The following is a 100,795-nucleotide window of genomic DNA, read 5'->3' on the forward strand; positions in this document are numbered from 1 at the left end:
TGACCACCTACGCCCTGGTGCCGCGCGACCTTGACCATCTGCGCGCGCAAACGTGGAGCGTGCTGGTGCTGGACGAGGCGCAGAACATCAAGAGCAGCACCAGCAAGGCCGCCCTTGCCGTCTGCGATCTGCAGGCCAACCAGCGCCTGTGCCTGACCGGCACGCCGATGGAAAACAACCTGGGCGAGCTGTGGTCGATCTTCCATTTCCTCATGCCCGGCTGGTTGGGCGAGCTCAAACGCTTCAACCAGGATTACCGCACCCCGATCGAGCGCCATGGCGACACCGAGCGCCTGGCTCACCTGGTTACCCGTATTCGTCCATTTTTGCTGCGCCGCACCAAGGAGCAGGTGGCCACGGAGTTGCCGCCCAAGACCGAGATGGTGCACTGGGTGGAACTCAGCGATGCCCAGCGCGATACCTACGAAGCCGTGCGGGTCGCCATGGACAAAAAGGTGCGCGACGAGATCGCCCGCAATGGCGCAGCACGCAGCCAGATCGTGATCCTCGATGCGCTGCTAAAGCTACGCCAGGTGTGCTGCGATTTGCGCCTGGTGAAAGGGGCCGAGACCAAAGGCAACCAGGCCGACAAAGGCAAGTTGGGTGCGCTGCTGGACATGCTCGAAGAGCTGCTCAGCGAAGGCCGACGGGTGCTGCTGTTCTCGCAGTTCACCTCGATGCTGGCACTGATCGAACAAGAGCTGGACAAGCGCAAGATCCGCTACAGCCTGCTCACCGGCGACACCCGCGACAGGCGCACACCCGTGCAGCAGTTCCAGCAGGGCGACAGCGAGGTGTTCCTGATCAGCCTCAAGGCCGGCGGCGTGGGGCTTAACCTGACCGCTGCCGACACGGTGATTCACTTCGACCCCTGGTGGAACCCGGCCAGTGAGAATCAGGCGACCGACCGTGCGTACCGTATCGGTCAGGACAAGCCGGTTTTCGTGTTCAAGCTGATCACGCGCGGCACGGTGGAGGAGAAGATCCAACAGCTGCAGCAGGAGAAGGCTGCCTTGGCGGCGAGCCTGCTCGATGGTGGGCAGGCTGGGCAGTGGCGGCTGGGGGACGAGGAGATCGAGGCGTTGTTCGCGCCGCTGCCAGGCAAGCGCGGCCGCTGACAGCCAGGCCGGCCTCTTCGCGGGGCAAGCCCGCTCCCACAGACTGGACTGCCCAAAGAGGTTGGATATCAGCCCAGCCCTAGGGGCAGTCCAGATTTGTAAGTTGGCTATCAACCCAACCCTTGGGGCAGTCCAGATTGTAGTGAGTCTGTGGGAGCGGGCTTGCCCCGCGAAGAGGCCGGCCCGGTCAATCCACCAACTGCGCCTCGCGCAATGCCCCCAGCGCCTCCAGCCAACGCGGCTGCTGGCGGTAATCGGTCCGCGCAAAACCCTGCCCACGCATGCGCGCAATACGCGGCGAAGGCGTGACCTTCAAGCGCTGCGCTGCAGTCAACGCCAACTCCGCCGCCGCCCGGTCGTTGCACACCAGGCCCATGTCGCAGCCCGCACTCAGAGCCGCCTCAATGCGGTTGGCCGCATCGCCGACCACATGGGCACCGGCCATGGACAAGTCGTCACTGAAGATCACCCCGTCAAAGCCCAGCTCGCCGCGCAGGATGTCCTGCAGCCAGCGGCGTGAAAAGCCGGCCGGCTGGTTGTCGACCTGCGGATAGATGACGTGCGCCGGCATCACCGCCGCCAACTGGCCGCTGAGGCGTGTGAACGGTACCAAGTCCGCCTGGCGCAGCTCGTCGAGGCTGCGCTCGTCGGTCGGGATGGCTACATGCGAATCCGCCTCGGCCCAGCCGTGCCCGGGGAAATGCTTGCCACAGGCGGCCATGCCCGCTGCGTTCATGCCGCGAATGAAAGCGCCGGCCAGTTGGGTGGCACGCTGCGGATCGCCTTCGAAAGCGCGGCTGCCGACCACCGCGCTGCGCTGGTGGTCAAGGTCGAGCACCGGGGCGAAGCTCAGGTCCAGGCCAACCGCCAGCACCTCGGTGGCCATCAACCAGCCGCACTGTTCGGCCAGGTATTCGGCGTTGGGGTTATCAGCGATTGCACGCATCGCCGGCAAACGCACGAAGCCCTGACGCAGGCGCTGTACCCGCCCGCCTTCCTGGTCCACGGCCAGAATCAGGTCGGGGCGAATGGCACGGATCGACGTGCACAGCTCACGCACCTGGCGCGGGCTGTCGATGTTGCGGGCAAAGATGATCAGGCCGGCCACTTCTGGCTGGCGCAGGAGTTGGCGGTCTTCGGCGGTCAGCCATTTACCGGCGATATCCACCATCAGGGAGCCTTGCAGGCTGACGGTCATAGGCAATCCTTCATTGCAGACTTAAAGAAGCCCACTGGGGGCATGCGGCCTGCTCGATGCGCACCGGGCAATGCGCCGGAACACGCTCGAACAGGCCAAGCAGATCGGTGTTGCGCAGGCGTATGCAGCCATGGGACAGCGGAACGCCCAAGGGTTCCGTGTCGGGCGTGCCGTGCAGGTAGATATAACGGCGGAACGTGTCCACCACACCCAGCCGGTTGACCCCTGGCTCGCAGCCGCTGAGCCAGAGAATGCGGGTGAGGACCCAGTCGCGTCCGGGGTGTTGGGCGTGCAGTTCGGGCGACCAGACCTCTCCGGTCCAGCGCCGCCCACATAGCACGGCATTGAGCGGCAAGCCTGCACCAATCTTTGCACGCACCTGGTGCAGCCCTCGTGGTGTACGTCCGGACCCGTTGCGCTCCCCGGCGCCATTGCGCGCCGTGGAAACAGCAAGCCGCAGGCACAGCCGCCCTTGGGCAAAGCCATAGAGGCGCTGGTCAGCGAGGGAAATATGCAGGAAATCGAGGTCGGGCATGGGCGCTAGCTTAGCCGAAGCGCCCTGCCCCGCCCAGCCTTCAGGCTTTGGCGGTGGTGCTGCTGGTCTTGCTGCGCGGGCGCAATTGGGCCGCCGCCATGGCGTCATCGGTGACCCCGCTGTCGGCGCGCATGCCGGCGGCGAGGAATGGCACCATCAGACGCATGACCTGCTCGATCGAGGTGTTGATGCCGAAATCGGTTTCGGCGATGGCACGCAGCGCCTTGATACCGGACATGCTGAACGCCGCGGCACCCAGCATGAAGTGCACGCGCCAGAACAGCTCAAGCGGCGGAATGCGCGGCGCGGCTTCGTTGACCAACAGCATGTAGCGGCGGAACACCTTGCCGTACATGTCCTCCAGGTAGCGCCGCAGATGCCCCTGGCTCTGGCTGAAGGCCAGGCCCAACAGGCGCATGAAGATCGACAGGTCATTATTGCTGCGCGGCTGCACCACCAGCGCCTGCTCCACGAGCATTTCCAGCAGTTCTTCGAGGCTGGGCTTTTGCTCAGGCTTGGCCTGACGCCGCTCCAATTCGCGCTCGAGGCTGGCGCAGAATGGCCCCAGGAAGCGCGAGAAGACCGCCTGGATCAGGGCTTTCTTGGAACCAAAGTGGTAATTGACCGCCGCCAGGTTGACCCCGGCCTTGCTGGTAATCAACCGCAACGAGGTTTCCGCAAACCCCCTTTCCGCAAACAGCTGCTCGGCAGCATCGAGAATGCGTTCAACGGTTTCCGATTGGGCCATGACCACTCCGCCAGACAGACAAACAAACAGGTGTTTGAAACATACGTTTCAGCCCTGATGATGTCAAGGCTCGGTGACCGTGCGGTCGCCATTAGAAAGCCACAGGTTCCAAGCTGCAAGCATCACGATGGGTAGCGCAGCGCTTTTTCTTGCAGCTTGGAGCTTGCAGCTCATCCAGTACTGTATATAATCCCAGTCACTGTATAAAAAGACAGAGCGCCTGCCATGTTGAAACTGACGCCACGCCAAGCCGAAATTCTGGCCTTTATCAAACGCTGCCTCGAAGACAACGGCTTCCCACCGACGCGTGCGGAGATCGCTCAGGAGCTGGGCTTCAAGTCGCCCAACGCCGCCGAGGAGCACTTAAAGGCCCTCGCCCGCAAAGGCGCCATCGAAATGACCCCGGGCGCTTCCCGGGGCATCCGCATTCCGGGCCTTGAAGCGAAAGCCGAAGAAAGCGGCCTGCCGATCATCGGTCGGGTCGCGGCCGGTGCACCGATCCTCGCCGAGCAGCACATAGAGCAATCGTGCAACATCAACCCGACCTTCTTCCACCCGCCTGCCGACTATTTGTTGCGCGTGCACGGCATGAGCATGAAGGATGTCGGCATTTTCGACGGTGATCTGCTGGCAGTGCACACCTGCCGCGAGGCTCGTAACGGCCAGATCGTCGTCGCCCGAATCGGCGATGAAGTGACCGTCAAGCGCTTCAAGCGCGAAGGCAGCAAGGTCTGGCTGATCGCCGAAAACCCGGAGTTCGCCCCCATCGAAGTCGACCTGAAAGATCAGGAACTGGTGATCGAGGGTTTGAGTGTCGGCGTCATTCGCCGCTGAACCAGGAGGCGTCATGCAGCAGCTCGTCCAACCACAACAGCAGGTTCAGCTTCCGCTTTTCGAGGCGTTCCTTGCTCAACCGGTACTGCCTGGCCTGAAGGCCAGTGAGCAGGCACGCAAGAATAGCCAGCCGGACCTGTTCAGTGAACTGTCCCTGCGTGGCGCCCCCGAGCATTGCCAGAGCCTGCTGGCACCCGTGCTGCGCGAACTGAGCGAAGAGCAAGAGGCCCGCTGGCTGACGCTGATAGCCCCACCCGCCAGCCTGACCCAGGCCTGGTTGCGGGATGCAGGCCTCAACCGTGAACGCATCCTGCTGCTGCACCCACGCGGCAACCAGAGCCCGTTGCAACTCGCTTGCGAAGCCTTGCGCCTGGGCCGCAGCCACACCGTGGTCAGCTGGCTGGGCAGCGTCAATGCCACGGCGCGGCAGCAACTGCTCCGTGCCGCCAGTGCCGGAAATGCACAAAGCCTGAACATCCGCCTCGGCTGATGTTCAGGCTTTGCCTGGACACGGTTAAAAACCAGTGTCAGTGAAGTACGCGCGGCCCTTCGTCACGCTCAAGTTCGCCATCCATCAGGCGACCTGCCATCTGCACGCCGACACTCAGCATCGCCTTGGCGACTTCGACATGTTGGCCCTGCAGGAACACCTTGGCGTCTTCCGAGAAATCCAGGGTTACCAGGGAGCCTTCGTCCTCGGCACGACGCAGTTCGATCCGGCCATCAGGCAACTCGACAATTTCCAGAAAAGACGTAGACATAAAGGGCTGTTCTCCGCGAAAGGCCGGTATTGTACCAGCCAGCGCAGCTATCAGCACTCACTCAACGCGTCACGGAATCGTCTCACCAGGCCTTTGAGGTTGGTGCGCCAGCTGTCCAGCTCTTCCCGCGATAGTGCAGGCTGCTCAGGTTGGTCGAGGTTGACGGCCTGGATCAGCGGCTGCGTGACATCGGTTTTTGGTGTTTTTTTCGCGACGGGTGGTCGGAACAAATCGGCATAAGCGCTGAGGAACTGGGCCAGCCACGTTTCGCGCTGCCTGGCCAATTCCAGCAATTCGGCGACCTCGGGTATCGCGATGCCATTGAGCGCATCGTCGGCAAGCGCCTGCTCGACACTGGTCGCAACCGGCAAGCGGTAAAAGCCACCAATCTCGTGACATAGCCCCAGCAGGGCCCCATACAGGTGGAACAGCGCCGATTCGCGCTCAGCCTGGACCAGGCCTTGGGCGTTCATCGCCTGGCTGTCTGCCGCCTTGGCCATAGACTCGAGCGCAAGCCCGGCGAAGAAAAGTTTCTGGTTGGTGCGGGTGTAGAGTTCCTGGGCCATCTCGAGTGACCTCCCTGAAGCTGCAAGGCGAATACCTGCAGTTTCAGGGATCAGCGACTGCTTGTCACCAATGAAATGGGGCCGCTGTGCGACCCATCGCCGGCAAGCCGGCTCCCACAGGGTACTGCGTGGTCCTGGTGGGAGCTGGTTTGCCGGCGATGGGCCGCCTAGCGGCCCCATTTGCAGTGCTGAATGATCAGCGCTTGTCTTCCACCTTCCACGCGTTGCCGTCGTAGAAGGCCTTCCAGCCGGTCGGCTTGCCATCGACCTCGGACTGCACGTACTGCTCCTTGGTCTTGCGGCTGTAACGGATCACCGCTGGACGACCCTCTGGGTCTTTTTGCGGCGCTTCGCAAAGGAAGTGGTACTTCGGATCGATCTCGTGCTTATGCGGCACGATTTCCATCACCAGCGGCGCGCGAGTCTCGCGGTTCTTGGGGAACTGGCTGGCAGCCAGGAACAGCCCCGAAGCACCGTCACGCAGCACGTAGGTGTCGTCGACCTTCTCGCACTTGAGCTCCGGCATGTCCACCTTGTCCATCTTCGGTGGCGCCGCTTCGCCACTCTTGAGCAGCTTGCGGGTGTTCTTGCAAGCAGGGTTGGTACAGCCGAAGAACTTGCCAAAGCGGCCAGTCTTGAGCTGCATTTCGCTGCCGCACTTGTCACACTCCAGGCTCGGCCCTTCGTAGCCCTTGATGCGGTAACTGCCCTCTTCGATCTCGTAGCCGACGCAATCCGGGTTGTTACCGCAGATGTGCAGCTTGTGCTTCTCATCGAGCAGGTAGGCGTCCATCGCCGTGGCGCAGATTGGGCAGCGGTGCTTGCCCAACAGTACGCGCGACTCCGACTCACCCTCGTCATCCGCTGCGATTTCATCGCCCGGCACCAGGTTGACGGTAGCCTTGCAGCGCTCTTTCGGCGGCAGGGTGTAACCCGAGCAACCCAGGAACACGCCGGTGGAAGCAGTCCGGATCATCATCGGCCGACCGCATTCCTTGCACGGAATGTTGGTCATGGTCGGCTGGTTGGCGCGCATCCCGTTCTCAGCGGATTCGGCAGTCTGCAGCTTCTTGCTGAAGTCGCCGTAGAACTCGTCCAGCACGTTTTTCCAGTCACGCTCGCCTTGGGCCACGTCGTCTAGATTCTCCTCCATGCCGGCGGTGAACCCGTAGTCCATCAGGTTGGCGAAGCTTTCCGACAGGCGCTCGGTGACGATGTCGCCCATCTTCTCGGAGTAGAAACGGCGGTTGTGCAGCGTCACATAGCCGCGGTCCTGGATGGTGGAAATGATCGCCGCGTAGGTCGACGGGCGGCCAATGCCGCGCTTTTCCATTTCCTTGACCAGGCTGGCTTCGGTGAAGCGTGCCGGTGGCTTGGTGAAGTGTTGGCTCGGGTCGATCTGGATCAGCTTGAGCGCTTCACCCTGGACCATTTCCGGCAGCACGTCGTCTTCGCCCGGCTTGCTGACCTGAGGCAGCACACGGGTGTAACCGTCGAACTTGAGAATGCGGCCTTTTGCACGCAGCTCGAAATCCCCCGCTGCCACGGTGACGCTGGTAGACAGGTACTGGGCCGGCGGCATCTGGCAGGCGAGGAACTGGCGCCAGATCAGCTCGTACAAGCGCTCGGCGTCACGCTCCATGCCGTTGAGCTTCGTCGGGTGGGTGTTGACGTCGGACGGACGAATCGCTTCGTGCGCCTCCTGAGCACCCTCTTTGCTGCCGTACACCAGCGGCGCTTCCGGCAGGTACTGCTTGCCGAACTCGCTTTCGATGTAGCTGCGGGCCATTTCCACGGCATCGGTCGACAGGTTGGTCGAGTCGGTACGCATGTAGGTGATGTAGCCAGCTTCGTACAGACGCTGGGCCATCATCATGGTCTTCTTCACCCCGAAGCCCAGCCGGTTGCTCGCCGCCTGCTGCAGGGTGGAGGTGATGAACGGTGCCGACGGCTTGCTGCTGGTCGGGCGGTCTTCACGCTTGAGCACGGTGTAGCTGGAAGCCTTGAGCTTTTCCAGCGCGGCCATGGCCTGGGCTTCGTTGAGCGGCTTGAAGGCTTCACCCTTTTCGCGTGCCACTTCGAACCGCACCTTGGCGTTCTTGGCGGTGCCCAGGTCGGCGTGCACTTCCCAGTATTCTTCAGGGATGAAGGCGCGGATTTCGCGCTCACGCTCGACCACCAGCTTCACCGCCACCGATTGCACACGCCCGGCCGACAAGCCACGGGCAATCTTGGCCCACAGCAGCGGCGAGACCATGTAGCCCACCACGCGGTCAAGGAAGCGCCGCGCCTGCTGGGCGTTGACGCGGTCGATGTCCAGCTCTCCGGGTTGCGAAAACGCTTCCTGGATGGCCTTTTTGGTGATTTCGTTGAACACCACGCGCTTGTAGCGGGTGTCATCGCCACCGATGGCTTCGCGCAGGTGCCAGGCAATGGCTTCCCCCTCACGATCCAAGTCGGTTGCGAGATAGATGGTGTCAGCATCTTTGGCCAGGCGGCGCAGCTCTTCGATCACCTTTTCCTTGCCAGGCAGGATCTCGTATTTGGCCTTCCAGCCGTGATCGGGGTCGACGCCCATGCGCGCCACCAGCTGGCGACGGGCCTTTTCTTTTGGCGACAGGGCCGGAGCCTCACCCGCAGCCTTGCCCCGCTTGGCAGCCGGCTCTTTGCTGGCGCTGGCCGAACCGCTGGTGGGGAGGTCACGGATGTGGCCGATACTCGACTTCACCACGTACTGGTTGCCCAGGTACTTGTTGATGGTCTTGGCCTTGGCCGGGGATTCCACAATGACCAGCGATTTGCCCATGGATCGGAGTATTCCTGAATCTGAAAATGAAAAACGCGTCAGGTGCCAGACGCGGCACCGCTATATATAGTGGCGAAACTGTGAGGTCAAGCGCGGTCGTTCATGCCGGCGACTTGCCAGACAACTCTGCAAGCCCCTCTTCGGCCTTGACCAAAGCAAAGCGTGGCACCTGCTCGCCGTCAACCTCGACGGACTCCTGGAACATCGAAAGGGGTCGCACCCAGAAGCTGTAATCACCATACAGGCATTGGTAGAAGACCATCCACTCTTCGCTCTCAGAGTGCCGCGCAACACTGAAGACACGGTACTCAGGCCCTTTGTAATGCCGGTATACGCCTGGCTGTATCTGCATGTCGCCTTCCCTCTTGAAACAAATTCTGTAAAAAACAAAAACCGGGGCACAGGGCCCCGGCTGCTGCCTTGCAACGCGATCAGACGCGTTCGAAGACCGTAGTGATGCCCTGGCCGAGGCCGACACACATGGTGGCGACACCCAAGGTACCGCCATTCTGCTTCATGACGTTGAGCAGGGTGCCGGAAATCCGTGCACCGGAGCAACCGAACGGGTGGCCCAGAGCAATGGCGCCGCCGTGCAGGTTAACCTTCTCATCCATCTTGTCGAGCACTTTCAAATCTTTGAGCACTGGCAGGGCCTGTGCGGCAAAGGCTTCGTTGAGCTCGATGAAGTCGATGTCGGCCATGGTCAAACCGGCGCGTTTGAGCGCTTTCTGGGTTGCCGGCACCGGCCCGTAGCCCATGATTGCCGGGTCAACACCAGCCACTGCCATGGAACGGATTACAGCCAGCGGCTGGATGCCGAGGTCCATCGCACGCTGGCCGGACATGACGATCATGCACGAGGCGCCGTCGGTAATCTGCGACGAAGTACCGGCAGTCACGGTACCACCCTTGGGGTTGAATGCCGGCTTGAGCGATGCCAGGCCTTCAAGGGTGGTTTCCGGGCGAATGGTTTCGTCGAAGTCGAAGACTTTCAGGAAACCGTTCTCGTCGTAACCCTGCATCGGGATGATCTCATCCTTGAACTTGCCTTCGACCGTGGCCTTGTGGGCCAGCTGGTGCGAACGCACGCCGAACAGGTCTTGCTGTTCGCGGGTGATGCCATGCATTTTGCCGAGCATCTCGGCAGTCAGGCCCATCATCCCGGAAGCCTTGGCGGCGTGCAACGACATGTGCGGGTTGGGGTCGACGCCATGCATCATGCTGACGTGGCCCATGTGCTCGACACCACCGACCACGAAAACATCGCCGTTGCCGGTCATGATCGCCTGGGCGGCAGTGTGCAGCGCGCTCATCGAAGAACCGCACAGGCGGCTGACGGTTTGCGCGGCGGAGGTGTGCGGGATCTGGGTCATCAGCGAGGCCATACGGGCGATGTTCCAGCCCTGCTCCAGGGTCTGGTTGACGCAGCCCCAGATCACGTCCTCGACTTCTTTCGGGTCGACCTTGCCGTTGCGCTCGAGCAGCTTGCTGATCAGGTGCGCCGACATGTCTTCGGCACGGGTGTTGCGGTGCATGCCACCCTTGGAGCGGCCCATCGGCGTGCGACCGAAGTCGACAATCACCACGTCTCTTGGATTCAGGCTCATATCAATATTCTCGCTCTAACTCGTTGGCCGCTCAGTTGAAGAAGCGCTGGCCATTCTTGGCCATTTCGCGCAGCTTCGCGGTCGGGTGGTACAGCGGCCCCAGGTCAGCGTACTGGTCGGCCAGGGCGACAAATTCAGCCACACCGATCGAATCGATGTAACGCAGCGCACCACCGCGGAACGGAGGGAAACCAATGCCGTAGACCAGGCCCATATCCGCTTCGGCAGCGGTTTCAACGATGCCATCTTCCAGGCAGCGCACGGTCTCCAGGCACAGCGGCACCATCATCCAGTTGATGATGTCTTCGTCGGTGACTTCACGCTGCTCGAAAACGATCGGCTTGAGCACATCGAGCACGGTGGCGTCGAAGACTTTCTTGGGCTTGCCACGCTTGTCGGTCTCGTACGCGTAGAAGCCCTTGCCGTTCTTCTGGCCCAGGCGATTGGCCTCGTACAGCGCGTCGACAGCCGAGCGGCGCTCGTCCTTCATGCGGTCCGGGAAGCCTTCAGCCATCACGTCACGGCCATGGTGGCCGGTGTCGATGCCGACCACGTCCATCAGGTAGGCCGGGCCCATAGGCCAGCCGAATTTTTCCATGACCTTGTCGATGCGCACGAAGTCGACACCGGCACTGACCAGCTTGGCGAAACCACCGAAGTACGGGAACAGCACGCGGTTGACCAAAAAGCCCGGGCAGTCGTTGACGACGATCGGGTTCTTGCCCATTTTCTTGGCGTAAGCCACGGTGGTGGCGACCGCCACTTCACTGGACTTCTCGCCACGGATGACTTCCACCAGCGGCATCATGTGCACCGGGTTGAAGAAGTGCATGCCAACGAAGTTTTCCGGGCGTTTGAGCGCTTTTGCCAGCAGGTTGATGGAGATGGTCGACGTGTTGGAGGCAAGGATCGCATCCCCTTTCACCTGGCCTTCCACTTCCGCCAGCACGGCTTGCTTGACCTTCGGGTTCTCGACCACAGCTTCGACGACGATGTCGACGTTGCCGAAATCACCGTAGGACAGGGTCGGGCGAATGGCGTTGAGCGCTTCGGCCATCTTTGCCGGCGTCAGGCGGCCTTTTTCGACACGATTGCCCAGCAGCTTGGAGGCCTCGTTAAGGCCAAGCTGAATGGCATCTTCACGAATGTCCTTCATCAGGATCGGCGTGCCCTTGACCGCCGACTGGTAGGCGATACCGCCGCCCATGATGCCGGCGCCGAGCACGGCAGCCTGCTTCACGTCGCGAGCGATTTCGTCGTGGGCCTTGGCCTTGCGCTTGAGCTCCTGATCATTCAGGAACAGGCCGATCAGGCTTTCGGCAACCGAAGTCTTGGCCAGCTTGGCAAAGCCTGCGGCCTCGACTTCCAGTGCCTTGTCACGGCCGAAATTGGCGGCCTTCTGGATGCTCTTGATGGCTTCGACCGGGGCCGGGTAGTTCGGGCCGGCCTGGCCTGCAACAAAGCCCTTGGCGGTCTCGAAGGCCATCATCTGCTCGATGGCGTTGAGCTTGAGCTTTTCCAGCTTGGGCTGGCGCTTGGCCTTGTAGTCGAGCTCGCCGCTGATGGCGCGCTTGATCAGGTCCAGGGCGCCGGCCTGCAACAGCTCAGGGGCGACAACGGCGTCGACGGCGCCGACCTTGAGGGCGTCTTCGGCACGGTTTTCCTTGCCAGCGGCAATCCACTCGATGGCGTTGTCCGAGCCAATCAGGCGCGGCAGGCGAACGGTACCGCCGAAGCCTGGGTAGATACCCAGCTTGACTTCTGGCAGGCCGATTTTCGCGGTGCTGGACATAACGCGGTAGTCAGCGGCCAGGCACATTTCCAGGCCACCGCCCAGGGCGATGCCGTTGATCGCGGCAACGGTCGGTACTTCGAGGTCTTCGAACGCGTTGAAGATGCGGTTGGCTTCCAGGTTGCCGGCAACCAGCTCGGCCTCGGGCAGCTTGAAATTGTCGACGAATTCGGTGATGTCGGCGCCGACGATGAATACGTCCTTGCCACTGCTGACGATCACACCCTTCACCGAGGCGTCGGCCTTGATGGCGTCGACGGCCTGGCGCAGCTCGTCCAGGGTCAGGCGATTGAACTTGTTGACGGACTCACCCTTGAGGTCGAACTTCAGTTCGACGATGCCGCTTTCAAGAGCCTTAACCGTGATGGCTTTACCTTCGTAAATCATCAACTGATCTCCACGATATGGAAGCTGAACTGTACACGCCGATCGCTGGTGGAAAGCAGCCATTCGCTGCTCTTGCCCAGGCACACCCGTCAGCGCGCTAGTCGGGAGAATGAATGAGCGATGTGACATACAAACGCTCAATTCATACGCCCGTTTGATTTGGGTATGCACACATTCTCCGAAAAGGTCGGCGTTGTCAAATGCTCGCAAGCGGGGTTAAAACGCGACTTTCCGGTCATTTTGTATCGTCCGGGTGCAAAGCATGATGAGCGTGATCGCCGATCATTCATGTCAGCGATTGACCACAGATATCGCAGGGCGCTGCATTTTTTTCATGCACGTCGCCGCAGGCTGGCTACACTGCGACTGGCTTGAAGAAATTCCCGGCCTGCCTGGCCTTTTCTGCGCAGCAGAAACGACAAAGCGGCAATCTGACACCGCCCTTCATGGGGTGCTGCCAGGTTGCCGCTTTGTCGTAGTAGGGGGTTAAGCGAGGGTTTCGAAGGCGTGGGCAATATCCTGCAACACAGATTTATCGCCACGCTCACTCCAGTACAGGGCAATCATGCGCGTGTCGGCTTCAACCTTGTAAACGGTTGCCGGCAGCCGCGCGAACACCTCGTTCAGGCGCGGCTCCTCGCACGCTTCCCGCCACTGGTTCCACCACACGCCCGGGCTGACCTGCCAGTAGCACCAGCTGTCCTCACGCCCCCGCCGGCGCCCGCGGTGATACTGCGGGCAAGGGCTCGGCGGCTCATGCTCCAGCCAGTGCGGCCACTGTTGCGGCGCCAGCTGCATGGCCAACCCCATGCGCCGTGCCTCCAGGCGCAGGCTCATCTGCTCACCCTGTTTGCGCGACTGGCGCAGCCAGGCGAACGGGCTGAGAATCACCGCCAGGATTGACACCACCAGCAATACCGTCATATCTGTAGATCCCATAAAGCGTTGCAAATGAGCGGGTTACTCGGTTTCACGGAAGACCCGCCCGAAAGCGACCATACTTCTACTATCGCGATTGTCAGGAGTACAGCTCATGCCCTACGAACATCTTCTGGTCGCCGTCGACCTTACCGAAGAGTGCGACCCGGTGATCAAACGTGCCATGAAGCTCGCCGAGCCTACAGGCGCCAAGGTCTCGCTGGTGCATATCGTCGAACCCATGGCCATGGCCTTCGGCGGTGACGTGCCAATGGACCTGTCGCAGCTGCAACAGCAACAGTTCGACCAGGCCAAGGAGCGCATGGACCGCCTGTTCAACAAGTACCCTGAGATCAACCGTGGCGACTCGCACCTGACCTACGGCCAGCCGCGTCAGGAAATCCACCAACTGGCCAAGGACCAGAAGTGCGACCTGATCGTGGTCGGCAGCCATGGCCGGCACGGGCTGGCATTGCTGCTGGGCTCAACGGCCAATGACGTGCTGCATGGCGCGCCGTGCGATGTGCTGGCGGTGCGGCTGCAGAAGAAAGAATGATGTAGCCAGGCCCGGCCTCATCGCCGGCAAGCCGGCTCCCACAGGGGTTGGCACTGCTCTAGAGAACAGTGGCAAGCCTGTGGGAGCCGGCTTGCCGGCGATGGGGGCAGGACTGATCAGCCTTCCAGCTCCGCCCAGCGCTCTACCAGGGCATCCAGCTCACCCTGCATCTGCTCGAGCTTGGCCAGCACCGCCGAGGTTTCCTCGATAGGCCGCTGATAGAAGCCCGGTGCGTTGACCTCTTCCTGAGCCACCGCCATGCGCTGTTCGACCGCGTCGATCTGCCCTGGCAACATCTCCAGCTCACGTTGCAGCTTGTAGCTGAGCTTCTTCTTCGAGGCATCGGCCACGGCTGCAACTGGTGCAGGTTCGGCTTGCACCTCCTGCTTCTGAACCACTGCGGTGTTGAGCTCGGACTTGCCGCCCTTGCTCTCGGTCACGCCCAACAGGCGCGGCGAACCGCCCTGACGGATCCAGTCCTCATAGCCACCGACATACTCGCGTACCTTGCCCTCGCCTTCGAACACCAGGGTGCTGGTGACGACGTTGTCGAGGAAGGCCCGGTCGTGGCTGACCATGAGCACGGTGCCCTTGTAGTTGGACAGCACTTCTTCCAGCAGCTCGAGGGTCTCGACGTCGAGGTCGTTGGTCGGTTCGTCCAGTACCAGCAGGTTGGCCGGTTTGCTGAACAGCTTGGCCAGCAACAGGCGCGCACGCTCGCCACCCGACAGCGCCTTGACCGGCGTGCGGGCACGCTGCGGGCTGAACAGGAAATCGCCGAGGTAGCTGAGCACGTGGCGGTTCTGGCCGTCGATCTCGATGAAATCGCGGCCTTCGGCCAGGTTGTCGATCACGGTCTTTTCCAGATCGAGCTGGTGGCGCATCTGGTCGAAGTAGGCCACTTCCAGCTTGGTGCCACGCTCGACCTTGCCCGAGGTAGGCTCGAGGTCCCCGAGCATCAGCTTGAGCAACGTGGTCTTGCCGGTGCCGTTGGCACCCAGCAGGCCAATACGGTCCTGGCGCTGCAGGACCATGGAGAAGTCCTTGACCAGCATCGGCCCTTCAGGGTGACGGAAGCTGACGTTCTCCAGCACCATGACCTGCTTGCCGGACTTGTCTGCCGCTTCGATCTGGATGTTGGCCTTGCCCTGGCGCTCACGGCGCTCACCGCGCTCCACGCGCAGCGCCTTGAGCGCACGCACACGCCCTTCGTTACGGGTGCGACGGGCCTTGATGCCTTGGCGGATCCACACTTCTTCCTGCGCCAGGCGCTTGTCGAACAGCGCGTTGGCGGTTTCTTCGGCAGCCAGCGCGGCCTCTTTGTGCACCAGGAAGCTGGCGTAGTCCCCGTTCCAGTCGATCAGCCCACCGCGGTCCAGTTCGAGGATACGGGTGGCCAGGTTCTGCAGGAAAGAACGGTCGTGGGTGATGAACAGCACGGCGCCGTTGAAGCCGCGCAGGGCCTCTTCGAGCCAGGCGATGGCACCGATGTCCAGGTGGTTGGTGGGCTCGTCGAGCAGCAGCAGATCGGGCTCCGACACCAGTGCCTGGGCCAGCAGCACACGGCGGCGCCAGCCACCGGACAGCTCGGCCAGGGTCTTGTCGGCCGGCAGTTGCAGACGGCTCAGGGTGCTTTCGACCACCTGCTGCAGGCGCCAGCCGTCACGGGCTTCGAGCTCGTGCTGAACGTGCATGAGCTTGTCCAGGTCGTCATCGCCCTGGATGTTCTGGCTGAGGTGGTGGAATTGCGCCAGCAACTCGCCAACGCCATCCAGGCCGGCGGCAACCACGTCGAACACCGTGCGCTCGTCGGCGACCGGCAGCTCCTGCGGCAATTCGCCGATCTTCAGGCCAGGGGCGCGCCAGATATCACCGTCGTCGCCCTTCTGCTCGCCCTTGACCAGGCGCAGCATGCTCGATTTGCCGGTGCCGTTACGGCCGATGATGCACACCCGCTCGCCACGAGCGATCTGCCAGGACACTTTGTCCAGCAGCGGCATCGCGCCGAATGCGAGGGACACATCGCTGAATTTGAGCAGGGTCATGTTTGTCTCCAGAAAGCGGGCGCGCATTCTACCTGAGTTGGCCCGTTCCGGCATTAAGTTGACCGCAACGCCCGGGCATTACGACATCCGGTCGAACTTAACGCCTTGATACAAGCACAGTGCTTTCACCCGCTGCCGGCAAACGGCTAAGCTAAGGCAATTGCTTCCAACAGTGCTGGCTTCGCCGTCACTTTCCCATGGTTCAACTGCCCGGACGTATCATGCGCAGCCGCCTGTTACAGATTGCCTCCTGCCTGCTGCTTACCGCCGCCACCGCCAGCGCGGCGCAGGCCATCGACCTTTCTCAGCAACGCCAATACTACGACGAGGCCAAGCGTGCGCTGGCCAAAGGCGACAAAGGCCCCTACCTGCGCTACTCCCAGGCCTTGCGCGACTACCCGCTCACGCCTTACCTGGCCTACGACGAACTCACCGCGCGCCTGAAAAGCGCCAGCAACGAGGAAATCGAAGCCTTCCTGGCCAAGCACGGCGACCTGCCCCAGGCCAACTGGATGAAACTGCGCTGGTTGCGCTGGCTGGCCGAGCGCGGCGAGTGGAACACCTTCGTCAAGTACTATGACCCCAAACTCAACTTCACCGAGCTGGACTGCCTCAATGGCCAGTACCAGTTGAGCCACGGCCAGCGTGCCGAAGGCTATGCCAGCGCCGAGAAGCTGTGGAACGTGGGCAAGTCGCAACCGGCTGCCTGCGACACCCTGTTTGCCATGTGGGCCGCCGAAGGCCAGCTCACCGAGGCCAAACGCTGGAACCGCGCCAAGCTGGCAGCCCAGGCACGCAACTATGCCCTGGCCAACAACCTGGTCAATTCCCTGACCACCCTTGCCCCGCAAGGCCGCCTGCTGGTGGATGTGGCGCAAAAGCCTGAGCTGCTCAACCAGCCATCGCGTTTCACCCCGGTCAACGAAGCCATGTCCGACGTGGTCAGCCTCGGCCTGCGCCGCCTGGCCCGCCAGGACCCGGAGCGCGCCATGGCGCTGCTCGACGACTACGCTCAGCGCATGCACTTCTCCCGCGACGAGAAAGTCGCAATCGCCCGCGAGATCGGCCTGACCCTGGCGCGTCGCTACGACCCGCGCGCCCTCGACCTGATGACCCGCTACGACCCGGAGCTGCGCGACAACACCGTCAGTGAATGGCGCATGCGCCTGCTGCTACGCTTGGGCCGCTGGGAAGATGCCTACGAGCTGACCAAACGCTTGCCGCAAGACCTGGCCAGCAGCAACCGCTGGAAGTACTGGCAGGCGCGCAGCCTGGAGCTGGCACAGCCGAACAACCCGCAAATCCCGCTGCTGTACAAGACCGTGGCGCGGGAGCGTGATTTCTATGGCTTCCTCGCCGCCGACCGTGCGCAAACGCCTTACCAGCTGAACAACCGGCCGCTGGCGCTGAGCCCGCAACTGGTCAACAAGGTGCGCAACACCCCGGGCGTCAAGCGTGCGCTGGAATTCCACGCCCGCGGCCAGATCGTCGAAGGGCGCCGCGAGTGGTACCACGTCAGCCGCCACTTCAACCGCGATGAAATGGTTGCCCAGGCGCGCCTGGCCTACGACCTGCGCTGGTACTTCCCGGCCATTCGCACCATCAGCCAGGCTCAGTACTGGGATGACCTGGACATCCGCTTCCCGATGGCCCACCGCGACACCCTGGTACGCGAGGCCAAGGTACGTGGGCTGCATTCGAGCTGGGTGTTCGCCATCACGCGTCAGGAAAGCGCGTTCATGGAAGATGCACGCTCAAGTGTCGGCGCCAGCGGCCTGATGCAGTTGATGCCGGCCACGGCCAAGGAAACCGCGCGCAAGTTCAGCATTCCTTTGGCATCGCCACAGCAGGTGTTCAACCCAGACAAGAACATCCAGCTCGGTGCCGCCTACCTGAGCCAGGTGCACAGCCAGTTCAACGGCAACCGCGTGCTGGCCTCGGCGGCGTACAACGCCGGCCCCGGGCGCGTACGCCAGTGGCTCAAGGGCGCCAAGCACCTGAGCTTCGATGTGTGGGTGGAATCGATCCCGTTCGACGAGACCCGCCAGTACGTACAGAACGTGCTGTCGTATTCGGTGATCTACGGGCAGAAGCTCAACTCGCCTCAGCCGTTGGTGGATTGGCACGAGCGGTATTTCGACGACATGTGAAACCGCCAATGCTCTTCGCGGGGCAAACCCGCGAAGAGCCGTGACTGGCAACCGCTACTCCAGCACTTCGACTTCCATGCCCACTTCAACCCGGCCAGCGCCCTCCACCGCCAGGTTTTGCCCGAACAGGATATCCCCCTCCTTTTCGCGGAAGGTCCTCAACGTGGTCAGCGGTTCACGGTCCGGGCTGCGCTGCCCGGTCGCCGGGTCGAGCGTGGTGAAGATGCACCGTACGCTGGGCTTGAGCACACGAAACTGCAATGTGCCGATACGAATCCGCTTCCAGCCGTCCTCGGCAAATGGCGCTGCACCCTGCACCACCAGGTTGGGGCGGAAACGCAGCATCTCCATGGGGCGGCCTATGCGCCTGTTCAGCTCATCCAGCGAGCCCTGGCCAATCAGCAGCAACGGGAACCCATCGGGGAACGCCGCCCGGTCACTGTTCGAACCATAACCACTGGGCAGGTAACGCGCACGCTGCTCCGGGCAGTAGACCAGGCGCACCGGCTTGCCGAGCATCTGTGACAACCAGGCTGCCGCCTCGTCGCCGGCATCCGGCACACGCAATGTGTCACGCCAGAGGGTCACACCGCGCAAGCCCTCATCAGCGCCAGGCAGCGCCACCCTCAACGCGGCTTGCCCCGGAGCCTCCAGCAGGAGCGCCCCGGCCTCATCATCGCGCGCTTTCAGCTGGCTGAGCTGCGGCCAGGCGCGCTGGGTCAGGAAGCGGCCGTTGTCTTCCTCGACCACCATCCAGCGTCGATCCCCCCGCAGCCCCAGATGATCCACCGCCGAAGCCTGCAGGCATTGCGCCTGCCCCGACTTCACCGGGTACCGATACAACTCACTCAGAAACATCCCTGCCTGCCTCGTGCCATGCAAAAGCCCAGCTTATACCCGGCAGGCGCTGGGATCACGCAGCGGTTGTATTCAACAGCAGACGCTGCTTGACCACATCGACCAGGCGATCAGGTTGGAACTTGGAGAGGAAATTGTCACAGCCGACTTTCTTGACCATCGACTCATTGAAGCTGCCTGACAACGATGTGTGCAGTACCACGTAGAGCTTGCGCAAGCGCGCATCGCTGCGGATTTCGGTGGTCAGCCGGTAACCATCCATTTCAGGCATTTCTGCATCGGTAAATACCATCAGCAGCTTCTCGCACACATCTTCGCCAGCATCGGCCCAACCTTTGAGCATGCGCAGCGCCTTGAGGCCGTCGCTGGCCACATGCAGTTTCACCCCCAATTGCGATAGGGTGTCACGCAACTGCGCCAGGGCCACGCTGGAGTCGTCCACCAGTAGCACCTCCCGGCCACGGGCACGCGCCAGTACCGGGTCGGCGAGCTTGTCGTTGGATACCTTGGCGTTGTACGGCACGATCTCGGCCAACACCTTTTCAACGTCGATCACTTCCACCAGTTGCTCGTCCACCTTGGTGATGGCGGTCAGGTAATGCTGGCGGCCAGCACTGGAAGGCGGTGGCAGGATGGCTTCCCAGTTCATGTTGACGATGCGATCAACCCCACCCACCAGGAATGCCTGCACCGAACGGTTGTATTCGGTGACGATGATCGTGCTGTCTGGCCCAGGCGTCAGCGGGCGCATGCCGATCGCCTGGGACAGGTCGATCACCGGCAGGGTTTGCCCGCGCAAGTTGACTACGCCACAGACGAACGGGTGGCGCTGCGGCATCAAGGTCAGCTTGGGCAGCTGCAGCACTTCCTGCACCTTGAACACGTTGATCGCGAACAGCTGACGGCCAGCCAGGCGAAACATCAGGATTTCCAGGCGGTTCTCACCTACCAGTTGCGTACGTTGGTCTACCGTGTCGAGAATGCCGGCCATTGGAAAGCCCCCAGGCTTGAGTCGAAAAATGTGAAATCATCCACCCTGTATCGGCGGTTTGCAGCGCAGCTTGACCCATGTATGAAAATGCCGCGCAGGCAATTGATATCACATTACCATCATGCTTTACTGCGGACATCTCATCTTGGATCCAGTGCTTGGGCAACCTGTCGCACCCTAGGCCGCCATCAGGGAAACCCCTAGCAGCAATCGGGTGTAACCTGATTTGCGCGATATCCTTTAGCCATTAATGTGACGCCATTCTCACTGCATGAATGGAGTCAGGCTTTTGCTAGCGACCGACATGGCTTTGCCATCCCCCGCTCCCGCCGTGCACGCCGGAGCCTCATGATGGACAGCACAGCCGCCAACAGCAGCGCGCTGCAGGAGTTTCTGCTGGATGCGCAAGTCTTGCTGACCCAGTCTCAGGAATGCCTGCAGCACCTGCAACTGATCGCCAATGACGCCGACGCCTGCCACTGCCTGAGCAATACCCTCGATACCCTTGCCCGGCGTGCCAGCGGCCTGGGGCTGGTCGAAGTCGCTCACTACACCACTGCCCTGCAGCAACTGCTGGCCCCAGCCTGCCAGCACCAGCACCTGCCCAATGAAGCCTTGCCCGCCCTGGGGGCCTGCCTCACCCTGTTGGCCTGGCAAGTCGAGCTGCTGGACCTGCAAACCGGGCGCCTGGCCCTCGATGCGACGGAGCAAGTTGCCTTGCTGACCGAGTTGGCAAGCGCGCTGGGCCAGCCATTGCCGCAAACGTGTGCGTCTTGTCAGCACAGCGGCGACGAATGCGTTCACCCCCCTGCAAGCGCAGCCCAGGGTACAGCCCACAGAGCAAGCCGGGCGCACTAGCGGGATAGCAACCTGCAACTAACCGCGTCATGTAATCCGAAATGGATGAACTTGTTGAGTGTGAGGTGCGAACACTTACCTGCCAGCGCGCAAGTTGAACGGGGTATGTCTCAAGAGCGAAACCGATGATAGCAATTAGCTATTTAGCGCAGGCATCGAACCGCCGTGATCGGCCCGGAAATCCCTAGGTTTCAAAGCATTACCCAGCCGCGACCGACGCATCTTGAAGTGTTAACATGCGCACTAACAATCATCGGCCACCGGTATATGGATCGCCTCTACGCACGCTCGGTGATTGTTGAAAACACCACGCCAAAGCCTTTGGCAAGACATGTTCAAGGCACCCATCAGCAAGACTTCAGTGGCTTCCCATTTATGCTCCCACGCTTGAAGATCCCTCTGCGTTGCCGTTCACGCGCCAGCTTGCTGCGCTGGGCGACTGCATTGCTGTGCGTGGCATCCCTGGCTGGCAATCTTTACTTGTTCATCGGCGGGCATGCGATGCCGGCCAGCCTGTTGCTGCTGCAACTGGCGGCGATGCTCGGGGTTGGCTGGCAGTTGAGCCATGACGCCAGGTCAATCAGCCTTCGCCCGGCGGAGTTGGCCGATCGCATGCTCAAGGTTCAGGAAAGCGAGCGTCAACACCTTAGCCGTGAGCTGCATGACGACATTGGCCAACTGCTCACTGCCGCCACGATGCAGGTGGGCTGGTTGCAACGGCGGCTACCGAGCGACCTGCAGGCACACTGCGGCACTTTGCGCGGCACGCTTGAAGACACGTTGGGCAAGGTGCGCGATGTGTCAGCCATTCTCAACCCACGGCAACTGGCGAGCCTTGGCCTGGAGGCCAGCCTGCGTGCGCACCTGGTGCGTACGTTGGAGAACACTGACGTGCATTGGAGCCTGGAGTGCCATCAACGGCTGGGCGGTATTTCCGAAGACGTGGCCATGGCGGCCTTTCGCATCACGCAAGAAGCCGTCACCAACGCCCTGCGCCATGCGCAAGCGCGTAACCTGACCATCCGCCTGCAGCGCAGCCCCGTCGGCCTGGCCCTGTCGATTCAGGACGACGGGCAGGGCTTCATGCCTGCCGCTAATCCGGCCGAAGCCGGCCAACGCGGCATGGCCGGTATGCAGGAACGCGCCACTGCTCTGCAAGGCAGCCTGGAAATTACCAGCCAGCTCGGCCTGGGCACGCGGATCGAGGTCTTGTTCCCGTGGCCGCCGCGCACCCATGAACGCGCCAGGACCCCTGTTTCCCCATGACTTGCAGACTGTTGCTGGTAGATGACCATTCGCTGATCCGAGCCGGCGTTCGCGCCCTGGTATCCGACATTCCCGGCTACACCGTGGTGGGCGAAGCCGAAGATGGCGACCAGTTGCTCGAACAGGCTCAGCAGCTGGCGCCCGATATGGTCCTGCTGGATATTTCCATGCGCTCGACCAGCGGCCTGGACGCCCTCACCCAACTGCGCGCCACCGGCAACACCTGCAAGGTGCTGATCCTGTCGATGCACACCGACCCTGACCTGATCATGCGGGCCCTGGAAAGTGGTGCCCATGGTTACCTGCTCAAGGACGCCACCGCCACCGAACTGGAGCAGGCCCTGGCCGCCTTGCGCAGTGGTGAGCGCTACCTGAGCCCGGCCATCGCCCACACCGTGATCAACCAGGCGCTGATGCGGGCGCAGCACGGCAAGCAGCCCAATGTAGACCGGCACAACCTGACTGCTCGGCAGCTGGAAATCCTGCGCCTGATCGTGCGCGGCAAATCCACCCGTGAGATTGCCACTGGCCTGGGCCTGTCGATCAAAACCGTTGAAACCCATCGCTCACAAATCATGAAGCGCCTGCAGATCCATGACGTTGCAGGCCTGGTACTGTTTGCCGTGCGCGAGAAAATCATTCGCCTGGACGACTGAGCAGCGCTGAATCGGGCGGCAAATGCAGGCGTAGCGCGGCGGGTAGGGATTCGAAACGCAGGCTGTCACCCTGCAAAGGCTCGCCATCGAGGTTGATATCCAGGCCTTGCGAGCTTTTGATTTCAACCCAGGGCACGCGCGCGCGGACGAACAACCCCTCCCCCGCCAGCAGATCACGCAGCGCGCCTACCACTTCCTGCGGCGCCGGCAATATGGCGACGTCAAGCAAGCCGTCATCCACCACCGCCTCCCCACACAACACCTGCCCGCCACCGGCCTGACGACCGTTGCCGATACCCAGCGCCAGCAAGTCGCCTTGCCAGTGAAAGCCTGGCCCCGTCAGCTCCACCGATGCGGCCTGCAGCTCGCTGAAGCGTGACAGCCCGGTAAACAGGTAAGCCGCGGCACCCAATACCTTCTTCAAGTCCTCGGAGGTGTTGGCGGTGACCTGGCTACCAAAGCCACCGGTGGCCATGTTCAGGAACAGCTGGTCGCCAACCCGCCCCAGGTCGATCGGCCGAGCCGGCTGATCCAGCAAGGCCAACGCCTCGGCCGGCTCCAATGAAACGCCCGCAGCCTTGGCAAAATCGTTGGCGGTGCCCAGCGGCAGCAATGCCAGGCTGGCCTCGGTGCGAGCATGCCCCATGGCTTCGGCCACGTCACGCAAGGTGCCATCGCCGCCCCCGGCGACCACATGCGTATAACCGGCGGCCAGCGCATCGGCGACCAGCCGCTGAGCATCACCCGCCTCCCAGGTAACCCGCACATCCACGGTCCAGCCCCGCTCGCGCTGGGCGAGGACGGCTTTACGTACCTCTTCGTTCATCGCCTGCTTGCCATGCAGGATCACTATCGCCTTGCGCATCGCGCTTCTCCCTGGGGATCGATCATTGCAAATCTCGACCACAGTCAGTGAAGGAATGCTGCATGGCTCAGGTAATAAAACGTCTGGGCGAGCGATCTGCCTGACTAAAACGCCAGAAAGATCCGAATGGCATTGAAAGCTTTGCTGCTCAAGCGCATCATCGACAAGTAATTGGCTTTTCATCTTTAAACTTTTGAGTGTCGCCAGTTTTTTGACTTATCGTCAGCGTTTTTTTGTCGTTGAGCCCTGGCACTACCGCTGCAGCGCCCCACGGACCACGGCGAATGCGACAAGGTGGGCTTTACTCAAAAGAAAGGGCGTGTCCCGGCAGCAGCATATGGCTAGCTACCAGCGGGCGCGTTTGTTGTCCTGCGGTTTTTGGCGAGGATTCCGGCTCATGCGCATACTCTGGACACTGCCCTACCTGCCCTGGCCCACCACCAGCGGCAGCAAGACCCGGCAATACCACCTGTTGCGCGCCCTTGCGCAACACGGCCACCGGATCACCTTGCTGGTGCAGTCAAAGATCCCACTGAACGATGCCACCCGTGAAGCGCTGGAGCCACTGGTCGAGCGCCTGATCGTGCTGCCCCGCCGCGCATTGCACAGCCCGCTGAACCTGCTGGCCTCGCCGATAATCGATTACCCCATGCGTACAATCATCAACGGCCTGGCGCCGTGCCTGCGGCATCGTTTTGAACAACTGCTGGACGAACCCTGGGACGTCATCCAGATCGAACACAGCTATGGTTTCCAGCCCTTCGAGAAAGCCCTGCAAGCCCGTGGCCTGCCCTACATGCTCAGCGAGCATACGCTGGAATCGGTGATGGGTGCCGCCTGCCACGACCGCCTGCCGCTATGGTTACGGCCGCTGAACGCATTCGACCGCTGGCGGTATCGTCGGTGGGAGCAACGTGTGTTGAGCCAGCCCAACGAGGTGGTGGCGGTGAGCGCGCATGACGCCGACCTGATCAGCCAGATCAGCGGCCGCCCGGTGAACGTAGTGGTCAACGGTGTGGATTGCGATTACTTCCAGGACGTGAAACCGGCCATGCACAGCCAACGCCTGCTGTTCGTAGGCAACTTCGAGTACGGCGCCAACCTGGAAGCCATCGAGTGGGCGCTGGAAGAAATCCTGCCGCAAGTGTGGATGAGCAACCCGGCAGTGCGCCTGGCCATCGCCGGGCATGCCATGCCGGCGAGCTGGAAGCTTCATTGGAACGACCCACGCATCGAATGGCTCGGCTATCGCCCAGACCTGCGCGAACTGCAGCGGCGCTCGGCGCTGTTCTTTGCCCCCTTGCGTTACGCCGGTGGCTCCAAGGTAAAGATCCTCGAAGCCATGGCCGCCGGCTTGCCGGTCATCACCACCGGCAAGGGCGTGTCCGGGCTAGCCGTGAACAATGGCGAGCATTACCTGGGCAGCGATGACGGCGGCCAATTGGCGCTGCTGATCACCCAACTGCTCAACCAGCCCTGGCGCATGTGCCAGCTGAGCGAAGCCGGCCGCCAGTTCGCCCGTCAGCGCCACGACTGGAGCGTGGCGGCCCAGCAACTGGAGAACGTGCACATGCGCCTGACCCAGTCGGTGCCGGCCGACGCCACACAGCCCGGCGGCGCCTGGCTGGGGCGTTCAACCAAGTAGTTCGCTCAGCGGTATGAATGGCACGCTGTCACCCTGCTGCGGCGTGCTGCCTTCGCGCACCTCCACCAGGCCCTCGGCCCACGCAGCGCTGCGCAGCACGCCGGAGCTCTGGTTCTTGTAGATGCGCACGCGGCCGTTGTCGATGCGCGCGCGCAGGTACTCGCGGCGGGTACCGGCCTTGGGCCAATCGAACCCGGCAGGCACATCGAAACGCAACGGCGTGACGTCTGCCACACCCTGGCGTCGCAACAAGTAAGGGCGGGTCAACAAGCCGAAAGTGACCAAGGTCGAGGCCGGGTTGCCTGGCAGGCCAATCACCGGCACCCCTTGATAGTGCCCAAAGGTCAGCGGCTTGCCTGGCTTGATCGCCAGCTTCCACAAGGCCAGCTCACCGGCTTCGCGCAGTGCCGCGCCAAGGTAGTCAGCCTCACCTACGGAAACACCGCCTGTAGACAGGATCAGGTCGACATCACCCAGGCTGGCCAGGCACTCGCGGGTACGCACCAGGTCATCGGGGAGGATGCCCATGTCGCGCACCTCACAGCCCAGGCGCTGCAACCAGCTGGCGAGCAGGCGCCGGTTGCTGTTGTAGATCTGCCCGGGGCCCAGCGGCAGCCCCGGTTCGACCAGTTCGTCGCCGGTGGACAACACCGCCACCCGCACCCGCCGCACCACTTGCAGCTGCGCATGCCCCAGGGTCGCAGCCAGGCCCAGCTCGATCGGCCCCAGGCGTGTGCCGGCAACCATCACCTGCTCACCCTTGCGGGTTTCCTGGCCTTGGGGGCGAACATTCTGGTCGAGCCTCAGCTGCTCGAGAAAGCGTACCCGGCCATCCGCCAACACTTCTGTGTTTTCCTGCATCTCGACGCAGTCAGCACCTGCCGGCAACGGCGCACCGGTGAAGATCCGCGCGCAGGTACCGGGCTGCAGGGGCTCGGGTGCGTGCCCTGCGAAGATGCGCTGGCTGACCGGCAGCGGTTCGCCCTGGTGATCAGCCAGACGCAACGCATAGCCGTCCATGGCGCTGTTCGGCCAGGGCGGCAGGTCGAGCGACGCCACCAGGTCGGTCGCCAGCACACGGCCCTCGGCCTCGGCCAACGGCACGGTTTCAATGTCTTTGATCGGCGCCGCTTCAGCCAGCGCCAACAGCTGTGCCAGGGCTTCTTCCACCGGCATCAATGGCCGGGCCTGCGGCGCCTCAGCCACGGCTTTCGCAGGCCACTGCCTGCTTCAGGTGCGCAACGAAATTGCACGGGCGATGGCGGGCATCGAGCTGTTCGGCAAGGATACCGTCCCAGCCGGTGCGCACGGCATTGGTGGACCCAGGCAGGCAGCACACCAGCGTACCGTTGGCGAGGCCGGCAAGGGCGCGCGACTGGACCGTGGAGGTGCCGATATCCGGGACGGAGATCTGCCGGAACAGCTCGCCGAAGCCGTCTACCTGCTTGTCCAGCAGGCAGGCAACCGCTTCCGGGGTACTGTCACGGCCGGTGAAGCCGGTGCCTCCAGTAATCAGCACGACTTGCACGCTGTCGTCGGCGATCCAGGTGGCGACCTGCGCGCGAATCTTGTACAAATCGTCCTTGAGCAGCACACGGGCAGCCAGCTGGTGGCCCGCTGCAGTCAGGCGGTCAACGAACATCTGGCCGGAAGTATCGGTGTCGAATGTGCGGGTGTCGCTGACCGTCAGCACGGCAATGTTCAGCGCCACGAAGGGGGTATCTGCCTTGGCTTTCATGAGTGTCCATCGCAGGAGAAGGGGTGGCCGCATTTATATCACAGCCGCCCCTGCGGCACCCTCGACAGACCCAGGTCAATACCTCGTCATTGGCGCTATGCTGCACTTGTAAGGAACTTGCGCAGACACCCTGCGTCATAAAGTCATCTAGCACCATTGCACTGGAGAAACACGATGATTCAACGGACCCTTCCTGCCTTCCTGCTCGCCCTCGGCCTGGGCGCTCTCGCCGGCTGTGCTTCGCCGACCGTGATCACCCTGAACGACGGCCGTGAGATCCAGGCAGTGGACACGCCATCCTTCGACGAGGACTCCGGTTTCTACGAATTCGAGCAACTCGATGGTAAGCGTACCCGCCTGAACAAAGACCAGATCCGCACCGTCAAAGAGCTCTGATCTGGCACCGGCTTTTGAGCATAAGCCCGTTTAACAACAAGGGCTTGCGCTCGAAAATGCGATGCAGTAGGATTTCGTTCATCGGAGTGTAGCGCAGCCAGGTAGCGCGTCTCGTTCGGGACGAGAAGGCCGCAGGTTCGAATCCTGTCTCTCCGACCAAATCCCACTCGAAAAGCCCGCCATGTGCGGGCTTTTTGTTGCCTGCGATTGGCCTATGCAGTCAGCCGCGACGTCACTTCGCCCAGCTGCCCAGACAAACCATGCAAGCGCTGCCCTGCCTGCTCGGTGTGCTGCACCGCCTGCTGGTTGGCTGTGGCGATGCGGGTGATCTCGATCAGGTTGCGCGAAATATCTTCGGCCACGCTGGTCTGCTCTTCGGCCGCCGTGGCGATCTGCCGGTTCATGTCGCGGATCGCTTCAACCGCCGTGGTGATGCGCTGCAGCATCTGCCCGGCCTGCTGCACCTGCTCGGCGCCCTCCTCGCTGCGCTGCTGCCCGCTTTCAATAGCCTTGACCGCCTCTACCGCCCCCGACTGCACCGCCTCGATAATTTGGTGGATTTCGGCAATCGACGCGGCCGTGCGCTGGGCCAAACTGCGCACCTCGTCGGCGACCACTGCAAAGCCACGCCCGGCCTCGCCCGCACGGGCCGCTTCGATAGCCGCGTTGAGCGCCAGCAGATTGGTCTGTTCAGCAATCCCACGGATCACTTCCAGCACCTTGCCGATGCGCGAGCTGTCATTTTCAAGGTGGCGGATCACTGCGGCGGTACCGGCAATCTCGCGGTTGACCACACCAATGATGTCGATGGTCTGCTGCATGACCTGCTCGCCAGCCTGGGCACTGTGGTCGGCATCATCTGCAGCACGCGCTGCCTCGGCAGCGTGGCGCGCAACCTCCTGGGCAGTGGCGGACATCTCGTGCATGGCCGTGGCCACCTGGTCGGTACGCTGGAACTGGTCCTGGGTGCCCCGCGCCATGTCGCCGGCAATCGTGCGCAACTGGCCACTGGCGCCTTCAAGCTCCTGGGCGTTTTCCTTGAGGCGGCCAACGGTTTCGGCCAGGAAATCACGCAGAGTATTGGCCGCGCGGGCCAGGCGGCCCAGTTCATCTTCACGACGGCCGTCGACGCGCGCACCGAAGCGGCCCTGGCTAAGTTGCGCAACGTATTCGGTCAACTGGCTGATGGGTTCGATCAGGTTACGATTGACCCGCCACAGGCTCAGCAAGCCTACCAGCAGCGCCGAGGCCAGCATCACCAGCACACCCAGCCATACCGTGCGCTCGGCACTGGCATTGATGCTGGCGGCGCGTTCTCGGGCATCGGCGCGCAGTTGCTCAACCAGCGCGCTCATCTGCTCACTGGCGGCACGGTCGACACCTTTGACCGCCAGGTCGCCGGCAACCGGGTCAGCACCGGCAGCCAGAAACGCCTGGCGCCCTTGCGCGTAGGCCACGCCCAATTGCCGGTGACTGTCGCGCAACTGTTGCAACGGTGCCTTGAGCTTGTCATCGCTGCTGTCGATCAGTTGCGCAAGCAACTGCTGTACCTGTTGTTCGCGGGCCTGAAACTGCTGCCAATACTTGTCCAACTCGGCCGGTTGGCGGCCGCGCAGCAGCACGTTCTTCCATTCCTGCACCTGGATCTTGAACTGCAGGTTGGCTTCGTCGATCGATTGCGAAGCCTGCAGCGGCCCTTCGACCAGCTCGGCGTAACCGCGCACGCTGGACGTCAGGAACTGGAAGCACACCAGGGCGATCAGCAGCATCGCTGCAACGCTGCCGCCAAGCAGGGTGAGAATTTGCACTCGGAGGGATTTACGCAACATCGCGGATCTCGGGAACAAGGAAGTAGGAAACAGCGCGCCGTTGGCAGCGCCGCGACAGACATCCTTGTCCTCGTTCGCAGGCCAAAAAAAAGCTGCCATCGGGCGATAGCAGCCAATTCGAGCACTTACACAACAGATGCGGGGATAGTCTCAAGCCATTGCTACAGAAATGTTACAAACGCAGGTTGCATCAGGATGTGGTGAACTGCAGCGATGCCAGCCTGGCATACAACGGGCTTGTTTCGATCAGCTGGCGATGGGTACCGACCGCCACCAGCTGCCCCTTGTCGATCACCGCGATGCGGTCGGCATGCTGCACGGTCGCCAGGCGGTGGGCGATGACCAGCGTGGTGCGGCCGGCCATCAGGGTTGGCAGCGCCTGCTGAATCAGGTGTTCGCTCTGGGCATCGAGAGCACTGGTAGCCTCGTCGAGCAACAGGATGGGGGCATCCACCAACAACGCCCGGGCAATCGCCAGGCGTTGGCGCTGCCCGCCCGACAGGCCGGTACCGCCCTCGCCCAGCGGCGTCTGATAACCCTGCGGTAATTGCCGGATAAAGGCGTCGGCGTGTGCGCCCCGTGCTGCCGCCTCGACCTCGGCAAAACTGGCCTCAGGGCGGCCGTAGCGAATATTGGCCTCCACCGTACCCCTGAACAGCGAGGGGTTCTGCGCAACCAGGGCGAACTGGCTGCGCAACTGGGCCAATCCCAGGCTGGTGATTGGCTGGCCATCAAGAAGGATGCGCCCACGTTGGGGGTCGTAGAAGCGCAGCAGCAAGTCGAACAAGGTCGACTTGCCCGCCCCCGATGGCCCCACCAGCGCTACGGTCTGGCCTGGCTCGATGACCAGGCTGAGGTTGTCGATCGCGGCCATCGATGGCCGCGAAGGGTAGGCAAACTCCACCTGTTGCAGTTCGATGCGCCCGTCGGCGTGCTGTCGATCAAGGGCCGCTGCCTGCTCGGGCTCAAGAATACTGCTGCGCGCCGCCAGCAGCTCGGCGATGCGCTCAGCCGCGCCCGCCGCGCGCTGCAGCTCCCCGATCACTTCGCTGAGGGTACCGAAAGCACTGCCGACGATAAGGCTGTAGAACACGAAGGCGGCCAATTCACCGGCGGAAATACGCCCGGCAATCACGTCCATGCCACCCACCCACAGCATGACCCCCACCGCGCCCAGCACCAGCACGATCACCAAGGTGATCAGCCACGCCCGCTGGGCGATGCGCTGGCGTGCCACGCTGAACGCCGCCTCGACCGTGCCGGCAAACAGCTGGCGGTCCAGCGCCTGGTGGTTATACGCCTGCACTGTCTTGATCTGCCCCAGCGTCTCTGCCACGTAGCTGCCCACATCCGCCACCCGATCCTGGCTTTGCCGCGACAGGCTGCGCACGCGCCGGCCAAACAGCAGGATTGGCGCGAGTACCAGCGGCAACGCCACCACGACGATGCTGGTGAGCTTGGGGTTGGTGATGAACAGCAGTACCACGCCACCGATGACCATCAGGGCATTGCGCAAGAACATCGACAGCGACGAGCCGATCACCGCTTGCAGCAATGTGGTGTCGGCAGTCAGCCGGGATTGTATTTCCGAGCTGCGGTTGTCTTCGAAGAACCCCGGATGCAGCCCGATCAGGTGATCGAACACAGCGCGGCGAATGTCGGCCACACACCGTTCGCCGATCCATGAAACCAGGTAGAAACGGCTGAACGTTCCGATGGCCAACGCCAGCACCAACATCAGGAACAGCCCGATGGTCTGGTTCAGCTGGTGCGCCGAGCGCGTCATGAACCCCTGATCCACCAACAGGCGAATGCCCTGCCCCATGGACAAGGTGATAGCCGCTGTCGCCACCAGCGCCAGCAACGCCAAAAGTGCCTGGCGACGGTAAGGGCGCAGGAACTGCCAGCAGAGGGACAAGGCGCGACGCTGTCGAGATGAAACCGGTTCGGGCATGACGAAGACCACAGCAAAGATGAGCCTGCAGCCTAGCACTCATCAGCCTTGGTGGTGGCTATAGCTCAACGTTCTAAAACGCCTCTGGAGGTTTGCCTGCGATTCTGTTGGACTGTAGAGGTCGTGGCACCCAAGAGCCCTTGTCACGGGCCGGTCACGGCGCAGGTTTACCTTGAAACTGGACCTGATGAGGAGACTGTATATGCCCCTGCAACACGGCAGTGACACCCACAAGCCCCAGAACAATTCGCAATCCAAGCCCTGCGGTTCGATCATCGATGCCCAGGGCCATGAAGTCCCGATTACCGAGCAGATGATTCAGCAGGCCTGCAAAGACCTTGAGGAAAGCCGGGTCAGGAAAGTGCGCAAGGGCTGAAAGAAGAATTGTTGCAACCCGGCGCTGGCGCCGGGTTTTTATTGGCCTGTCAGACCACCACACCCCCAAGTGCACTGACCATCTGCGCCAACTGCGGCGCCTCGCCGCGCAAGCGTACATGCAACCCCTCGACCTCTCGCCGCGCCGGGTAGTGCTTGCGCAGCTGGTCGAATGCCGCGCGCTGCTCGGCGGCATCGTCACTGAGGCTACGACGGAAATCGGCATCGTCGCGACGTGGGTCGTACACCGCGCGGCACAAGGTGGCCAAGGCCCAGTTCAGGTCGGCATTGGCATCCAGCTCGATCTGGGCCAACGGCGGCTTGGGCAGCAGGTCCTGCAACTGCACACGCTCGGCCTCGCCGAGGAAGCGACACAGCGCCTGGTAGATCTGCGCCGTACCGCGCTGGCGGCCGTCCAGGCTGTAACCGGCAATGTGCGGGGTAGCCAGGGTGCACAAGTCAGCCAGCTGCAAGTCGACCTGCGGTTCGCCCTCCCACACATCAAGCACCGCGTGCACGTCTTCGCGGTCCAGCAGCAGTTCGCACAGCGCCCGGTTATCCACCACCGGCCCGCGGCTGGCGTTGATCAGCCACGCGCCGGGGCGCAGTTGCGCCAGTTGCGCGTCGCCAAGCAGGTGCCAGGTGGGGTGCTCGCCGGCACGCTGCAATGGGGTGTGCAGGCTGATCACATCGCACTGTTCGAGGATGCGTTCGAGGCTGACGAAGTCACCGCCTTCGGCAGCCTGGCGCAGCGGGTCGCAGACCAGCACCTTCCAGCCGAGGCCATGCAGCACACGCACCAGCCGCCCACCGACTTCACCGGCGCCTACCACGCCATAGGTGCGTTGGGCCAACGCCACGCCGTCCAGGTCGGCCAGGGTGAGCAAGCTGCCCAGCACGTAATCGACCACGCCGCGGGCGTTGCAGCCTGGTGCGCTGCTCCAGTGGATGCCCGCTTGGGCGAAATAGTCGAGGTCCAGGTGATCGGTGCCGATGGTGCAGGTGCCGACGAAGCGCACCTTGCTGCCTTCGAGCAGGTGCCGGTCGACTTTGGTCACCGAGCGCACCAGCAGCACATCGGCCTCTTTTACGCTGGCGGCGTCCAGGCTCCTGCCGGGGTAGCGGCGGATCTCGCCGAAGCCTTCGAAGAAGGCATCGAGCAGCGGGATATTCTCGTCGGCAACTATCAGCATGGCGCTCTCCTGTCTGGGGAACGCAGTGTAGGTGCTACGCGGGGTGCGATCCAGCGCGGATCAGTCGGCTTTCTTGCGAATCCAGTACAGGTAGGTGCCCGACTCTTCCTGCTGCTGGAGGAGTTCGTGGCCGAGGAAGTTGCAGAACTTGGGGATGTCGCGGCGGGTGGAGGGGTCGGTGGCGATAACTTTGAGCAGGCCGCCGGCGGCGAGGTTGCGCACGTGGGTGTGCAGCATCATCACTGGTTCCGGGCAGTTCAGGCCGGTGGCATCGAGGATGGCGTCGGGGGTGAAATCAGTCATGGGGGGCTCCGCAAATGATCGCCTATTGTGGCGCATAGCGCAGCGCGGACCAATACCCACCTGCCCTCCCGCGTGAGTGCGAAGCGCACTGCTCTGCTTTTGCTCTGCTTTTGCTCTGCTTTGCTTCTAAGCGCGCGCTAGCTCAGTCACCACCGATTGCGACTTCAGGAGGCCGAGTGGAGGTCTTGCGGAGGGAGGTGACGGGCATGGATGCCCGGCAAGCGCTTCGGCCCATGGATGGGCCGTGGGCGCGGTCCTCCCGGGAGCAAGGCCGGAGCGAGGGAACCCCGGAGCGCAGCGTAGGGGCCGGATGATAGGAGCCAGCCTTTTTTGGTTACTTTTTGGGGCGTTTGCCAAAAAGTGACCCGCCGTAAGGGCGGAAAGGTGAGTAAGCGTCGCCTCAGCCAATGGATCTGCTCAAACACATCAGAACCGTCTCGTTTTGCTATCGCGGCTTCAAGTCCAGCCTACGCAGATGACAAGTGACTTCCTCACGATCGTGATAAAGCTGCTTGCACGCAATCGACACCTTGACCTTACGCGCCTTGAACGTCGCCTCCATGCGGTCCAGCAACCGCCGCACCTCCGCATAACGCTGCTTCATCGGCAACTTCAGGTTCACCACCGCCTCACGGCACAACCCCTCACCCAGCCAAGTCTCGATCAACGAAGTGGACCGCGCCGGCTTCTCGACGATATCGCACACCATCCAATCCACCGGCTGCTTCGGCTGCCAGGTAAAACCGTCCGCCATCAGGTGCTGAACCAAACCAGTGTCCATCAGGCTCTCGGCCATCGGCCCATTGTCGATTGCAGTCACCAGCATGCCACGACGTACCAGCTGGTAAGTCCAGCCACCCGGCGATGCACCCAGGTCGACACCCGTCATGTCATCGCCCAGGCGATCATCCCACTGCTCGCGCGGGATGAACTGATGCCAGGCTTCCTCGAGCTTGAGCGTCGACCGGCTTGGCGCCTCGCGCGGGAACTTCAGGCGCGGAATACCCATAGGCCACAGCGCGCTGTTATTGGCCTCGGCAACGCCAACGAACACCCGACGGCCGCTGATGAAGGTCAGCAGCAAGCGCGGCAAGCTGGCGTTGTCGACCAGCCGCCCCGCCTTTTCCATCGCTTTGCGCAGCGGCACTTCGAACTTGCGGCAGAAGGTCGACAGCTCTTTGCCATCGTTGCTGTCGAGCACTTCCAGCCACAGGCTGCCAAATACCGGCTGGTCAGCCAGGTGCTCGAGCAGCACGCTGATACGATCGCTTTCCGGCAATTCGATATAGCAGCCACGCGCCCACTGACGCGGGAAGATCAGCTGCGCGAAGCGCAGTTGTGTCATCAACCGTTCGGCACCTTCGGCCTCGGCACAGACAAACTCGGCGCAGGCGCTCTGCGGCTTGCCTTTGGCATAGCCAGCAACACCCAGCTGGGCCGCGTGTTCGCTGATCTCGGCGCAGACCTCGCCCTCGAAACCGGGCCGGCAATGCATGAACAGGGTATTCATCTCTCACTCCACTACGGCTGGCGCACCACAGGCGCCGGCAGGGCGGCGATGATAAAGGAAGTTCGGAACCTGCGACATGCCCCGCCGGTCCAGAAAAGGGTCAGGGGTGGCAAACAGGTCTAACCTGACCACTCAGCCAGGTCCGTACCGTGCGGGCCGAAACAGAGCGGTGACACCGGCATGCGCCAGCAAATGCCGGGCACCGGTGCATAAGGAGTTGGCAATGCCCTCGCTCGATAGCCTGAATACCCTCAAGACCTTGAAGGTGGACGATAGCACCTATCACTATTACAGCCTCCCCGAGGCTGCCCGGCAGCTCGGCGACCTGCAGCGCCTGCCCATGTCGCTCAAGGTACTGCTGGAAAACCTGCTGCGCTGGGAAGACGGCAAGACCGTCAGCAGCGACGACCTGCGCGCCCTCGCCGGCTGGCTCCAGGAGCGGCGCTCCGATCGCGAGATCCAGTATCGCCCGGCGCGGGTATTGATGCAGGACTTCACCGGTGTACCCGCCGTGGTCGACCTGGCGGCCATGCGTGCCGCCATGGCCAAGGCCGGCGGCGACCCACAGCGGATCAACCCGCTGTCACCCGTGGACCTGGTCATCGACCACTCGGTGATGGTCGACCGCTACGCCACCCCCGAGGCGTTTGGCCAGAACGTCGACATCGAGATGCAGCGCAATGGCGAACGCTACGCCTTCCTGCGCTGGGGCCAGAGCGCGTTCGACAACTTCCGCGTGGTACCGCCCGGCACCGGCATCTGCCACCAGGTCAACCTCGAATACCTTGGCCGCACCGTCTGGACCCGCGAAGCCGACGGGCGCACCTACGCATTCCCCGACACATTGGTCGGCACCGACTCGCACACCACCATGATCAATGGCCTGGGCGTACTCGGCTGGGGTGTGGGCGGCATCGAAGCGGAAGCCGCCATGCTCGGCCAGCCAGTGTCGATGCTGATCCCCGAAGTAATCGGCTTCAAGCTTACCGGCAAGCTGCGCGAAGGCATCACCGCTACCGACCTGGTGCTGACCGTGACGCAGATGCTGCGCAAGAAAGGCGTAGTCGGCAAGTTCGTCGAGTTCTACGGTGACGGCCTGGCCGACCTGCCCCTGGCTGACCGTGCCACCATTGCCAACATGGCGCCGGAATATGGCGCAACCTGCGGCTTCTTCCCGGTCGATGAGGTTACCCTCGACTACTTGCGCCTGTCAGGCCGCCCGCAGCAGACGGTGCAACTGGTCGAACAGTACTGCAAAGCCCAAGGCCTGTGGCGCCTGCCAGGGCAGGAGCCGCTGTTCAGCGACACCCTGGCGCTGGACATGGGCGAGGTCGAGGCCAGCCTCGCCGGGCCAAAGCGCCCTCAGGACAGGGTCGCCCTCGGCGAGGTCAGCCAGGCGTTCAACCACTTTGTCGAACAGCAGCCCAAGGTGCTGGCAAAAGAAGTCGGCCGCCTGGAAAGCGAGGGCGGCGGTGGCGTGGCGGTTGGCAATGCCGACCAGGCCGGTGAAATCGACTACAGCCATGAAGGCCAAACCCACACACTGCGCCATGGCGCCGTGGTGATTGCCGCTATCACCTCCTGCACCAACACTTCCAACCCCAGCGTGATGATGGCCGCCGGGCTGGTGGCGAAAAAAGCGCTGGAAAAGGGCCTGCAGCGCAAGCCTTGGGTCAAGAGCTCGCTGGCGCCCGGCTCCAAGGTTGTGACCGACTACTACAACGCCGCCGGGCTTACCCCTTACCTGGACGCACTTGGCTTCGACCTGGTCGGCTATGGCTGCACCACCTGCATCGGCAACTCCGGCCCGCTGGACGAAGCCATCGAAAAAGCCATCGGCAGTGCCGACCTGACAGTGGCCTCGGTGCTGTCGGGCAACCGCAACTTCGAAGGCCGTGTGCACCCGCTGGTCAAGACCAACTGGCTGGCCTCGCCACCGCTGGTGGTGGCCTACGCCCTGGCCGGCAGCGTGCGGGTAGACCTGACCCGCGATTCACTGGGTACGGGCAAGGATGGGCAGCCGGTGTACCTGCGTGATATCTGGCCCACCCAACAGGAAATCGCCGACGCAGTGGCCAAGGTCGATACCGCGATGTTCCACAAGGAATACGCCGAAGTCTTCGCCGGTGACGCCCAGTGGCAAGCGATCGAGGTGCCGCAGGCAGCCACTTATGTGTGGCAGGAAGACTCCACCTATATCCAGCACCCACCGTTCTTCGACGACATCGGCGGGCCCCTGCCCGTCATCGAGAATATTCAGGGCGCACGTATTCTCGCCCTGCTCGGCGACTCGGTCACTACCGACCACATCTCCCCTGCCGGCAATATCAAGGCCGATAGCCCGGCTGGCCGCTACCTGCGTGAAAAGGGCGTAGAACCACGGGACTTCAACTCTTACGGTTCTCGGCGGGGCAACCATGAAGTGATGATGCGCGGCACCTTCGCCAACATCCGCATCCGCAACGAGATGCTGGGCGGCGAAGAAGGCGGCAATACGCTCTACGCACCCACGGGCGAAAAACTGCCGATCTATGACGCGGCCATGCGTTACCAGGCCAATGGCACGCCGCTGGTGGTGATAGCCGGCCAGGAATACGGCACCGGTTCCAGCCGCGACTGGGCAGCCAAAGGCACCAACCTGCTGGGGGTCAAGGCGGTGCTGGCGGAGAGCTTCGAACGTATCCACCGCTCCAACCTGGTGGGCATGGGTGTGCTGCCCTTGCAGTTCAAGGCGGGCCAGGATCGCAAGCAGCTGGGCTTGACCGGCAAGGAGCGCATTGACATCAAGGGGCTGGCTGGCGTTGAACTGAAGCCGGGCATGACACTGCCGCTGCGGGTCACCCGAGAGGACGGTCAAGTGCAAGACATCGAAGTGCTGTGCCGCATCGACACGGTCAATGAAGTGGAATACTTCAAGTCGGGCGGGATTCTGCATTATGTGTTGCGGCAGATGATCGCACCTTCGACTTAACACACACCGGGGCGCTACGCGCCCCTTCCTGCCCTGGTGGCTGGCTCTTGGCCAGCCAATCAGTCATCATCCGACTTATACGTCACTATTCCGCAGAATAACTGTAATAGTGACGCCATCTTTCGCGAACGGGCCAGTTGCGCTAGCGCAACTGCAACGGCGTGCAGTTGCGTCAGATCAACAAACTTAAATATCCATTCAATTAAAGCAAGGGCTTGCCGATACCTGTCGAAAGCCTTGCGGATTACTCAGCCCATGCGTAACAACCAGCCGATCACTCAACGGGAACGGACTTTCCCAGCCCAACAACGGTTGATCTCGACCACCAACGCCAAAGGCGTGATCACCTACTGCAACGATGCATTCGTCGAGATCAGCGGTTTCTCGCGCGAGGAGCTGATCGGCGCGCCGCACAACCTGGTACGCCACCCCGATGTGCCGTCGGCGGTGTTCGCCCATATGTGGCAAACCCTCAAGCAAGGCCAGCCTTGGATGGGTATCGTCAAGAACCGCTGCAAGTCGGGCGACCATTACTGGGTCAACGCCTACGTGACGCCGATCTTCGACAACAACCAGGTCACCGGCTTCGAATCGGTGCGGGTCAAGCCCACCGCCGAGCAAATCCGCCGCGCCGAAGCCCTGTACCAGCGCCTGAACCAGGGCAAGAGCGCTGTCCCGCGCCGGGACACATGGCTACCGGTGCTGCAGGACTGGCTGCCGTTCATCCTGATCAGCCAGGTGGGCTTCCTGATCGGCAACTGGCTCGGCCACTCCTGGGGCTTTGCGCTGGCCGCCGGCCTGTCGGTGCCGCTCGGCCTGCTCGGCCTGAGCTGGCAGCAACGTGGCCTCAAGCGTTTGTTGCGCCTGGCCGAACAGACCACCTCCGACCCGCTGATCGCGCAGATGTTCACCGACAGCCGCGGTGTGCAGGCGCGGCTGGAGATGGCCATGCTCAGCCAGGACGCGCGCATGAAGACCTGCCTGACCCGCCTGCAGGACAGCGCCGAGCACCTCAGCGAACAGGCTCGCCAGTCCGACGCACTGGCCCACAAGAGCTCTACGGGGCTGGAGCGCCAGCGGGTGGAGACCGAACAGGTCGCCGCTGCCGTCAACCAGATGGCCGCTACCACTCAGGAAGTGGCCAACCACGTTCAGCGCACCGCCGATGCCACCCAGGAAGCCAATCGCCTGACCAGCCAGGGCCGACAGATCGCCGGGGAAACCCGCGATGCCATTGCACGCCTGTCGGCTGCGGTGGGCGAAACCGGCGAGACCGTGACGCAACTGGCCAAGGACAGTGACGAGATCGGTGGCGTGGTCGATGTGATCAAAGGCATCGCCGACCAGACCAACCTGCTGGCACTCAACGCCGCCATCGAAGCGGCTCGTGCCGGCGAGATGGGCCGCGGCTTCGCGGTGGTCGCCGACGAAGTGCGCCAGCTGGCCCAGCGCACCGCCGAGTCCACCGGGCAAATCCATGGCCTGATTGCCAAGCTGCAGCAGACTGCCAACAACGCCGTGCTGACCATGGAAACCGGCCACCGCCAGGCTCAGGAAGGTGTCGAGCGTGTGATGCAGGCGGACCAGGCGCTGGTCGGTATCAGCGAAGCCGTTGGCAATATTACTGACATGGCGACCCAGATTGCCGCGGCCACCGAAGAGCAGACAGCGGTGGCCGACGAGATCAGCCGCAACATCAGCACCATCGCCCAGCTGGCCGACCAGACCGCCGAACAGGCGCAGCACTCGGCGTTGCTCAGCGAAGCGCTGACCACTACCGCCGGTGGCCAGTATTCTCTGGTGGAGCGGTTCAACCGCTAAGGGCAAGCCCGCTCCCGCAACCAGTCTGCGAATTCCGAGGATTTTGCAGAACCTGGGGGGGGGGGCGGGCTTGACCCGCGAATGGGCCGCAAAGCGGCCCTTACCAATCCAGCGTCAACCGGCTTTCAAAGTAGCGCTCGTCCCCCGTCAACGGGTCGGCAAACCGCAAGCTGTGCGCCAGCAGCTTCAATGGCCGCTGATAATCATCTTCTACCTTGAGCAACTCAGGGTAGAACGGGTCATTACTAATCCCAGCCCCCAATGCTGCCATGTGTACCCGCAGCTGATGGGTCTTTCCGGTGACTGGCGACAGCCCATAGCGCCACAGCTCACCGTTCTTCTCCAGCACCTCGGCCAGGGTTTCGCTGTTATGCGCCCCTTCCACCTCATGCATGCGGAAAAACGGCTCGCCGTGCACCAGGCGGCTTTTATGTACCAACGGGAATTCACGCTGCGTCAAGGCAGTGGCAATGGCCTGGTAGCGTTTGTCGATGCGCCGCTCGGGAAACAGCCGCTGATAGGCGCTGCGGGTCTGCGGGTTGGCGGAAAACAGCACCAACCCCGCAGTATGCCGGTCGATGCGGTGCAGCGGCACCAGGTGAGGGTTGTCCAGACGACGGATCAAGCGGCGCAGCAACGTTTGCTCGACATACTCGCCGGTCGGCGTCACCGGCAGGAAATGAGGCTTGTCGGCCACCACCAGGTGCTCATCCGCATGCAGGATGGTTTCCTGTACCGGTATCGGTCGCTCGTTGGGCACTTCACGAAAATAGTGCAGGCGCATGCCACGGCGATAAGGCAGGTCGGCGGCAATCGCCCGGCCCTGCGCGTCGAGCACGCGACCACGGGCAAAGCGGTCAAGCCACTGCGCACGCTCGATGGCCTTGAAATGGTCGCACAGGCAATCGAGTACCGTTAGCCAGTTGCCGGGTGGCAGGCAGACCGTACTGGCTTGCTGGCGGGCGGGGTCGAAAGGCGTGGTCATGGCAAGGCTCGGAACAGGCAGGGCCGGGTATTATCCCCCATGGCCGACAGCTCAACCAGCCTGCACCGCAGCCTCGCTCCGTTCTTTCAACCAGCGCAGCACCTGTACAGGCTCCCAGCGGCCGGGGTCATAGAGTGCATAGAGCAACCCCTGGTAACCCACCACATCCAGCCCACGGTGGTAGCCGGCCCGCTGGAAAAGTGCTTCGATCTCGGCGAAACAGGTATTGAAATGGACTTTGCCGAACGGCGTACGGTCATCGGTGACCAAGCCTTCGAGGCGCAGTTCCAGCACGGCGTCGTACACCCGTTCGACCGGCATTCGGTTAACGGTGTATTTCAATTGCTCGACGTTGAGCATGGGCTTACCTCGATACTGTATTTATATACAGCATACGAACATGCCTGCCTTTGCGTCAATCCTGTTCATCCTCGCAAGCCGGGCAAATAGCCGGTGCCCTTGCGAATGGTCAGCAGCTGGCGCCTCGGTGTGCCCGTTGTCACCGACAGGTGAACCCAGCTGTCGAACTCGAGGATCAACTGGTCGAAAATCACATCACTTTCACTGATACGGCGGGCGACTTCTCGGGGGCTGTAGTCCCCTAACGTGAAGTCCGCAGCCAGCCCGCTCACATGCTGGCTGCGCTGTGCCCCACCGACACGTGCGTTCAAGGCAGCGCAACGGTAGCCACTGCTGATGAGTACAGGTTGGCCAAAAAGGGCTCGCACCTGTTCGAGTGCCTGACATAACAGCAGCAGGTTGCTGACGGCCTCTGCCGATGGCGTATTGTCCAACCCTTCCCTGGCGGCGACTTGTGAAGCGGTCATTTCTTCAAGCGTGAAATGTGGCGTGATGCGCATAGCATGGTTCTCGACGGGGTTGATGATTGGCGGCAACAATGTCGCCGGCGCAGCATCATCAACTCGCCATGCCGTACATGCAGGCAGGTATCGTTTCCACAGGCCGCCCTCACTGGGCCAAAAACGCCACCACCTGCTCGCCATCGAACGGCCAGTGCAATTCCGCGGAGGTATCACAGCGGCGCAGTACCGGGATGATCAGGCCGTAGCGTTCGAACAGCGCTTCGCTGTCGGCGATATCGACCAGTTCGACCAACAAACCGTGGTCGACAAAAGGCATCAGGACGGCTTCGGCCACTTCGCACAGGTGGCACCCGACGGTGCCGAAGAGTTGGCATTCAGGCAACATGGAGCGGGACCCGGTTTGGCATGGATGAGACACCTATTCTAGGTCGCTACCGCCCCCTGTGCACCTGGCCTCGCTCAATCCTGGCTGGTGGCACCGATACGGTGCAGCGACAAGTCCGCCCCCTGGAACTCCTGCTCGTGGCTCAAGCGCAGGCCATGCACCTTGCGGATCACGCCATACACCACAAACCCACCGAGCAGCGCGACCAGCACACCGGCCAGGCTGCCGATCAACTGGCTGGCCAAGCTGACGCCGCCCATGCCGCCGAGGGCGGCCTGGCCAAAGATGCCGCACGCAATGCCGCCCCATACGCCGCACAGGCCGTGCAGCGGCCAGACCCCGAGCACGTCATCGATCTTCCAGCGGTTCTGTGCAGCGGTGAAACTCCACACGAACAACACCCCCGCCACCAGGCCGGTAGCCAGCGCGCCAATCGGGTGCATCAGGTCGGAGCCGGCGCAGATCGCCACCAGGCCCGCCAAGGGGCCGTTGTGCAGGAAGCCCGGGTCATTGCGCCCGGCCAGCAAGGCTGCCAGGGTGCCGCCGACCATGGCCATCAGCGAATTGATCGCCACCAGCCCGCTGACACCCTGCAAGGTTTGGGCGCTCATCACGTTGAAGCCGAACCAGCCGATGATCAGAATCCACGACCCCAGCGCCAGGAATGGAATGCTCGACGGTGCGAAGGCCACCAACCGGCCGTCCCGATAGCGCCCACGCCGGGCCCCCAGCAGCAACACTGCCGCCAGCGCCAGCCAGCCGCCCATGGCATGCACCACCACAGAGCCAGCAAAATCATGGAACGGAGCACCGAAGTGGACATTCAGCCAATCCTGGACACCGAAGTTGCCGTTCCACACCATGCCTTCGAAGAACGGGTAGATGAATGCCACGATCAACGCTGTTGCACACAGCTGAGGCACGAACCGTGCACGTTCGGCAATGCCACCCGAAATGATCGCCGGGATCGCCGCAGCGAAGGTCAGCAGGAAAAAGCACTTGACCAGTGCATAGCCGTGGTCGGCAGCCAGCTGAGAGGCCGGCTGCAGAAAGCTCACACCGTAGGCTATCCAGTAGCCGATGAAAAAATACACCAGGGCCGAGATGGCGAAATCACTGAGGATCTTCGACAAGGCGTTGACCTGGTTTTTGTGCCGCACGGTGCCCACTTCGAGAAATGCGAAGCCGGCGTGCATCGCCAGCACCAGAATGGCGCCCATGAGAATGAACAGGGTATTGGAACCGTGGACCAGAGAGTCCATCGCGCTGTGCATGTTTTGCATTGAATTGGCAGACCTTCAGAAAAGGCACCATGACAGTTCAAGAACCTGCATCCCTGCACCGAATCGGTGCCAACCTACCGCCCGTTGCGAGCAACCGGGCGAAGCCTGCGTGGTTTTTTCTTGGGTTTGTCGTGGATTGGGTTAAGGTTTATCGGTATCCCACGGCGTCGGCGCCCTCCATCGGCGCATCGCTGCGGCCAACGCCCCGCGTTGTGGCATGCTTGTTAGCAAGCCCCATACCAGCAACCGCACTGAACCTTCCGCACGTCGGGTAACTCGAACTACCTACACACCTACACAGGGAGAGCACCATGGCCAGCAAATCGGCAAAGACTGCACAAGAGATATTGATGGCTGACTTCCAGGCCTTGGTCCGTGACACCGAGAAGCTTCTGGCCGATACCGCCAACTTGGCGGGGGACCAGGCCGATGAGCTGCGTGAGCAGATTCACGATCGGCTGACCCAGGCCCGCGAAAGCTTGCAACTGACCCAGGAATCGGTCCGCGAACGGGGCCAAGCTGCCCTGGGCAGCGCCGAACAATACGTACAGGAAAACCCTTGGCACGCCATCGGGATCGCGGCAGGTGTCGGCCTGTTGATCGGCCTGCTGGCCAATCGGCGCTGAGAGGCTTCCATGGAGAATGACGCCATCGGCACCGGCGCCTCGGGCAGGCGCCTGGGTGCTGCGATATTGGGGCTGTTGCACAGCCATATCGAACTGTTCGGCATCGAGTTGCAGGAGCAGAAAGGGCGCACCTTGAGCCTGCTGCTGTTCGCAGGCCTTGCATTGGTGTTTGCGCTGCTGCTGCTGACGGCCTTGTCGGGGCTGCTGCTGGTACTGCTGTGGGACAGCTATCGCCTGGCCGGCATCATTGGCCTGTGCATATTCTATGGCCTGGCCGCACTGTACTGCGGGCTGCGGCTCAAGGCCGCAGTGTTCGACGAGTCGTCGCCGTTCGGTTCCACCCTCGAAGAACTTGCCAAGGACCGGGAGCGCCTGTTGCCATGAGCCTGCCTGAACTGCCGAATACACGTAACCCGCGTGAGCTGCGCAAGGCGCTGCTGCGCCTGCGAATGGAGATGCACCGCCAGCAGATCCGCGTCGAATCGGGGCAGATGCTCGAACCACTGCTACGCCTGCGTGGCGTTGGCGGTTCGTTGCACGACGGGCTGGGCATCAAGCACGCGCCGCTCTGGGGGATTGGCGCCGTGGTGGCGATGGGTTTCCTGACCGGCAAGGGTGTGCGCAGCGGCAACCTGTCGCGTCTGGTACGCCTGGGTACCAGCCTGCTGCCGCTGGTCAAGCTTTACCTGCAAGGTGGCCGTCGCCCCTGAAGGCCCGCACCGCGCTTACAGGGGCGGTGCGGATTTGCCACTTGCACAGCGCTCGACGACACGTGAAGCTACGTCCTTCGACCGACAGGAGACCGAGCCTTGGACTGGCACACCCTGCTCACCCGCGAACGCCTGGGCAAAGCCCTGTATAGCCCCGAGGAACTCGGGCGCAGCCCTTTCCACAAAGACCACGACCGGATCATATTCTCAGGTGCATTTCGCCGCCTGGGGCGCAAGACCCAGGTTCACCCCGTCTCCAGCAACGATCATATTCACACCCGCCTGACCCACTCCCTCGAGGTCAGCTGCGTGGGCCGCTCGCTGGGTATGCGGGTTGGCGAAACGTTGCGCGACAGCCTGCCCGACTGGTGCGAACCCAGTGACCTGGGCATGATCGTGCAGTCGGCCTGCCTGGCCCACGACATCGGCAACCCGCCGTTCGGCCACTCCGGCGAAGATGCCATCAGGCACTGGTTTCAGCAGGCTGCAGGGCGCGGCTGGCTGGATGACATGAGTGATGAAGAGCGCGGCGACTTCCTCAACTTCGAAGGCAATGCTCAAGGCTTTCGCGTGCTCACACAGCTTGAGTACCACCAGTTCGATGGCGGCACCCGGCTGACCTACGCCACCCTCGGCACCTACCTCAAATATCCGTGGACAGCACGGCATGCCGACGCGCTGGGCTACAAAAAACACAAGTTCGGTTGCTACCAGAGCGAACTGCCGTTACTGGAGCAGATCGCCCACAGGCTTGAGCTGCCGCTGCTGGAAGAACAGCGCTGGGCACGCCACCCGTTGGTGTATCTGATGGAGGCCGCAGATGACATCTGCTACGGCCTGATCGACCTGGAAGACGGCCTGGAAATGGAGTTGCTGCATTACGCCGAGGTCGAGGCGTTACTGCTGGACCTGGTTGGCGATGACCTGCCCGAAACCTATCGCCAGCTCGGCCCCGCAGACTCCCGACGGCGCAAGCTGGCGATCTTGCGAGGCAAAGCCATCGAACACCTGACCAACGCAGCCGCCCGCGCCTTCGTCGAGCAGCAGCAAGCGTTGCTGGCCGGGCAGTTGACGGGCGACCTGGTCGAGCACATGCACGGCCCGGCCAAACGCTGCGTGCTCCAGGCCAAGGACATGGCCCGCCAGAAGATCTTCCAGGACAAACGCAAGACCCTGCATGAGATCGGTGCCTACACCACGCTGGAGATTCTGCTCAATACGTTCTGTGGCGCCGCGCTCGAACAGCATGGTGGGCGCACCCCCTCCTTCAAAAGCCGCCGGGTACTCGACCTTATCGGCAACAACGCCCCTCACCCGCACGACTCCCTGCATACAGCCTTCCTGCGCATGATCGACTTCATCGCCGGCATGACCGACAGCTACGCCAGCGAGATGGCACGGGAAATGACCGGGCGCTCAAGCCCGACATGAAATAGCACCCTGCCGCGCCTCCCTCCACCGCGCGGCAGTGTTTATTGAAGGAAGTTTCCTACACAGGGCGCCCACACTTGAACACTTAAGTTAAACGCACTTACAAAAGCACACAAACGGCCGCGATTTCATTTCAGACGCTTACACTTCGTAGCTCTAATAGATTTCTTCTGTAGGGCATTTCCCATATACGTTTAATCGCCACTCCTCGCAACCCGCGCGAGTTCCAACTGGGTTAAGGTGCGCTTGACTGCACTTGCCCAGGAAAGTTGAACATGCACACCGTATTCATTGTCGATGACCATCCGGTCATTCGCCTGGCTGTCCGAATGTTGCTCGAGAACCAGAATTACAAAGTCGTCGGTGAGTCGGACAATGGCGTGGACGCCATGCAGATGGTCCGTGAAACCGCCCCGGACCTGGTCATTCTCGACATCAGCATCCCCAAGCTAGACGGCCTTGAGGTGCTTTCTCGCCTCCAGGCCATGGCCCTGCCACTGAAAGTGCTGATCCTCACCGCGCAGTCGCCGGCGCTGTTTGCAGTACGCTGCATGCAATCAGGCGCGGCGGGCTATGTGTGCAAACAGGAAGACCTGGGGGAATTGCTCAGTGCCATCAAGGCGGTGCTCTCCGGATACAACTACTTCCCCAGTCAGGTTATTCACAACAGCCACGAAACAGCAGACGCCGACCTCAGGCTTTTCCGACAGGTGAATGATCGTGAATTGATGGTCCTGCAACTTTTCGCCCAGGGTCGCAATAACAAGGAAATTGCTCAAGGTATGTTCCTGAGCAACAAGACCGTAAGCACATACAAGCAACAATTTCACATGTACACAGAGAGCGCCGCAAGCTGGGGCGGGCTGTGAAGCGGCACGGCGAAGCCATGCGGGGATATGCCAAGCAGGCGTAGGGAGGCAGCTAGGCTGGGCTGGGCTGCTGGTGGGAGTTACTCGAATTTCTTACCTGTGACGACCAAGGCGCTCGGTCCATTCTTCTTCAAGAACTTATCGCCTTCGCTGCTATCCATGCACCGGGTCTTCACTTGAACATCATCTAGCGTGAAGTTCTGACTAGCAGCCTCCTTTTTGAAGGATGCTACGGTCATTGTTTCTACCTCCTTTGCCGCTGAGTAGCAGCTAACCAAGCCATGAAACATCGTATCCACCATTCTTTCCGCCTCACAATGTTGTGGGTGTCCTTGAATAGTAACGCACATACTGAAAACAACGTGGTAGAACGCCATATTGCACCTCTCTGCTTAGTGGTGGCCACAAGATATCACTTGCCTTTCTACTATGCCAGATGGTGCATGCACATCTTTTAAGGCATCGACAAGAGCACTTCACCACATTCAGAAATTTGCAAATTAATCAACTAGCCGCAGAGAAAATAGTTGCAAAATGTCCATTAAAATGGTATAATTACATACATAGGAAGAAAACAAGAGAATGTAAGGTTTTCAACTCTCCTGCATTAGTTTTCCTCCTCCAAATCCTTCTTGTAGTTATCTTCTAACGGCTCCCTGCCTTTAGTAGCCAATGCTAATTCCTGCTCTACCTCGATGACAGTAGTTATCGCGGGTATAGTCCTCAAGCTCTGACAGGCAGCTTGGCAGACAAGCCTGTTACATATCTCTACCATCAGTGTTCCAACTGATGGTTCCTCCGTCGCAAGGCTCTCATGGCCTATTTGCAGAGCCGCCAGCATCTGTGCGAACTACTGGCATCCTTTCTATCATCTTTCAATTCGCAAGCTGTCCATGACAGTGGTGACAGTGTTTCCCGTTCACTGGCGGATAACGGGCACCTCTTTAGCAAATAGCACTAAGCATTAAAGCCCCTCGCTGGGCTTTCTTTTTATCTTTTCTAGAATCTTTGCACAAACATTTAAGGAGACCTTATGTCTGAGAGAGACGCCTCTGTAATCGTCAAGTGTGCCTGCTGTGGCAAGTCCGTTGTAGCCGTGCACAAATCCAAGAACCGAACATGTTCTAAATCTTGCTACTTCAAGTTATACCGAAAAAAGAAACGACTTGAACAGATCGAACGTGAGAAAGCTTTGAAGGCAGCAGCAGTGGCCGCTCACATTGCTTCACAAGAACAACCGGAAACACCACAGCCGTAAGGCTCACCATTCATCACTATCATGGAGACACCATGCTCACACTCATCTGCATGTGCAGCACCGCCTTACCCCTCGCTTGCTTCGGTCAAGCAACAACCACAGCCGTAAACGCTGTTAAAACCATCATCACCAATAACATCATGGAGAACAAATAATGACGCAATACGCAAAAGACCAAACACGCCGCATCCTTAAAACTGAACAAGCTGCATACGTGCAGAATGCAATCGACTTTGCCCGGCGTAGTTCCGCTGCTCCCCACGAAGGTAGTTTGCAACCAACGGCATACACCACATTCTATGTCACGACTACAAACGAAGGCCTGGAGAAGTATGCCGAGCTGAAAGCAGAAGGTTGGACACTCTTGGATAACACACTTCACTTGATGGCAGTGCCGGGCAAGGCTCTTAGTTTGGTTTGCAAGTGTCCAGAATCGGTATTCGAGACTTACATTCCAATCATCGCTGCTAACGCTGAGAAGGCATACGTTGCAGAAGTAGAAGCCCATAATAGACAAGCGCAAAAGCTTCAAGAGCGCGCTAAGGAAATCCAACTTGAATTTGATCGTCGTGAAGAAGAGCGTAAGGCACTTCTAATGGCTGAGATTACAAAGGAATTCGATCAGAAAGCCCGTGCTCAGTTTGTTCCAGCGGCCAGCAATGGCCTTCACCACTAATCATCATGGAGGATTGCCATGTCTGGACTTAAAGAAGAAGTCGCCCAGCTAACAGGTTCGTTGAAATTCAATGTTGACCTTGCTGGACTTAAGCGATTTGAGAACATGATGAGAAATGCCAGCAGAACGCTGGCAGCTTTCACAAGACAATTTGAAGCCCTCTCTAAGCAGATGGCAAAAACCCTGAAACTCAGAATTGACACAACAGCCGCTGATAAGGCCAAGCAGAAGCTTGATGCAGCCACTAAACGTCAGGCAAGAGCAGAAGCGGCACTTAGCAACCAACAGCGTAAGACATTCACAGCTGAGCTACAGCAACAGAAACTCAAATACGCAGGCACCAAGGCTCAAGCTCAGTTGAACAGTGCCGCGCTCCAGAGCCAGAAGGATGCCGCTATTGTGGCTGCGAAAGCCTCTGCAAGCCACGCAAAGAACCAAGGCATTAGCAAGGCTCAGCTAGCCAGCCAAAATGCCCTAACGGCCTCCTTGACACGCCAAGCGAAGTTGGAAGCGATCCTAGCCAAGACCCGTGCTGCCACTCAAAGAGCCAGCCAACAACATCTTGCAACCCAAACCAACCTCCAGCGTATTCAGCAACAGATGAACCACGCCCAGCAGGTAGCACATCACAGAGCACAGCAGCAGCAAGCCAAGATGGCAGCCGCCCAACAAACAGCTCAGAACAAGGCACAGAATGCCTCTCAGAGCGCGGCTAGGTTCCAGATGGCCCAAAAACGTCATGCTGCGTGGCAAGCACGCCAGAACGCTCCAGCTCCTAGCTCTGGAATGTTCGGCAGTGGTATTGGTGGTGTTATGGCTGTTGGTGGTGCGATTGGTGGTATCGGCCTAGCCGTCGCTGGCCTGGAGCGTCTGGTCAATTCTCTTAACGAACGCATCACCCAACGTAAACAGAACGTCATTGATGCTGAACGGTTTGAAGGTGCGTTCACAGGCCTGGGTAAATCGCCAGAGATTCGTAAGTTCTGGAAAGATACATTCATCCAACTCTCTAATGACTCTGGTGCAGAAATCAGCAATGAAACGTCTGAGGACTTCCGTACATTTGTTGGAATGCAGCAGGCTTTCGGCAAAAACACTGACCAAATCATTAAAGAATACAAACTACGTCAACAAGCATTCGCCGTTGCAGGACTGACCAAGGATAGCAGCCGCGAAGTTAACAGGCAGCTTAATCAGGTTTCTACTGATGGCCTTGGCGACAAGAGTGACTGGAACGTAATCTCTGAACGTGTTCCTATGTTGGTTCCATATGTAACCCGTGCATTCGGTGAAGAAGAAAAGATCACAGACCCCGTTAAAGCAGTGGCCGCTTTCAACAAACGCATGAAGAAAGGTGGCGGCGTTAAAATGGACTGGATCACTAAAGGTATGGAAACGATGATTGCTGAGAACCAATCCATCTTTGATCAGAAGAAACAGAGCGTTGGATTCTCGAAAACCCTTCAAGAAAACCAAGAGTTTCTGAACGCCACAGGTATTAACAATACCAAAGAACTCAATTCGGTAATGCGTGACAACATCAACGCTCACAGAGAATTGAATGCAGCTATGCAACCACTTCGTGAAACAATTAAAAGTTTCGATCAGGGGCTTACAGAGGCTCAAACAAGCCTGATCCGTTTTGCTATCGGGCGTAACCAAGATGGCAGCGAGAAGAGTTCGGACCAGAAGATGCAAGATGCTATGACCTCTGGTTTGTCTCGTTTAGCTCCACTGGAGATGGTCGGCACTCATGATTACTCCAAGATTGACACAAAGACTCAGCACCAAGGCGGATGGATTGGCAATCTCTGGAACTGGGTGTTTGGGGTCAACAATAATTCTAAGCTCGACCCAGACAATCAAGCCCCTGGGCTTTTGGGCAGTTTGCCAGCCATGAAGCTCGACACATCCAAGCTGCTAACCAACATGCCAAATTACACAGCCTTGGCTTCCAATCTTCCTGACTTTCAATCTGCTGCAACTGGCTTCAAAGCGATGCAAGATCAAATATTGTCTAATAGCGGCATGCCGACAACTAACCAGACGGTAAACGCTCCAATCAATCTAAATCTGAGTATTGGTGATACGACAATCAACGGTGCTACAGACACTGACGACATTATGAGTCGTATTGACGCAAGGCATGATGAACTTGTTTATAAGATGCCGGGGCTAGCTCAGAAAGCTGTTCTAGATGTTTTTGGACAGGCCAGAGCACAACAGGCAGAACGACAATAACCGAGGGGGCACCGAGCCCCCTCATCCTTCCACTACAACTATAGAGAACCAAATGAATCCCAAAGCATCTTTCATCTTGATGCTGATGTTTTGCTTTACCTTTTTTCTCTCCGTGCATTCATACAAGATGCAGGACGACTATCAGCGACAAGCCCTCATCATCATCAAACAAAGCCACGATTACACAGACAGACAGGTTGCGCAGTTGAAAGTGAGTTCTCTCAACGTGATTGCAGACCTGTCCCTATCTACAAGACGCCTCGCCACAATCGAATGCTACAAGCAAGGCGAGTGCAAGAAGCCTAAAGACATGGAGAAGCCACGATGACTGATATCCAAACACTGAAAGACGAAGCTACAGCCAAGTATGAGAGCCGTGGCAAGTGGCATATCATTTTTACAAATTATATTTCTGACTGCTTCCAGCAATACGACGAACTTGTAACTCTAGGCTACAAGCGTGCACCAGACAGTTATCTCATTGCTGAGAATATGAACCTATCTGTAAATCAAGTGATTCGTATGGAGAAGCCAGCAGAACTACAAGCCCAAGAACTGAAAGCAATTTTGGACAAGATCGACAAGGGAAGCGCTCAATGAAAATGCAATACCGCGACATTCGTAATCATTACGACCCGTACGAAGCAGCATATATCTACCTTGAGCAGCTTGGGCATCACATCCCTTACATGTTTCCGGATTTGATTCCTCACCTGCTTCGCTGCATCGATAACGGAGTCTCTGAATGTCAGTTCAAACGAGACGCCAAGATGATGTTTAACGTTTGAGGGGAGAAAATGACAGTTCCTTTCGATCCTCGGATGTTAGACGACCTGAGACAAGCCCTTGGACTCACACACCTACGTGCAACTGAGCATCTATGGCATGCCCTTGAGGCGTTGTCTCTTGCTGGAACGGAATTGGTGTTAGTTGATAATTCAGCCAGTCCTCCAATCCTAACAAGCCACGACATTACAACCAGAATTCTCATGGAAAAATATCAGAAATAATCAAATGTTTGCACAAACATTTGTTGACTTATAGAGATTCTATTATACAATAATATAAGAGCGAATGATTTACCAAGTTGGTGCAAAGCCAGCTGTTTTTGCCTCAGAAATACCCCCATCCAGAAGCTCCTATAACGCGATTACAGGCATTTACACTTACGTCTGGGCCATCCTATTGCCTGCTGTTTAAGCAACGCTGTAAGCCGCCTCGACGGGCTTCTAACGCCATTCTCAATATTCATCACCAAACAACAGTGGAGACATTCTTATGCCTGCTTATAACAACCGTGGCGGAGCTTCCCGTACCTGCATTTGCAGTCACTGTGGAAAGCCTTTCCTAACACGTAAGTATCAACCGTTCTGTTCTGCAATCTGCAAGCACCAATCTGGCTACAAATCTAAAGCCGCCAAGACAACTTCCCAGCCAATCCTTGAAGGAGCTACTAGCAATGACAACACAAACCACATCGACCGTTAAGAAATCCCACCGCCGCACCTGTAAGAACAAAGACTGTAAAATCAAGTTCACTACCACAGACAGCCGCAAGATTTACTGTAGTCGAGAGTGCAAGGACGTAGGCACATACGCACCAAAGCGTAAAGTTTACGATATTCCAAGAACAAATCACTTCTTTGTCTACCTGACAAAAGAGGTTCAGCGTGCTGGAACGCTTCACATCCTAGACAAACTTGTTGCTAACGTTGAGGCTCTGCAAGCGCTGTACGCCGTTGTTAAGGTACGACTGGTGGCCAACGTTCTGTCTGGCAAAGAGTTGTTCCACGTTGCTCACATCGCCCCATGCAAGCATGAATACACTCTTGGCCTGCTGTGTGCAGAAAACCTGCTGATCGCTCCAGCTGTTTTGAACAAACGACACACCAACACCCACGCTAACAAAGCTGGAGTGTTTATGTACCGTGCAGACATGGAAATCAAAAACACTATCCTGTCTGACGACCAAGACAATCTTGATCGAGTCATTGACTACATCGGTCACGATACGGTTGTCACCTTCTGCAAGAAATCCAAACTCACCACTTCCCAACGTCAAGCGGCCATCAAGAAGCTATCCGGCCTAGTCGATACGGCAAACCCAGATCACGCCCAGTTCATTTCCCTCCTGTCTGACTCCACCGCCAAGACTCCGCAGATCGTGGCAGCAATCGAAGCCATTAATGGCTTTAAAGAGTTCAAACCGATGATGAAGGGACAGCGGCTATCTGAGAGCGCTATGCTCATCAAGGAGCTGATCCGCCATGCTGAATTCCGTGGTGAACTGGAAGGCTGCGCAGCAATTGCCCGCCAGTACACCCGTGCTGACTTCGCCCACATTGGCCTGAGCCTTGACGCCCAACGCACCCTGTTTAAGCTGATGCACGGCTACCTTGAGCCAGAAATGGAGAATGAAACTGACTGCCTGATGTACGAGCTGAGGGCGCCAGTCCGTGCAGCTGGGGAGCGCCAGAAAGCGGTGATGGTAGATCGCCAAGCGATGCTTGAGAGAAGAACAGTCAAGCTTGAGGCTGAGGCTTCGGAGAAAGCCCGTCACATCGCTTACATGAGAACTCCGGGTGCCCAGTATTTCCATGCCGAGTTTGAAGCTGACCACTTCGACCTAACAGACTACTGTCTAATCCCGTACATGATGACTCTCAACCTGACGAAGACACGCCATGTACCAGAATCCGGCACCATCCTCTCTAACGGTGACGTCGCGTTTTGATCGCTGCCACATACACACGCCAAGGGCTGTCCTTTCGAGGGCGGCCCTTTTCTTTTTCTGGTCGCCCTGGAGCAGCGCTGTTGATTGGAAACATTTCCAAATTCACCCCCTCAGGAGGGTATACAGTTTACACCGAGATTAAGGGAATAATCCTCTCCAGCCTTAGTGCTGCAAGGGTTCCAGCCCATACCCGATTGCACAAACTCACTTCCCTAAGCCCGTGTCGGTACGACACACTGTTGCACATCCCAAGAACATCAGTGTCGGTACGACACGTTCACTTTGTTGTTGTCTGTTCTGCTACCTTCGATAGTCGTACCCTGTGAACGTCCGTTCACAATTTTTCTCCATCCGTGCGAGAGCACAAGTGCTACAGAGACAGACACTCATGGAAGACCGCTCCGCCCTCACCGCTGACACCCTCGAACTCCTACTACTCAACCAGCAAGCCCTGAGAGCTGGCCTTGAAGAATTGTCGCTATGGATCAGTCAGCGTGGGTCAGTTAACGTGCATGACAACGTTCTTAAAGCACTGGCAACAATGGACATCAACGCCGAAGGGATTGCATCAGGGATCGAGGCTCTACGCTCTTCTGTATAGTGCGACACAATTGATTTCACCCCCAGCACGATGGGCACCACCGGGCATAAACAGCCCGTTTAAACTCTTGGAAACGTGACCAAAACCGGGCATTTAGTCACGACACCCACCGTCAGCTCCCAAACTCCCTGCTACATCAGCGAAGTCGTGAGAAGCCCACTCAGGTCGCGGCAAGCACCCTTCAGCCCACAGGATTCAAGCCCTCCAGCCACGTGCAAACATTCTCTTGTTACAGATGATGCCAACATTGCGGCCTACCTCTGTGTGGCGGATTACTAAGCAAAACGGTTTCTCTCTCGCGAAAACGCTGAAAATCGTGTAACTGCAAGAAGCCACAACCATCCACAATCATAAAAATAGCTTTCTGTCAACGACTTTACATTGCCATTTCCATTTCCATCTGCCATGGTTTCTCCACCAACAACAGGAGCAGCCCGCAATGACCCACTACACCAACGACAACCTGAAGAGCGCTCTGAGTTCGATTGCTAAAGGTTCAATAACGGAGTGCACAGAGAACAGCTACAGCGTGTATCAGTATCTGGAGGAATACGGGTACATCCGTGGCGAGGTATCAGGTTTGAACCGTTACCAACGCAAACACCTCACCCTGACTCCAGCAGGTCAGCAGAAGCTGAATCAGCTACAAGCCAATGTGTGCAAATAACCCCGGTCCAAGCCACACACCCTTTGCACACAAAATGATTTTAGATTCACGTGTGCAATAGGGTTGCTTTTGATTAAGCACACATGCACAATGGCCACATCTAGAAGCAAAAGCACACAGGCAGATAGAAATGGCACACGTTGGGTACATCCGGGTCAGCACTGAGATTCAGAACACTGAGCGCCAGCTTGATGGCGTATCCCTCGATAAACGATTTGAAGACAAGCTGTCTGGTGCTACTACAGAACGTCCCCAGCTCATCGCCATGATTGATTACGTGCGAGAAGGTGATGTGGTACATGTACACTCCATCGACCGCCTAGCGCGCTCCATGGCCGACCTGCTGCAACTCGTTGCCACCCTCAATGCCAAAGGCGTACACGTGAATTTCCATAAGGAATCCATGGTGTTCACTGGCGAGGATTCACCCATGCAGAAACTCATGCTGAACATGATGGGAAGCTTCGCTCAATTCGAGCGTGAGGTGATGAAGGAACGTCAGCGTGAAGGGATCGCCAAGGCTAAGGAACGTGGCGTCTATAAAGGCCGTGTCAAAACCATTGATGACTCCGCGATCCTGGCTCTGTTGAACCAAGGCAAGAGCATTCGTGCAGTCGCTACTGAATTGAACATCAACCCTTCTACAGTCCAACGTGCTAAGAAGGCTGCCATTTGTGAACAGGCATTCTCAAACACCCCCGTCTAAGAGGGTGTACAGTTTACTCCGACTTGAGAGCGTATCTCCGATGTAAGCCACGGATTACAAGGGCTGCAGCCTACACCCTCTTGCACGCTCTCAGTGCGAGCAGCCCGCAAGCACCAGCTCTCAGCACCTTCCAGCTATCTCCCAAGCATCTCCCTGTTAGCGCCTGCCAGCACACGCCCCATTTATTTTCAGATCTAAACAGCTTCTGTTTAGGCATGTCGTGATGCATTGAGCACCTCTCACATAAAACCGCCTTTTCCAAACGCCTCCCAGCTTATATTTCCAGCCAGAAATCCAAGAATCACTCAAGGTGCCTCACTCTCGCGGCGCGGGGCTGGGATTCTCCATTCACACGCCCTCCTCACCTATCTCTCACCTAGCCTGTTAAACTCATGCTTTTTCCAGCTTGGGGAAGCGCGTGGAAGTCAAAGGCAAATGGGGCAAAATTCGTACATTGGCGGGGCTTGCAGCTCTAGGTTTTGTAGGCAGTGTCGGCCAATACACTATACAGAATAGTAAATTTCCAGATTGGTTGACAGCCGTATTCAGTGGGATCGGTACTAGCAGCGCCTCTATTATTAGTGCATTTCTTGACACCTCAATCCCCTTGCCGATAGTCGTTGCTTTCGGCTTAGCTATCGCATTCGTTACTTGGCTAGTATTGAGTCGGCATGCTAATAAGTACGAGGTGATAAGCAATCAGCACAACAAAGTGCTGAAAGAATTCCAAACACTGGAAAAAGAAAGCCACGACCTAAGAGCTGAAAAGCTTCATCTTTACAAGACCAATTCCAATACTCAAGACTTATTGGCGGTCGCAAGAGCAGATAGGAACAATGCTATAGAAGAACTCGAAGCCATTACAGAGAAAAAGAATAAACTCGAATTTGAATGCCGAGCCTTGCATGGTGAAGTAAAAGTTCTTGACTTTGAGCTCTCCGCAGCCCGCACCGCATTGAAGAACGCCACGAAAGACAACGACACTGCTGATATATCACCAACAACGATCCAATCCGTGCACAGCTTTATCATAAGCACTAACAATTTGGGCCACTACACCACCCCAGATAAAATAATTAAATCCCTGAAACTATCCCCTGCCACCGTACAAAATGCATTGAATGATTTAATTAAGAGAAAGACCATCATTCAAAAGACCGCTCCTAACGGATTACCAGTTTACCTCCCTAGGCTTTAGGGAGGCACAACCGGCCCAGCTTCTTATTTCATATCTTCCAATAACTTCTTGGTGAGTACTTCCTGCTGAATCCAGTTTACCGTAAGCTGAATAAGCATTTTTAGATCCTTGATATCCTTGTCCACCCATTTTCTAACATAATGGGTTTCGTCATTTCCCAACCAAATCGCACGCTTAGCACACTGCTTGATGTTCTCATTGGTGACAAAGCTTTCAATCACCTGTGCGATTGGACGCTTCTTAATGTCATCCTCTTGGTCAGGGCGCTGTGCAACACAATAGTCCTTGATAAGATATTCCAACGACTTCCTATACCCCACCCCCGCGACCTCATTCAAGCCATACTCTTCTGCTTGAGTGGCCTGAGTAAAAATCTCAGCAAACTGGGGCGATATCTCTACTACTTCTGCAGCCACCGTAACCGGCTTCGGGGTGCGCGGCAGCAATGACTTTAAAAAATAAAAACCCTTCATCGACTCGAATCTATAGGAGGCGATAAACATTTTCTTGCACTTACTCATCGGGCATAAGAACAAGGCATCCACTTCTTGCTGAGTACTGCAATATAATCCATTTACGAATTCCGGGTTTATACCGACATTACAAATAGGACAGAAATCAGGAAGCACAGATACGCTAATTCTTGTCCTTCCACCATTGATTATTAGTTCTTCCATAACCACCCCATCTATTTATAGTCCAGTTTATTCCCACCGCGAGCGCATAGCTTCTGGATCGTCAGCATCCCACTCAGACTCACTGCCTTCCCCAGCAGGCTCCCAGTGCATCCAATCTTCACCATCATCTACATAGCTCACCTTGGACACAAGCAGCTCTGTGTCACCCCACATGAGTTTGTATTTATCTTCCTTACGATTAACACCAGCGTAACGATACATTGTGCCAGATTCAGAAGTGCTTAACCTGCCATCGGAGTAAATGGTGATGCTGTAACCAACACTACGAAGCATGGCCGCAAGCCGCTGAGGATCACTTCTTTCAAGAATCTCCACCCTGCCCTGTACTCTAAACACATTTGGCGGGCGCTCTACAGTAGCTTTGAGCAAGGCCAGTTCTCGCTCCGCTGTCTCTCTTTCTTCGTGCAGTGCCTCAATCTGAGCAGCCACCTCTGGAATCTTCATCGAGGCGCCAAAGGCATCCACCCTAGCCTGAATCCCTTTCGACAGTTCTAGGATTTTGGCCTCAGCGGCAATTATCGCTTTCTCATTTACTCCGCTGCGCTCTTTGGCAACCACTCGATGCGTTGCAGGTTTAGCTGTTCGCTCGTAAACAGCATCAATCACCGTCTTAGGGATCACCTTCTTGTTGTCGCAGCCTTTCAATTCCTGCCGCTTCCTGCACCTCATACTCACCTGTACGCCTTTGATGGTGCGCATGATGAAATTGCCTCCACAGCTACCGCACTTCACAAGCCCAACGTAGAAGTGCGTGGCTGTCTTGGCCGGTGGTGCGGTCTTACGTCGCTCGCCTTCAATCTGTGCGAGGTGGTAAAGGGATTGGTCAATGATCGGCTCATACACCTCAGAGCCGTTCCAGCGCCCTATTGCGGCCTCATTGCGAAGCCAGCCTTCAACACCTGGGCCAGAGGTTTTAGCCAGTGCAGCAACACCAGATTCACGCATACGCTTGGCAATCACAGCCTTACCAAGCCCTGATGTGTACAACTCGAAAGCCACCTTGATTTGCTCAGCAACCTCAGCAATCACCACACCCTCAGAAGTCAGCCATACCGGCGTATGACGCTTCGGCGTTTTGCCTTCTTCCTTAGCCAGCCTGCGGCGAGAATCATACGAACCCTTGAGCCTACGACTCAGGTTGTCGCTGTACTGCCGTGCGGCTTGAATCTTGCCAACCAGAATGTAGATGTGTCCGCCTTCATTTAGGCTCGCCTCAGTGAACATAATCCCGTCCTCTAGGGTAATGATAGATACCCCGGCTCTGAGGATAGGGCTAACGATGGTGCTAAGCATTTCCAACACAGGAAGACGCCCAGTGCGGTCGATAGCCTCCACCAATACAGCATCGCCGTTCTTAATCACCCCTTCCTCTACTGCCGCCAGCAGCTTGGCAAAATCACCGCCTTCCTTGATGTGATCGCCCTTCCAGGCACTCTTACCCAAGTCTTGGTAGGTGTCGACGCTCAGGGAGTATTCAGGGTGCTGGGATAGCCAGTTGGCCAACATTGCCTTTTGCCGCTCAAGGCTACTGCCCCTTTTCTGACGGGCGCTGGAGAAGCGTGCATAGCTGAATGCGGTAGGCATAGGCGCCCTCTCGAAGAAGCTTGGACGCTCATTGTAAACATGTGAAAAACCTACAAAAAACGATTGATGCAAAAACTTCAGGTCGACACGTTGGTCGACCTGATCGATATGGCCAAGCGCAACGCACTGGTCTGAGGTGCGCCCATGGCTCAATTGATTGCCTGCCTGGCCTTCCTGCTGGTATTGGCCGGGGGTAGCGTGCAGGCTTCCGAGCAGGAGGCAGTGCCCTATTCCCTGCTCGCCCGCTCGATGCCCGCGCCGATAAAGCTGAAGCTGACCGCAGAACAGCGGGAATGGCTGATGGGCCGCAAATACCTGATGCTGGGCACATCAGCGCCCGACTATGCGCCTTTCGACATCAGCAGCGGCGGGCGCGACTATCAAGGCCTCACCGCCGAATACGCGAGCTTGATCGGCAAGGCACTGCAACTGCCGGTTCGCGTGCTGCGCTACCCCAACCGGCAAGCTGCCGTGGAGGCGCTGAAAAACGGTGAGATCGACTTGCTCGGCAGCGCCAACGGTTACGAGGCTGCGACCCAAGGCCTGGCGCTGTCGCACCCCTACGCCGTCGACCAGCCCGTGCTGGTGACCCGTGAGGATGAAAACCGTGCACTCGACCACGGCCTGGACGGCATGCGCCTTGGGATGCTTTACCACTACCTGCCCAGTCAAGATGTCAGCAACGTCTACCCCAACGCGCAACTCCTGGCATTTGGCTCCTCCACCCAGGCCCTCAATGCCGTGGCGTTCGGCCAGGCGGACGTGTTTATCGGCGACACTCTCTCGACGCACTACCAGCTCAATCGCGGCCACCTGCCCCGCCTGCGCATGGCAAGCTTCGGCAAGCACGCAAGCATCGGCTTCAGTTTCGCCATGCGGGCACAGGACACCTACCTCATGGAGTTGGTCAACACCACGCTCGACCACCAGCCCAGTGGCGTGCGTGCCAGCATTTCCAAACGCTGGAGCGCGGGTGGCGACATACTGCTGAGCAACCGACAACTTCCGCTGACAGCAGAGGAAAAGCAGTGGTTGCGCCACCATCCAGTCATGCAGGTGGCCATCGACGAGACCGCAGCGCCACTGTCGTATTTCGACGCCAATGGCCAATTTCGCGGAATAACCGCAGACCTGCTGGACCTGATTCGCTTGCGCACCGGCCTGCGCTTCGATGTACAGCGGGCCAACGGCATCGCCGAGATGATCGCCCGCCTTGAAGACGGGCGCGTGAACATGATCGCCGCCCTTGCCGTCGACAAGATGAACGGCGAACGGCTGCAACTTAGCCGCCCTTACCTCGAAAGCACCTACGTGTTGGTAACCCGCGCCGAAAATACCGAGTACAGCTCACTGGATAAACTGCGCGGGCGTCGCATCGCCATCACCCGCTACAGTGCCATGGCAGAACTACTAGGTAGCCGCTACCCGGAAACAGGCTGGATAGAAACGGAGAGCCCCTTCTATTCCATGGCTCTGCTGAGCAGTGGCGCCGTCGATGCAGTGATCACCACGCTGATCGATGCCCATCACGCCTTGGCCGGCGACGCCAATCTGGTCCTGCGCAGCACGGTGGGCAGCGAGCCCGCCAGCTTCGCCATGGCCACTACCGACAAAGACGCCGTGTTGGCCTCCATCCTCGACAAGGCACTGGTAAGCATTTCGCCGGAAGAACTGGGGGTCATCAATAATCGCTGGCGAGGCTATAGCCAGCATGACGACAGCAGTTGGCAAGAGTTTCAACGCATCGTACTGCAAGTGCTGCTCGGGACCGGGCTGCTGCTATTACTGGCACTGGTCTGGAACGCCCGCCTGCGGCGCCAGATAAAACAGCGCCAGCGTGCCGAACGGGCCTTGAACGACCAGCTGGAGTTCATGGGTGCGCTGCTCAATGGCACCCCTCACCCCATGTACGTCCGAGACCGGGGCGGGCGCCTGCAAAGTTGCAATGCCAGTTACCTCGAGGCGGTGCAGGCAACCCTTGATGAGGTAATCGGCAAGCGCTTGGAAGACAGCCTGTTCGCGGGTGCCGAAAACACCCGTCAGATTCAAGCCGACTACCTGCAGGTGATGGCAGCCGGCGTACCCCTGATCATCGATCGCCCCCTGCAGGTCAAGGATCGCGAGCTCACCATCTACCACTGGATCCTTCCTTACCGCGACTCGCTGGGTGAAGTGCAAGGTATCATCGGTGGCTGGATCGACATCAGCGAGCGCCGCAAGCTCGTGCAGGAACTGCGCGAGGCCAAGCAGCTGGCTGATGATGCCAACCGCGCCAAGAGCACCTTTCTGGCGACCATCAGCCACGAGATCCGCACGCCGATGAACGCAGTCATCGGCATGCTCGAACTGGCAGTCAAACGCGCCCACGAAGGGCAGATAGACAGCACCTCCCTGGAAGTCGCCCACCACTCGGCCAAAGACCTGCTGGGCCTGATCGGGGACATCCTGGACATCGTGCGCATCGAATCCGGGCACCTCTCGCTCGCGCCGGAGCCGGTCGACCTGGCGGCGCTAGTGGAATCGGTGGGCCGCGTTTTCGATGGCCAGGCACGTCAGAAAGGCCTGGCCTTTGAGGTGACCATCCACCCCAGTGCCCGATGCCATGCTCTGCTCGATCCACTGCGCTTCAAACAGATCTTGTCCAACTTGGTCAGCAATGCCATCAAGTTCACCGATCACGGCCAGGTGCGCATCAGCCTTGGCCTGACTGACGATAGCCTCGATACAGCGCCGTGCCTGGAGGTGGAAGTACGGGACAGTGGCATCGGCATTCACGACGATGACCTGCAGCGCCTGTTCAACCCTTTCGTCCAGGCCAACCCCCATAGCCAGGGCGCCCGCGCGGGCACCGGGCTGGGCCTGGCCATCTGCCGCAGCCTGTGTGAAATGATGGGTGGAACCCTGAGCATCAAGAGCCTGCCCGACTTCGGCACCCAGGTGCGCTTGATGATGCCGCTGCAGCGTGTAGGCGCAACGCCTGCACAAGGGCTGGACACCGCCGAAATCGAGCCCCCCGACCCACGGCTGAGGGTGCTGGTAATCGACGACCACCCGGCCAACTTGCTACTGATGTCGCAACAACTGGGCTACCTGGGCCTCAGCCACTCCAGTGCCTGCAGCGGCCTCGAGGGTTTGGAAAAGTGGCGCGAGAGCGCTTTCGACGTGGTGGTACTCGATTGCAACATGCCGCACATGAATGGTTATCAGCTCGCCGCCGCAGTGCGCGCTGAAGAGCGCCAAGCCGGGCAACGGCGCTGCGTCATCCTGGGTTATACCGCCAACGCCCAACCCGAGGTCAGGCAGAAATGCCTCAGTGTCGGCATGGACGACTGCCTGCTCAAGCCGATCAGCCTGCGCGCCCTCAGCCAGCGCCTCGCCGGTATCGTTCCCGGGCTGCAACAGGTCAACACGGGCCAATCGTTCAACCTGAGCGGGCTAGACAGCATCGTTAGCGACAACCGCAAAGATCGCGAACGGTTTCTGGCCGCCGTGCACCTGAGCCTGCAAGAGGATTTCGCCGAACTGATGGCCCTGGCCCCCGACACCGAGGCAACGGCAATCAGCGAGCAGGCACACAAGATCCTCAGCGCAGCGCGAATGCTGGAAGCACGTGACATGATGGCGGCCTGCGAGGCCCTGGAAGAAAGCGCTTTGCCGGCGTCACAGCTGAAGCTGCGGCGGCAGGTACTAGCGCGGCACATGCGCCGCGTCGAGAAAGCCCTGGCCAGGCTGCTGGCCACAGCTTGATGAAGCGGCGCCCGATCAGGCGGCCGCTTCAAGCCTGCATCAGGAAGCCGGGTTGACCGGTTTTTCCGGATACCAGGCGTCCAGCAGCGGGCTGACTTCGATGTTGGTCAGTTCGCTACGGCCCTTGAGCCAGGCTTCGACAGCGGCGCGCTGCTCTTCGGTGACCGAACCACGCTCGGCTTTGCAGACCAGGCCGAAGTCATCACCACCGACGTAGTCCAGGCCGTTGGCATCCATGGCTTCTGCCAGGAAAGCGTCGAGGAAGGCATCGATGGCTTCGTCAGACAGGTCTTCCTTGAAACCCAGGTTCAGTTCGAAACCCAGCTCCTGGAATTCATCAACGCACAGCTTCTTGCGCAGACGACGGGAACGGTTGGTAGCCATGAAACAATCCTCTTGAGTAATTACGCGCGGCACTTTAACAGTTTCCGCGGTGCAACGGCGCTTTTCCGTCGAACGTGGCGCATGCGCGCTGCGCTTGGGGCATAATGCGCACTATATTTCGTCGTGGGGCCACCATCTCTTACAGCCCCAATGTCCTTTTCCCTCGTGCGCAGGGTATCAATTTCATATGATCAAAACGCTCCGACCCCTCGTTCTCGCCGGCCTGCTTCTGCCATTCGCACTGTCCAGCCAGGCCGCTGCCGTAAACACCACACTGCCACCCAAGGTGCAGCAGGCGCTCAAAGCCAACAAACTGCAGGACACGGCGCTGTCGTTGGTGATGCTGCCGCTCAACGGCCCTGGCACCGCTACCGTGTTCAACGCCGATGTGTCGGTCAACCCGGCCTCGACCATGAAGCTGGTCACCACCTATGCGGCCCTCGAGCTGCTCGGCCCGACCTTCCAATGGAAAACCGAGTTCTACACCGATGGCACCCTGAGCAATGGCGTGCTCAACGGTAACCTGTACCTCAAGGGCGGTGGCGACCCAAAGTTGAACATGGAGAAACTGTGGCTGCTGATGCGTGACCTGCGCGCCAACGGCGTACGCACCATCACCGGCGACCTGGTGCTGGACCGCAGCCACTTCGTGCAGCCCAACCTGCCGCAGTTCAACGATGATGGCGGCGACGTCAACAAGCCGTTCCTGGTCAAGCCCGATTCCTTGCTGGTCAACCTCAAGGCCCTGCGCTTCGTCGCCCGCAACGATGGCGGCAAGGTGACCATCGCGGTCGAGCCGCCGATTGCCAACATCCGCATCGACAACCAGGTCAAAGCCGTCGCCTCCAAGCAATGCAGCGGCGACGTACGCTACAACCCGGTGCCCCAGCCAGACGGTATCAACGTGGTAGTGAGCGGGCAGCTTGGCGATGGCTGCAACTCGCAGACCTACCTGTCGCTGCTCGACCACCCAACCTACGCCGCCGGCGCCGTACGCGCGATCTGGGGCGAACTGGGTGGCAGCATCCAGGGCCGTGACCGCATCGAGAACGTGCCCAAGGGCGCCCGCCTGCTGGCTCGCGCGTTCTCGCCAGACCTGGTGGAAGTGATCCGCGACATCAACAAATACAGCAACAACACCATGGCTCAGCAACTTTTCCTGAGCCTTGGCGCGCAGTTCCGCACCGATGCCGATGGCGACGATGCCCGTGCTGCCCAGCGCGTTGTGCGCCAGTGGCTGGCGAAAAAAGGCATCACCGCGCCGCACCTGGTGATGGAGAATGGTTCGGGCCTGTCGCGTGCCGAACGGGTAAGCACCCGCGAGATGGCAGCACTGCTGCAGGCGGCGTGGAACAGCCCCTACGCGGCCGAATTCATCAGCTCGATGCCGCTGGTGGGCATGGACGGCACCATGCGCAAGCGCCTCAAGCGTACGGCGATGACCGGTGAAGGGCACATCAAGACCGGTACCCTGAACACCGTACGTGCCATTGCCGGCTTCAGCCGTGACAGCAATGGCAATACCTGGGCGGTGTCGGCGATCCTCAACGATCCGAAGCCATGGGGCGCCTCGCAGGTGCTGGACCAGGTGCTGCTGGACCTGTATCGCCAGCCCAAGGCAGGTAATAGCACAGCCGCTATCAACCCTTGAGGCTTGTACAGGAGCGGCCATGCCGCTCCTGTAACGGGTGAGGCAGGCCTGGCCTTTCAAGCATCAGTTCAGCTCGCCTTCGACCCGGTCCCTGCCCGCCTGCTTCGCCGCATACACCCCGGCATCCGCCCGCAGCAACAATGCATCAGCCCCCTCCCCTGGCCGCCAGCCTGCCACGCCAAAGCTCGCGGTCACCATGCCTACCCCCTCGACCGGCACATTGCGCACGCCCTGCCACAGCTCCATGGCCAGCAGCCGTGCCTGTTCGGCATCGCTGCCCGGGCACAGCACCATGAACTCCTCCCCGCCCAATCGGCAGAACACATCGGTGCGCCGCAAGCGCTGGCCAATGCGCTGGCACAAGCTGCGCAACACATGGTCCCCGACCGCATGGCCAAACTGGTCGTTGATCCGTTTGAAGTGGTCGATATCGAGCATGATCACCGCAAGATCCAGCTCATCACGCTGTGCGCGGTCCAGTTCGACCTTGAGGCGCTCCTGGAAGTAACGCCGGTTATGGATACCGGTCAGGGCATCGGTCACCGACAGCGCCCGCAGGTCCTCCTCCACGCCCTTGAGGTCGGAGATATCAGTGAGGTAGCCATGCCACAGGGTGCAGCCCTCTTCCCCCACCTCCGGCGTTGCCTCGCCGCGCACCCAGCGCAAGCCGGCCCGGGGCAAACAGACCCGGTATTCTTCGCGCCAGGGTGACAGGTGTTGGGCGGAGTCCCGCACCGAGCGCCGGACCCGCTCCAGGTCATCGGGGTGAATACGCTCGAATACCGCTGAAGCGTCCTCGCGCAGCAGTTGCAGGTCGACCTCGTAAATATCGAACAGCCCCTGGCTGGCGTAGGGGAAACACGAGTGCCCATCCGGGTCGAGGCGATACTGATAGATGCCGCCGGGCACCTCTGCACTGAGCTTTTCCAGCAGCCGGTCCCGCAGCGCCAGCGCCTCGTGTACCCGACGCCGCTCGGTGACATCGATGCAGATCGCCAGATAACCGACCCACAGCCCCTGCTCGTCCAGCACTGCGGTCACCAGCATGTTGGCCAGCAATTGGCTGCCGTCCTTGCGCAGGAGGGTCCACTCCCCGGGCTGCGCGCCACCCTCCTGGATGGTCTCGGCGAACATCGCCTGCCCCCCGGCAATGTGCCGACCATAGCGCTGGCTCAAGGCGTGGGCGCGCTGGCTGAGCTCCTCTGGCAAGACCAGGTCCTCGAGTTGCAGATGCCCGATCGCTTCACTGGCTGAATAGCCCAGCATGCGCTCGGCACCGGCATTGAAGGTACTGACCACGCCCTTCAGGCTGGTCGCGATGATAGCGACCTGGGTGGCCGCATCGAGCACGCTGCGCAGCTGATTATGGGTCACGCGCAGCGACTGCTCGCTGACCCGCAGTTCTGCCGTACGCTGTTCGACCAGCGTGAGTGCCCGCTGCCGCTGGCTGAACAGGTTATAGAGCAAGGCGCTGAGCAGCAGGCTCAACAGGCCACCGAGCAAGCCCACCGCCAGCGCTGCCGAAGAACGATTGCCCTGCATGAACACCTGGCTTGGGCGGATATCGAGCTCAAAGAAGTGATCGGCCAAGTGCAGTGACTGCGTGCTGGCCAGAGCCAATGGCGCAGGCGGGTTCTGGGAGTCGAACAACACCTCACGCCCGTCGCGCCCGCTGGGGTCGAAAATACGCACCACCAGGTTGTCCTCGGCGGCGGCCGGCAAGCCTTCGGTTATCAGCTGGCGCAGGTTCAGCAACGCCATCACATAGCCTGCGGGAGGCACCCCGGGCTGGGTCCCGGCAAAGACAGGCGCCACCATCAACAGCCCGCGGCTGTAGCCCGGTACCACATTGATCATGTCCAGCGGCGCAGACACCGCCATGCTGCCGGGCTGCAAGGCACGAAGCAGGGTCTGCTGACGGGTCACCTGCCCGCGCAGGTCCAGGCCGTAGGGTTGGCCATGCTGGAGGGTGGCCTGGGTGTACAGCACCGGGTAGTAGTGATCGCGGGCCGGTGCCGGCTGCCAGTTGCCTTGGCTATCGAGGTCTCGGATGCCAAACGCCTGCCCCAGTGCGCCACTGGCTCTACGCTCGAACTCGGCCCGCTGCGCGGCCTCGACCCGGGGTGCCCAGGAGTAGGCCAAGGTCCGGCGCAGCAAGGGCCGCGCGTAGCCGTCGAATTCGTGGGGGGTGACTTCGTGGGAGAAATCGAAGAAGCGCCGCAACGCATCAAGGCGCTGCTCCTGATCCTCGAAACGCTCGGCAATGCGGCTATAACGCTCGCTGGCCAGCAGCTCGAAGCGCTGGCGCAACTGCTGCTTGTAGAACGCCTGCGTGGCCAGCGCCAAGGCAACCGACAGCAAGCCGCCGGCGACCAGCGCTACCAACGCCAAGGCCCAGGCAGCCATCGCCTCGCTGCACAAGCCCAGTACCTTCGCACGCACGCCATACTTCGACATAGACAACTCTCATCACGTCAGCGTCCTGCGAAAATTCTGGCCCTGAGCAGAGTTATAGCTATTGGCCATTAGCCACGCAATGTAGCTCGTCTCAATTAACGCAATTGCAGGCGCCAGGCGCGGTGGATGCGGTTGTTACGGGCGAAGTCCGGGTCCAGGGTCTGGGCAGTGATTTCTTCCACCACGTACCGCGCATCCAGGTGCTCGTCGAGCTGGAACTTGCGGAAGTTGTTGGAGAAATACAGCACGCCGCCGGGCGCCAGGCGTGCCATGGCCAGGTCGAGCAGTTGCACATGGTCACGCTGAACGTCGAACACGCCTTCCATCCGCTTGGAGTTGGAGAAGGTTGGCGGGTCGATGAAGATCAGGTCATAGCTGTCGCGGTTGGCTTCCAGCCAGGCCATCACATCACCTTGCTCCAGGCGGTTGCGCTCGGAGAAACCGTTCAGCGACAGGTTGCGCCGCGCCCAGTCCAGGTAAGTCTTCGACAGGTCGACGCTGGTGGTGCTGCGTGCACCGCCCTTGGCGGCATGCACGCTAGCCGTGGCGGTATAGCAGAACAGGTTGAGGAAGCGCTTGCCCGCAGCCTCGCGCTGGATGCGCATGCGCATCGGGCGGTGGTCGAGGAACAGCCCGGTATCGAGGTAGTCGGTCAGGTTCACCAGCAGCTTGACGCCGCCTTCGTTGACCTCCTGAAAGCGCCCTTCGGTAGCCTGGCGCTCATACTGGCGGGTGCCGCTCTGACGCTCACGGCGCTTGAGCACCACGCGCTGCGGGTCGATGCCCAGTGCCTGGGGGATCGCTGCCAAGGCATCGAGCAGGCGCGACTGGGCCTTTTCCGGGTCGATGGAACGCGGCGCGGCGTATTCCTGCACGTGCACCCAATCCTGATAAAGGTCGACCGCCACGGCGTACTCAGGCATGTCGGCATCGTACACGCGGTAGCAGTCGACCTGCTCCTTGCGCGCCCACTTGCCCAGTTGCTTGAGGTTTTTCTGCAGGCGGTTGGCGAACATCTGCGCGCCTTCCGACAGGCGTGCCGGCTCATTGGCAACCGGCGCCTGGCGAGCGGTTTCAGCGTTTTCGGCCTGGGCCTCGCGGCGCTCGCCGGTGACGAACTGGTCAGGCTGCACCTTGAACAGCAGCAGCTTGCACGGCAGCGCACCGTTCCAGAACGCGTACTGTTTGTGGCTGCGGATGCCCATGCGCTTGCCCAGTTCGGGGGCACCGGTAAACACCGCCGCTTCCCAGCCCATGCACGCCTGGCGCAGGCGCTCGCCGAGGTTCTGGTAGAGGTACAGCAAGCTGGCTTCATCACCCAGGCGCTCGCCATACGGCGGGTTGCTGATGACCAGGCCTTTCTGGTTCTGGTCCGGGCGCGGCTCGAAGCTGGCCACCTCACCCTGATAGATCTTGATCCATTCGCTCAGGCCTGCACGCTCGACGTTGTTGCGGCCCGGCTGAATCAGCCGCGGGTCGGCCTCGTAGCCACGAATCCACAGGGGTGGCTTGGCCAGGCCCGCTTGCGCGCGGGCCTGGGCCTCTTCGTGAACCTTGCGCCAGGTAGCCGGCACATGGCCCAGCCAGGCACTGAAGCCCCAGCGCTCACGCTTGAGGTTGGGCGCCATGTCGGCTGCGATCATGGCCGCTTCGACCAGGAAAGTACCCACACCGCACATCGGGTCGGCCAGGGCGCCGCCCTCGGCGGCGATGCGTGGCCAGCCGGCGCGGATCAGCACGGCCGCTGCCAGGTTTTCCTTGAGCGGCGCAGCACCTTGCTGCAGGCGGTAGCCGCGCTGGTGCAGGCTGTGGCCAGAGAGGTCGAGCGAAAGGATGGCCTCGCCACGGTCCAGGCGCAGGTGCACGCGCACGTCCGGGTCGATTTTCTCCACCGATGGGCGCAGGCCTTCACGGTTGCGCAGCTTGTCGACGATCGCATCCTTGACCTTGAGTGCACCAAAGTGGGTGTTGTCGATACCCGAACCATGGCCGCTGAATTCAACGGCCAGCGTGCCGTCGGCGGCCAGGTGGTCAGCCCAGTCGACTGCGTTGACGCCATCGTACAGGTCATCAGCGTTCTTCATGTTGAAGCGCTTGAGCACCAGCAACACGCGGTTGGCCAGGCGCGACCAGAGGCACAGGCGGTAGGCGGTTTCCATGTCGGCGGCGCCGCGGATGGCCGAGGTGTGCTCACGCACTTCGTCAAGGCCCAGGCCCTTGGCCTCTTCGGCAAGCAGGCCTTCCAGGCCTTTGGGGCAGGTGAGATAGAGTTCGAAACGGTCCGACATGTAAATTCCAGAGCCTTTGGCTATTTGAGTGACGAGGCGACGCATCGCCCCGCCGATGTTTGCCCGAACGCCCTTCCAGCAAGCATCCGAGTGGCCTCCCCTGCGCATCATGCTGCAGCGGGCTGGCCGGGCCGCCTGATCGATCTGCTCTCGCCGGTGGCAGAAACAGCTTAGATCATCAGGCAGTACGAATAATTTCTGACGATACCGGGGTAGATGTGACCCTTCGTCGCATTGCTGAATATTTCTGCCACCTCACCGCAACGCTGGCGAAATGACGTCAATGTTCCGCAAACCCCGATCATAGCGGGCCCAACTCCAAATAAGGTTGAGTCGCATTTATTTACTTATCCCCTCACCCTTGGAAAGGTTACGTGCTTATGACAAATCGATCATTCACACCGTGACCCGCATTCGTTAGAACTGGTCTCAGGCCGCTTCGCAACGAGGCGGCACCTTCAGCCCGCCACGCCGGCAGCGGGCGCAAACCGGCAGAAAGACTCTGCCCGGCCTCGGAGAGGCCGACGGGACATTACAGTCAACAAGTGAGGGCAACACCCTATGAGAAGACTTAAGCGTGATCCGTTGGAAAGAGCATATTCACGTGGCTACCAATATGGAGTCACCGGCAAATCCCGCGAACTTTGCCCTTTTAATCTTCCTTCAGTTCGCCAAGCCTGGATCAACGGCTGGCGCGAAGGTCGCGGTGATAACTGGGACGGTATGACTGGCACCGCTGGCATCCATAGACTCAACGAAAATCACGCCGTTGGCTGATTGAGGACACTGAATTCGAATTACCATGCACGCCCCATCCGGGCGGCGGGCTAAGGCCCAGGGGCCCCTAGATGGGGCCCTTTTTTATGCCTGCGTGTTATGCCCGCGGCATTGCAGCAATGGCATCCACCGCTTCCCGGATCAGTGCCGGCCCTTTGTAGATGAAGCCGGAGTAGATTTGCACCAGGCTCGCCCCGGCAGCGATCTTCTCGGCGGCATGGCGGCCCTCGGTAATACCACCGGCAGCAATGATAGGCATCTTGCCAGCCAGCTCGGCGGCCAGCACCTTGACGATATGGGTGCTTTTCTCCAGCACCGGCGCACCCGACAAGCCACCGGCTTCGCCGCCATGCGGCAAGCGCTCGACGCCTTCACGGCCCATGGTGGTGTTGGTGGCGATCACCGCATCCATACCCGATTCCATCAGCGTTGCCGCCACCAGCGCGGTCTCTTCATCGCTCATGTCCGGCGCGATCTTGATCGCCAACGGTACCCGCTTGCCGTGCTCACCGGCCAACTGCTCGCGGCGCTCGGCCAACGCATCGAGCAGTTGCTTGAGCGAATCGCCGAACTGCAGGCTGCGCAGGCCCGGCGTATTCGGCGAGCTGATGTTGACGGTGATGTAGCTGGCTTCGGTGTAGACCTTGTTCAGGCAGATCAGGTAGTCGTCGACCGCACGCTCGACCGGGGTATCGAAGTTCTTGCCGATGTTGATGCCCAGCACACCGTCATAGCGCGACGCCCGTACCCGCTCCAGCAGGTGATCGACACCCAGGTTGTTGAAGCCCATGCGGTTGATGATCGCCGTGGCCTCTGGCAGGCGGAACAGCCGCGGCTTCGGGTTGCCCGGCTGCGGACGTGGGGTGACGGTGCCGATTTCGACGAAGCCAAAGCCCAGCTGGGCAAAACCGTCGATGGCCGCGCCGTTCTTGTCCAGCCCAGCGGCCAGGCCAACCGGGTTGGCGAAGTTCAAGCCCATCACGCTCACTGGCAAGGCCGCCGGCTGCTTGCACAGCACGCCATTGAGCCCGAGGCGGCCACCGGCACCGATCAGGTCCAGGGAAAGGTCATGGGAGGTTTCCGGGGAAAGCTTGAACAGCAGCTGGCGGGCCAGGGTATACATGGGCGGGCAAGGCTCGGGGTTGAGTGAGGGTGCGATTATAGCCAGCGCGCGCGCAGCATGACAGCGCCTTGGCACATGCGTTGCTACATCGCCTGCATAACGGCCTAATCCGTACCGGCGAGGATCTACGTGAATACATCAGCCCTGGCCTGGGTTAACGGCAGCGATGCACCAGAAAAGCCCAGCCTCGATATCGGCTTCATGGCCCTGACCGATTGCGCCTCGGTGGTGGTTGCCGCCACCCAAGGCTTTGCACAGCAGCACGGCCTGACGCTTAACCTGAAGCGCCAGGGCTCATGGGCCAGCCTGCGCGACAAACTGGCCAGCGGCGAACTGGATGCCGCGCATTGCCTGTACGGGCTGGTCTACGCCGTGCACCTGGGCATCGGCGGGGTACCGGCCAGCGACATGGCCGTGCTCATGGGGCTGAACCAGAACGCCCAGGCCATCAACCTGTCGCCTGCCCTGCAGCGTAAGGGCGTGACCAGCCCTGAGGCACTGGCGCGCCTGGTGCACCCGCACGGTGCAAAGCTGACCTTCGCCCAGACCTTCCCCACCGGCACCCATGCCATGTGGCTGTATTACTGGCTGGCAAGCCAGGGCATCCACCCGCTGCATGACGTCAACAGCGTGGTGGTGCCGCCGGCCCAGATGGCCGCGCACATCCAGGCTGGCCGCATCGACGGCTTCTGCGTGGGCGAACCCTGGGCTGCCGCTGCCATAGCCCAGGGCCAAGGTTTTACCCTGGCTACCAGCCAGTCGATATGGCCCGACCACCCCGAAAAGGTCCTGGCCTGTGCCCGCACCTTTGCCGAACACTATCCCAACAGCGCGCGCGCGCTGATCAAGTCGATCCTCGCCGCCAGCCGCTTCATCGAACAAAGCCAGGAAAACCGCCGCAGCACCGCGCAATTGCTCAGCGGCAGCGCCTACCTGGACACGCCGATCGAAACCGTCGAACCGCGCCTGCTCGGCGCGTATCAGGACGGCCTGGGCAACCACTGGCAGGACCCGCATGCCTTGCACCTGTTCGACCAGGGCCGCGCCAACCTGCCGTACCTCTCCGACGGCATGTGGTTCATGACCCAGTTCCGCCGTTGGGGCCTGCTGCGCGACGACCCCGATTACCTCGGCGTGGCCCGCCAGGTCCAGCAACTGTCGCTTTACCACGAGGCCGCCGAAGCACTGGGCGTGCCTTGCCCGGCGCTGGCCATGCGCAGCAGCCTGCTGATAGACGGCAAGCGCTGGGACGGCAGCGACCCACACGGCTATGCCCGAAGCTTCCCCCTGCATGCCTTGGGCAACGCGCCCGATGCCCGTATCGGTCTGTGAGGGTCACCACCATGCTGCGCATCCTGCTGATCGACGATACCCAGAACAAGCTTGGCCGGCTCAAGGCGGCGCTGCGCGAAGCCGGTTTCGAGGTGATCGAAGCGCCAGGCCTGACCATCGACCTGCCCGCCTGCGTCGAAACGGTGCGCCCGGACGTGGTGTTGATCGATACCGACTCACCCGACCGGGACGTGATGGAGCAGGTAGTGATGGTCAGCCGCGACCAGCCGCGGCCCATCGTACTGTTCACCGACGAGCATGACCCCGCCGTGATGCGCCAGGCGATCCAGGCCGGCGTCAGCGCCTACATCGTCGAAGGCATCCACGCCGCCCGGCTGCAACCGATCCTTGATGTGGCAATGGCCCGCTTCGAAAGCGACCAGGCGCTCAGGGCGCAACTGCTGGCGCGCGACCAGCAATTGGCCGAGCGCAAGCGCATCGAGCAGGCAAAAGGCTTGCTCATGAAGATGAAGGACTGCAATGAAGAACAGGCCTACACCCTGATGCGCCGCCAGGCCATGAGCCGGCAACAGAAGCTGATACAGGTGGCCGAGCAGATCATTGCCATGCACGAGATGCTTGGCTAGCGATGTTGGCCCAGCTCTTGCTGAAGATATCGCACCGGTAGCCAACGGCGGTTGCCCACAAACCCCGACAAAGACGTCGCTCTCCCCTCCACGCCAGTGGGCCGGGTAGCGGCGTCTTTTCGTTTCCGTTGCATTGCCGAGTGAGGTGTTCGATGAGTACCAGCTTCTGGAAATCCGGGCATGTGCCCACGCTGTTCGCCGCGTTCCTGTATTTCGACCTGAGTTTCATGGTCTGGTACCTGCTGGGCCCGCTGGCGGTGCAGATCGCCGCCGACCTGCAATTGAGCACCCAGCAGCGCGGCCTGATGGTCGCCACGCCCATCCTCGCCGGCGCGGTGCTGCGCTTCGTCATGGGGCTGCTGGTGGACCGGCTTTCGCCGAAGACCGCTGGGTTGATCGGCCAGGTCATCGTCATCGTCGCCCTGGCAAGCGCTTGGTACATGGGCGTGCACACCTATGAGCAAGCACTGCTGCTGGGCGTGTTTCTAGGGGTTGCCGGTGCGTCGTTCGCCGTGTCGCTGCCGCTCGCCTCGCAATGGTACCCGCCCCAGCATCAGGGCAAGGCCATGGGTATCGCCGGCGCGGGCAATTCCGGCACCGTGTTCGCCGCCCTGCTGGCGCCGCTGCTGGCCGCAGCCTTTGGCTGGAACAACGTGTTCGGTTTCGCGGTGATTCCGCTGGTGCTCACCCTGGTGCTGTTCGCCCTGCTGGCGCGCAATGCACCCCAACGGCCCAAACCCAAGGCCATGGCTGACTACCTCAAGGCACTGGGCGACCGTGACAGCTGGTGGTTCATGTTCTTCTACAGCGTCACCTTCGGCGGTTTCATCGGCCTGGCCAGCGCCCTGCCCGGGTATTTCAGCGATCAGTACGGCCTGAGCCCGATCACCGCCGGCTACTACACTGCCGCCTGCGTCTTCGCCGGTAGCCTGATGCGCCCGCTGGGCGGCGCCCTGGCCGACCGCTTCGGCGGTATCCGCACCCTGCTCGGGATGTACAGCGTGGCGGCCATCTGCATCGCCGCAGTCGGTTTCAACCTGCCTAGCGCCGCTGCGGCCCTGGCCCTGTTCGTCAGCGCCATGCTCGGCCTGGGCGCCGGCAACGGCGCGGTGTTCCAGCTGGTACCGCAACGCTTCCGCCAGGAGATCGGCGTGATGACCGGCCTGATCGGCATGGCCGGCGGCATCGGCGGCTTCCTGCTGGCAGCCGGGCTCGGCACCATCAAGCAGCACACAGGCGACTACCAGATGGGCCTTTGGCTGTTTGCCAGCCTGGGCTTACTGGCCTGGTTCGGCCTGCATGGGGTCAAGCAGCGCTGGCGCACCACCTGGGGCTCGGCGGCGGTTACCGCGGCGCGGGTCTGAGGCACATCGATGAGCCTGCAACTGAGCTTCGCCCAGGCCAGCGCCACCGGGCCGCGCGCAGAGAACCAGGATGCCCTGCGCCTGGTCACCCCGGCGCCTGAACTTGCCGCCAGCAAGGGCTACCTGTTCGCCCTTGCCGACGGCGTCAGCCAATGTGCCGACGGTGGCCTGGCAGCACGCGCCAGCCTGCAGGCGCTGGCCATGGACTACTACGCCACGCCCGCCACCTGGGGCGTGGCCCAGGCCCTGGACCGCCTGCTGCTGGCGCAGAACCGCTGGCTGCGCGCCCAGGGCAGCCAGCCGCTGCTGACCACCCTCAGCGCCCTGGTGCTGCGCGGGCGCCGTTTCACCTTGGCACATGTCGGTGACTGCCGCGCCTACCGCTGGCACGCCGGCCGCTTGCAGTGCCTGAGCGAAGACCATGTCTGGGACCAGCCCGGCATGCAACATGTGCTCAAACGCGCACTGGGCCTGGACCAGCACCTACTGGTCGATTACCTGGACGGCGACCTGCAGCCCGGCGAATGCTACCTGCTGGTCAGCGACGGGGTGTGGGCCAGCCTGGGCGACCAGCACATCCAGGCCGTGCTGCGCGAGCAACCCGACCTGCAAATGGCCGCCGACACCCTGGTTGCCAGCGCTCATCACAATGGCAGCCAGGACAACGCCAGCGCCTTGCTGGTGCGGGTAGAGCAATTGGGCGCCAGCAACCTTGGCGACACCCTGGTGCAACTGCAGCAATGGCCGCTACCAGGGGCGCTGCGCGACGGCCAGGCGATTGATGGCTGGCAGGTCGAGACGCGCCTGGCGCACAGCCGCCAGTCCCTGCTCTACCGTGTACGTGACGGGCAAGGCCAGCCGTGGCTGCTGAAAACCCTGCCCGCCGAACGCGAACAGGAGCCTGGTGCTGCGCAGGCGCTGTTGCTCGAAGAATGGTTCCTGCGCCGGGTTGCCGGCCGCCACTTCCCCGAGCTGCACGCCGCCAGCCAGCGCCAGCACCTTTACTACGTGATGCGCGAGCACAGCGGCCGCACCCTGGCCGCGCAACTTGCCGAGCAAGGCCCGCTACCGCTGCCGCAGTGGCTGGAGGTGGCGCGCCAGTTGCTGCAGGCCGTCGGCGTGTTGCACCGGCGCAACCTGCTGCACCGCGACATCAAGCCCGACAACCTGCACCTGGGCGAAGACGGCCAACTGCGCCTGCTGGACTTCGGCCTGGCGTACTGCCCCGGGTTGTCGCAAGCCTCCCTGCACGAACTACCAGGTACGCCTTCGTTCATCGCCCCGGAAGCCTTTGAAGGCCAGCCACCCAGCCCGCGCCAGGACCTCTATGCCGCAGGTGTCACGCTTTATTACCTGCTGACCGGGCACTACCCCTACGGCGAAGTCGAGGCCTTCCAACGCCCGCGCTTCGGCCAACCGGTCAATGCATCGCGCTTTCGCCCAGACCTGCCGGAGTGGCTGCAACACAACCTGCAACAGGCCGTGGCCGTAGACCCGGCGCAACGCTTCGAAACCGCCGAACACTGGCTATTGCTGCTCGAACGGGGCGACCGTCAAGCCCTCAACAGCCAGCCTCGCCCGCTGCTCGAACGCGAGCCGCTGAAGGTCTGGCGCACCCTGGCCCTGCTGTCCCTGCTACTCAACTTGATACTGCTGCTCAGCCTGCTCAAGGGCTGAACACACCTGCCTATGAGGAACCGTTGATGAATGCAAAAGTCTGGCTGGTCGGTGCCGGCCCTGGCGACCCCGAACTGCTCACCCTGAAGGCCGTACGCGCCTTGCAGCAGGCGCAGGTCGTGATGATCGACGACCTGGTCAACCCGGCCGTGCTGGAACACTGCCCGCAGGCCCGGGTGATTGCCGTGGGCAAGCGTGGCGGTTGCCGCTCCACGCCGCAGGCCTTTATTCAGCGCCTGATGCTGCGCCATGCGCGGCAAGGGCGCTGCGTGGTGCGGCTCAAAGGCGGCGACCCGTGCATCTTCGGGCGTGGCGGCGAAGAGGCGCTGTGGCTGCAAGTCCATGGCATCGATGTGGAATTGGTCAACGGCATCACCGCAGGCCTGGCTGGCGCGACGCAGTGCGGCATTTCGCTCACCTCGCGCGGCGTCAGCCGTGGGGTGACACTGGTGACAGCACATACCCAGGATGACAGCGAGCTTAATTGGGCAGCCTTGGCGCAGGGCGGCACCACCCTGGTGGTGTATATGGGTGTGGCGCGGCTGGGGCAGATTCGTCAGGGCCTGCTGGACGGTGGCATGGCGCCGACGATACCGGTGGCGATGATCGAGAATGCATCACTGCCTGAGCAGCGCGAATGCCGCAGCGATGTGCAGGGGATGCTCGAGGATGCGCGGGCGTTCGGGTTGCGCAGCCCGGCGATTCTGGTGATTGGCGAGGTGGTTGGGGCGCGGGTGATGCAGGTATTGGTGGCTGCTGCCGGTTGATGCTGCGCCGGTGCTGCCCTTAGCGCGGGCAAAGAAAAACCCGGCCAAGGCCGGGTTTTTCATTGAAGCCTAAGACCAATTACTTGGACTGAGCTTCTACCTGAGCTTCAACGCGACGGTTGACAGCACGGCCTTCTTCGGTGGCGTTGTCAGCAACCGGACGGGTTTCGCCGTAGCCAACCGAATCAACACGGGTGGATTCCACGCCGTACTGCTGGGTCAGGACCTGCTTGACAGCATTGGCGCGACGCTCGGACAGCTTCTGGTTGTAAGCGTCTGGGCCCACGGAGTCAGTGTGACCTTCAACCACGGTGGTGGTTTGTGGGTACTGCTTCATGAAGTCAGCCAGGTTCTTGATGTCGCCGTAGCTGTTAGGCTTGACGACCGACTTGTCGAAGTCGAACTTGACGTCCAGCTCAACGCGAACGACTTCGGCAACAGCCGGGCAGCCATCAGCGTCAACGGTAACGTTGGCTGGGGTGTCCGGGCACTTGTCGACGTTGTCGCAAACGCCATCGTTGTCGCTGTCGGAGCAGACTTCAGCAACTGGAGCCGGAGCAGGAGCAACCTTGCCACCGCTACCGCCGAAGTTCAGACCCACACCAACGGTTGGGCCCCACTCGGTGTTGCCGTTGTCGATGTTGTACATGGCTTCAACGCCAGCACGGGCGAAGAACATGTCGGTGATGTACCACTTGGCGCCAGCGCCAACGTTGGCGAAGGTGGAGTGGTCACGGCCGCTACGGGTAGCCTGGCCCAGGCTCTCGTGAGCGAAACCAGCGGAAACGTACGGACGCAGAGCATCGCCTACGGTACCGAAGTGGTAGGTAGCGTCGAGCTTGGCCTTGGAACCTTTGATGTCTTTGTTGAAGACTTCGCCACGAGCGTTGTGAGTCTCGTTGTAGCCCAGGTCCAGGGAGACGTCGTCGGTCAGGAAGTAACCGAGGCGCACACCAGGATTGGTGCCGTCGTTTTTGAAGTTACGTTCGCTGTCGTAGTACTGCTTGGTTACGTTACCTTCGATTTCGACTGCGCCTTGGCCTTGAGCCAGAACGCCGAACGAAGTAGCGGCAACGAGCGAGCCAATGGCCAAGCCCAAGGTGTTTTTCAATTTCATCCGTTAAATCCCCATCTGGTGATAGTTAAGCAGTCCCACCAACAACACGGGGGACAACTCGACGGCAAGTCTAGCAGAACTCGCCGGTTGGTTAGAGATATTTGCAGGTGATTAAGTTTCGTCAAGGCCTGCAAATTTCTCCCGAAGCTTGTCTAGCGCACGCTTGTAACGCATTTTCGTTGCGCTCAAACCCATGTGCATGATGTCAGCAATCTCCTGGAATTCCAGTTCCGCGACAAAACGCAGCACCAAAATTTCACGGTCGATCGGGTTGACATGCACAAGCCATTTGTCCAGCCCGCCTTTCTCTTCGGGTTTGGGTGCCTTGTCTTCAGACGCCTCTTCAACAGGGTCAAGACTCAGGGCATCCATCAACCGACGTTTACGTCGCTCCTTGCGGTACTGGGTAATGCACTCGTTGTACGTGATGCTGTAGAGCCAGGTCTTGAACTTGGATTTGCCCTCGAAGTTCTTCAGACCGTACAGCACCTTCAGCATCACTTCCTGACAGACATCGTCCGCGTCCCGGTCGTTCCCTAGATAACGCGCACAGACGTTGAACAGGGTCCGCTGGTAGCGCCGCATGAGTTCCTCATAGGCGCGGGTAACGTGATACAGCTCCTCATGCGAACGCGCCACCAACTCCTCGTCGGTGAGCTCGCGGGGGTCGTAACGCATGGGCGGCGAATGAACTTTATTCAAAACGGATCTGGCCGACAGTCAGGTCAATGTCGCCGCACAGCCACGCAGGCTGATTTTTGCGGCGGCATACATTAACAGCTTTTGTGCGGTTAGCGGCTATTGACACGTTGCTCAAGCAGCACGCGGTTAGACAGCGACACTAATTCGCCATCATCGGTCAACAGCGTTGTCTTGACCGTGCCAATTTCCTCGATCTGCCCTTCGACCTCTCCAATCCGCACCTGCTGGCCCACCTGAAAGAGTTCGCGAACGTAAATGCCAGCCAGAATCTGCCCGGCAAGTTCGCGGCTGCCCAGGCCCATCGCAAGCGCAACGGCCAGACCAACGGTTATCAATCCAATGACGATGACATGGTTCAGCAGGTCGGTTTTCACCTCCAGCTGGCTGATGGCAACCGAGATGCTGATGATGATCACCAGCCCCTGGGTAATGCGCCCGAGCCCTGCGGAATACTCCAGGCCGATGCCCTCGGCGGCGCCCCGCACCAGGCCGTTTGCCACCTGGGCCAACAATACGCCCGCCAGCAGTATCAAGGCTGCGCCAAACACCTTGGGCAGGTACAGGGCGAGCATGTCGAGGGTAGCCGAAACCCGCTCAAGGCCGAGCGATTCAGCGGCAGAGACGAGGAAAATCAGCAGCACGAACCAATAGACGATCTTGCCGATCAGGGTCGAGATCGGCACCTGAATACCGCCCCTGCTGAGCATCTTGGTCAGCCCTGTACCGGCCATCAGGCGGTCCAGGCCGAACTTGGCCAACAGTTTGGACAGCAATGTATCGAGCAGCTTGGCCACCACGAAACCGAGCAGCACCACGACCAGCGCGCCGAACAGGTTGGGGATGAAGTTCGCTACCTTGGTCCATAGGGCGGTCATGGCAGTGACCAGGCTCTGGGTCCAGAGATCGAGTTCCATATTCAATCGGCCTTATCAGCTTTGCTGCCAGGGGCAGCGTTACGGGCAGAATGGCGGCGCACCGGCGCAACATGCGCCGAGCCGTTGTTCACAGCGATCAGCAGCGCCTGGCTCCAGCGGCCAAGCAGGCTGAACAGATCACCTGCGCCAACCTGGCGGTTAGCGGTTTTCAGCACGCGACCCAGGCACGCAGCGTCGTCTCGGTCCTCACCGGACGGCGACGCCTTGAGCAGGTCACGCAGGGATTCTTCAAACGGATCGTGCATGTGCACCTCGCGCAGTGTCAGTCAGAGACGAGGGCACCGTTCGATGGGTCACACATCCCACTGGCACGAATGTTTCAATATGACTCGACATTTTCACACCCAGCGCAGCTTTCGGAACATCCACCACTGCCCTACCGCCAGCCCCAGCACGACGATGCAGGCAAACAGGAAGCCATAGGGGTTATCCGCCCCCGGAATGCCGCCGACGTTGATGCCTAGCAGGCCGGTGATAAAGCTCATGGGCAGGAAGATGCAGGTGATGATGCCGAAGCGGTACATGGTCCGGTTCATGCGCTCGCTGCGCCGCCGATCCTCGCTTTCCAGCACCAGCGCCGCGCGCTCGCGAGCCAGTTCCAGCTCTTCCAGATAACGGATCAGGCTGTTGTTGAGCTCGTTCCAGTAATCGGCGTCGGCGTCGGCGAACCAGCTCCATTTGCTGCGCGATAGCTGAGCGTAGATTTCCCGTTGCGGGGCGAGAAAACGCCGCAAACCAGCGGCGCGCCGGCGAATTTGCTGCAGGCTGCCCTGCTCCGGCGTGTACCGTTCGTCGGCTTCGACCTTTTCTTCCTCCAGATCGACCAACTCCGACAGGTCGCTGACCAACCCTTGAACCTTTTCCGTCAGCAATTCGCCCATCAGCAGCAACAGTTCGGACGCCGATTTCGGCCCCCTGCCCTCGTCCAGCAGCTGGAGCATTTCGTCACTGGCGCGCAGTGGCCGCAAGCGCAAGGAAATCACCCGCCGCGCCTGGGCGAAGATTCGTACCGATACCATGTCTTCAGGTTCGGCACCCGGGTTGAGGTTGACCCCGCGCAAAAACAGCAACAGCTGCTCATCGGCCAGCGGCAGCAGGCGCGGACGCGTGTTCTCCTCCAGCAGCAGGTCGCAAGCGAACGCGCTCAGGCCGCTTGCCTGCAGCAACCAGGTACGGGTTTGTGGATGGCTGCGATCCCAGTGCAGCCACAGGCTTTCCTGTGGCTGCAGCTGCAGGTCGTCCAGCTCGGTCCGGGCGATCGAGCGCGCGCCGCCTTTACCATCGAGCACCAGGGCATGCACCAGCCCCCACTGCGCGTTGTCTTCCTCGAACATCAAAGCTCCATCAGCGCGTGCGGCGCATCACTCCGGCATTTTCAGCGGGCTTGGCGAGACGATCACGCCATTGTTGTCGGCATACACATACTCGCCCGGGCGGAAGGTGACGCCGGCGAAGGTCACCGGTACGTCGAGTTCGCCAACGCCACGCTTGTTGCTCTTTTTCGGGTGACTGGCCAGGGCCTGCACGCCGACGCCGGTCTGGATCAGGATATCCACGTCACGTACGCAGCCGTAGATTACCAGGCCTTCCCAGCCGTTCCTGGCGGCTTTCTCGGCCAGCATGTCGCCCAGCAACGCACAGCGCAGCGAGCCGCCGCCATCGACCACCAGCACCTTGCCCTTGCCGTCGAGTTCTACCTGCTCCTTGACCAGCGAGTTGTCTTCAAAGCACTTGAGGGTGACGATCTGGCCACCGAACGAATCGCGGCCACCGAAGTTGCTGAACATCGGTTCCAGCACCTGGACCAGTTCCGGGTAGGCGTCGCACAGGTCGGGCGTTACGTAATGCTGCATGGGAAGCTCCTGTCAGTCACAACGAAAGCGGGTATCCGCCAAGGCTACACCGGGGAGGCTGTCGCAGTCATCCGGGACTGGGTGGTCATCTGAGTTTCGTCTACCCCGGCCTCTTCGCGGGCAAGCCCGTAAAGCCAACCCAGGATCAGCTGGCCGGCACAGGCTCCGCGCCCAGCGTTGACGCATGCACCGCCACCATCGGGTCACGCAGCCAGCGCTCTACCAACGGCCATACCTGCTGCTGCGCCGCCTTGCTCACCAGCATGTCGACATGCCCGAACGCGTCGAAGCCTTCTTCGCGGCCCAGCCTTAGAAACTGCTTGCGCTCGCCGCCCAGTTGATCGAACAGCTTGCGACAGGCCCAGACTGGGTCCTGGAAGTCGCCCGCACCCGCCACCGCCAGCACCGGCACATCCACCTCGGCCAGCCCCGCCCACCAGTCGTTGTCCTTGTCACCGAAGCGCCCGAACAGGCCATGCCAGCGCATGCTCTCCAGTGCCAGGCCCATCGGCTCATCCTCGGGCCCGCGTTTGAAGCGCGGCCCGGATATCTGCCCCCAACGCTTGAGCAGTAGCTTTGCACCCCAGGTCACAGGTGGCACCTTGAGCGGCCAGTACACTCGGCTGATCTGCGTGCCAAAGAACGCGGCGCTGGCGACCTGCGCGGCAGGCAGAAAACCGCCACCCAGCGCGGCTGCCAGGGTGGTCCCGCCCAGGGAATGGCCAATCCAGTGCGGCGCCTTGCCAGACTGCTCATGCACAAACGCTGCGATCAGCGGCAGGTCATCACGGGCATAGTCGGCCACCCGGTTGTGCCGCCACTGAAGGTTGCGCGGCGACAGGCCGTGGCCGCGCATCTCCGGGATCCACACATCGAAGCCCACCCGTGCCAGGTAGGCGCCCAGGCCGATGCCTTTGGGCGAATACCAGAAACGCCGGTTGGAGAAACTGCCGTGCAAAAGAATGACCGGCACGCCCTGGGCACTGCCATGGTCGGCCAGCCCCAGGCGAGTCACGGCCAATTCAACGCTCGGGTCAGGGCTGTTGCCAGCCTTGATCCGATACACGTCTTCGCTAAGGTCGCCACGGCGCTCGGCACTGAGCAAAGCCACGGGAAATAAACTGCTGCTGCTATGCATAGGGTTGCTTGTTGCACAAAAAAGGGCGGGATCCATTGCTGGAGCTCGCCCTGGAAAAAACCAGGCGGGGGCGCGCCAGACGCACCCCCGCGTTTTACCGCATCAGGCTGCGCCCTGGCCCTCGGCCAGGAAGAACCAGGTTTCGAGTACCGAGTCCGGGTTCAGCGACACGCTTTCGATGCCCTGCTCCATCAGCCACTTGGCCAGGTCCGGGTGGTCCGACGGGCCCTGGCCGCAGATACCGATGTACTTGCCAGCCTTGTTGCACGCAGCAATGGCGTTGGCCAGCAGCTTCTTCACGGCCGGGTTACGTTCGTCGAACAGGTGGGCGATGATCCCCGAATCGCGGTCCAGGCCCAGGGTCAGCTGGGTCAAGTCATTGGAGCCGATGGAGAAGCCGTCGAAATACTCGAGGAACTCTTCGGCCAGAATGGCGTTGGACGGCAGTTCGCACATCATGATCACGCGCAGGCCGTTGTCTCCGCGGGCCAGGCCGTTTTCGGCCAACAGGTCGATGACCTGGCTGGCTTCGCCCAGGGTACGCACGAACGGCACCATGATCTCGACGTTGGTCAGGCCCATCTCGTTGCGAACACGCTTGAGCGCACGGCATTCGAGTTCGAAGCAGTCACGGAACGACTCGCTGATGTAGCGCGATGCACCGCGGAAGCCCAGCATCGGGTTTTCTTCTTCCGGCTCGTACAGCTTGCCGCCGATCAGGTTGGCGTATTCGTTGGACTTGAAGTCCGACAGGCGCACGATGACCTTTTTCGGGTAGAAGGCCGCCGCCAGGGTGCTGATGCCCTCGACCAGCTTCTCGACGTAGAAGCCGACCGGGTCGTTGTAGCCGGCGATGCGCTTGTCGACGCTCTCTTTCAGCTCCGGCGGCAGGCCGGCGTAGTTCAGCAGTGCCTTGGGGTGCACGCCGATCATGCGGTTGATGATGAACTCCAGGCGCGCCAGGCCGACACCGGCGTTGGGCAGCTGGGCGAAGTCGAAGGCGCGGTCCGGGTTGCCGACGTTCATCATGATCTTGAACGGCAGGTCCGGCATGGCATCGACCGAGTTCTGCTTGACGTCGAAGCCCAGCTCACCTTCGAAGATGAAGCCGGTGTCACCCTCGGCGCAGGAAACGGTCACGCCCTGGCCATCCTTGAGCAGCTGGGTGGCGTTGCCGCAACCGACCACGGCCGGGATACCCAGCTCACGGGCGATGATGGCCGCGTGGCAGGTACGGCCGCCGCGGTTGGTGACGATGGCGCTGGCGCGCTTCATGACCGGTTCCCAGTCCGGGTCGGTCATGTCCGAAACCAGCACGTCGCCTGGCTGCACCTTGTCCATCTCGGACACGTCCTTGATCACACGGACCTTGCCGGCACCGATGCGCTGGCCAATGGCACGGCCTTCAACCAGAACGGTGCCCTTCTCCTTGAGCAGATAGCGCTCCATGACATTGGCGCTGGCGCGGCTCTTCACGGTCTCGGGGCGCGCCTGGACGATGTACAGTTTGCCGTCGTCACCGTCCTTGGCCCACTCGATGTCCATCGGGCGCTGGTAATGCTGCTCGATGATCATGGCCTGCTTGGCCAGCTCGCTGACCTCGGCGTCGGTCAGGCAGAAGCGCGCACGCTCGGCACGGTCGACTTCGACGGTCTTGACCGAACGACCGGCCTTGGCCTCGTCGCCGTAGATCATCTTGATCGCCTTGCTACCCAGGTTGCGGCGCAGGATGGCCGGGCGGCCGGCCTGCAGGGTGTTCTTGTGTACGTAGAATTCGTCAGGGTTGACCGCACCCTGCACCACGGTTTCGCCCAGGCCGTAGGCGCCGGTGATGAACACCACGTCGCGGAAGCCCGACTCGGTGTCGAGGGTGAACATCACGCCGGCAGTGCCGGTTTCCGAGCGGACCATGCGCTGCACGCCGGCAGACAGGGCCACCAGCTTGTGGTCGAAGCCCTGGTGCACGCGGTAGGCGATGGCACGGTCGTTGAACAGCGAGGCGAACACTTCTTTGGCCGCGCGGATCACGTTGTCGACGCCACGGATGTTGAGGAAGGTTTCCTGCTGACCGGCGAACGAAGCGTCGGGCAAGTCTTCGGCGGTGGCCGAGGAACGCACGGCGACGGCCATGTTGTCGTTGCCGGCGGCCATCTCGGCAAAGGCCGTACGGATTTCCGAATCAAGGCGCGCCGGGAATTCGGCTTCCATCACCCACTGGCGGATTTGCGCGCCGGTTTTGGTCAGGGCATTGATGTCGTCGACGTCCAGCGCGTCGAGCGCGGCGTGAATGCGGTCGTTCAGCCCGCTCTGCTCGAGAAAATCACGGTACGCCTGAGCCGTAGTGGCAAAGCCGCCCGGCACCGACACGCCGGCACCGGCGAGGTTACTGATCATCTCGCCCAGGGATGCGTTCTTGCCCCCCACATGCTCCACATCATGGACGCCGAGCTTATCGAGGGAAACTACGTACTCTACCAAGGTGATCTCTCCACTAACTGTATTGGAAAAGCTCAAGGGCGCCCGCCTGTCTTTGTGACTTGGCCGGGCGCTTGTGGCCTGTACCTGGAAAATAAGTGAGAATGCCGACAGCCGCATTCGGCAAACCGAACTTATCATATCCAAGAAACGTCATCAGCTTAAGGCCCAGATCGCAAATGAAACGAACCGCGTTCTTCATCTCCGATGGCACCGGCATCACTGCCGAAACCCTGGGCCAAAGCCTGCTCGCGCAATTCGATAGCATTCCGTTCAACAAATTCACCCGCCCGTACATCGATACGCCGGACAAGGCGCGGACCATGGTGCAGCAGATAAACGCTGCGGCCGAGCGTGACGGGATGCGCCCGATCATCTTCGACACCATCGTCAACCAGGACATCCGAGAGATCCTGGCCACGTCGAACGGCTTCATGATCGACATCTTTTCGACGTTTTTATCCCCGCTCGAGCAGGAATTGACTGCCCATTCGTCGTATTCCGTGGGCAAATCCCACTCGATCGGCGGCAACTCCAACTACATGGAGCGCATCGAGGCGGTCAATTTCGCCCTCGACAACGACGATGGTGCGCGCACCCACTACTACGACAAGGCCGACCTGATCCTGGTAGGCGTGTCGCGTTGCGGCAAGACCCCAACCTGCCTGTACATGGCTATGCAGTTCGGCATCCGCGCCGCCAACTACCCGCTGACCGAAGACGACATGGAGCGCCTGCAGTTGCCTGCAGTGCTTAAAAAGCACCACAACAAGCTTTTCGGCCTGACCATCGACCCCGACCGCCTTACCGCCATCCGCCATGAGCGCAAGCCCAACAGCCGCTATTCGAGCTTTGCCCAATGCGAGTTCGAGGTGCGCGAGGTGGAGAGCCTGTTCCGCCGGGAGAACATTCCCAACATCAATTCGACGCATTTTTCGGTGGAGGAGATTTCGGCGAAGATCCTGGTGGAGAAAGGGGTGGAGCGGCGGTTCAAGTAAGCCTGTTCCGGCCCTTTCGCGGGGCAAGCCCGCTCCCACAGATGCCCCAGCGAGCTTGAGGGCGGTGTGCAACCAGTGAGCTTAAGGACGGTGTGGAACCTGTGGGAGCGGGCTTGCCCCGCGAAGAGGCCGTCACTGACACACAAAAAAGCCCCGGCATCACTGCCGGGGCTTTTCATTTCACCTGAAGGATCAGGAAGGCACCACCGCCGCCTGCCCACTCATCGCCAGGTCGACCAGCTCGCGGTTGGCCACCGCGTACATCGCATAGTCAGTCCCCGTGGCATTGCGCAGGTCGTCCAGCATCGCGCGCCAGCGCTCGACCATCACCCGGTGCTGCTCTGCCCACAGCGCCACCCGGGCGTCCATGTCTTCCGGCGCATCGGCCATCTGCAACACGGAAATGGTGATCGCCCGCTGCTGCAGGTCGATGTCGTCGCGGAACGCCTCGCGGGCCAGGGCCTGCCAGTTGTTTTCCACCGGCAGGTTGCTGATTTCCTGCAGGTACCAGGTGAGGTCCAGCGAGCTGCCGACGGCGAAGAACGCCTTGGCCACCTGGGCAGGATCATGCCCGGTAACGTCGGCCGCCTCGATGATCGGCAGCAGCGTGTACAAGTGGCTGGTACCCGCCACCATACGCGCCAGCAACTCCGGCACACCGGCGTCGACGAAACTCTGGTAGCGGACCATCCAGCGCTCGCGGGTCGGGCCTTCCAGCAGCTCGTCGAGCTTCAGGCCCAGTTGCGCAATCTTCGGCCCGAAGTGCGCAGTGTCACGCCCGGCATCCTGCTCGTTGCGCCGGCTGCGCAGGAACCAGCGCGTAGCGCGGCGGCCCAGGCGCATCAACTCGTCCATCAGCGTCAGCTGGATTTCCGCCGGCACCTGGTAGTCGAGCGCCTCGATCTGGCGGAACCAGTGCGGCAGGTGGAAGATATCGCGCACGATCACATAGGCCCCGGCGACATTGGCCGGGCTCATGCCAGTGGACTCTTTGAGCCGCTGCACGAAGGTGATGCCCATGTTGTTGACCAGGTCGTTGGCGATCTGGGTGCTGACGATTTCGCGCTTCAGGCGGTGGCGACGCATGGCTTCGGCGAACTTGCTGACCAACGACGGCGGGAAGGCGGTTTCCATGTCGCGGGTCAGGTAGTCGTCGTCCGGCACCAGCGACTTGAGCAACTGCTCCTTGAGGTCAATCTTGCTGTACGAGATCAGCACTGATAGCTCGGCACGGGTCAGGCCCTGGCCAGCAGCCAGGCGCTCGGCCAGTTGCTCCTCGGACGGCAGGAACTCGATAGCCCGGTCCAGCTTGCCGCGGCCTTCCAGGTCGGCCATCAGGCGCTTGTATTCGGCGATGCGTTCGCGGGCGCGACGGGCCGCCAGCGACAGCGCCTGGGTTTGCTTGTAGTTGTTGCCGAGCACCAGGCCAGCAACTTCATCGGTCATGCTGCCGAGCAGCTGGTTGCGCTGCTTCTCGGTCATGTCGCCACCCTGCACCACTTCGTTGAGCAGGATCTTGATGTTGACCTCGTGGTCGGAGCAGTCCACGCCGCCAGCGTTATCGATGAAGTCGGTGTTGGTGGCGCCGCCATGAAGGCCGAATTCGACGCGGCCGAGCTGGGTCATGCCGAGGTTGCCGCCCTCACCCACCACCTTGCAGCGCAGCTCGTTGCCGTTGACCCGCAGCGCGTCGTTGGCCTTGTCGCCGACATCGGCGTGGCTTTCAGTGCTGGCCTTGACGTAGGTGCCGATACCGCCGTTCCACAGCAGGTCCACCGGTGCCTTCAGCAGCGCATGCAGCAGCTCGGTCGGGGTCAGGCGGTCGGCTTCGATGGCGAAGCGTTCTTTCATCTGCGGGCTGATGGCGATGCTTTTGGCACTGCGCGGGAAGATCCCGCCGCCTTCGGACATGATGCTGGTGTTGTAGTCGCTCCAGGCCGAACGCGGCAAGTCGAACAGGCGTTGGCGCTCAACGAAGCTGGTGGCTGGGTCCGGGTTCGGGTCGATGAAGATGTGCAGGTGGTTGAACGCTGCCACCAGCTGCAGCTTGTCGGACATCAGCAGGCCGTTGCCGAACACGTCGCCGGCCATGTCGCCGACGCCGATCACGGTGATCGGGTCCTGCTGCACGTTGATGCCGCGCTCGCGGAAGTGGCGCTGCACGCCCACCCAGGCGCCGCGGGCCGTAATGCCCATCTTCTTGTGGTCGTAACCGGCCGAGCCGCCCGAGGCGAAGGCGTCGCCCAGCCAGAAGCCGTAGTCGATGGCGATGCCGTTGGCGATATCGGAGAAGGTTGCGGTGCCTTTGTCGGCTGCCACGACCAGGTACGGGTCATCGTCATCGTGGCGCACCACATTGGCCGGTGGCAGCACGCCGCCGTCCTTGAGGTTGTCGGTGATGTCGAGCAGGCCCGAGATGAAGATGCGGTAGCAGGCCACGCCTTCAGCCGCGATTTCATCGCGCGTGCCGCCCAACGGCAGGCGCCGGGGCAGGAAGCCGCCCTTGGCGCCGACCGGCACGATCACCGAGTTCTTCACCTGCTGAGCCTTGACCAGCCCCAGCACCTCGGTGCGGTAGTCTTCCTCGCGGTCCGACCAGCGCAGCCCGCCGCGGGCGACGTTGCCAAAGCGCAGGTGCACGCCCTCGACCCGAGGCGAATAGACGAAAATCTCGAACTTCGGCACCGGCTTGGGCAGTTCGGGGATCAGCTTGGGGTTGAACTTGAAACTGAAGTACGGCTTGTTCTGGCCGTTGGCATCCGGCTGGTAGAAGTTGGTGCGCAGGGTGGCCTTGATCAGGTCCAGGTAGCGGCGCAGGATGCGGTCTTCGTTGAGCACCTGCACGTCGTCCAGGGCGGTGAGGATGGCCTGCTCAAGGCGCTGCTGCTTGTCGTCAAGGTCATCAAGGGTGAGCTTGCGCGCCAGGTAGAAGCGGGTCTTGAACAGCCGCGTCAGCTCGCGGGCGATATCGGTGTGGTTGTTCAGGGTGCTGGCGATGTAACCGAGGTCGAAGCCCAGGCGGATCTGCTTGAGGTAGCGGGCATAGGCGCGCAGCAGCGCCACGTCGCGCCATGGCAGGCCGGCGGTGAGTACCAGGCGGTTGAAGGCATCGTTTTCGGCATCGCCCTGAACAATATGGATGAACGCGTCCTGGAGCACGTCGTTGAGCTGCTGGATGTCCAGGCTCAAGCCTTCGCTGTAGGTGAAGGCAAAGTCGTGGATCCAGTACTCACGCCCACTGGCATGGCGCAGGCGATAGGGGAATTCACCGAGCACGCGCAGGCCGAGGTTCTCGAGGATCGGCAGCACGTCCGACAGCGCCAGCGGGGTGTCGGCATGGTACAGCTTGCAGTGAAGCAGGCGGTCGCCCAGGCGCGTCAGCGGCTGGTAGAAGCTCATCGCCAGCGGCTTGCTCTCGGACAGCGCCAGCACATGCTGCAGGTCGACCACCGCCGAGTGCGCGGCAAAGCGCTCGCGGTAGCCGGCCGGGAAGCCTTTGGGGAAGTCGGCGAGGATGTTGGTGCCCTGGGCTTCGCCGAAGTTCTCGACCACCAGTGCCGAGTAGTCGTCATGCCACGAGCGGCAGGCCTGGATCACTTCGTTTTCCAGCTGCTGCGGGTCGATGTCGATGCGGTTCTTTGGGTCCACCCGCAGAATCAGTTGCACACGGGCCAGCACCGACTCGGAGAAGAAGGTCCAGAACTCGCAGTCGCTGGCCTTGAGGCGCTCCATCAGCACCTGCTGGATCTTCTGCCGTACTTCGGTGGAATAGATTTCACGCGGCACATAGGCCAGGCAGTAGCAGAAGCGCCCGTACGGGTCCTTGCGCAGGAACACGCGGATCTTGTTGCGTTCCTGGATCTGCACGATCGACATCACGGTGCTGAACAGCTCGTCGATCGGGGTCTGGAACAGGTCGTCGCGCGGCAGCACTTCGAGCACCTGCGCCAGCTCCTTGCCCAGGTGCGCCTTGGGGTCGAAGCCGGAGCGGCGCTCCACTTCGGCAACCTTGACCCGGATATAGGGGATGGCATGCACGCTCTCGCCGTACACCGAGGAGGTGTACAGGCCCATGAAGCGGTGCTCTTTGACCACCTTGCCGTCGGCGTCCAGCTGGCGGATCGACACGTAGTCCGGGTAGGCCGGGCGGTGCACGCGGCTAGGCAGCGCGGCCTTGGCGAACGAGAGTAGCAGCGGCTCGGCCAGGTAAGCCACGGCGTAGTCTTCGATGCGCAGCTCTTCGGCCGTCAGGCCCACGCGCAGGCGCCGCGGCAGGCCGAGGAACGACTGCTCGTCGTAGACCATCTGGCCGCCGGCACTGTCGGCCTGCACGGTGAACTCTTCGTAGCCGAGGAAGGTGAAATGGTTGTCCAGCAGCCATTCGAGGAACGCTTTGACCTCCCCCTTTTCATGCTGCGCCGGGGCATACGCAGTTTGCTCCACCTCTGCCACGACTTCACGCAGCTTGGCCTTCATCGGCTCGAAGTCGGCCACCGCCACGCGCACTTCGGCCAGTACCTGCTCGATTTCGCGGGTCAGCACGTTCAGCTCTGCGGCATTGGCGCAGCGGTCGATCTCCAGGTACATCAGCGATTCATGGCGTACGCCCTCGCCCTGGCTGCCCTTGGGCAGCAGTTCGAGCAGCTCGCCCTTGGCGTCACGGCGCACGCTGAGCACCGTGGTCTGCAGGGTATGGATGCTGTAGCCACGACGGTTGAGTTCGGTACGTACCGAATCGACCAGGAATGGCAGGTCGTGGTGCAGCACTTCGACCACAGTGTGGGTCGATTGCCAGCCGTTGCGTTCGTAATCGGGGTTGTACACCCGCACTTGCGGTTGCTCGGAGTCGAAACGCTCGATGATGCGCCAGGCAGAAAGGGTGCAGCCGGCCAGGTCCGACAGCCTGCGCTGGGTGAGTTCGTCCATGGAAATGATGCCGAAGAACTGCTCGGCGAACAGCGCCACTTGTGGCAGTGACTGCTCGCTGATGTGCTGCGCCAGGGCCGCTTGCAGTTGATGCTGAAAGTCGGCTTTGCTGGCTGCGGTGAAGAACGCCATCTGTGGTACTCCGCTTGGGCTTTGTAATAATTGAAGCGTCGCGTGCGTCCGACGGTTACGGATCAACGATAGCCAACCCGTGGCAAGCCGGACGCATATGTTCAGGGCTCGCGGAAGCTTAACGACTGATCGGTCATCGCCGCTTGCAGCGCTGCGACAATTTCGGTCAAGGGGGGGTAACTTTACGTTTATGGATGCACGCAAGGCTGTCAGAATTCACTTTCGTTTCCATTGACCCGAGTCGCCCCCATGCAAATCACCACTGCCCTGCTGTTCGCCACCCCTTGCGATGACGAGGAAGACAACATGGCGACCCTGTGCTGCCACAGCGACAAGGGGCAGATGTTCTTGCTGACCCGCTACCCGGATGAAGACACCGTCGACCTGACCCTGGACGATGAGCCGTCGACACTGGATGGATTGAAGGTAACCCTCAGTGCCCAGCGTTTGCTGATCGAAGTGGCGGCGGGCGACCGCGATGCGTTGAAGGGGGATGAGGCGCTGGAGATCGTGCTGACTTCGGCGGGGACTGACCTGGAAGAGGTTGCGCTGACCTTGGAGAACATCCTCAAAGGCACGGGTACCTTCGTCAACGAACTTTGAGGTTTGCAGTTCCGGCCTCATCGCCGGCAAGCCGGCTCCCACATTGACAGCGGCGCTGCTCAGCCCTGCGGGAGATTACCCAGCCGTTCGGGCTGCGCTGTCGCGCAGAGAACAAAGCCCGCGAGCGCGCCGCAGACCCTGTGGGAGCGGCTTCAGCCGCGAAGCAGGCGCCGCGGTGGATGGCACCGGGTGACAAGCCGCAGGTGTCGCCACTGAAGCTGTTGCTGCGCAATGACCTGAAGGGCCTGGCCGTGGTGTTCTTCGTGGCCATCGGCTACAACGCCCTGAGCTACATCTTCAAGACGTTTTCGCTGGCCTACCTGACCCAGTTCAAGGGCGCTTTGGTACCGGGCGCGAGATTGGTACGGCAGTCGCCGGTGGCCTTGCGCCATTGGGCGGGCTGGCCCTGGTCGCGGGTTCGGCGACGCACTCCACCGATGGCGTGGCGTTGATCCTGGCGATAGCCGGGGTGCTGGTAGTGGTGTTTGCCCTGTGTGACCAGGGTTCCAAGCATTCCAGTTCGAAAAACTGACCTGCCAAGCCTCTACCACCCTGTGGCCGCCTTGCCGGCGATAGGGTGGGTGCTGCCCATACACGCTGTTCAGCACACAGCGTTTTCATGCATCACCCTGCCCCCTTCAGCCGGCCGGTCGATGTACATCACGTCCAGCGCACTGTTCTGCAACCCCTTAACGGCATTCCAGTGCGCTGAAGTGTGGACATAACGAGCCTGTAACAGCGCCTGCTCATCAGCCGTCAGCCCCACTTGCAAACTGCGTCCCAGGGCAAAGTCATGCAATTTTCGGCTGATCATCTGCAACTCTTCGGGCAACCAATGGGCTTCGTCGTCACCCAGAGGCGCAAACGGCACCCCACTGCGCACAGCCAGTTCTCGCATTACGCTAAGGTACACGCGCGACAAATGCCCGCTCACCTCCCGCTCGCGGTACACCGCGGCAAATACCTGCTTCTGCGGATCATCGCGCCTGGCCTTGCTACCTTCGACAGGTACTTCCCAGCTAATCAGCCGGGGCAGTGGTTGCGCCAGGCCGGCAAATGCCGAACCCAGCAAGGTACTGGCGGCGGCGTAAGCTCGGGTTCGTTCCACCGGGGTCGACAGCGCCACCCGGTTCGAGAGCGGTTTGCACAGCAGCACTTTCTCTTGCACGAGCGCCGGGTAGCCACCGCCGATGTTCGAATGCACACCCGGCACGACGATGTCGTCATCAGTGCGTACCAACGGGAAGTTGTGCCGCTGCTCATCACCCGCCACCAGTTGTATTATCTGCCGGGCCAGGCCCTTGCCCAGGCCGAGACGCACGCCGTGGTAGCGGCTGTTGGAAGGGTTGAAATCCCCCTTCAGAGGCGCCACGAATGCTGCCACCGTGTCGAACAGGCCAATGAAATTGAGCGCCCTGTCACCCCGCAATTCCAACGGTAGGCCTGGGGCACCGTTTTGCAGCCGATTGGCGAAGTGGCGGGCGGCTGCGGCGCCACGACTGAAACCGAACAGATCGAACTCGACGCCGGCAGGCTCTATGTGCGCAAAGCTGCGAAGTTGCTCACCCACGCTGAGCAGCGCCTGCTCAACCCGTGCCTCGACACCGGTATCACCGCACCCCGTCGCCTGGGCGTACATCGAATCCGGCGCGCCTTCGGTTGTGCCGATGCCCTGGACGTACAGTTTGAGAAACACCTGCCCATCCACGAGGCCGCAGGGGTACAAGGCATGCAAAAGGGCAACATTGCTCCGCGCATTACCGTGACTGCCGCCAGCGCCCGCAAGGCCGGCGTCAGCCGTGGCATTCACCTGATTATTGCCGGTCCCATCGAAAAATACGCCCACCCTCACAACGTGCTGCCTGCTCATGATCACGCTCCTTAAAGTTCTGAAGGCAGCCATCAAGCGACAGAACAGCCGCGCACAACATCGGCAAAGGCGTTAACCCCAAGCGCAGATTTCGACGCGGCACCGCGGATAGATTAAAGTATCCCCCCCTGCCAGGTCGGTTGCCCACTACGCCCGCCCTGGCGCTCTTCCAGGAACCGTCGCCGATGGAACACCGTGAAGCGCTGATCGCGCTACGCACCTTTCTTTCCTCCCAGATCCTAGGCCAGGAGAAGCTGGTCGAGCGTCTGCTGATCGTGCTTCTGGCTGACGGCCACATGCTGGTCGAGGGCGCGCCGGGCCTGGCCAAGACCAAGGCCATCAAAGAGCTGGCCGAGGGGGTGGAGGCGCAGTTCCATCGCATTCAGTTCACCCCCGACCTGCTGCCGGCCGACATCACCGGCACCGAAATCTATCGCCCGGAAACCGGCAGCTTCGTGTTCCAGCAGGGGCCGATCTTCCATAACCTGGTGCTGGCCGACGAAATCAACCGCGCGCCCGCCAAGGTGCAGTCTGCCCTGCTCGAGGCCATGGCCGAGCGCCAGGTCAGCGTGGGCCGCAGCACCTATGACCTGTCGCCCCTGTTTCTGGTCATGGCCACGCAGAACCCGATCGAGCAGGAAGGCACCTACCCGCTGCCCGAAGCCCAGCTCGACCGCTTCCTGATGCACGTAAAAATCGGCTTCCCCGATGCCGCCGTGGAGCGGCGTATTCTGGCCCAGGCCCGCGGCGAAGCCCTGGGCGGTGAGGTCAAGCCCGAGCGGCGGGTCAGCCAGCAAGCGATCTTTGCCGCGCGCAAAGAAATCCTCGGCCTGTACATGGCCGACGCCGTAGAGGAATACCTGGTGCAACTGGTCATGGCCACCCGCACCCCGGCCAAGTTCGATACCGAACTGGCCGACTGGATCGCCTACGGTGCCAGCCCACGAGGCTCCATTGCCCTGGACCGCTGCGCACGGGCCCATGCCTGGCTGGCCGGGCGCGACTTCGTCAGCCCCGAGGATATCCAGGCAGTGCTGTTCGATGTGTTGCGCCACCGCATCATCCTGTCGTTCGAAGCCGAGGCGGCGGGGGTCGACCAGGACCGCGTGGTTCAGCGCATCCTCGACGTCGTCGCCGTTGCCTGAGCCCATGCCCACTGCGCTGCAGGCCGAACCCGGCATCCGCATCGGCCTCGCCGAGCTGATCGACATGCGCCACCGCGTGCGCGAAATCCAGCTGTTCTCCCGGCCCGGCCAGCGCAGCCCGCTGGTCGGCCTGCACCATTCCAAGCTGCGCGGCCGCGGTGTGGACTTCGACCAGGTGCGCGTCTACCAGGCCGGCGACGATGTGCGCAACATCGACTGGCGCGTCACCGCCCGCACCCAGGAGCCGCATACCAAGCTGTTCCATGAAGAGCGCGAACGGCCGATCTTCATCCTCGTCGAGCAAAGCCAGCGCCTGTTTTTCGGCTCGGGGCTGATGTTCAAGTCGGTGCTCGCGGCGCAGGCCGCCGCGCTGTTCGGCTGGGCGGCGCTGGGCCACAACGACCGCATCGGCGGGCTGGTGTTTGGTGACAACGAACACCACGAAATCAAACCGCGACGCAGCAAGCAGAGCCTGCTGCAGTTGCTCAACCGCCTGGCCAAGGTCAACCAGGCGCTGCACACCGAAGCGCTGCCCCAGGCCGACAGCCTGGGCCTGGCCCTGCGCCGCGCCCGTGAAGTGCTGCGCCCCGGCAGCCTGGCCATCGTCATTTGCGACGAACGCTCGCTCAGCCCCCAGGCCGAACAGCACCTGGCCATGCTCTCGCGCCATTGCGACCTGCTGCTGATGCCGGTCTCCGACCCGCTCGACCATGCGCTGCCCGCTGCCGGCCTGCTGCGTTTCGCCCAGCGCGGCGCGCAGCTGGAGCTCGACACGCTGGACGCCAACCTGCGCCGGGCTTACCGTCAGCAGGCCGAAGCGCGTATCGAGCGTTGGGACCTCATGGCACAAAAGCTGCGCGTGGTGCTGATGCCACTGAGCACCCAGAGCGAAATGATCGAACAGCTGCGCGAATACCTGAACGCCCAGCGCCCTGGGAGCAGCAAATGAATCCGCTGGATCAGCTGCAACCGCTGATCGCCCCGCCAGCGATCGGCCTGTGGCCACCGGCACCGGGCTGGTGGCTGCTGCTCGCCCTGCTGCCGCTGCTGGCCTGGGGCCTGTGGCGGCTGCGGCGCTGGCGCCCGGGCAAGCGCCGGGTGGTACGTGCCGAGCAGCCGCTCGACCCAGTACGCGTAGAGGCCCTGGCCGAACTCGCACGCCTGCCGCGCCCCTATGACGGCGCGCCGGCCGGCGCCTGGCTGCAGCAGATAAACGCCTTGCTCAAACGCCTGTGCCGCAACCACTACCCCGGCGCCAATAGCCATACCCTCAACGGCCGCCAGTGGCTGGCGTTTCTCGACAACCGCTGCCCAGCCGCCGGCCTGACCCGCTGGATGGTGCTGGTCGAGGGCGCCTACAAGCCTGAGTGCAAACTCGACGACAAAGCCATCGTCGGGCTCAGCCAAGCCGTCGAAACCTGGATCCGCAAACATGTTTGAGCTGGCCTGGCCGTGGATCTTCGTGCTGCTGCCGCTGCCGTGGCTGGCACGCCTGGTGCTGCCCGCCGCCGACAGCGGCGAGCCGGTGCTCAAGGTGGGCTTCCTCGACGAGCTGGAGGGCCTGGCCGGCCGGCGTGCGCGCCTGAACCTGCCAACCTGGCGCCAGCAGGCGCCCTTTGTGGTGATCTGGCTGTTGCTGCTGCTCGCCGCCGCCCGCCCGCAATGGCTGGGCGACCCGGTACCGGTGGCCGCCAGTGGCCGCGACCTGCTGGTGGCGGTGGATGTGTCCGGTTCCATGGACTTCCCCGACATGCAGTGGAAAAACGACGAAATCAGCCGCCTCGACCTGGTCAAGGCGTTGATGGGCGACTTCCTGCAGGACCGCGAGGGCGACCGCGTCGGCCTGATCCTGTTCGGCAGCCAGGCCTACCTGCAGGCACCGCTGACCTTCGACCGGCGCACCGTGCGCACCTTCCTCGACGAGGCGCAGATCGGCATCGCCGGCAAGAACACCGCCATCGGCGACGCCATCGGCCTGGCGGTCAAGCGCTTGCGCCAGCGCCCCGCGCAAAGCCGGGTGCTGGTACTGATCACCGATGGCGCCAACAATGGCGGGCAGATCCACCCCTCGACCGCCGCCCGCCTGGCCGCCCAGGAAGGCGTACGCATCTACACCATCGGCATCGGTGCCAACCCCGAGGCCAGCGGCACGCCTGGGCTGCTGGGCCTGAACCCGAGCCTGGACCTCGACGAAGCCTCGCTCAAGGAAATCGCCGAGCTGACCCGCGGCGCCTACTTCCGCGCCCATGACGGGGCGGAACTGGACGCCATCGGCGATACCCTCGACGAGCTGGAGCCCGTCGCCCAGCAACCGACCCAGGCGCGTACGGCCAAGGCCTTGTATGCGTGGCCATTGGCCCTGGCCTTGCTGCTCAGCGTGCTGCTGGTGGTAGCGGTGCAATGGCCAGACAACCTGCTGCAACGGGTGATGCGCAAACCGCGCTTCCTGCAGCCCCACCCAGAATGGCGTGAGCGCCTGAAACGGCTGCGCCTGAGGAAGCGGCGATGATCGACCTGTGGCCGCAATGGTTACGCCCCCTGTGGCTGCTGGTCGTGCCGCTGCTCGGCTGGCTGCTGTTCAAGCTGTGGCACCGGCGCAAGCGCGCCGGGCGCTGGCAGATGATCCTGCCGAAAGCTTTCCACCCGGTGCTGCTGGGTGGCGGCAGCGGCAGCAACAGCAAACTGCCCTGGGTCGCCCTGGGCCTCGCCTGGCTCTTGGTAGTACTGGCCCTGCTCGGGCCAAGCTGGCAGCGCCTGGAAGAAACCCGCCAGCGCCCGGCCGACCCACTGGTGATCCTGCTCGAACTGACCCCGCAGATGCTTGCCGAGGACACCCCGCCCAACCGCCTGCAGCAGGCCCGGCGCAAGGTCCTCGACCTGCTCGAACACCGCCGCGACAGCCAGACCGCGCTGATCGTCTACGCGGGCAGTGCACACACACTGGTGCCGCTGTCGGATGACCTGGGCACCACACGCAACCTGCTCGAGGCGATCGACCCGTCGATCATGCCGCAACCCGGCCAGCGCGCCGACCTTGCCGTACAGAAAGGCCTGGCCTTGCTGGCGCAAAGCGGCCTGGGCCAGGGCCGTTTGCTGCTGATTGGCTCGGCGCTGAGTGCGCCGGAACGCCAGGGCATCGTCCAGGCCCTTGGCCGCCAAGGCCCCAGCCTGCTGATGCTGGGCATTGGCACCCGGGATGGGGCGCCGGTGCGCCAGGCCAATGGCGAGTTCCTCAAGGACGACCAGGGCGGCATCCTGGTGCCGCACCTGGACAGCCCCGGGCTCAAGGCCTTCATCAACGGCACGGGTGGGCGTTACCGCCATGCGCGCATCGACGACCTCGACCTGCGCGGCCTCGGCCTGTTCGACAACCCGCGCATCCTGCGCAACGACGGCCAGAACGTACAGCTCGACAGCTGGGCCGACCAAGGCTATTGGTTGCTGATTCCCTTGCTGCTGTTGGCGGCCTGTGCCGGCCGCCGCGGCTGGCTGTTCTGCCTGCCGCTGCTGCTTGCCCTGCCGCAACCGAGCCAGGCCTTCGAGTTCAACGACTTGTGGTTGCGCCCCGACCAGCAGGGCCAGCGCCTGCTGGAGCAAAACCGGCCGGCGGATGCCGCCCGCCACTTCCAGGACCCGCAATGGCGCGGCATGGCCCTGTACCAGGCCGGTGACTACGCAGCGGCCGCCAAGGCCTTCGCCCAGGGCAATACGCCGGCAGCCCACTACAATCGAGGCAACGCCCTGGCCCGCAGCGGCGAGCTGGAAGCCGCGCTGGACGCCTATGAACAAGCCCTGGAGCGCCAGCCCGATTTCAAGCCGGCGCTGGACAACCAGGCGCTGATCCAGCAACTGTTGCAGCAACGCGAAGCCCAGGCCGAGGAACAACCGGCCAAAGACGATGCCCAAGGCTCGCCCGGCAGCGAAACCGAAGGCAACAGCAGCTCGGCCAGCAGCCCGGCGCAGGGCACACCTGGCAGCGAAGAACAGGCCAACGCCGAACAACCCGGCGAAGGCAGCAACACCCAGAGCCCGGCCAACCCCGGTAACCAGGGCGGTGACGACGACGGCGTCACCCAGCCCCCACAAAGGCCGGTCTCCACCAGCCTGGACGCCGAACAACGACAGGCGCTTGAACAATGGCTGCGGGAGATCCCGGACAACCCGGCAGAGCTGCTGCGCCGTAAATTCTGGTATGAACAGCAATTGCATCAGGAAACCCCACGATGAGTCGCCTCGGCGTCTTTCTGCTCTGCCTGTTATGGGCCCTCCTCGCCCAGGCCGACCCGACCCTGCAGGCCAGTGTCGACCGTACTCGCCTGGAGGCCGGCGAAACCCTCGAGCTGACCCTCGAAAGCCAGGATGTGACGCAATTCGGCAAGCCCGACCTGCGCGCCCTCGATGGCGACTTCGAAGTACGCGGCACGCGCCAGCTGAACAGCCTGCACACCCTCGACGGCGAGACCCGCGCCAGCACCCGCTGGATCATCACCCTGCTGCCTCGGCGCAGCGGCAGCCTGCGTATTCCTGAATTGCAACTGGGCCAGTCACACAGCCAGGCCATCGACCTGCAGGTGCTGCAGGCCGACGCCAGCCGCCCGGACACGGCGTCCCAGGTGTTCGTCGAGGCCACGCTGGACAGCAACGAGGTGTACGTCCAGGCCCAGGCCGTGCTGACCCTGCGCATCTACCATTCGGTATCGCTGTACGACGACAGCAGCCTCAGCCCGCTGCAGCTGGAAAACGCCAAGGTCGAGCCGCTGGGCGAGTCGCGCACTTATGAAAAGGAAATCAACGGCGTACGTCACGGCGTGATCGAGACCCGTTACGCACTTTACCCGCAACAGAGTGGCGACCTGGACATTCCACCGCTCACGTTTACCGCCACCGCCGCCGACAATGCCCAGCAGCCCGCCGCCAGTGCGCGAGCAGGCCGCCAGGTGCAGGTCAGCTCGCTGCCGCTACGCCTGACCGTCCGCCCGATCCCCACCGCCTGGCCTGCCAATGCGCCGTGGTTACCCGCACGCGGCCTGAGCCTGGAGGAACACTGGAACCCCGACCCTGGCAGCCAGCAGACACAGATTGGCGACTCCCTGACCCGCAGCATCACCCTGCGCGCCGAGGGGCTGTCGAGCACCCAGCTGCCGCAATTGCCGGCGACTGAAATCGTCGGCCTGCGCCGCTACCCGGACCAGCCGCTGCTGCGCAACGAAATAAACGAACGCGGCATGACCGCCAACCGCGAGGAGCGCGAAGCGCTGGTGCCGACCCACAGCGGCGAACTGGCGCTGCCGGCACTGGAAGTGACCTGGTGGAACACCCGCGAAGACCACCTGGAGCACTCCAGCCTGCCTGCACGCACCCTGGACGTGCAGGACAACCCGGCCTTGAGCGCCGAAAGCCCGGTGGGTGATACCAGCACAGGCAGCAGCCTGCTCTGGCCTTGGCAACTCGCCACCCTGGTGTTCGCCCTGACCACCCTGCTCGGCTTCGCCCTGTGGTGGCGCGCCCGCTCGCAACCGGCCGTGCTGCGTGCCGCGCAGGCTGGCCCAAGCCCACGCACCCTGCTGGACGACCTCAAGCGTGCCTGCCAGGCCAACGACCCGCAGGCCACCCGCCAGGCGCTCGACGCCTGGGCGCGGCAACAGCCAGAGACCCTGGCGGAGATGGCGGCCCGGTTCGTGCCGCTGTCGGATGCGCTGGATGGGTTGAACGGGGCGCTTTACAGCGAGAGTGGGCAGTATTGGCAGGGGGAGGATTTGTGGCGGGCGATTGGGACGATCCCGCCGGCGGAGCAGGTGTTGTTGCCTTCGGGTGAGCCGGGGAGCTTGCCGCCGCTTTATCCGAAGTGAGGGGTTGGGTTTGGGATGGGCATGGCTTGGGGCTTTCAGCGCCTGTGAGATCGAGCGCCGCCCGCGCGGCGCATCGCGGGCAAGCCCGCTCCTACATTTGTTGCAACGTGCCATGGCCTGATAGGCCATAGTTGTTAGCCTTGGTGGCTCGACGAGATTTTTCGGCTGGCAC

The 100,795-nt window shown here is 61.3% G+C and carries 89 protein-coding genes, 1 tRNA gene and 3 pseudogenes (1 of these 93 running past the window's edge); 49 read left to right on the forward strand and 44 right to left on the reverse strand.

The genetic code is table 11. The annotated features are described in order from the left end of the window. A protein-coding gene (locus ACFY68_RS17540; RefSeq protein WP_387529954.1) for an SNF2-related protein crosses the window boundary here: on the forward strand, positions 1-1,118 show its final stretch. 2,179 nt of this gene lie to the left of the window's left edge; the window shows 1,118 of its 3,297 coding nt (coding positions 2,180-3,297); its start codon lies beyond the left edge, outside the window; the stop codon is at positions 1,116-1,118. 187 nt (positions 1,119-1,305) lie between these two features. Here ACFY68_RS17540 and nagZ read toward each other — a convergent pair whose 3' ends face one another. The 3 genes from nagZ to ACFY68_RS17555 are packed head-to-tail and all read right to left on the reverse strand — an operon-like array spanning position 1,306 to position 3,599. Beyond that, positions 1,306-2,304 (reverse strand): beta-N-acetylhexosaminidase, encoded by a 999-nt coding sequence (nagZ, locus tag ACFY68_RS17545; protein ID WP_387529957.1) that lies wholly within the window; start codon positions 2,302-2,304, stop codon positions 1,306-1,308. A 22-nt stretch (positions 2,305-2,326) separates the two neighbouring features. Further along, a complete protein-coding gene (locus tag ACFY68_RS17550) occupies positions 2,327-2,851 on the reverse strand; it encodes a L,D-transpeptidase family protein (protein WP_387529754.1) in 525 nt (174 codons plus the stop codon). Between the two features lie 40 nt (positions 2,852-2,891). After that, on the reverse strand, positions 2,892-3,599 hold the full coding sequence (locus tag ACFY68_RS17555; protein WP_387529757.1) for a TetR/AcrR family transcriptional regulator: 708 nt from the start codon (positions 3,597-3,599) through the stop codon (positions 2,892-2,894). A gap of 225 nt (positions 3,600-3,824) precedes the next feature. Here ACFY68_RS17555 and lexA point away from each other — a divergent pair, with 225 nt between their 5' ends. Both lexA and sulA read left to right on the forward strand, forming a co-directional pair. Continuing rightward, positions 3,825-4,433, forward strand: coding sequence for a transcriptional repressor LexA (lexA, locus tag ACFY68_RS17560; RefSeq protein WP_346613845.1), 609 nt, complete (start codon positions 3,825-3,827; stop codon positions 4,431-4,433). 13 nt (positions 4,434-4,446) lie between these two features. Further along, positions 4,447-4,923, forward strand: coding sequence for an SOS-induced cell division inhibitor SulA (gene sulA / locus ACFY68_RS17565; RefSeq protein WP_346613844.1), 477 nt, complete (start codon positions 4,447-4,449; stop codon positions 4,921-4,923). A 37-nt stretch (positions 4,924-4,960) separates the two neighbouring features. On the opposite strand, the gene ACFY68_RS17570 is transcribed toward sulA, so the two are convergent. From ACFY68_RS17570 to fadB, 6 genes are all read right to left on the reverse strand, one after another. Beyond that, positions 4,961-5,194 carry a hypothetical protein gene (locus ACFY68_RS17570; RefSeq protein WP_003248777.1) on the reverse strand — a complete coding sequence of 78 codons (234 nt, stop codon included), beginning with the start codon at positions 5,192-5,194 and terminating at the stop codon, positions 4,961-4,963. Positions 5,195-5,244: 50 nt separating this feature from the next. Continuing rightward, complete coding sequence (locus ACFY68_RS17575) at positions 5,245-5,760, reverse strand: DUF6586 family protein (protein ID WP_387529764.1); 516 nt, start codon at positions 5,758-5,760, stop codon at positions 5,245-5,247. A 196-nt stretch (positions 5,761-5,956) separates the two neighbouring features. Beyond that, positions 5,957-8,566, reverse strand: coding sequence for a type I DNA topoisomerase (gene topA, locus ACFY68_RS17580; RefSeq protein WP_387529766.1), 2,610 nt, complete (start codon positions 8,564-8,566; stop codon positions 5,957-5,959). A 100-nt stretch (positions 8,567-8,666) separates the two neighbouring features. Continuing rightward, entirely contained in the window at positions 8,667-8,918 is a 252-nt protein-coding gene (locus ACFY68_RS17585; protein ID WP_346613841.1) for a DUF1653 domain-containing protein, read from the reverse strand. A gap of 79 nt (positions 8,919-8,997) precedes the next feature. After that, on the reverse strand, positions 8,998-10,173 hold the full coding sequence (gene fadA, locus ACFY68_RS17590) for an acetyl-CoA C-acyltransferase FadA (protein ID WP_387529769.1): 1,176 nt from the start codon (positions 10,171-10,173) through the stop codon (positions 8,998-9,000). A 31-nt stretch (positions 10,174-10,204) separates the two neighbouring features. After that, on the reverse strand, positions 10,205-12,352 hold the full coding sequence (gene fadB / locus ACFY68_RS17595) for a fatty acid oxidation complex subunit alpha FadB (RefSeq protein ID WP_387529772.1): 2,148 nt from the start codon (positions 12,350-12,352) through the stop codon (positions 10,205-10,207). Positions 12,353-12,614: 262 nt separating this feature from the next. Here fadB and ACFY68_RS17600 point away from each other — a divergent pair, with 262 nt between their 5' ends. After that, a complete protein-coding gene (locus tag ACFY68_RS17600; protein ID WP_387529775.1) occupies positions 12,615-12,842 on the forward strand; it encodes a hypothetical protein in 228 nt (75 codons plus the stop codon). Here the strand turns inward: ACFY68_RS17600 and ACFY68_RS17605 are convergent. Beyond that, positions 12,839-13,276 (reverse strand): hypothetical protein, encoded by a 438-nt coding sequence (locus tag ACFY68_RS17605; RefSeq protein WP_387529778.1) that lies wholly within the window; start codon positions 13,274-13,276, stop codon positions 12,839-12,841. The genes ACFY68_RS17600 and ACFY68_RS17605 overlap by 4 nt on opposite strands. A gap of 109 nt (positions 13,277-13,385) precedes the next feature. Between ACFY68_RS17605 and ACFY68_RS17610 the strand changes: the two genes are divergently transcribed. Beyond that, positions 13,386-13,826, forward strand: coding sequence for a universal stress protein (locus ACFY68_RS17610; protein WP_346613837.1), 441 nt, complete (start codon positions 13,386-13,388; stop codon positions 13,824-13,826). Between the two features lie 116 nt (positions 13,827-13,942). Here the strand turns inward: ACFY68_RS17610 and ACFY68_RS17615 are convergent, their stop codons facing one another. Further along, positions 13,943-15,871, reverse strand: coding sequence for an ATP-binding cassette domain-containing protein (locus ACFY68_RS17615; RefSeq protein ID WP_387529782.1), 1,929 nt, complete (start codon positions 15,869-15,871; stop codon positions 13,943-13,945). 221 nt (positions 15,872-16,092) lie between these two features. Here ACFY68_RS17615 and ACFY68_RS17620 point away from each other — a divergent pair, with 221 nt between their 5' ends. After that, entirely contained in the window at positions 16,093-18,021 is a 1,929-nt protein-coding gene (locus ACFY68_RS17620) for a transglycosylase SLT domain-containing protein (RefSeq protein WP_387529785.1), read from the forward strand. A 54-nt stretch (positions 18,022-18,075) separates the two neighbouring features. Here ACFY68_RS17620 and ACFY68_RS17625 read toward each other — a convergent pair whose 3' ends face one another. Then, positions 18,076-18,879 carry an MOSC domain-containing protein gene (locus ACFY68_RS17625; protein ID WP_387529788.1) on the reverse strand — a complete coding sequence of 268 codons (804 nt, stop codon included), beginning with the start codon at positions 18,877-18,879 and terminating at the stop codon, positions 18,076-18,078. Positions 18,880-18,934: 55 nt separating this feature from the next. Further along, complete coding sequence (locus ACFY68_RS17630) at positions 18,935-19,870, reverse strand: chemotaxis protein CheV (RefSeq protein ID WP_346613833.1); 936 nt, start codon at positions 19,868-19,870, stop codon at positions 18,935-18,937. Between the two features lie 351 nt (positions 19,871-20,221). On the opposite strand from ACFY68_RS17630, the gene ACFY68_RS17635 reads away from it, so the two are divergent. From ACFY68_RS17635 to ACFY68_RS17645, 3 genes are all read left to right on the forward strand, one after another. Beyond that, positions 20,222-20,728, forward strand: a complete 507-nt coding sequence (locus ACFY68_RS17635; RefSeq protein ID WP_387529791.1) for a histidine kinase — start codon at positions 20,222-20,224, stop codon at positions 20,726-20,728. A gap of 375 nt (positions 20,729-21,103) precedes the next feature. Next, a complete protein-coding gene (locus ACFY68_RS17640) occupies positions 21,104-21,994 on the forward strand; it encodes a sensor histidine kinase (protein ID WP_387529794.1) in 891 nt (296 codons plus the stop codon). Next, the gene (locus ACFY68_RS17645; protein WP_387529797.1) at positions 21,991-22,650 is read left to right on the forward strand and encodes a response regulator; all 660 of its coding nucleotides are present in this window, start codon (positions 21,991-21,993) and stop codon (positions 22,648-22,650) included. The genes ACFY68_RS17640 and ACFY68_RS17645 overlap by 4 nt, the downstream gene beginning before the upstream one ends. Here ACFY68_RS17645 and yegS read toward each other — a convergent pair. Then, the gene (gene yegS / locus ACFY68_RS17650) at positions 22,631-23,515 is read right to left on the reverse strand and encodes a lipid kinase YegS (protein ID WP_387529800.1); all 885 of its coding nucleotides are present in this window, start codon (positions 23,513-23,515) and stop codon (positions 22,631-22,633) included. The genes ACFY68_RS17645 and yegS overlap by 20 nt on opposite strands. A gap of 397 nt (positions 23,516-23,912) precedes the next feature. Here yegS and ACFY68_RS17655 point away from each other — a divergent pair, with 397 nt between their 5' ends. Next, positions 23,913-25,160: a glycosyltransferase family 4 protein gene (locus ACFY68_RS17655; RefSeq protein WP_387529803.1), complete on the forward strand. Its 1,248-nt coding sequence runs from the start codon at positions 23,913-23,915 to the stop codon at positions 25,158-25,160. On the opposite strand, the gene glp is transcribed toward ACFY68_RS17655, so the two are convergent. Together glp and moaB are read right to left on the reverse strand one after the other, a co-directional pair. Beyond that, on the reverse strand, positions 25,149-26,336 hold the full coding sequence (gene glp, locus ACFY68_RS17660; RefSeq protein WP_387529960.1) for a gephyrin-like molybdotransferase Glp: 1,188 nt from the start codon (positions 26,334-26,336) through the stop codon (positions 25,149-25,151). The genes ACFY68_RS17655 and glp overlap by 12 nt on opposite strands. Positions 26,337-26,358: 22 nt before the next feature. Then, complete coding sequence (moaB, locus tag ACFY68_RS17665) at positions 26,359-26,898, reverse strand: molybdenum cofactor biosynthesis protein B (protein WP_387529806.1); 540 nt, start codon at positions 26,896-26,898, stop codon at positions 26,359-26,361. A gap of 174 nt (positions 26,899-27,072) precedes the next feature. On the opposite strand from moaB, the gene ACFY68_RS17670 reads away from it, so the two are divergent. Then, positions 27,073-27,294, forward strand: coding sequence for a YgdI/YgdR family lipoprotein (locus ACFY68_RS17670; RefSeq protein WP_027596642.1), 222 nt, complete (start codon positions 27,073-27,075; stop codon positions 27,292-27,294). A gap of 82 nt (positions 27,295-27,376) precedes the next feature. Next, a tRNA-Pro gene (locus ACFY68_RS17675) sits at positions 27,377-27,453 on the forward strand. A gap of 53 nt (positions 27,454-27,506) precedes the next feature. On the opposite strand, the gene ACFY68_RS17680 is transcribed toward ACFY68_RS17675, so the two are convergent. From ACFY68_RS17680 to ACFY68_RS17690, 3 genes and pseudogenes are all read right to left on the reverse strand, one after another. Next, the gene (locus ACFY68_RS17680) at positions 27,507-28,274 is read right to left on the reverse strand and encodes a methyl-accepting chemotaxis protein (protein WP_387529963.1); all 768 of its coding nucleotides are present in this window, start codon (positions 28,272-28,274) and stop codon (positions 27,507-27,509) included. A 117-nt stretch (positions 28,275-28,391) separates the two neighbouring features. Further along, a pseudogene (locus tag ACFY68_RS17685) lies at positions 28,392-29,222 on the reverse strand (HAMP domain-containing protein); the annotation flags it as partial. Positions 29,223-29,313: 91 nt separating this feature from the next. Further along, positions 29,314-31,077 carry an ABC transporter transmembrane domain-containing protein gene (locus tag ACFY68_RS17690; protein WP_387529809.1) on the reverse strand — a complete coding sequence of 588 codons (1,764 nt, stop codon included), beginning with the start codon at positions 31,075-31,077 and terminating at the stop codon, positions 29,314-29,316. 202 nt (positions 31,078-31,279) lie between these two features. Between ACFY68_RS17690 and ACFY68_RS17695 the strand changes: the two genes are divergently transcribed. Further along, positions 31,280-31,453: a PA1571 family protein gene (locus tag ACFY68_RS17695; RefSeq protein ID WP_387529811.1), complete on the forward strand. Its 174-nt coding sequence runs from the start codon at positions 31,280-31,282 to the stop codon at positions 31,451-31,453. Positions 31,454-31,502: 49 nt separating this feature from the next. On the opposite strand, the gene pdxB is transcribed toward ACFY68_RS17695, so the two are convergent. The 3 genes from pdxB to rlmM all read right to left on the reverse strand — a co-directional run bounded on the left by pdxB (position 31,503) and on the right by rlmM (position 34,458). Beyond that, positions 31,503-32,645 carry a 4-phosphoerythronate dehydrogenase PdxB gene (gene pdxB, locus ACFY68_RS17700; RefSeq protein WP_387529813.1) on the reverse strand — a complete coding sequence of 381 codons (1,143 nt, stop codon included), beginning with the start codon at positions 32,643-32,645 and terminating at the stop codon, positions 31,503-31,505. A 60-nt stretch (positions 32,646-32,705) separates the two neighbouring features. Beyond that, the gene (gene tusA, locus ACFY68_RS17705; protein ID WP_346613821.1) at positions 32,706-32,948 is read right to left on the reverse strand and encodes a sulfurtransferase TusA; all 243 of its coding nucleotides are present in this window, start codon (positions 32,946-32,948) and stop codon (positions 32,706-32,708) included. Positions 32,949-33,393: 445 nt separating this feature from the next. After that, a complete protein-coding gene (rlmM, locus tag ACFY68_RS17710) occupies positions 33,394-34,458 on the reverse strand; it encodes a 23S rRNA (cytidine(2498)-2'-O)-methyltransferase RlmM (RefSeq protein ID WP_387529816.1) in 1,065 nt (354 codons plus the stop codon). 223 nt (positions 34,459-34,681) lie between these two features. Here rlmM and acnA point away from each other — a divergent pair, with 223 nt between their 5' ends. Beyond that, positions 34,682-37,429: an aconitate hydratase AcnA gene (gene acnA / locus ACFY68_RS17715; protein WP_387529818.1), complete on the forward strand. Its 2,748-nt coding sequence runs from the start codon at positions 34,682-34,684 to the stop codon at positions 37,427-37,429. Between the two features lie 255 nt (positions 37,430-37,684). Further along, positions 37,685-39,250 carry a PAS domain-containing methyl-accepting chemotaxis protein gene (locus tag ACFY68_RS17720; RefSeq protein WP_346613818.1) on the forward strand — a complete coding sequence of 522 codons (1,566 nt, stop codon included), beginning with the start codon at positions 37,685-37,687 and terminating at the stop codon, positions 39,248-39,250. Positions 39,251-39,350: 100 nt separating this feature from the next. Here ACFY68_RS17720 and ACFY68_RS17725 read toward each other — a convergent pair whose 3' ends face one another. The 5 genes from ACFY68_RS17725 to ACFY68_RS17745 form a co-directional block, all read right to left on the reverse strand. Next, positions 39,351-40,235: a pseudouridine synthase gene (locus ACFY68_RS17725; protein WP_387529821.1), complete on the reverse strand. Its 885-nt coding sequence runs from the start codon at positions 40,233-40,235 to the stop codon at positions 39,351-39,353. A gap of 51 nt (positions 40,236-40,286) precedes the next feature. Continuing rightward, on the reverse strand, positions 40,287-40,595 hold the full coding sequence (locus ACFY68_RS17730; RefSeq protein WP_387529824.1) for a transcriptional regulator: 309 nt from the start codon (positions 40,593-40,595) through the stop codon (positions 40,287-40,289). 65 nt (positions 40,596-40,660) lie between these two features. Further along, entirely contained in the window at positions 40,661-41,095 is a 435-nt protein-coding gene (locus ACFY68_RS17735) for a D-Ala-D-Ala carboxypeptidase family metallohydrolase (RefSeq protein ID WP_387529966.1), read from the reverse strand. Positions 41,096-41,204: 109 nt separating this feature from the next. Then, a complete protein-coding gene (locus tag ACFY68_RS17740; protein ID WP_387529827.1) occupies positions 41,205-41,444 on the reverse strand; it encodes a glutaredoxin family protein in 240 nt (79 codons plus the stop codon). A 74-nt stretch (positions 41,445-41,518) separates the two neighbouring features. Further along, positions 41,519-42,727: an ammonium transporter gene (locus ACFY68_RS17745; protein WP_387529830.1), complete on the reverse strand. Its 1,209-nt coding sequence runs from the start codon at positions 42,725-42,727 to the stop codon at positions 41,519-41,521. Between the two features lie 311 nt (positions 42,728-43,038). Here ACFY68_RS17745 and ACFY68_RS17750 point away from each other — a divergent pair, with 311 nt between their 5' ends. The 5 genes from ACFY68_RS17750 (at position 43,039) to ACFY68_RS17770 (ending at position 46,363) form a co-directional block, all read left to right on the forward strand. Beyond that, complete coding sequence (locus tag ACFY68_RS17750; RefSeq protein WP_346613813.1) at positions 43,039-43,353, forward strand: YqjD family protein; 315 nt, start codon at positions 43,039-43,041, stop codon at positions 43,351-43,353. Between the two features lie 9 nt (positions 43,354-43,362). After that, positions 43,363-43,737 (forward strand): phage holin family protein, encoded by a 375-nt coding sequence (locus ACFY68_RS17755; RefSeq protein ID WP_346613812.1) that lies wholly within the window; start codon positions 43,363-43,365, stop codon positions 43,735-43,737. Further along, positions 43,734-44,063: a hypothetical protein gene (locus ACFY68_RS17760; protein ID WP_387529834.1), complete on the forward strand. Its 330-nt coding sequence runs from the start codon at positions 43,734-43,736 to the stop codon at positions 44,061-44,063. The genes ACFY68_RS17755 and ACFY68_RS17760 overlap by 4 nt, the downstream gene beginning before the upstream one ends. 99 nt (positions 44,064-44,162) lie before the next feature. Further along, positions 44,163-45,494: a deoxyguanosinetriphosphate triphosphohydrolase gene (locus tag ACFY68_RS17765; protein ID WP_387529837.1), complete on the forward strand. Its 1,332-nt coding sequence runs from the start codon at positions 44,163-44,165 to the stop codon at positions 45,492-45,494. A gap of 275 nt (positions 45,495-45,769) precedes the next feature. Continuing rightward, positions 45,770-46,363 carry a response regulator gene (locus tag ACFY68_RS17770; RefSeq protein WP_387529840.1) on the forward strand — a complete coding sequence of 198 codons (594 nt, stop codon included), beginning with the start codon at positions 45,770-45,772 and terminating at the stop codon, positions 46,361-46,363. 80 nt (positions 46,364-46,443) lie between these two features. Here ACFY68_RS17770 and ACFY68_RS17775 read toward each other — a convergent pair whose 3' ends face one another. Next, complete coding sequence (locus ACFY68_RS17775; RefSeq protein WP_387529842.1) at positions 46,444-46,602, reverse strand: hypothetical protein; 159 nt, start codon at positions 46,600-46,602, stop codon at positions 46,444-46,446. Between the two features lie 1,173 nt (positions 46,603-47,775). Here ACFY68_RS17775 and ACFY68_RS17780 point away from each other — a divergent pair. The 10 genes from ACFY68_RS17780 to ACFY68_RS17825 all read left to right on the forward strand — a co-directional run bounded on the left by ACFY68_RS17780 (position 47,776) and on the right by ACFY68_RS17825 (position 56,444). Next, positions 47,776-48,297 (forward strand): hypothetical protein, encoded by a 522-nt coding sequence (locus tag ACFY68_RS17780; protein ID WP_387529845.1) that lies wholly within the window; start codon positions 47,776-47,778, stop codon positions 48,295-48,297. 18 nt (positions 48,298-48,315) lie between these two features. Further along, the gene (locus ACFY68_RS17785) at positions 48,316-50,538 is read left to right on the forward strand and encodes a hypothetical protein (protein WP_387529848.1); all 2,223 of its coding nucleotides are present in this window, start codon (positions 48,316-48,318) and stop codon (positions 50,536-50,538) included. A 52-nt stretch (positions 50,539-50,590) separates the two neighbouring features. Further along, the gene (locus ACFY68_RS17790) at positions 50,591-50,866 is read left to right on the forward strand and encodes a hypothetical protein (protein ID WP_387529851.1); all 276 of its coding nucleotides are present in this window, start codon (positions 50,591-50,593) and stop codon (positions 50,864-50,866) included. Continuing rightward, positions 50,863-51,138 carry a hypothetical protein gene (locus ACFY68_RS17795; protein WP_387529854.1) on the forward strand — a complete coding sequence of 92 codons (276 nt, stop codon included), beginning with the start codon at positions 50,863-50,865 and terminating at the stop codon, positions 51,136-51,138. Before ACFY68_RS17790 ends, ACFY68_RS17795 begins: the two co-directional genes overlap by 4 nt. After that, positions 51,135-51,326: a hypothetical protein gene (locus ACFY68_RS17800; protein WP_387529857.1), complete on the forward strand. Its 192-nt coding sequence runs from the start codon at positions 51,135-51,137 to the stop codon at positions 51,324-51,326. The genes ACFY68_RS17795 and ACFY68_RS17800 overlap by 4 nt, the downstream gene beginning before the upstream one ends. Positions 51,327-51,997: 671 nt before the next feature. Next, complete coding sequence (locus ACFY68_RS17805) at positions 51,998-53,272, forward strand: hypothetical protein (protein WP_387529860.1); 1,275 nt, start codon at positions 51,998-52,000, stop codon at positions 53,270-53,272. Positions 53,273-53,660: 388 nt separating this feature from the next. Continuing rightward, positions 53,661-53,873 carry a hypothetical protein gene (locus ACFY68_RS17810; RefSeq protein ID WP_387529863.1) on the forward strand — a complete coding sequence of 71 codons (213 nt, stop codon included), beginning with the start codon at positions 53,661-53,663 and terminating at the stop codon, positions 53,871-53,873. 439 nt (positions 53,874-54,312) lie between these two features. Continuing rightward, entirely contained in the window at positions 54,313-54,540 is a 228-nt protein-coding gene (locus ACFY68_RS17815; protein WP_387529866.1) for a hypothetical protein, read from the forward strand. Between the two features lie 124 nt (positions 54,541-54,664). Beyond that, the gene (locus ACFY68_RS17820; protein ID WP_387529969.1) at positions 54,665-55,246 is read left to right on the forward strand and encodes a recombinase family protein; all 582 of its coding nucleotides are present in this window, start codon (positions 54,665-54,667) and stop codon (positions 55,244-55,246) included. A gap of 418 nt (positions 55,247-55,664) precedes the next feature. Further along, entirely contained in the window at positions 55,665-56,444 is a 780-nt protein-coding gene (locus tag ACFY68_RS17825) for a hypothetical protein (RefSeq protein WP_387529868.1), read from the forward strand. Positions 56,445-56,467: 23 nt separating this feature from the next. Here the strand turns inward: ACFY68_RS17825 and ACFY68_RS17830 are convergent, their stop codons facing one another. After that, complete coding sequence (locus ACFY68_RS17830; RefSeq protein WP_387529871.1) at positions 56,468-57,121, reverse strand: hypothetical protein; 654 nt, start codon at positions 57,119-57,121, stop codon at positions 56,468-56,470. 27 nt (positions 57,122-57,148) lie between these two features. Then, positions 57,149-58,726, reverse strand: a complete 1,578-nt coding sequence (locus tag ACFY68_RS17835) for a recombinase family protein (protein WP_387529874.1) — start codon at positions 58,724-58,726, stop codon at positions 57,149-57,151. A gap of 48 nt (positions 58,727-58,774) precedes the next feature. On the opposite strand from ACFY68_RS17835, the pseudogene ACFY68_RS17840 reads away from it, so the two are divergent. Both ACFY68_RS17840 and ACFY68_RS17845 read left to right on the forward strand, forming a co-directional pair. Beyond that, positions 58,775-58,861, forward strand: a pseudogene (locus tag ACFY68_RS17840) (DNA-binding response regulator); the annotation flags it as partial. A 9-nt stretch (positions 58,862-58,870) separates the two neighbouring features. Continuing rightward, positions 58,871-62,473: a transporter substrate-binding domain-containing protein gene (locus tag ACFY68_RS17845; RefSeq protein ID WP_387529877.1), complete on the forward strand. Its 3,603-nt coding sequence runs from the start codon at positions 58,871-58,873 to the stop codon at positions 62,471-62,473. A gap of 39 nt (positions 62,474-62,512) precedes the next feature. Here ACFY68_RS17845 and ACFY68_RS17850 read toward each other — a convergent pair whose 3' ends face one another. Then, complete coding sequence (locus tag ACFY68_RS17850; RefSeq protein WP_387529880.1) at positions 62,513-62,857, reverse strand: YggL family protein; 345 nt, start codon at positions 62,855-62,857, stop codon at positions 62,513-62,515. A gap of 187 nt (positions 62,858-63,044) precedes the next feature. Between ACFY68_RS17850 and dacB the strand changes: the two genes are divergently transcribed. Continuing rightward, complete coding sequence (gene dacB, locus ACFY68_RS17855) at positions 63,045-64,508, forward strand: D-alanyl-D-alanine carboxypeptidase/D-alanyl-D-alanine-endopeptidase (RefSeq protein ID WP_387529883.1); 1,464 nt, start codon at positions 63,045-63,047, stop codon at positions 64,506-64,508. A gap of 63 nt (positions 64,509-64,571) precedes the next feature. On the opposite strand, the gene ACFY68_RS17860 is transcribed toward dacB, so the two are convergent. Both ACFY68_RS17860 and rlmKL read right to left on the reverse strand, forming a co-directional pair. After that, positions 64,572-66,965: a diguanylate cyclase gene (locus ACFY68_RS17860; RefSeq protein WP_387529886.1), complete on the reverse strand. Its 2,394-nt coding sequence runs from the start codon at positions 66,963-66,965 to the stop codon at positions 64,572-64,574. Between the two features lie 95 nt (positions 66,966-67,060). Further along, on the reverse strand, positions 67,061-69,253 hold the full coding sequence (gene rlmKL / locus ACFY68_RS17865; protein WP_387529889.1) for a bifunctional 23S rRNA (guanine(2069)-N(7))-methyltransferase RlmK/23S rRNA (guanine(2445)-N(2))-methyltransferase RlmL: 2,193 nt from the start codon (positions 69,251-69,253) through the stop codon (positions 67,061-67,063). A 561-nt stretch (positions 69,254-69,814) separates the two neighbouring features. Between rlmKL and rmf the strand changes: the two genes are divergently transcribed. Next, a complete protein-coding gene (gene rmf, locus ACFY68_RS17870) occupies positions 69,815-70,030 on the forward strand; it encodes a ribosome modulation factor (RefSeq protein ID WP_003248687.1) in 216 nt (71 codons plus the stop codon). Positions 70,031-70,127: 97 nt separating this feature from the next. On the opposite strand, the gene ACFY68_RS17875 is transcribed toward rmf, so the two are convergent. Continuing rightward, complete coding sequence (locus ACFY68_RS17875; RefSeq protein ID WP_387529894.1) at positions 70,128-71,153, reverse strand: quinone-dependent dihydroorotate dehydrogenase; 1,026 nt, start codon at positions 71,151-71,153, stop codon at positions 70,128-70,130. 129 nt (positions 71,154-71,282) lie between these two features. Here ACFY68_RS17875 and ACFY68_RS17880 point away from each other — a divergent pair, with 129 nt between their 5' ends. From ACFY68_RS17880 to cobA, 5 genes are all read left to right on the forward strand, one after another. After that, positions 71,283-72,485 carry a CmpA/NrtA family ABC transporter substrate-binding protein gene (locus ACFY68_RS17880; protein WP_387529897.1) on the forward strand — a complete coding sequence of 401 codons (1,203 nt, stop codon included), beginning with the start codon at positions 71,283-71,285 and terminating at the stop codon, positions 72,483-72,485. 11 nt (positions 72,486-72,496) lie between these two features. Further along, the gene (locus ACFY68_RS17885) at positions 72,497-73,072 is read left to right on the forward strand and encodes an ANTAR domain-containing response regulator (protein WP_387529900.1); all 576 of its coding nucleotides are present in this window, start codon (positions 72,497-72,499) and stop codon (positions 73,070-73,072) included. 152 nt (positions 73,073-73,224) lie between these two features. Continuing rightward, positions 73,225-74,436, forward strand: coding sequence for a nitrate/nitrite transporter (locus ACFY68_RS17890; protein ID WP_387529903.1), 1,212 nt, complete (start codon positions 73,225-73,227; stop codon positions 74,434-74,436). Positions 74,437-74,445: 9 nt separating this feature from the next. Then, positions 74,446-76,113: a protein kinase gene (locus ACFY68_RS17895; protein WP_387529906.1), complete on the forward strand. Its 1,668-nt coding sequence runs from the start codon at positions 74,446-74,448 to the stop codon at positions 76,111-76,113. Positions 76,114-76,139: 26 nt separating this feature from the next. Beyond that, on the forward strand, positions 76,140-76,880 hold the full coding sequence (cobA, locus tag ACFY68_RS17900; protein ID WP_387529909.1) for a uroporphyrinogen-III C-methyltransferase: 741 nt from the start codon (positions 76,140-76,142) through the stop codon (positions 76,878-76,880). A gap of 79 nt (positions 76,881-76,959) precedes the next feature. On the opposite strand, the gene ACFY68_RS17905 is transcribed toward cobA, so the two are convergent. The 8 genes from ACFY68_RS17905 to ppsA all read right to left on the reverse strand — a co-directional run bounded on the left by ACFY68_RS17905 (position 76,960) and on the right by ppsA (position 85,103). Continuing rightward, positions 76,960-77,997, reverse strand: a complete 1,038-nt coding sequence (locus ACFY68_RS17905; protein ID WP_346613797.1) for an OmpA family protein — start codon at positions 77,995-77,997, stop codon at positions 76,960-76,962. Between the two features lie 111 nt (positions 77,998-78,108). Next, positions 78,109-78,675, reverse strand: a complete 567-nt coding sequence (sigX, locus tag ACFY68_RS17910; RefSeq protein WP_003248665.1) for an RNA polymerase sigma factor SigX — start codon at positions 78,673-78,675, stop codon at positions 78,109-78,111. 113 nt (positions 78,676-78,788) lie between these two features. Then, entirely contained in the window at positions 78,789-79,613 is an 825-nt protein-coding gene (locus ACFY68_RS17915; protein WP_387529914.1) for a mechanosensitive ion channel domain-containing protein, read from the reverse strand. Between the two features lie 2 nt (positions 79,614-79,615). Continuing rightward, entirely contained in the window at positions 79,616-79,879 is a 264-nt protein-coding gene (locus tag ACFY68_RS17920; RefSeq protein ID WP_387529917.1) for a CrfX protein, read from the reverse strand. Between the two features lie 93 nt (positions 79,880-79,972). Further along, positions 79,973-80,968 carry a zinc transporter ZntB gene (locus tag ACFY68_RS17925; RefSeq protein ID WP_387529920.1) on the reverse strand — a complete coding sequence of 332 codons (996 nt, stop codon included), beginning with the start codon at positions 80,966-80,968 and terminating at the stop codon, positions 79,973-79,975. 27 nt (positions 80,969-80,995) lie between these two features. After that, positions 80,996-81,487 carry a ribonuclease E activity regulator RraA gene (gene rraA, locus ACFY68_RS17930; RefSeq protein WP_346613792.1) on the reverse strand — a complete coding sequence of 164 codons (492 nt, stop codon included), beginning with the start codon at positions 81,485-81,487 and terminating at the stop codon, positions 80,996-80,998. Positions 81,488-81,632: 145 nt separating this feature from the next. Further along, complete coding sequence (locus ACFY68_RS17935; RefSeq protein WP_387529923.1) at positions 81,633-82,661, reverse strand: alpha/beta fold hydrolase; 1,029 nt, start codon at positions 82,659-82,661, stop codon at positions 81,633-81,635. Between the two features lie 66 nt (positions 82,662-82,727). Further along, positions 82,728-85,103, reverse strand: a complete 2,376-nt coding sequence (gene ppsA, locus ACFY68_RS17940) for a phosphoenolpyruvate synthase (RefSeq protein ID WP_346613790.1) — start codon at positions 85,101-85,103, stop codon at positions 82,728-82,730. 176 nt (positions 85,104-85,279) lie between these two features. On the opposite strand from ppsA, the gene ACFY68_RS17945 reads away from it, so the two are divergent. Further along, entirely contained in the window at positions 85,280-86,098 is an 819-nt protein-coding gene (locus ACFY68_RS17945) for a pyruvate, water dikinase regulatory protein (protein ID WP_012313507.1), read from the forward strand. A 192-nt stretch (positions 86,099-86,290) separates the two neighbouring features. Here the strand turns inward: ACFY68_RS17945 and ACFY68_RS17950 are convergent, their stop codons facing one another. Beyond that, complete coding sequence (locus ACFY68_RS17950; protein WP_387529927.1) at positions 86,291-91,156, reverse strand: NAD-glutamate dehydrogenase; 4,866 nt, start codon at positions 91,154-91,156, stop codon at positions 86,291-86,293. A 249-nt stretch (positions 91,157-91,405) separates the two neighbouring features. On the opposite strand from ACFY68_RS17950, the gene ACFY68_RS17955 reads away from it, so the two are divergent. Next, entirely contained in the window at positions 91,406-91,759 is a 354-nt protein-coding gene (locus tag ACFY68_RS17955) for a hypothetical protein (RefSeq protein ID WP_346613788.1), read from the forward strand. 194 nt (positions 91,760-91,953) lie between these two features. Beyond that, a pseudogene (locus ACFY68_RS17960) lies at positions 91,954-92,291 on the forward strand (MFS transporter); the annotation flags it as partial. 69 nt (positions 92,292-92,360) lie between these two features. On the opposite strand, the gene ACFY68_RS17965 reads toward ACFY68_RS17960, so the two are convergent. Further along, on the reverse strand, positions 92,361-93,455 hold the full coding sequence (locus tag ACFY68_RS17965) for a DUF2235 domain-containing protein (protein WP_387529930.1): 1,095 nt from the start codon (positions 93,453-93,455) through the stop codon (positions 92,361-92,363). A gap of 33 nt (positions 93,456-93,488) precedes the next feature. Here ACFY68_RS17965 and ACFY68_RS17970 point away from each other — a divergent pair, with 33 nt between their 5' ends. The 7 genes from ACFY68_RS17970 (at position 93,489) to ACFY68_RS18000 (ending at position 100,623) form a co-directional block, all read left to right on the forward strand. Next, entirely contained in the window at positions 93,489-93,644 is a 156-nt protein-coding gene (locus ACFY68_RS17970; RefSeq protein ID WP_387529933.1) for a hypothetical protein, read from the forward strand. Between the two features lie 170 nt (positions 93,645-93,814). Then, positions 93,815-94,774: a MoxR family ATPase gene (locus ACFY68_RS17975; RefSeq protein WP_039601915.1), complete on the forward strand. Its 960-nt coding sequence runs from the start codon at positions 93,815-93,817 to the stop codon at positions 94,772-94,774. A 4-nt stretch (positions 94,775-94,778) separates the two neighbouring features. Next, a complete protein-coding gene (locus ACFY68_RS17980; protein ID WP_387529936.1) occupies positions 94,779-95,723 on the forward strand; it encodes a DUF58 domain-containing protein in 945 nt (314 codons plus the stop codon). Then, positions 95,720-96,214: a DUF4381 domain-containing protein gene (locus ACFY68_RS17985; protein WP_387529939.1), complete on the forward strand. Its 495-nt coding sequence runs from the start codon at positions 95,720-95,722 to the stop codon at positions 96,212-96,214. The genes ACFY68_RS17980 and ACFY68_RS17985 overlap by 4 nt, the downstream gene beginning before the upstream one ends. Continuing rightward, the gene (locus ACFY68_RS17990; RefSeq protein WP_387529942.1) at positions 96,207-97,283 is read left to right on the forward strand and encodes a vWA domain-containing protein; all 1,077 of its coding nucleotides are present in this window, start codon (positions 96,207-96,209) and stop codon (positions 97,281-97,283) included. Before ACFY68_RS17985 ends, ACFY68_RS17990 begins: the two co-directional genes overlap by 8 nt. After that, entirely contained in the window at positions 97,280-99,001 is a 1,722-nt protein-coding gene (locus tag ACFY68_RS17995; protein ID WP_387529945.1) for a tetratricopeptide repeat protein, read from the forward strand. The genes ACFY68_RS17990 and ACFY68_RS17995 overlap by 4 nt, the downstream gene beginning before the upstream one ends. Then, a complete protein-coding gene (locus tag ACFY68_RS18000; RefSeq protein ID WP_387529948.1) occupies positions 98,998-100,623 on the forward strand; it encodes a BatD family protein in 1,626 nt (541 codons plus the stop codon). Before ACFY68_RS17995 ends, ACFY68_RS18000 begins: the two co-directional genes overlap by 4 nt. Positions 100,624-100,795 lie beyond the last annotated feature (172 nt).

Source organism: Pseudomonas sp. NPDC012596 (assembly GCF_042902325.1).
In the GTDB taxonomy this organism is placed as follows: Bacteria; Pseudomonadota; Gammaproteobacteria; order Pseudomonadales; family Pseudomonadaceae; genus Aquipseudomonas.

Excerpts from the sequence above, each read along its gene's own strand:
- ACFY68_RS17550 (WP_387529754.1), bottom strand. The coding sequence starts at position 2,851 with ATGCCCGACCTCGATTTCCTGCATATTTCCCTCGCTGACCAGCGCCTC.
- ACFY68_RS17555 (WP_387529757.1), bottom strand. The coding sequence starts at position 3,599 with ATGGCCCAATCGGAAACCGTTGAACGCATTCTCGATGCTGCCGAGCAG.
- lexA (WP_346613845.1), top strand. The coding sequence starts at position 3,825 with ATGTTGAAACTGACGCCACGCCAAGCCGAAATTCTGGCCTTTATCAAA.
- sulA (WP_346613844.1), top strand. The coding sequence starts at position 4,447 with ATGCAGCAGCTCGTCCAACCACAACAGCAGGTTCAGCTTCCGCTTTTC.
- ACFY68_RS17570 (WP_003248777.1), bottom strand. The coding sequence starts at position 5,194 with ATGTCTACGTCTTTTCTGGAAATTGTCGAGTTGCCTGATGGCCGGATC.
- ACFY68_RS17575 (WP_387529764.1), bottom strand. The coding sequence starts at position 5,760 with ATGGCCCAGGAACTCTACACCCGCACCAACCAGAAACTTTTCTTCGCC.
- topA (WP_387529766.1), bottom strand. The coding sequence starts at position 8,566 with ATGGGCAAATCGCTGGTCATTGTGGAATCCCCGGCCAAGGCCAAGACC.
- ACFY68_RS17585 (WP_346613841.1), bottom strand. The coding sequence starts at position 8,918 with ATGCAGATACAGCCAGGCGTATACCGGCATTACAAAGGGCCTGAGTAC.
- fadA (WP_387529769.1), bottom strand. The coding sequence starts at position 10,173 with ATGAGCCTGAATCCAAGAGACGTGGTGATTGTCGACTTCGGTCGCACG.
- fadB (WP_387529772.1), bottom strand. The coding sequence starts at position 12,352 with ATGATTTACGAAGGTAAAGCCATCACGGTTAAGGCTCTTGAAAGCGGC.
- ACFY68_RS17600 (WP_387529775.1), top strand. The coding sequence starts at position 12,615 with ATGATGAGCGTGATCGCCGATCATTCATGTCAGCGATTGACCACAGAT.
- ACFY68_RS17605 (WP_387529778.1), bottom strand. The coding sequence starts at position 13,276 with ATGACGGTATTGCTGGTGGTGTCAATCCTGGCGGTGATTCTCAGCCCG.
- ACFY68_RS17610 (WP_346613837.1), top strand. The coding sequence starts at position 13,386 with ATGCCCTACGAACATCTTCTGGTCGCCGTCGACCTTACCGAAGAGTGC.
- ACFY68_RS17615 (WP_387529782.1), bottom strand. The coding sequence starts at position 15,871 with ATGACCCTGCTCAAATTCAGCGATGTGTCCCTCGCATTCGGCGCGATG.
- ACFY68_RS17620 (WP_387529785.1), top strand. The coding sequence starts at position 16,093 with ATGCGCAGCCGCCTGTTACAGATTGCCTCCTGCCTGCTGCTTACCGCC.
- ACFY68_RS17625 (WP_387529788.1), bottom strand. The coding sequence starts at position 18,879 with ATGTTTCTGAGTGAGTTGTATCGGTACCCGGTGAAGTCGGGGCAGGCG.
- ACFY68_RS17630 (WP_346613833.1), bottom strand. The coding sequence starts at position 19,870 with ATGGCCGGCATTCTCGACACGGTAGACCAACGTACGCAACTGGTAGGT.
- ACFY68_RS17635 (WP_387529791.1), top strand. The coding sequence starts at position 20,222 with ATGGACAGCACAGCCGCCAACAGCAGCGCGCTGCAGGAGTTTCTGCTG.
- ACFY68_RS17640 (WP_387529794.1), top strand. The coding sequence starts at position 21,104 with ATGCTCCCACGCTTGAAGATCCCTCTGCGTTGCCGTTCACGCGCCAGC.
- ACFY68_RS17645 (WP_387529797.1), top strand. The coding sequence starts at position 21,991 with ATGACTTGCAGACTGTTGCTGGTAGATGACCATTCGCTGATCCGAGCC.
- yegS (WP_387529800.1), bottom strand. The coding sequence starts at position 23,515 with ATGCGCAAGGCGATAGTGATCCTGCATGGCAAGCAGGCGATGAACGAA.
- ACFY68_RS17655 (WP_387529803.1), top strand. The coding sequence starts at position 23,913 with ATGCGCATACTCTGGACACTGCCCTACCTGCCCTGGCCCACCACCAGC.
- glp (WP_387529960.1), bottom strand. The coding sequence starts at position 26,336 with ATGCCGGTGGAAGAAGCCCTGGCACAGCTGTTGGCGCTGGCTGAAGCG.
- moaB (WP_387529806.1), bottom strand. The coding sequence starts at position 26,898 with ATGAAAGCCAAGGCAGATACCCCCTTCGTGGCGCTGAACATTGCCGTG.
- ACFY68_RS17670 (WP_027596642.1), top strand. The coding sequence starts at position 27,073 with ATGATTCAACGGACCCTTCCTGCCTTCCTGCTCGCCCTCGGCCTGGGC.
- ACFY68_RS17680 (WP_387529963.1), bottom strand. The coding sequence starts at position 28,274 with ATGGCGCGGGGCACCCAGGACCAGTTCCAGCGTACCGACCAGGTGGCC.
- ACFY68_RS17690 (WP_387529809.1), bottom strand. The coding sequence starts at position 31,077 with ATGCCCGAACCGGTTTCATCTCGACAGCGTCGCGCCTTGTCCCTCTGC.
- ACFY68_RS17695 (WP_387529811.1), top strand. The coding sequence starts at position 31,280 with ATGCCCCTGCAACACGGCAGTGACACCCACAAGCCCCAGAACAATTCG.
- pdxB (WP_387529813.1), bottom strand. The coding sequence starts at position 32,645 with ATGCTGATAGTTGCCGACGAGAATATCCCGCTGCTCGATGCCTTCTTC.
- tusA (WP_346613821.1), bottom strand. The coding sequence starts at position 32,948 with ATGACTGATTTCACCCCCGACGCCATCCTCGATGCCACCGGCCTGAAC.
- rlmM (WP_387529816.1), bottom strand. The coding sequence starts at position 34,458 with ATGAATACCCTGTTCATGCATTGCCGGCCCGGTTTCGAGGGCGAGGTC.
- acnA (WP_387529818.1), top strand. The coding sequence starts at position 34,682 with ATGCCCTCGCTCGATAGCCTGAATACCCTCAAGACCTTGAAGGTGGAC.
- ACFY68_RS17720 (WP_346613818.1), top strand. The coding sequence starts at position 37,685 with ATGCGTAACAACCAGCCGATCACTCAACGGGAACGGACTTTCCCAGCC.
- ACFY68_RS17725 (WP_387529821.1), bottom strand. The coding sequence starts at position 40,235 with ATGACCACGCCTTTCGACCCCGCCCGCCAGCAAGCCAGTACGGTCTGC.
- ACFY68_RS17730 (WP_387529824.1), bottom strand. The coding sequence starts at position 40,595 with ATGCTCAACGTCGAGCAATTGAAATACACCGTTAACCGAATGCCGGTC.
- ACFY68_RS17735 (WP_387529966.1), bottom strand. The coding sequence starts at position 41,095 with ATGCGCATCACGCCACATTTCACGCTTGAAGAAATGACCGCTTCACAA.
- ACFY68_RS17740 (WP_387529827.1), bottom strand. The coding sequence starts at position 41,444 with ATGTTGCCTGAATGCCAACTCTTCGGCACCGTCGGGTGCCACCTGTGC.
- ACFY68_RS17745 (WP_387529830.1), bottom strand. The coding sequence starts at position 42,727 with ATGCAAAACATGCACAGCGCGATGGACTCTCTGGTCCACGGTTCCAAT.
- ACFY68_RS17750 (WP_346613813.1), top strand. The coding sequence starts at position 43,039 with ATGGCCAGCAAATCGGCAAAGACTGCACAAGAGATATTGATGGCTGAC.
- ACFY68_RS17755 (WP_346613812.1), top strand. The coding sequence starts at position 43,363 with ATGGAGAATGACGCCATCGGCACCGGCGCCTCGGGCAGGCGCCTGGGT.
- ACFY68_RS17760 (WP_387529834.1), top strand. The coding sequence starts at position 43,734 with ATGAGCCTGCCTGAACTGCCGAATACACGTAACCCGCGTGAGCTGCGC.
- ACFY68_RS17770 (WP_387529840.1), top strand. The coding sequence starts at position 45,770 with ATGCACACCGTATTCATTGTCGATGACCATCCGGTCATTCGCCTGGCT.
- ACFY68_RS17775 (WP_387529842.1), bottom strand. The coding sequence starts at position 46,602 with ATGACCGTAGCATCCTTCAAAAAGGAGGCTGCTAGTCAGAACTTCACG.
- ACFY68_RS17780 (WP_387529845.1), top strand. The coding sequence starts at position 47,776 with ATGACGCAATACGCAAAAGACCAAACACGCCGCATCCTTAAAACTGAA.
- ACFY68_RS17785 (WP_387529848.1), top strand. The coding sequence starts at position 48,316 with ATGTCTGGACTTAAAGAAGAAGTCGCCCAGCTAACAGGTTCGTTGAAA.
- ACFY68_RS17790 (WP_387529851.1), top strand. The coding sequence starts at position 50,591 with ATGAATCCCAAAGCATCTTTCATCTTGATGCTGATGTTTTGCTTTACC.
- ACFY68_RS17795 (WP_387529854.1), top strand. The coding sequence starts at position 50,863 with ATGACTGATATCCAAACACTGAAAGACGAAGCTACAGCCAAGTATGAG.
- ACFY68_RS17800 (WP_387529857.1), top strand. The coding sequence starts at position 51,135 with ATGAAAATGCAATACCGCGACATTCGTAATCATTACGACCCGTACGAA.
- ACFY68_RS17805 (WP_387529860.1), top strand. The coding sequence starts at position 51,998 with ATGACAACACAAACCACATCGACCGTTAAGAAATCCCACCGCCGCACC.
- ACFY68_RS17810 (WP_387529863.1), top strand. The coding sequence starts at position 53,661 with ATGGAAGACCGCTCCGCCCTCACCGCTGACACCCTCGAACTCCTACTA.
- ACFY68_RS17815 (WP_387529866.1), top strand. The coding sequence starts at position 54,313 with ATGACCCACTACACCAACGACAACCTGAAGAGCGCTCTGAGTTCGATT.
- ACFY68_RS17830 (WP_387529871.1), bottom strand. The coding sequence starts at position 57,121 with ATGGAAGAACTAATAATCAATGGTGGAAGGACAAGAATTAGCGTATCT.
- ACFY68_RS17835 (WP_387529874.1), bottom strand. The coding sequence starts at position 58,726 with ATGCCTACCGCATTCAGCTATGCACGCTTCTCCAGCGCCCGTCAGAAA.
- ACFY68_RS17845 (WP_387529877.1), top strand. The coding sequence starts at position 58,871 with ATGGCTCAATTGATTGCCTGCCTGGCCTTCCTGCTGGTATTGGCCGGG.
- ACFY68_RS17850 (WP_387529880.1), bottom strand. The coding sequence starts at position 62,857 with ATGGCTACCAACCGTTCCCGTCGTCTGCGCAAGAAGCTGTGCGTTGAT.
- dacB (WP_387529883.1), top strand. The coding sequence starts at position 63,045 with ATGATCAAAACGCTCCGACCCCTCGTTCTCGCCGGCCTGCTTCTGCCA.
- ACFY68_RS17860 (WP_387529886.1), bottom strand. The coding sequence starts at position 66,965 with ATGTCGAAGTATGGCGTGCGTGCGAAGGTACTGGGCTTGTGCAGCGAG.
- rlmKL (WP_387529889.1), bottom strand. The coding sequence starts at position 69,253 with ATGTCGGACCGTTTCGAACTCTATCTCACCTGCCCCAAAGGCCTGGAA.
- rmf (WP_003248687.1), top strand. The coding sequence starts at position 69,815 with ATGAGAAGACTTAAGCGTGATCCGTTGGAAAGAGCATATTCACGTGGC.
- ACFY68_RS17875 (WP_387529894.1), bottom strand. The coding sequence starts at position 71,153 with ATGTATACCCTGGCCCGCCAGCTGCTGTTCAAGCTTTCCCCGGAAACC.
- ACFY68_RS17885 (WP_387529900.1), top strand. The coding sequence starts at position 72,497 with ATGCTGCGCATCCTGCTGATCGACGATACCCAGAACAAGCTTGGCCGG.
- ACFY68_RS17890 (WP_387529903.1), top strand. The coding sequence starts at position 73,225 with ATGAGTACCAGCTTCTGGAAATCCGGGCATGTGCCCACGCTGTTCGCC.
- ACFY68_RS17895 (WP_387529906.1), top strand. The coding sequence starts at position 74,446 with ATGAGCCTGCAACTGAGCTTCGCCCAGGCCAGCGCCACCGGGCCGCGC.
- cobA (WP_387529909.1), top strand. The coding sequence starts at position 76,140 with ATGAATGCAAAAGTCTGGCTGGTCGGTGCCGGCCCTGGCGACCCCGAA.
- ACFY68_RS17905 (WP_346613797.1), bottom strand. The coding sequence starts at position 77,997 with ATGAAATTGAAAAACACCTTGGGCTTGGCCATTGGCTCGCTCGTTGCC.
- sigX (WP_003248665.1), bottom strand. The coding sequence starts at position 78,675 with ATGCGTTACGACCCCCGCGAGCTCACCGACGAGGAGTTGGTGGCGCGT.
- ACFY68_RS17915 (WP_387529914.1), bottom strand. The coding sequence starts at position 79,613 with ATGGAACTCGATCTCTGGACCCAGAGCCTGGTCACTGCCATGACCGCC.
- ACFY68_RS17920 (WP_387529917.1), bottom strand. The coding sequence starts at position 79,879 with ATGCACGATCCGTTTGAAGAATCCCTGCGTGACCTGCTCAAGGCGTCG.
- ACFY68_RS17925 (WP_387529920.1), bottom strand. The coding sequence starts at position 80,968 with ATGTTCGAGGAAGACAACGCGCAGTGGGGGCTGGTGCATGCCCTGGTG.
- rraA (WP_346613792.1), bottom strand. The coding sequence starts at position 81,487 with ATGCAGCATTACGTAACGCCCGACCTGTGCGACGCCTACCCGGAACTG.
- ACFY68_RS17935 (WP_387529923.1), bottom strand. The coding sequence starts at position 82,661 with ATGGATCCCGCCCTTTTTTGTGCAACAAGCAACCCTATGCATAGCAGC.
- ACFY68_RS17945 (WP_012313507.1), top strand. The coding sequence starts at position 85,280 with ATGAAACGAACCGCGTTCTTCATCTCCGATGGCACCGGCATCACTGCC.
- ACFY68_RS17950 (WP_387529927.1), bottom strand. The coding sequence starts at position 91,156 with ATGGCGTTCTTCACCGCAGCCAGCAAAGCCGACTTTCAGCATCAACTG.
- ACFY68_RS17955 (WP_346613788.1), top strand. The coding sequence starts at position 91,406 with ATGCAAATCACCACTGCCCTGCTGTTCGCCACCCCTTGCGATGACGAG.
- ACFY68_RS17970 (WP_387529933.1), top strand. The coding sequence starts at position 93,489 with ATGCAAAAGGGCAACATTGCTCCGCGCATTACCGTGACTGCCGCCAGC.
- ACFY68_RS17975 (WP_039601915.1), top strand. The coding sequence starts at position 93,815 with ATGGAACACCGTGAAGCGCTGATCGCGCTACGCACCTTTCTTTCCTCC.
- ACFY68_RS17980 (WP_387529936.1), top strand. The coding sequence starts at position 94,779 with ATGCCCACTGCGCTGCAGGCCGAACCCGGCATCCGCATCGGCCTCGCC.
- ACFY68_RS17985 (WP_387529939.1), top strand. The coding sequence starts at position 95,720 with ATGAATCCGCTGGATCAGCTGCAACCGCTGATCGCCCCGCCAGCGATC.
- ACFY68_RS17990 (WP_387529942.1), top strand. The coding sequence starts at position 96,207 with ATGTTTGAGCTGGCCTGGCCGTGGATCTTCGTGCTGCTGCCGCTGCCG.
- ACFY68_RS17995 (WP_387529945.1), top strand. The coding sequence starts at position 97,280 with ATGATCGACCTGTGGCCGCAATGGTTACGCCCCCTGTGGCTGCTGGTC.
- ACFY68_RS18000 (WP_387529948.1), top strand. The coding sequence starts at position 98,998 with ATGAGTCGCCTCGGCGTCTTTCTGCTCTGCCTGTTATGGGCCCTCCTC.